The sequence below is a fragment of the Flavobacterium sp. YJ01 genome, assembly GCF_029320955.1.
In the GTDB taxonomy this organism is placed as follows: domain Bacteria; phylum Bacteroidota; class Bacteroidia; order Flavobacteriales; family Flavobacteriaceae; genus Flavobacterium.
The window spans coordinates 5132761-5248103 of the sequence record NZ_CP119757.1 but is presented as its reverse complement, the minus strand read 5'-3'; the positions used below and the strand labels follow the sequence as shown (position 1 = coordinate 5248103).

Annotated in this window: 95 protein-coding genes and 1 pseudogene (2 of these 96 only partly in view); 58 read left to right on the top strand and 38 right to left on the bottom strand. The window is 38.1% G+C overall.

Annotated elements, in window-relative coordinates; genetic code table 11:
* The 3 genes from P0R33_RS22500 to P0R33_RS22490 all read right to left on the bottom strand — a co-directional run.
* A protein-coding gene (locus P0R33_RS22500; protein ID WP_223705931.1) for an ATP-binding protein crosses the window boundary here: on the bottom strand, positions 1-1579 show its beginning. Its footprint begins 3545 nt before the window's first position; the window shows 1579 of its 5124 coding nt (coding positions 1-1579); it begins with the start codon at positions 1577-1579; its stop codon lies beyond the left edge, outside the window.
* Positions 1576-2622, bottom strand: coding sequence for an MBL fold metallo-hydrolase (locus P0R33_RS22495; RefSeq protein ID WP_223706184.1), 1047 nt, complete (start codon positions 2620-2622; stop codon positions 1576-1578). The genes P0R33_RS22500 and P0R33_RS22495 overlap by 4 nt, the downstream gene beginning before the upstream one ends.
* Before the next feature lie 126 nt (positions 2623-2748).
* Positions 2749-2994: a hypothetical protein gene (locus P0R33_RS22490; RefSeq protein ID WP_223705932.1), complete on the bottom strand. Its 246-nt coding sequence runs from the start codon at positions 2992-2994 to the stop codon at positions 2749-2751.
* 354 nt (positions 2995-3348) lie between these two features.
* Here P0R33_RS22490 and P0R33_RS22485 point away from each other — a divergent pair, with 354 nt between their 5' ends.
* The 7 genes from P0R33_RS22485 to P0R33_RS22455 all read left to right on the top strand — a co-directional run bounded on the left by P0R33_RS22485 (position 3349) and on the right by P0R33_RS22455 (position 11626).
* Positions 3349-4248, top strand: a complete 900-nt coding sequence (locus tag P0R33_RS22485; protein WP_219071589.1) for a phosphatase PAP2 family protein — start codon at positions 3349-3351, stop codon at positions 4246-4248.
* Positions 4235-5755: a phosphoethanolamine--lipid A transferase EptA gene (gene eptA, locus P0R33_RS22480; RefSeq protein ID WP_219071590.1), complete on the top strand. Its 1521-nt coding sequence runs from the start codon at positions 4235-4237 to the stop codon at positions 5753-5755. The genes P0R33_RS22485 and eptA overlap by 14 nt, the downstream gene beginning before the upstream one ends.
* 40 nt (positions 5756-5795) lie before the next feature.
* On the top strand, positions 5796-6446 hold the full coding sequence (locus P0R33_RS22475) for a DUF1345 domain-containing protein (RefSeq protein ID WP_219071591.1): 651 nt from the start codon (positions 5796-5798) through the stop codon (positions 6444-6446).
* Positions 6447-6684: 238 nt separating this feature from the next.
* Positions 6685-7359 carry a response regulator transcription factor gene (locus P0R33_RS22470; protein ID WP_219071592.1) on the top strand — a complete coding sequence of 225 codons (675 nt, stop codon included), beginning with the start codon at positions 6685-6687 and terminating at the stop codon, positions 7357-7359.
* Complete coding sequence (locus tag P0R33_RS22465; RefSeq protein ID WP_223705933.1) at positions 7356-8672, top strand: HAMP domain-containing sensor histidine kinase; 1317 nt, start codon at positions 7356-7358, stop codon at positions 8670-8672. Before P0R33_RS22470 ends, P0R33_RS22465 begins: the two co-directional genes overlap by 4 nt.
* Positions 8673-8785: 113 nt before the next feature.
* On the top strand, positions 8786-10744 hold the full coding sequence (locus P0R33_RS22460; protein WP_219071594.1) for an LTA synthase family protein: 1959 nt from the start codon (positions 8786-8788) through the stop codon (positions 10742-10744).
* Positions 10745-10747: 3 nt separating this feature from the next.
* On the top strand, positions 10748-11626 hold the full coding sequence (locus tag P0R33_RS22455) for a diacylglycerol kinase family protein (RefSeq protein ID WP_219071595.1): 879 nt from the start codon (positions 10748-10750) through the stop codon (positions 11624-11626).
* A 66-nt stretch (positions 11627-11692) separates the two neighbouring features.
* Here the strand turns inward: P0R33_RS22455 and P0R33_RS22450 are convergent, their stop codons facing one another.
* The 9 genes from P0R33_RS22450 to P0R33_RS22410 all read right to left on the bottom strand — a co-directional run bounded on the left by P0R33_RS22450 (position 11693) and on the right by P0R33_RS22410 (position 24830).
* Positions 11693-11917, bottom strand: a complete 225-nt coding sequence (locus P0R33_RS22450) for a hypothetical protein (protein ID WP_219071596.1) — start codon at positions 11915-11917, stop codon at positions 11693-11695.
* Positions 11918-12027: 110 nt separating this feature from the next.
* Positions 12028-12306: a hypothetical protein gene (locus P0R33_RS22445; RefSeq protein WP_219071597.1), complete on the bottom strand. Its 279-nt coding sequence runs from the start codon at positions 12304-12306 to the stop codon at positions 12028-12030.
* Between the two features lie 262 nt (positions 12307-12568).
* The gene (locus P0R33_RS22440; protein WP_219071598.1) at positions 12569-14632 is read right to left on the bottom strand and encodes a heavy metal translocating P-type ATPase; all 2064 of its coding nucleotides are present in this window, start codon (positions 14630-14632) and stop codon (positions 12569-12571) included.
* A gap of 81 nt (positions 14633-14713) precedes the next feature.
* On the bottom strand, positions 14714-15169 hold the full coding sequence (locus P0R33_RS22435) for an MgtC/SapB family protein (RefSeq protein WP_219071599.1): 456 nt from the start codon (positions 15167-15169) through the stop codon (positions 14714-14716).
* Between the two features lie 29 nt (positions 15170-15198).
* Complete coding sequence (locus tag P0R33_RS22430; RefSeq protein WP_219071600.1) at positions 15199-16080, bottom strand: bestrophin family ion channel; 882 nt, start codon at positions 16078-16080, stop codon at positions 15199-15201.
* Positions 16081-16134: 54 nt separating this feature from the next.
* Positions 16135-16551 carry a transcriptional repressor gene (locus P0R33_RS22425; RefSeq protein ID WP_219071601.1) on the bottom strand — a complete coding sequence of 139 codons (417 nt, stop codon included), beginning with the start codon at positions 16549-16551 and terminating at the stop codon, positions 16135-16137.
* Between the two features lie 280 nt (positions 16552-16831).
* Positions 16832-18121, bottom strand: coding sequence for an efflux RND transporter periplasmic adaptor subunit (locus tag P0R33_RS22420; RefSeq protein WP_219071602.1), 1290 nt, complete (start codon positions 18119-18121; stop codon positions 16832-16834).
* A 65-nt stretch (positions 18122-18186) separates the two neighbouring features.
* Positions 18187-22503: a CusA/CzcA family heavy metal efflux RND transporter gene (locus P0R33_RS22415; RefSeq protein WP_219071612.1), complete on the bottom strand. Its 4317-nt coding sequence runs from the start codon at positions 22501-22503 to the stop codon at positions 18187-18189.
* Between the two features lie 923 nt (positions 22504-23426).
* Positions 23427-24830, bottom strand: coding sequence for a DUF6602 domain-containing protein (locus P0R33_RS22410; protein ID WP_219071603.1), 1404 nt, complete (start codon positions 24828-24830; stop codon positions 23427-23429).
* A gap of 270 nt (positions 24831-25100) precedes the next feature.
* On the opposite strand from P0R33_RS22410, the gene P0R33_RS22405 reads away from it, so the two are divergent.
* From P0R33_RS22405 to P0R33_RS22390, 4 genes are all read left to right on the top strand, one after another.
* Positions 25101-25490: a hypothetical protein gene (locus tag P0R33_RS22405; RefSeq protein ID WP_219071604.1), complete on the top strand. Its 390-nt coding sequence runs from the start codon at positions 25101-25103 to the stop codon at positions 25488-25490.
* Positions 25491-25711: 221 nt separating this feature from the next.
* Positions 25712-26047 carry a hypothetical protein gene (locus tag P0R33_RS22400; protein ID WP_219071605.1) on the top strand — a complete coding sequence of 112 codons (336 nt, stop codon included), beginning with the start codon at positions 25712-25714 and terminating at the stop codon, positions 26045-26047.
* A gap of 385 nt (positions 26048-26432) precedes the next feature.
* Positions 26433-27479: a succinylglutamate desuccinylase/aspartoacylase family protein gene (locus P0R33_RS22395; RefSeq protein ID WP_223705934.1), complete on the top strand. Its 1047-nt coding sequence runs from the start codon at positions 26433-26435 to the stop codon at positions 27477-27479.
* Between the two features lie 112 nt (positions 27480-27591).
* The gene (locus P0R33_RS22390; protein WP_219071607.1) at positions 27592-28665 is read left to right on the top strand and encodes a mechanosensitive ion channel family protein; all 1074 of its coding nucleotides are present in this window, start codon (positions 27592-27594) and stop codon (positions 28663-28665) included.
* A gap of 197 nt (positions 28666-28862) precedes the next feature.
* On the opposite strand, the gene P0R33_RS22385 is transcribed toward P0R33_RS22390, so the two are convergent.
* Both P0R33_RS22385 and P0R33_RS22380 read right to left on the bottom strand, forming a co-directional pair.
* A complete protein-coding gene (locus P0R33_RS22385; RefSeq protein ID WP_223705935.1) occupies positions 28863-30248 on the bottom strand; it encodes a hypothetical protein in 1386 nt (461 codons plus the stop codon).
* Positions 30249-30439: 191 nt separating this feature from the next.
* Positions 30440-30742: a hypothetical protein gene (locus P0R33_RS22380; protein ID WP_276173339.1), complete on the bottom strand. Its 303-nt coding sequence runs from the start codon at positions 30740-30742 to the stop codon at positions 30440-30442.
* Between P0R33_RS22380 and P0R33_RS22375 the strand changes: the two genes are divergently transcribed.
* The 34 genes from P0R33_RS22375 to P0R33_RS22210 all read left to right on the top strand — a co-directional run bounded on the left by P0R33_RS22375 (position 30710) and on the right by P0R33_RS22210 (position 64600).
* A complete protein-coding gene (locus P0R33_RS22375; protein ID WP_346429611.1) occupies positions 30710-30976 on the top strand; it encodes a PcfJ domain-containing protein in 267 nt (88 codons plus the stop codon). The genes P0R33_RS22380 and P0R33_RS22375 overlap by 33 nt on opposite strands.
* Before the next feature lie 274 nt (positions 30977-31250).
* Entirely contained in the window at positions 31251-31622 is a 372-nt protein-coding gene (locus P0R33_RS22370; RefSeq protein WP_035690951.1) for a hypothetical protein, read from the top strand.
* Between the two features lie 149 nt (positions 31623-31771).
* Entirely contained in the window at positions 31772-32623 is an 852-nt protein-coding gene (locus P0R33_RS22365) for a DUF3347 domain-containing protein (protein ID WP_008463764.1), read from the top strand.
* A 14-nt stretch (positions 32624-32637) separates the two neighbouring features.
* Positions 32638-33708: a hypothetical protein gene (locus tag P0R33_RS22360; RefSeq protein WP_008463763.1), complete on the top strand. Its 1071-nt coding sequence runs from the start codon at positions 32638-32640 to the stop codon at positions 33706-33708.
* A gap of 131 nt (positions 33709-33839) precedes the next feature.
* Positions 33840-34532, top strand: coding sequence for a DUF3347 domain-containing protein (locus P0R33_RS22355; protein ID WP_008463762.1), 693 nt, complete (start codon positions 33840-33842; stop codon positions 34530-34532).
* 239 nt (positions 34533-34771) lie between these two features.
* Positions 34772-35284 (top strand): DUF3347 domain-containing protein, encoded by a 513-nt coding sequence (locus P0R33_RS22350; RefSeq protein WP_008463761.1) that lies wholly within the window; start codon positions 34772-34774, stop codon positions 35282-35284.
* A 1-nt stretch (position 35285) separates the two neighbouring features.
* Positions 35286-35756 (top strand): heme-binding domain-containing protein, encoded by a 471-nt coding sequence (locus P0R33_RS22345; RefSeq protein WP_008463760.1) that lies wholly within the window; start codon positions 35286-35288, stop codon positions 35754-35756.
* Between the two features lie 4 nt (positions 35757-35760).
* The gene (locus tag P0R33_RS22340) at positions 35761-37071 is read left to right on the top strand and encodes an efflux RND transporter permease subunit (RefSeq protein WP_008463756.1); all 1311 of its coding nucleotides are present in this window, start codon (positions 35761-35763) and stop codon (positions 37069-37071) included.
* The gene (locus P0R33_RS22335) at positions 37058-38992 is read left to right on the top strand and encodes an efflux RND transporter permease subunit (protein WP_008463755.1); all 1935 of its coding nucleotides are present in this window, start codon (positions 37058-37060) and stop codon (positions 38990-38992) included. The genes P0R33_RS22340 and P0R33_RS22335 overlap by 14 nt, the downstream gene beginning before the upstream one ends.
* The gene (locus P0R33_RS22330) at positions 38943-40226 is read left to right on the top strand and encodes a TolC family protein (RefSeq protein WP_008463753.1); all 1284 of its coding nucleotides are present in this window, start codon (positions 38943-38945) and stop codon (positions 40224-40226) included. Before P0R33_RS22335 ends, P0R33_RS22330 begins: the two co-directional genes overlap by 50 nt.
* Positions 40204-41544 (top strand): efflux RND transporter periplasmic adaptor subunit, encoded by a 1341-nt coding sequence (locus tag P0R33_RS22325; protein WP_223705938.1) that lies wholly within the window; start codon positions 40204-40206, stop codon positions 41542-41544. The genes P0R33_RS22330 and P0R33_RS22325 overlap by 23 nt, the downstream gene beginning before the upstream one ends.
* A gap of 3 nt (positions 41545-41547) precedes the next feature.
* Positions 41548-42762: an efflux RND transporter periplasmic adaptor subunit gene (locus P0R33_RS22320; protein WP_008463746.1), complete on the top strand. Its 1215-nt coding sequence runs from the start codon at positions 41548-41550 to the stop codon at positions 42760-42762.
* A gap of 18 nt (positions 42763-42780) precedes the next feature.
* Positions 42781-43320, top strand: coding sequence for a DUF3347 domain-containing protein (locus tag P0R33_RS22315; protein ID WP_008463745.1), 540 nt, complete (start codon positions 42781-42783; stop codon positions 43318-43320).
* An 86-nt stretch (positions 43321-43406) separates the two neighbouring features.
* Positions 43407-45944, top strand: coding sequence for a heavy metal translocating P-type ATPase (locus P0R33_RS22310; RefSeq protein ID WP_223705939.1), 2538 nt, complete (start codon positions 43407-43409; stop codon positions 45942-45944).
* Positions 45945-45972: 28 nt separating this feature from the next.
* Positions 45973-47217: a hypothetical protein gene (locus tag P0R33_RS22305; protein ID WP_223705940.1), complete on the top strand. Its 1245-nt coding sequence runs from the start codon at positions 45973-45975 to the stop codon at positions 47215-47217.
* 11 nt (positions 47218-47228) lie between these two features.
* Positions 47229-48101, top strand: coding sequence for a DUF2911 domain-containing protein (locus tag P0R33_RS22300; RefSeq protein ID WP_041515901.1), 873 nt, complete (start codon positions 47229-47231; stop codon positions 48099-48101).
* A gap of 155 nt (positions 48102-48256) precedes the next feature.
* Positions 48257-48745 (top strand): DUF305 domain-containing protein, encoded by a 489-nt coding sequence (locus P0R33_RS22295; RefSeq protein ID WP_241687386.1) that lies wholly within the window; start codon positions 48257-48259, stop codon positions 48743-48745.
* 28 nt (positions 48746-48773) lie between these two features.
* Positions 48774-51278 (top strand): multicopper oxidase domain-containing protein, encoded by a 2505-nt coding sequence (locus tag P0R33_RS22290; protein ID WP_041515707.1) that lies wholly within the window; start codon positions 48774-48776, stop codon positions 51276-51278.
* Positions 51279-51743: 465 nt separating this feature from the next.
* The gene (locus P0R33_RS22285; RefSeq protein ID WP_041515706.1) at positions 51744-52076 is read left to right on the top strand and encodes a metalloregulator ArsR/SmtB family transcription factor; all 333 of its coding nucleotides are present in this window, start codon (positions 51744-51746) and stop codon (positions 52074-52076) included.
* Positions 52067-52573 (top strand): GNAT family N-acetyltransferase, encoded by a 507-nt coding sequence (locus tag P0R33_RS22280; RefSeq protein ID WP_041515705.1) that lies wholly within the window; start codon positions 52067-52069, stop codon positions 52571-52573. The genes P0R33_RS22285 and P0R33_RS22280 overlap by 10 nt, the downstream gene beginning before the upstream one ends.
* 33 nt (positions 52574-52606) lie before the next feature.
* Positions 52607-53080: a DUF6428 family protein gene (locus P0R33_RS22275; RefSeq protein ID WP_041515704.1), complete on the top strand. Its 474-nt coding sequence runs from the start codon at positions 52607-52609 to the stop codon at positions 53078-53080.
* 42 nt (positions 53081-53122) lie between these two features.
* Complete coding sequence (locus tag P0R33_RS22270) at positions 53123-53737, top strand: protein-tyrosine-phosphatase (RefSeq protein ID WP_223705942.1); 615 nt, start codon at positions 53123-53125, stop codon at positions 53735-53737.
* 1 nt (position 53738) lies between these two features.
* Positions 53739-54824: an ACR3 family arsenite efflux transporter gene (arsB, locus tag P0R33_RS22265; RefSeq protein ID WP_129053268.1), complete on the top strand. Its 1086-nt coding sequence runs from the start codon at positions 53739-53741 to the stop codon at positions 54822-54824.
* Positions 54825-54831: 7 nt separating this feature from the next.
* Positions 54832-55566 (top strand): metallophosphoesterase family protein, encoded by a 735-nt coding sequence (locus P0R33_RS22260; RefSeq protein WP_129053267.1) that lies wholly within the window; start codon positions 54832-54834, stop codon positions 55564-55566.
* 21 nt (positions 55567-55587) lie between these two features.
* On the top strand, positions 55588-56160 hold the full coding sequence (locus P0R33_RS22255; protein ID WP_072953528.1) for a Crp/Fnr family transcriptional regulator: 573 nt from the start codon (positions 55588-55590) through the stop codon (positions 56158-56160).
* A 73-nt stretch (positions 56161-56233) separates the two neighbouring features.
* On the top strand, positions 56234-56797 hold the full coding sequence (locus P0R33_RS22250) for a hypothetical protein (RefSeq protein WP_072953530.1): 564 nt from the start codon (positions 56234-56236) through the stop codon (positions 56795-56797).
* 33 nt (positions 56798-56830) lie between these two features.
* Positions 56831-57394 carry an RNA polymerase sigma factor SigZ gene (sigZ, locus tag P0R33_RS22245; protein WP_072953532.1) on the top strand — a complete coding sequence of 188 codons (564 nt, stop codon included), beginning with the start codon at positions 56831-56833 and terminating at the stop codon, positions 57392-57394.
* A 129-nt stretch (positions 57395-57523) separates the two neighbouring features.
* Positions 57524-57697 carry a hypothetical protein gene (locus tag P0R33_RS22240; RefSeq protein ID WP_157498527.1) on the top strand — a complete coding sequence of 58 codons (174 nt, stop codon included), beginning with the start codon at positions 57524-57526 and terminating at the stop codon, positions 57695-57697.
* Positions 57698-57830: 133 nt separating this feature from the next.
* On the top strand, positions 57831-58205 hold the full coding sequence (locus P0R33_RS22235) for a metalloregulator ArsR/SmtB family transcription factor (RefSeq protein ID WP_008463711.1): 375 nt from the start codon (positions 57831-57833) through the stop codon (positions 58203-58205).
* Complete coding sequence (merTP, locus tag P0R33_RS22230) at positions 58202-58801, top strand: mercuric transport protein MerTP (RefSeq protein ID WP_072953533.1); 600 nt, start codon at positions 58202-58204, stop codon at positions 58799-58801. Before P0R33_RS22235 ends, merTP begins: the two co-directional genes overlap by 4 nt.
* Positions 58798-59004, top strand: coding sequence for a GDCCVxC domain-containing (seleno)protein (locus tag P0R33_RS22225; protein ID WP_012025078.1), 207 nt, complete (start codon positions 58798-58800; stop codon positions 59002-59004). The genes merTP and P0R33_RS22225 overlap by 4 nt, the downstream gene beginning before the upstream one ends.
* A gap of 961 nt (positions 59005-59965) precedes the next feature.
* Positions 59966-62146: a TonB-dependent receptor plug domain-containing protein gene (locus tag P0R33_RS22220; protein ID WP_072953535.1), complete on the top strand. Its 2181-nt coding sequence runs from the start codon at positions 59966-59968 to the stop codon at positions 62144-62146.
* Positions 62147-62150: 4 nt separating this feature from the next.
* Positions 62151-62939 carry a cation diffusion facilitator family transporter gene (locus P0R33_RS22215; RefSeq protein WP_035691042.1) on the top strand — a complete coding sequence of 263 codons (789 nt, stop codon included), beginning with the start codon at positions 62151-62153 and terminating at the stop codon, positions 62937-62939.
* 464 nt (positions 62940-63403) lie between these two features.
* Positions 63404-64600, top strand: coding sequence for an alginate export family protein (locus P0R33_RS22210; RefSeq protein WP_073414691.1), 1197 nt, complete (start codon positions 63404-63406; stop codon positions 64598-64600).
* A gap of 970 nt (positions 64601-65570) precedes the next feature.
* Here P0R33_RS22210 and P0R33_RS22205 read toward each other — a convergent pair.
* From P0R33_RS22205 to P0R33_RS22185, 5 genes are all read right to left on the bottom strand, one after another.
* The gene (locus P0R33_RS22205) at positions 65571-66158 is read right to left on the bottom strand and encodes a hypothetical protein (RefSeq protein ID WP_223705945.1); all 588 of its coding nucleotides are present in this window, start codon (positions 66156-66158) and stop codon (positions 65571-65573) included.
* Between the two features lie 140 nt (positions 66159-66298).
* Entirely contained in the window at positions 66299-69916 is a 3618-nt protein-coding gene (locus P0R33_RS22200) for an Eco57I restriction-modification methylase domain-containing protein (RefSeq protein ID WP_276173338.1), read from the bottom strand.
* A gap of 77 nt (positions 69917-69993) precedes the next feature.
* Complete coding sequence (locus P0R33_RS22195; protein ID WP_223705947.1) at positions 69994-72399, bottom strand: hypothetical protein; 2406 nt, start codon at positions 72397-72399, stop codon at positions 69994-69996.
* A 130-nt stretch (positions 72400-72529) separates the two neighbouring features.
* Positions 72530-72808 carry a helix-turn-helix domain-containing protein gene (locus tag P0R33_RS22190; protein ID WP_223705948.1) on the bottom strand — a complete coding sequence of 93 codons (279 nt, stop codon included), beginning with the start codon at positions 72806-72808 and terminating at the stop codon, positions 72530-72532.
* An 80-nt stretch (positions 72809-72888) separates the two neighbouring features.
* Complete coding sequence (locus P0R33_RS22185) at positions 72889-73593, bottom strand: hypothetical protein (RefSeq protein ID WP_223705949.1); 705 nt, start codon at positions 73591-73593, stop codon at positions 72889-72891.
* 89 nt (positions 73594-73682) lie between these two features.
* Between P0R33_RS22185 and P0R33_RS22180 the strand changes: the two are divergent.
* A pseudogene (locus tag P0R33_RS22180) lies at positions 73683-74282 on the top strand (cryptochrome/photolyase family protein); the annotation flags it as partial.
* Positions 74283-74358: 76 nt separating this feature from the next.
* Here P0R33_RS22180 and P0R33_RS22175 read toward each other — a convergent pair.
* Positions 74359-74811 (bottom strand): Hsp20/alpha crystallin family protein, encoded by a 453-nt coding sequence (locus tag P0R33_RS22175; protein WP_223705950.1) that lies wholly within the window; start codon positions 74809-74811, stop codon positions 74359-74361.
* A gap of 163 nt (positions 74812-74974) precedes the next feature.
* On the bottom strand, positions 74975-75619 hold the full coding sequence (locus P0R33_RS22170; protein ID WP_276173337.1) for a carbonic anhydrase family protein: 645 nt from the start codon (positions 75617-75619) through the stop codon (positions 74975-74977).
* 504 nt (positions 75620-76123) lie between these two features.
* On the opposite strand from P0R33_RS22170, the gene P0R33_RS22165 reads away from it, so the two are divergent.
* The gene (locus tag P0R33_RS22165) at positions 76124-77632 is read left to right on the top strand and encodes an ATP-binding protein (protein WP_223705951.1); all 1509 of its coding nucleotides are present in this window, start codon (positions 76124-76126) and stop codon (positions 77630-77632) included.
* 29 nt (positions 77633-77661) lie between these two features.
* Here the strand turns inward: P0R33_RS22165 and P0R33_RS22160 are convergent, their stop codons facing one another.
* Entirely contained in the window at positions 77662-78090 is a 429-nt protein-coding gene (locus tag P0R33_RS22160) for a hypothetical protein (protein ID WP_223705952.1), read from the bottom strand.
* 269 nt (positions 78091-78359) lie between these two features.
* On the opposite strand from P0R33_RS22160, the gene P0R33_RS22155 reads away from it, so the two are divergent.
* The 7 genes from P0R33_RS22155 (at position 78360) to P0R33_RS22125 (ending at position 82929) form a co-directional block, all read left to right on the top strand.
* Positions 78360-78743: a hypothetical protein gene (locus tag P0R33_RS22155; protein WP_276173336.1), complete on the top strand. Its 384-nt coding sequence runs from the start codon at positions 78360-78362 to the stop codon at positions 78741-78743.
* Positions 78744-78770: 27 nt separating this feature from the next.
* On the top strand, positions 78771-79460 hold the full coding sequence (locus P0R33_RS22150) for a VIT family protein (RefSeq protein ID WP_223705954.1): 690 nt from the start codon (positions 78771-78773) through the stop codon (positions 79458-79460).
* A gap of 84 nt (positions 79461-79544) precedes the next feature.
* Positions 79545-79979 carry a thioredoxin family protein gene (locus P0R33_RS22145; protein ID WP_223705955.1) on the top strand — a complete coding sequence of 145 codons (435 nt, stop codon included), beginning with the start codon at positions 79545-79547 and terminating at the stop codon, positions 79977-79979.
* Positions 79980-80019: 40 nt separating this feature from the next.
* Entirely contained in the window at positions 80020-80913 is an 894-nt protein-coding gene (locus tag P0R33_RS22140; RefSeq protein WP_223705956.1) for an FAD:protein FMN transferase, read from the top strand.
* Positions 80910-81143, top strand: coding sequence for a DUF4266 domain-containing protein (locus tag P0R33_RS22135; RefSeq protein ID WP_223705957.1), 234 nt, complete (start codon positions 80910-80912; stop codon positions 81141-81143). The genes P0R33_RS22140 and P0R33_RS22135 overlap by 4 nt, the downstream gene beginning before the upstream one ends.
* A gap of 17 nt (positions 81144-81160) precedes the next feature.
* Positions 81161-82345: a DUF3570 domain-containing protein gene (locus tag P0R33_RS22130; RefSeq protein ID WP_223705958.1), complete on the top strand. Its 1185-nt coding sequence runs from the start codon at positions 81161-81163 to the stop codon at positions 82343-82345.
* A gap of 113 nt (positions 82346-82458) precedes the next feature.
* Positions 82459-82929, top strand: coding sequence for a hypothetical protein (locus P0R33_RS22125; RefSeq protein WP_223705959.1), 471 nt, complete (start codon positions 82459-82461; stop codon positions 82927-82929).
* A gap of 455 nt (positions 82930-83384) precedes the next feature.
* Here the strand turns inward: P0R33_RS22125 and P0R33_RS22120 are convergent, their stop codons facing one another.
* The 3 genes from P0R33_RS22120 to P0R33_RS22110 all read right to left on the bottom strand — a co-directional run bounded on the left by P0R33_RS22120 (position 83385) and on the right by P0R33_RS22110 (position 85648).
* Entirely contained in the window at positions 83385-84296 is a 912-nt protein-coding gene (locus P0R33_RS22120; protein WP_276173335.1) for a response regulator transcription factor, read from the bottom strand.
* 87 nt (positions 84297-84383) lie between these two features.
* Positions 84384-84827 (bottom strand): ester cyclase, encoded by a 444-nt coding sequence (locus P0R33_RS22115; RefSeq protein ID WP_276173334.1) that lies wholly within the window; start codon positions 84825-84827, stop codon positions 84384-84386.
* A 56-nt stretch (positions 84828-84883) separates the two neighbouring features.
* The gene (locus P0R33_RS22110) at positions 84884-85648 is read right to left on the bottom strand and encodes an SDR family oxidoreductase (protein WP_276173333.1); all 765 of its coding nucleotides are present in this window, start codon (positions 85646-85648) and stop codon (positions 84884-84886) included.
* Between the two features lie 726 nt (positions 85649-86374).
* Between P0R33_RS22110 and P0R33_RS22105 the strand changes: the two genes are divergently transcribed.
* Both P0R33_RS22105 and P0R33_RS22100 read left to right on the top strand, forming a co-directional pair.
* Entirely contained in the window at positions 86375-86950 is a 576-nt protein-coding gene (locus P0R33_RS22105; protein WP_276173332.1) for a Crp/Fnr family transcriptional regulator, read from the top strand.
* A 68-nt stretch (positions 86951-87018) separates the two neighbouring features.
* Positions 87019-87471 carry a carboxymuconolactone decarboxylase family protein gene (locus tag P0R33_RS22100; protein WP_053471468.1) on the top strand — a complete coding sequence of 151 codons (453 nt, stop codon included), beginning with the start codon at positions 87019-87021 and terminating at the stop codon, positions 87469-87471.
* Between the two features lie 854 nt (positions 87472-88325).
* Here P0R33_RS22100 and P0R33_RS22095 read toward each other — a convergent pair.
* The 9 genes from P0R33_RS22095 to P0R33_RS22055 all read right to left on the bottom strand — a co-directional run bounded on the left by P0R33_RS22095 (position 88326) and on the right by P0R33_RS22055 (position 107396).
* Entirely contained in the window at positions 88326-91571 is a 3246-nt protein-coding gene (locus P0R33_RS22095; RefSeq protein ID WP_276173331.1) for a TIM-barrel domain-containing protein, read from the bottom strand.
* A 99-nt stretch (positions 91572-91670) separates the two neighbouring features.
* Entirely contained in the window at positions 91671-93797 is a 2127-nt protein-coding gene (locus P0R33_RS22090) for an RICIN domain-containing protein (RefSeq protein WP_276173330.1), read from the bottom strand.
* 125 nt (positions 93798-93922) lie between these two features.
* Complete coding sequence (locus P0R33_RS22085; protein WP_276173329.1) at positions 93923-95086, bottom strand: SusF/SusE family outer membrane protein; 1164 nt, start codon at positions 95084-95086, stop codon at positions 93923-93925.
* A 17-nt stretch (positions 95087-95103) separates the two neighbouring features.
* On the bottom strand, positions 95104-96996 hold the full coding sequence (locus tag P0R33_RS22080; protein WP_276173328.1) for a RagB/SusD family nutrient uptake outer membrane protein: 1893 nt from the start codon (positions 96994-96996) through the stop codon (positions 95104-95106).
* Between the two features lie 17 nt (positions 96997-97013).
* On the bottom strand, positions 97014-100154 hold the full coding sequence (locus tag P0R33_RS22075) for a TonB-dependent receptor (RefSeq protein ID WP_276173327.1): 3141 nt from the start codon (positions 100152-100154) through the stop codon (positions 97014-97016).
* 546 nt (positions 100155-100700) lie between these two features.
* Entirely contained in the window at positions 100701-101684 is a 984-nt protein-coding gene (locus P0R33_RS22070; RefSeq protein ID WP_276173326.1) for a glycoside hydrolase family 43 protein, read from the bottom strand.
* Between the two features lie 10 nt (positions 101685-101694).
* Complete coding sequence (locus P0R33_RS22065) at positions 101695-104046, bottom strand: GH92 family glycosyl hydrolase (RefSeq protein ID WP_276173325.1); 2352 nt, start codon at positions 104044-104046, stop codon at positions 101695-101697.
* Positions 104047-104052: 6 nt separating this feature from the next.
* Positions 104053-106191, bottom strand: coding sequence for a TIM-barrel domain-containing protein (locus tag P0R33_RS22060; protein ID WP_276173324.1), 2139 nt, complete (start codon positions 106189-106191; stop codon positions 104053-104055).
* Positions 106192-106346: 155 nt separating this feature from the next.
* Positions 106347-107396 carry a glycoside hydrolase family 43 protein gene (locus tag P0R33_RS22055; RefSeq protein WP_276173323.1) on the bottom strand — a complete coding sequence of 350 codons (1050 nt, stop codon included), beginning with the start codon at positions 107394-107396 and terminating at the stop codon, positions 106347-106349.
* A gap of 397 nt (positions 107397-107793) precedes the next feature.
* On the opposite strand from P0R33_RS22055, the gene P0R33_RS22050 reads away from it, so the two are divergent.
* Positions 107794-111759 (top strand): hybrid sensor histidine kinase/response regulator transcription factor, encoded by a 3966-nt coding sequence (locus tag P0R33_RS22050; protein WP_276173322.1) that lies wholly within the window; start codon positions 107794-107796, stop codon positions 111757-111759.
* A 68-nt stretch (positions 111760-111827) separates the two neighbouring features.
* Here P0R33_RS22050 and P0R33_RS22045 read toward each other — a convergent pair whose 3' ends face one another.
* The 3 genes from P0R33_RS22045 to P0R33_RS22035 all read right to left on the bottom strand — a co-directional run bounded on the left by P0R33_RS22045 (position 111828) and on the right by P0R33_RS22035 (position 113666).
* Complete coding sequence (locus P0R33_RS22045) at positions 111828-112001, bottom strand: hypothetical protein (protein WP_276173321.1); 174 nt, start codon at positions 111999-112001, stop codon at positions 111828-111830.
* 149 nt (positions 112002-112150) lie between these two features.
* On the bottom strand, positions 112151-112645 hold the full coding sequence (locus P0R33_RS22040) for a hypothetical protein (protein ID WP_276173320.1): 495 nt from the start codon (positions 112643-112645) through the stop codon (positions 112151-112153).
* 163 nt (positions 112646-112808) lie between these two features.
* Positions 112809-113666, bottom strand: coding sequence for an AraC family transcriptional regulator (locus P0R33_RS22035; RefSeq protein WP_276173319.1), 858 nt, complete (start codon positions 113664-113666; stop codon positions 112809-112811).
* Between the two features lie 453 nt (positions 113667-114119).
* Here P0R33_RS22035 and P0R33_RS22030 point away from each other — a divergent pair, with 453 nt between their 5' ends.
* Complete coding sequence (locus tag P0R33_RS22030; RefSeq protein WP_276173318.1) at positions 114120-114569, top strand: response regulator; 450 nt, start codon at positions 114120-114122, stop codon at positions 114567-114569.
* A gap of 22 nt (positions 114570-114591) precedes the next feature.
* On the opposite strand, the gene P0R33_RS22025 is transcribed toward P0R33_RS22030, so the two are convergent.
* Positions 114592-115343: the 3' end of an ATP-binding protein gene (locus P0R33_RS22025; protein ID WP_276173317.1), read on the bottom strand. It continues 1516 nt past the right edge of the window; only the last 752 of its 2268 coding nucleotides appear in the window; the start codon falls outside the window, past its right edge; its stop codon occupies positions 114592-114594.

Here is a 115343-nt window from a genome sequence, read left to right as displayed (position 1 = left end):
TAATATGGTCAGCGGTCAGCTCGTGAAGTATGTCAGCACGTGCGTGCTCAACAGTTGCATATGCGCTCATGGCCGATGCCCTCTTCAGGGCAATTTCCATAAATGTCTCGCCGCGCAAATGTCTTTTTCGCGGATCTGATTCCTTTTCGCGCCCTTCAATCACATATTCCCACATGATCTGTTTGAACGCTGTTTCAGTATCAATATCATCATTTACCGAATTCTGCGGTAAAGACACTGCCTTATCCAGATTAAAAGGAATCTGGAGAACTTGCAAAATGGATTTATTTTTTGTTAAGGTGCTCAGCACCGGATAGCTACCTGCAATACATTCCAGCTCCGCCGAATCAAGCGCTGGCACATCAAAATCGGGAAAAGCAGGAAACTGCCTTAAAAAACGGATTTTTAAATGCTCGGCCGCATAGCTCCTGCAGGTAAACACTAATGTAATATCCTCTCTTTTAAAAAGCAGTTCAAAAAAATCCAATATTGTCTCAGCATTATCCGTTTCGAGTATTTTTTCGATACTGTCTATAAGGAAAATTTTCTTTTTAACGAATAGCGGGGAATCAAGAACCTCTGAAAGGGAAATCCCAAAGCAGAAGGGCTTATCAGCAAATATCTCTTCGATACTTTTTTTGTCCAGCTGCTCGCCCTGAAAGGCAAATATTTCAAAATCATTTTTTAATCCGTCCAAAATCTTCTTAACCAGCGCTGATTTTCCGGTTCCCGGCTTTCCTGTAAATATTGCCAGCTTGCCGTTTCTTATGACTTCCAAAGCAGCGGCTGAAATTTCGGTCCTCGGCAGGTTGACTTTTCCAACGCTGTCTCTTATTCTTGAAAGCACCCTGAAAGAATTCTCATTAAGCTTTTCAGCTGCTTCCAGAATAGTATAGTCTGTCTCTATCTGCAGTAATGATAGCAGGGGCAGCGATCTTGATGCCAGAAGATTATTTACCAGAGAAAGATCGATCCCTAATATTCTTTTGTTTTTTGTCTCATAGCCAAGAAATAAACCGCAGCAGAAATACTTATCTTTGAGCTTAACAAATACCGGACTTCCGGAATAGCCTTCCACAAGGTTGTCGTCATTGTACTCCCCGGTCAGTGGATCTGATACTTCAATCTGTATCTGCCTTTCGTAATCTCGATCTTTAAGCGGCTTCAAATGGTGCAGTGTTCTTTTTAGTTCATTAAGAACCACTTTGGGAAAACCGGTTATCTCAAGTTCATGTCCTTTAGCCGGCACTTGGCAGATTTCAGGGCATCTATCATAGTTAAGCATTACGGGAAGAGATGGCTTTTTGATTACCAGTATGGCTATATCTTCAGTTGCATTATTTTCTCCAATTAATATTATATCTCCTTTCTGCAGTCTATAGGTAGACCATTCATTATCAATAAGAAATCCGACGGTTACCTCAGTAGATTCGCATGGAATCCCCTCGTCTCCAACCAGGGCATGTCTGGCAGTAAACACATAGACCAGTTCTGATTGGCTGTTTGGCGAATAAACCAATCCGCTGCTGAATCCATAGGGATTTTCTATGCGGACTATAAAATCTTTCTCTGCTGTCATCCTATTTCAAAGTGTAGGTGGTTGTTTCCCTGGGTGGGAAATATTAGATTTATATTAAATTCTGGATCTGCTTTAAAAATGTTCCGGGTCAGTTCATTTTCCTGGGTTATATAAAAATTGATATGTTTATCGGGATTGGCGCGAAGCACTTTCACTAAAGTTTCCTTGTTGGGTAGATTTGAGCGGTTGTATCCATCTGCTGAAATAATGTAATTTTCACAATCAACCAGCTCAAGAAGAGCGTTGCTTATATTATACCTGCTTCCGTGATGGGGAATCTGCATATACTTAAGCTTAATCTTTTGCTCCCCGAATTTTCTCTTAATAGCTGCGGCAAGAACATCAGGGTGGCTGTCGGCAGTAAACAGGAATGATTCCCCGCTAAACTGCAGTATAAAGCTGATGCTTGAACCGTTTTCCACCGAAACATCCTTTACTTCTCTAGAAGTATCGAAATCTTCAATCCTCCTGCCGTAGTCATTGCTTCTAATGCTTTTTAAAGATGAAGGCTCCTTTTCCCTCATTTTCACCTCCTCATTTTTCCACAGCTTGAGAAGCGAATTGTACTTTGCGTTATCGGGTGATAGAATACTCAATTTGGCTCCCCATAAATCAATCGGGGGGTGGCTGTCAGTAATGCTCTGTTTTACATGAGAATGGGCTGCAAGGTACTCCCTAAGGGTAATGCCCTGCTTAACATTTTTTAGGTTATTGGTCCGGATGCCGGTGTCATAGTCCCAGATTGAGTAATTGAACCAGAAAGTGGTTCTGCTGAGATCAACGGCTTTCAGAAGGTCAGTATCCTTAAGCAGACGGAGAATTCCGCCTATATGGTCATCATCAATATGGGTAATGATCCAAATATCAATTATTTCTTTTCTGATGTTGACTATTTCATCTATCCTCTTTCTGAGCCCGGCCTCATAAAGACGGCCCTTCTCGCTGCCTCCGTCAATTATGATGTTGTGCGTTTTATCATCATTGCCTTTAAAATTAATATGGATGGCATCCGCACAGCCCGCATCCAGAAAATCAATGTTCATCAAAGTCTGCACAAGTTTTTAGTAAGATTTTTTATAAAATTACAATTATTTGCAGCATTTGCAACCTTAAACCTAAAAAGTGCTTATGCTTACAGTACCGCAGCCACTTTTATTTGAAAATTGAACCTATTTAATGGTTACAGTATCCATGATGTTTTCCTGATTTATGAAAGCGGCGATATACTGCTTAACTTCGCTTTGTTTTTCTAATGGCGTTTCAAAGGTATTGATATGAAACTCCTCATCCTGATCCAGTATATGGATGATTTCCGTAAATCCTTTTGATATAAGGCTGCCTTTTAGCTTGAGTATGATGTGCTGCTGTTGTGCATCCAAATCTTTTCTCACTTTTAGTTGTATCGCTTTTTCCATTTTGAAAGATCTGTTTGTTTGGGTGGTTTCTTAATCCAAATATACCTATTTAGATTTCTTGCCTCCAAGAATTCACTGTTAAAAATTCAAAGCATCGCAAGGCAATTTGAAGAGGCGCATCCCAAGAGCGGATTGCAGGCAGGCCAACTCTGATTCCGTTTTTTTTATAAAAATAAAAAAACGCAAACACCTAATCTACAGCTATTTAAAACCAATTCAAGGCATAAAAGCGCAGTCCTGTTTTAAAAATTCAGGATGATTACAAGATTGGATTGTAAACTTTCGGAAAAAATCAGCGTAATGTTTTTCCTGTGTTAAGCCAGTGTAAAGCAATGTCTGCCAAAGTTTTATAAAATGCGCCAGTTATTCCTTGAAGATGCCGATGGGAGCATCAAAAAAATCAAGTCCGAAAAGGTCAATCCCTTTTTGGATCTTTATGTTTCATTCAACTTCTCAAGGCTGCGGCCTACGCTTTTTTTGCTTCCTGCAGTGCTGCTGCTGCTCATTGCCGCGTTCCTGTTCATGCTCGATGCGCTGCACGCGGAATCCTATATCCTGGTCCAGCGGGAGCATTTCTTTATGCTGAACTCTGTCCTGTCCCAGTATCCCGAATTGCAGTACAATCTCACCGAAACCGGAAATACGCTGGTAGTGGCGTCCCTTCTGAGCATTTTTGTGCTTCACGCCCCAAAAATATGGGAGTGCCTTGCTTCTGCCCTTCTGGTTTCCTGCCTGTTTTCCAGCGGGCTGAAAAAGCTCTTTCATGTGCCAAGGCCGGCAGCTTTCTTTGATAACGGCAGCTTTACCATAATCGGAAGGACTCTGTCAGGATACAATAGCCTGCCGTCAGGGCATTCGATCACCATTTTTACCGCCCTTTCCATCCTTATGTTTGCCTTTATGCCTGCCAGATTGAGAAACAGGATCGTATGGTGCGTGCTTATTGTGGCTGCCGGTCTGGGGCTGATCCTCACAAGGGTTGCCCTGGGAGCGCATTACCCTATTGATGTTATTGTCGGGGGCATCGTAGGCTACATCTGCGCCCTTGCCGGTATTTTTATCTCAACGAGGTACCGAATCTGGAAATGGATAGGAATCAGAAAATATTATCCCTTCTTCATCATCGCCTTCACAGGATGCTGGATAGCGCTATTGGTCAAAATCATGCGCGAGAACCTGTTCATATTTTACTTATCTTTATTCGTGCTGACCATATCACTTTATAAAATTACCGCCGCATATGTTAAAAGGTAGACTCCCTGCAGCCCGTCTGGCGGCCCTATTGAGCCTTGCCAACTGCGTATTTTTCCATTTTCCCTTCTTCTGTTTTGTGGTCGGGAATCTCAATTACGCGGCATTGAGCGGCATATTGACCATCGCCAGCCTCATAGTGCTGATGCTTGTGCTGGATTTTCTGGTCTTTTATCTGCTGCTCTACCTTACCGGAATTTTCGGCAGAATCCTCATTTCGCTTTTTTTTGCGGTCAGTGCCGCGGCGCTCTATTTCATCAATGCCTATAGCGTGATCATAGACGAAAGCATGATTGGGAATATCCTAAACACCAATTATGCGGAATCAAGCGCCTATTTCTCGCTCAGAATGGTTCTTTATGTGCTTGTGCTCGGCATAGTTCCCGCCGTGGCGCTCTTCAGGATTAAGGCCGTAAAAGAGCCCCTTAAAAGGTTTGCGCTGCTCTGCGGCGGCAGTCTGCTTATTGCCCTGGCGCTGGTTTTTGTCAATTCCTCCAGCTGGCTCTGGATCGACAAGAATTCCAAAAAATTGGGAGGGCTGGCAATGCCATGGTCCTATGCGGTCAACACCTCGCTGTTTTACGCGCACCAGTATAAGAAAAACCAGAAGGAAATCCTGCTTCCCGATGCCCACATCAGGGACAAAAAAAAATCAATTGTGGTGCTGGTCATTGGGGAATCCGCAAGAAAGGCCAATTTCTCGCTCTACGGCTATGGTAAAAATACAAATCCGCTGCTTGGAGCCACAGAAAATGTGCACCCCTTAAGCGCAGTGTCTGCCGCGACCTATACCACGGCAGGTGTCAAGGCAATCCTGGATTATAAAAAGACCGATGAGCTTTATGAAATACTGCCCAACTACCTTTTCCGCAATAATGTGGAGGTCATCTGGAGGACCTCCAATTGGGGGGAGCCCCCGCTTCATATCAAAAATTACCAGGACAGGAAATACCTCTCAAAGGCCTGCAAAGGCGGAAATTGCGGCTACGACGAGATTCTGCTGGCCCTTTTCAAAGAGCAAATACTGGCAAGCACAAAAGATAAAATACTTCTGGTGCTGCACACCAGCACCAGCCACGGGCCCAGCTACAGCACTAAGTATCCTGCAGGCTTCGAGAAGTTCAGCCCGGTCTGCAGAAGCGTTGAGCTTGCAGACTGCTCAACGCAGGAACTCATGAATTCTTACGACAATACCATTGTCTATACCGACTACCTTTTAAGCCGCGTAATCGCAGACTTGAAAGAGCTCAGGGAATTTGACAGCACGATGATTTTTGTTTCGGATCACGGCGAGTCCCTAGGTGAAAATAATCTCTACATGCACGGCCTGCCGATGGGCATTGCCCCGCGGGAGCAGTTTGAGATACCCTTTATTGTCTGGGTATCGCCCGGCTCGAAAAAACTCAAGGCCAATAAGACGGTGTCCCAGTACCATGTTTTTCACAGTGTGCTGAAATTTCTGGATATAGAAAGCCCCATATATGATGAAAAAATGAACATTTACCAATAGCAGTCAAACAATCGGCATCAGCCAAAAAAATTAATTTCATATGAATAAAACTGTATTTATAAACAGGCTCAGCAACAGGTCGAGGCTGGCAATTTCTGCATCGGCGGGTCTGCTCACGGCCATTGTCCTTGAGATCGGAACCAGCAGGCCCTCTGTGCACATCATGGCGGTCTGGCTGGCTTTTTCCCTTACCCAGCTGTTCTTCTCCTGGTTTACCATTCTCACCTGCCGTCTGGATGAGCTCAAAAAAAATGCCAAAGACCAGGATTCGGGACGCGCAGTGCTCTCCCTTTTCATGCTCCTTACAACAGCGGTCAGCCTTTTGGGAATTGTGCTTCTGTATGTTTCAGCCGAGCAGAAGACAGGCCCCGAACTGGCGCTGCATGTGGTGATGACACTTTCATCGGTGGGAACCGCTTGGGCAATTGTCCACACTACCTTTGCCTTTAAATACGCCAATCTGCACTATTCGCTGAACGGCCTTGATTTTCCGGGTAAGGGAGAACCTGACTATCTGGACTTTGTCTATTTCTCCTTTGTGATCGGCACCACTTTCCAGGTATCGGATGTAGCCATACTGGACCGCAGGATAAGGCGCACCGCACTGGTGCACGGAGTGCTCTCCTTTATGTTCAATACCACCATCCTGGCATTGAGCATCAATATAATCTCAAGCATGGTCCAGAAATAAGGCAATGCGGATAATGCCGCATCTGGCGGCTAATGCGCACAAATCAGAGATTAAAATGTTAAAAAACGGAATATGCCTAAAAATTCAGAATAAATTCAAAATTGGATTGTAAACTTAGCGGTTTTTGGAATAACTGAATAAGCGGGGATAAAATTAGGCAGGGACAGCATGGGATTCGGTTCTAATTTAGTAAATTTATTATCCCGCAGATCAGTTACCAGCATATAATCCGATTACAATGAAGGTTTTAATTATCGAAGACGAGCAGGATATCGCTCAGAGCATACAGGGCTATTTTAAGGGAGAAGGCGTCAAATGCGAGACAGCGCACAGCTATGTGCAGGCAATCCACAAGATTGACAATTACGATTATGACTGCATACTGCTTGACCTTGGCCTTCCCGACGGGGACGGATTTGACATATTGCGCGAGCTCAGGAGCAAGGACAAGACCGACGGGGTGATTATCATATCGGCCAAAGAGACCCTTGAGGCAAGGATTGAGGGCTTCAGCCTTGGCGCCGACGATTACCTCACCAAACCCTTCCACCTCGCCGAACTGCTGGTTAGGATGCAGGCCCTTGTGAGGCGCAGGAATTTCAGGGGAAGCAACAGGGTGGTCTTCAAGGAAATCCAGATTGAGGTTTTCACCAAAACGGTCCTGGTCAGCGGCCAAAAGCTGGAGCTAACCAGAAAGGAGCTCAACCTGCTGCTGTTCCTGATCGGAAATAATGATAAAGTGCTTTCAAAATCCGCCATTGCCGAGCATCTTTCAGGCGATATGGCCGACATGCTCGACAGCCACGACTTCATATACGCCCATATTAAAAACCTCAAAAAGAAACTCGCCAAAGCAGGCTCCGGCGACTACATCAAAACTGTCTACGGCGAAGGATACAAATGGGAAAAATGAACACAAAAAAACTGCTCAGCAAAACAACCCGCGATTTTCTGATCCTGGCGGCAGCCATTCTGCTGATCTGCGCGCCGATATTCTACTATGTGAGCCAGTGGCTCTACATCTATGAAACCGAAGAGGTCCTCGTGCAGCACAAGAACGCCTTCGTGAATCAGAGCAGCAGGAATTTTACACCCGAGGACATCAAGACCTGGAACAGGTTCAACCTGCATTTCACCATCCTGCCCGATATGGGGGTCACCAAAGATTCCATAGTGGGCACCATGGTCGAGGATTCCACTGCCGAAGAGAAGGAGCCTTTCCGCATCATCTACGCGCCGGTGCAGATTGCAGGCAAAACATACACCTACACCGAGAAGATCCATCTTCTGGAAATGGAGCGCATGGTATTCAGCATAGCCGGAATGTTCACCTTCATACTGCTGGTGCTTTTCATCGGCATTGTGTGGCTTTCCAAAAAGACGGCCTCCAAACGCTGGATGCCCTTCTACAACACCCTGGACCAGATACATGAATTTGAGATAGACAAAAGCAAGCCGCCCCATTTCATCAAATCAGACATCGATGAATTTGAACGCCTCAACAGAAGCCTAGAGGCGCTCATTGAAAAAAATACCGCCATCTACAAAAGCCAGAGGGAATTTGTGGAAAATGCGGCGCACGAGCTTCAGACCCCCCTAGCGCTGTTCCAGAATAAGATCGACACCCTGTTCCAGATGGATCTCAACAAAGATCAGACCCACGTGCTTGGCACGCTGAGCAGGGATGTGGCAAAACTCAACAGGCTCAACAAAAACCTGCTGCTGCTCTCCAAAATGGAGCATGAGGCCTATCTGGATAAAAGCACCATCTCGGTCAACGCCCATATTGAAAAGCACCTGGACTTCTTCACCGAACAGGCCGACCAGAAGCAGGTGTCCATCAGTATGCAGATCTCCGAAAGCCTGCAGATATATGGCAATCCTGTCCTTGGGGAAATCCTGATCAACAACCTTGTGCTCAATGCCATACGGCACAACCGCAGCGGAGGGAATATCATCATCAGGACCATGCCCGACGAGCTGCTGATCCTAAACACGGGAGTGCCTTCGCCGCTGCCCATAGAAAAGCTCTTCAACCGGTTTTTTAACGGCGGCACCTCGGCAAACGGCACCGGACTGGGTCTGGCAATCATCAGGAAGATAGCCGAAATAAGCGGCTGGAGGGTCAGCTATTCATTCTATAAGGGACTGCACAGCTTCAGCGTTCGTTTCCAGCGCCGCGCGCTGGGCTCTTCAAACGGCCAGGCACCCTGGAGGAATGGCTGAAAGGGCTTCGCAGATAATTTTTCATAAACTCGGCCTTTATTTCTTAATAAAAACCAAAAATTCAGAATGATTACAACATTGCAATGTAAACTTTGCTGAGTTATTATTGAGTTATGAGCAAATTGTCTTTGAGAACCGGCAGATACGCGCTGCTGGTTCACTTTATTGCGTGGTTTTTATTATTTTCACAGCTATTAAGAGTTATATTTCTAATCTGGCAGCACGATCAGGTTTCCCTAAATGTCCTGGATGCCGCCCGCACGCTGCTAACCGGATTTTTCTTTGATCTGGGCACCATTGTCCTGATTTCTTTTCCCGCCGTCCTATACTATACCGTATTTGCCGGCAGATGGACCGGCTCCATCGCCGATAGGGCCATCACCTGGTTCTTTATCTCGGTGAACGTATTTATTCTGGTCTTCACCTTTCTGGCTGAAATCACCTTCTGGGATGAGTTCAGGACACGCTTCAATTTTATTGCCGTGGACTACCTGATCTACACCTATGAGGTTATTGCCAATATACAGGAGTCCTATCCCCTGCCGCTTCTGATTGCATCAGTGCTGGCAGTGACGGCACTTGTCCTTTTTGCCTTCCACAGATCAAAAGCCTTTGCTGCCGCATTCGCCCATAATGCGGACATAGTGAAGAGGGTTTCCATACTGCTTGTCTTTACGGCGGCAGCTTCTTTTTATATCACCTTTATCTCCAGCAGCCAGGCCGAATGGTCCCCAAACCGCTATAATTCCGAAATCTCCAAATCAGGGATCTATTCCTTTTTTGCCGCCTTCCGCAACAATCAGATGAAATACGAGCGCTTCTACACCACCATCAGCAATGACAGGGCATTCGGCATCGTAAAATCAAAACTACGCGACAGCACCGTGTCCTATGCCTCAACAGGCTATTCGATCCACCGCAGCATAAAGGATGCCCAGACCCCTCTTGAGAGGAAAAACGTCGTATTTGTGCTCATGGAGTCCTTCAGCGCCGGTTTTATGAATGAATTCGGAAACAGGCAGAACCTGACCCCTTTCCTGGACAGCCTTGCCCAGAAGAGCGTCTTTTTCAATAATATGTACGCCACCGGAACCCGGACCGTAAGGGGAATGGAGGCCGTTACGCTTTGCATCCCCCCGACCCCAGGGCAGTCCATCGTAAAAAGGCCCGATAACCAGAACCTTTTTACCATCAGCAACGTCTTTAGGTCCAAAAACTACCAGTGCAGCTTCTTTTACGGCGGGGACGGCTATTTCGACAACATGAACTCCTATTTCGGAGGCAACGGATTCACCATATACGACCGCGGACGCGGAAGCGTGCTCAGCGACCGGATCAAGACCGTGCGCCATAATATTGCAGACAGCGAAGTCACCTTTGAGAATGCCTGGGGTATCTGCGATGAGGATATCTTCAATAAAATGCTCAGCACCGCCGACCGGCAGTACAAGGAAGGAAAACCGTTCCTGAATTTTGTAATGACGACCTCCAACCACAGGCCGTACACCTATCCGTCAGGCAGAATTGACATCCCGTCGGGAACAGGACGCGAGGGCGCTGTGAAATATGCGGACTATGCACTTAAAAGGCTCTTTGCCGAGGCATCCAAAAAGCCGTGGTACAAAAATACGGTCTTCATCATAATAGCGGACCACTGCGCCAGCAGCGCCGGGAAGGATGAGATTGACATTGCCAACTACCATATACCCGCTTTCATAGCAAACCTGCCCGAAGCAGAAAATCGGAAGATAGGCGCGCAGTGCTCGCAGATCGATCTCTGGCCGACGGTCTTTTCGCTCTTCAGATGGCATTATGAATCGGATTTCTTCGGAAGGGATGTCCTTGCGCAGAATTTTGAGCAGCGCGCGTTTCTGGGAACCTACCGCAAGCTGGCACTGATGAAGGGCAGCAGGGTGATGATTCTCTCCGACCAGCAGAAGCAGGCCTTCTACAGCTGGAAAAAATCCGACAACAGCCTCACTCCCCTTGCGATGGACAGAAGCTTTCTGGAGGAGACCATAGCATGGTACCAGACGGCCGATTACCTTTTTACAAACAAACTTCTAAAATAAGCGATGACCTATATACATTTCATTATAAATCCCGTCTCCGGAGACGGACGCCACAGCCTGTCCGATCTTTACATCAGGCAGTTCTTTCCCGCCGACCGCTTCAAGATCAGGGCCGATTACACCCTGCGAAAAAAGCACGCGCTTTCCCTTACCGCAAGCGCACTGGAGCAGAATCCCGATATCATAGTGGCCTGCGGCGGGGACGGCACCATCAATGAGGTCGCCTCATGCCTGATAGGCACGGGGGTCGAATTGGGCATCATCCCGCTGGGTTCGGGAAACGGCCTAGCCTCGCATCTGAACATTCCCCACGATATAGAAAAATCCCTTGAAGTGATCAGGGATAGGAGAAAAATACGCATTGATGCGGGAAGGATAAACCAGCATTATTTTTTCAGCAATGCGGGTGTGGGCATTGACGCCATGGTCATCAAAAAATACGAGCATTCCGCAGGAAGGATGCTCTTTTCCTATATCAGGGCCGCTGTCGCCTCCAGCTTCGAATATAAGGCGCAGCCCACCGTTGTCTATTTTGACGACAGGGTGATCCCCATCAGGCCATTTATGGTTTTTGTCTCCAATTCAAATGAAATGGGATACAGCATGAGCCTTACCCCGGATGCCATGCTCACAGACGGAAGGCTGAATCTGGTGCTGATACCTGAGCTTTCCTTCATCGAAAAGATAGCCTTGGGCTACCATATACTGAACCGCTCGGTCTCCAGATTCAAAAAGGCCCAGCACCATCTGGTGCAGAACCTGTGCGTGGAAATGCCCAACAGGATTTTTACCGACGCCCAGATCGACGGCGAACACTACAAGCTCAGAACCAACAGCTGCAGGATCTCGGTAGCTCCCGCAGTACTGACCGTGCTGGTCTAGAATGGGCATCGCCTTTTTGGGTTTTCCGTCCTGCAGAGCTGTTCTGCAGGCACAGCGGCATAGCCGCTATTTTGCTATCGAACTGCGGTCAGTGTCAAAATCGAGAAGCACCAGCTTCTGGTCATCCAGAAATATCAGCATATCGAGAACCTCGGACTGGTTCCGCTTTTCATCCTGGGGAGGACTATCGGGAAAAATCAGCGCCGTAAGCTCATCCAGGGCGAAATCCCTCTCCGGGTTATCCCTGAGGATGGTAAGGATTACAGCGGAAATATTCAAATGCTTTCTCATAGTTTATATCTTTTGGGGTTGCTCTCCGGCATTAGGGCCGGAAATATGGAATAAACCGCAGGCTTTTGGAAGGCCTGCGGTTCTGAATTAACAATTTTCCTCCGCCTTTTTCAGGATTCTCCGTTTGGAGTGAGGCTATTGCGGCCAATGCCCTTATCCAAAGCTTTTTCAGTTGCCTTTTCATGGGGCTTGTCCAGTATGTGGTACAGGACGAAATGCCTGACCCGAACAATGATTCCCAGCACTATCACAAGGCCGAGAATCGTAAGTATGATCGTCTTTCCTATATTTACCGCCGAATATTTGTTTTTCCTTCTGACAGGCCTTCCCTTCTGGCCCCTCGGGGTTTTATGGATATTGGGATAGTATTTTTTATGTCGTTTTTTCATTTCGGGTAGAATTCGAACGGAAGCCCGACCCGCAGATACAGCTCAATTTGCCATAAGCTGCCGGCAGAACTGCCTGTTCAGTTATAGGCATGCACGGTCCAGCCCGGTTCTCCAGGGCTTCAGTGCAGCTGAATTCAGGCAAAAGGGAGCCTTGCCGCTATGGCCTGACGGTTCTCCATGCAATGGATCCCATCTGCGGCCTGCGGCAAAAAATAAGCGCCAAATATGTAGATTTAAGTGCGGGTGCTCCCTTTTCCCTGCTTTAGAATTTCATTTTCTGAATGCGCACGGCATTAAGGATCGCAATCAGAGACACCCCGACATCAGCAAACACCGCTTCCCACATAGTGGCAAGCCCGCCCGCTCCGAGGATGAGCACTATCCCTTTCACTACAAATGCAAGGGTGATATTCTGCCAGACGATCTTCTTGGTCTGCCTGCCGATATTGATGGCCATCGGTATCTTTGAAGGCTTGTCGTCCTGTATGACAACGTCCGCCGTCTCAATGGTGGCGTCGCTTCCCAGTCCTCCCATCGCAATCCCCGCATCGCTTAAGGCTACAACAGGTGCGTCATTCACGCCGTCTCCCACAAAAGCAACCGTCCCAAACTGCGACTTGATCTCCTTAACCTTGTTTACCTTGTCCTCAGGAAGGAGGTCGCCGTACGCATTGTCTATGCCAAGCTTGTCGGCCACATATTTCACAACGCTCCCCTTGTCCCCGCTTAGCATCGTTGCCTTGATATTAAGCTTATGCAGCAGCTCTATGGTCAGCTGGGAGTCTTCCTTGATGCTGTCGGCAATTGTGATGTAGCCCGCATATTTCCTGTCGTAGCTTACCGCAATGGTGGTGTACACTATCGAAGTCGGATCGACGTCATAGGCAATGCCGAACTTGTCAAGAAGCTTGAAGTTGCCCGCAAGCAGCTCTTTTCCGTTGATGGCCGCCTTGAGTCCATGCCCTGCAATTTCTTCAGTGCTTTCCAGTTTTATCGAACTGTCGACCTCCCCGACATATTCATGGATCGCCGTGGCAACGGGATGCGAGCTCATGCTCTCAATCGCATTGACCATTTTTAGGATCTCGTCCTTGTCAAATTCTGGCTTGAAGACCGTTTCCTGCACCTTGAACACCCCTTCTGTCATCGTCCCGGTCTTATCCATAACCACGTTCTGTATCGAGGCCATTACGTCAAGGAAATTGCTTCCCTTGAAAAGTATACCGTTTCGGCTCGCTGCACCGATTCCGCCAAAATAGCCAAGGGGAATCGAAATCACTAGCGCGCACGGGCAGGAGATCACAAGAAAGACAAGGGCTCTGTAAAGCCAGCTGCTGAAATCATAATTGTCCACAAAGAAATAAGGCAGCAGGCAGATTCCGATAGCCAGGAAAACCACGATTGGCGTGTAGATTTTGGCAAACCTGCGTATGAAAAGCTCCGTAGGGGCCTTCTGCGAGGTGGCATTCTGCACAAGCTCCAGTATCCTGCTGAGCTTGCTGTCGGTAAATGCCGCGGTGACCTTCACTTGGGCAGCCACATTCAGATTGATCATTCCCGCAAGAACAGCCTCTCCTTTAGACTTGGTGTCCGGTTTGCTTTCCCCGGTAAGGGCTGCCGTATTGAAAGATGCGCTTTCGGTCAGCAGCTCTCCGTCAAGGCCCAGCTTTTCCCCAGGCTTCAGCTGGATGATGTCGCCGATCTGCGCCTCTTCAGCCTTAATGTTTTTGGTTTTGCCATCAGCAACGATGGTCACTTCATCAGGCCTCTGGTCCAGAAGGCTTTTGATGTTGCGCTGCGCTCTTGACACCGCCAGGGTCTGGAATACCTCCCCCACAGCGTAAAAAAGCATCACGGCAACTCCTTCAGGGTATTCCTTGATAATGAACGCCCCGATCGTGGCAATGCTCATAAGAAGGAATTCGGAGAAAATCTCACCCTTGCCCATGCTTTTGAAGGCATCCCTGATAACCGGAAAGCCGACAATGAGATAGGCTGCGAGATACCATGCGAAACGCAGGGCGCCTAAAAACCAATCCGGCTTTATCCAGTTGTCAAACGAGATGGCCGCAAGAAGCAGAACCAGCGATATTATCGAAGGGAGGAACATCTTTAAAGGCCCTCCTTCCGCACCGCTGTGGTCATGTCCGTCGTCATCGCTGTGGCTGTGGTTATGCCCGTCGCCCTTACTGTGCGCATGCTTGTGCCCATCATCGGCGCTGTGCCCTTTCAGAAGCTTCTCAGCTCCTGCCTGGGTGTAAACCTTCTCGGTCTGGGTGCAGCAGATCTGTTTTCCGTCTTTATCGTATTTATGCTTGTGTTCCATAATCTTTTAATGTTATAAGGTTAAAAAATACGGCGCCGATCCCCTTGAAGAAAAGGCTCCGATAAAAGGGCCGGCAATTTTTCAGCCGTTCCTTTTTTTACTCTTAATCAATCTGTCCACAAATCTTCTGTACCAGCCAAACTGGTTTATGGTGAAAATAAGCAGTATTATAAGTGTCGCCGCCACTGCCAGGACAAACATATTGAGGGCTATGGCCATGCCGACTGCCGAAGTCGTCCACAGTCCTGAAGCAGTGGTCAGTCCCTTGGGGAGATTTTTCTCGTCTCTGAAAATCAGTCCTGCGCCTATGAATCCGAGTCCTGTCGCAATGGCCGCCAGCATTCTGGCTATGGCGGATTTGTCGGCGGTCAGATGGGCCGAAATCGAAACAAACAGGCACGAGGCCACACAGATGCAGGCAAAGGTCCTCACACCGGAATTCTGCTGTTCGCGTTCCCTTTCCAGGCCTAATAGCCCTCCAAGAAAAACGGCAAGAAGCAGTTTAGCGGAAAGCAGCAGCTCAAATTCGATATCCATAGCAGGCTGATTTTTAGATTGGCACTATCTTACATTTCGAAATATTCGTTATTCTTGGGCTTGACCGGAATATCCGCCGCGCCTGTCATTTCAAGAAGATTGATCTCAATGGTCTGCGCCAGGGAGGTCATCGGAGTATCCACGGGCGTGTTCTCAAAAGGATCCTGCATGATGATGGCAGTGGTTTCTATCGCAATGAAAAGCAGCGGAATCAGGATGGTCATCAGCACTTCCACAATCAGCTGCGAATCCTCCAGCCCGAAAGGCAGTATGGCCGCAAAAACATAGATCAGAGTGTGCACCAGCAGGCTGTAGGACTTGGGGAAGACCGTATTTTTAATGCGCTCGCATTTCCCCATATGGTCGCACAGGCGCGAAATGGTCTCATTGAGCTGCACCGTCTTGAAATCCGATATAATCCCTCTGCTCTCCATCTCGGCAATATTCTGCGAATGCAGGTCAAGCAGCGCATTTGGTATATTGGCCGCAGTAATATTATGGAATTTCAGGTAGGCCTGCACTTTCGGGCTGAACGGCTGGCGGCGCAGTGATTCGCCAAGGGCATAAACCCAAATGATCTGCCTTTCTGCGAACTGCGACGATATGTCGCTGTTTTCCTTGGACGCGAACTGCATTACCTGCCTGATAAGGGTGCGCGAATCATTGACAATCGCACCCCATACGGTTCTGGCTTCCCACCATCTCTCATAGGACTGTGCCGTCCTGAATGCGAGAAGCAGTGAAACCGCGGTCCCCACAAGGGCTGGAATGCTTAGCGGAAGCGCCACTTTTTTAAATATGGGAAGCATATCCAGCAGCCCGATTGCAGCCGCGAATAGGACAATCAGAATAATCTGAGCCCTGATTTCACGCACAAAGTAAAGCACTGATATTTTACGGTTTAGAAGCATATTTAAACTTTAAAATTTTACAATATTCTTTGGTTCTCCATTATATTTCTGCAGTTATTGGCTCTTTAGGCATTTTTCGCAGATTCCCTTAGCTAAAATCTGGATCTCATCAATCTGCAGGCTCTCGGTAAGGCTTTTGGGAAGCGCGATCTCCTCACGGCAGGTGGTCTGCCTGCACTTTTTGCAGTAAAAATGAAGGTGGGTGTCATTATGGTCCTCCTCAGCGCAGGATTCGGCGCTCAGCCTGTATTTGGCCTCATTCTCGTCGGGAATCTTATGCGCAAGCCCCTTTTCCAGAAAGGTCTGCAGAGTGCGGTAGATCGTCACCTTATCCGCCTTATGGAAATGCTTTTCGATTTCAGCAAGCGATAATGCCGCTGTGAGCGTCTCCATATATTCGTAAATCAGGATACGCATCGTGGTCAGGCGTATATTCTTGCTGTTAAAGGCTTCTTCAGTCGTTTTCTTCATATGACTTTTCCATTAAAAATAAAACCGGCAATAAGGCCTATCCGTTAGGCAGTTATAGTAAATTTACGAAGCTTATTTTAAATTTCAGCATTCGGAAACTACTTTTTAGCAGGCAGATACTTCATAATCAGCCTTAATTGCCGGCAGTCTTTTAAATTAATGCAGGTTTACCGATTCGAGACCATCGATTAGAGACCCAGGGGGCGGATCTAAATTCTCCGGGGTATCACAGGCAAACACACACTGTCGAACAGTCACCTGCATTAAATCCTTCAAAATATTAATGTTCGTGGCCTCCCGAATTGCTCAGTTTGGCATTTACGAAAAAGGTTCCTTTCGTGACAATCTGCGCTCCGGCAGGCACATCCTTAACGGGTGTAACCGCTGTATAGCCCACTTCTGAAACTCCTTTGGTCACCTCCACTTTTTCAAAATTCATGCTTGTCGCTGCAATCCTCTTTTCCTCCTCAGGGCTGTGCTTTTCACCGGCTTCAGCGCCTTCCTCGCCTTCCGCCTCTTCATGCTCCTCAGGCTTCTTATCGGTTTTTACAAAAATGTAGAATTTTCCGTCCGCTTCAGCAATCGCATCATTAGGCACCGCAGCCGTAAGGGCCGTTCCCACGCCTACCATCGCCGTGATGTTCATTCCGTCGATTAGTCCGGTTTTATTGCCCGTTACTGTACAGTGGACCGCAACGCTCTTGCTCTGGTTCTCAAATGAGGAGCCTATATTGAACACCTTTGCTGTATAAGTCGCCGCAGGATTGTTGGTAAGGGTGAAAGTGACGCTCTGCCCCACTTTTATGCTGGGAAGATCTTTTTCAAAAACCTGAAGGTCCAAATGGATCAGCTGATTGTCCACTATCTCCACCACAGGCGAGGATACGTCAACATAGCTTCCGATCTTGGCAAACTCGGCGCTCACCGTTCCGGTTACAGGGCTTGTAACCGTTAGCGCAGCTCGCAGATTTGAGGCAGTAATTCCTGCCGGATTAATCCCCATTAGCTGTATCTGTTTGGCAAGCGATGCCTTGCGGGCGCGAAGCGCATTCACTTCCGCTGTGGCACTCTGAAGGTTCTTCAATGCTCCGGCATTTCCGGCCTGAAGATCTTTCTGGCGCTGCAGCTCCTGCTCGGCATTGGTGATGCGGCTGTTGATGGTGATGTACTCCTCCTGCTGCTGCACAAACTGCGGATTCTCGATCGTCGCAATCACCTGTCCCTTGCGGACCTGGTCGCCAAGCTGCACTTTAAGGGTTTTGATAACCCCTCCATAAAGTGATGTGGCATTGGCTTTATTGTTGTTGGGAACCCTTAAGGCGCCGTTGACTTTTATCGCTGCAGTCAGGTTCTTGTTCTCGATAGTGCCCAGCTGGACCCCTACCGATTTCATCTGGTCCTGGGTCAGCACTGCAATTGTAGCAGCTTCCTCCTCGCCATGCGCCTCTTCTTTCGCTCCCGCAGCATTTTCAGTTTTGGCAGCGTTTTCGCTTTCATTGCTTTTTTGTCCGCAGCTTACAAATGAGAAGATTGCAGCCGACGCGATTAATAATTGAATTTTGAGTTTCATCTATGCTCTATATTTAAAATTATCCTGTGGGAAGGCTCTGCCTGTCCCACAGGCTGTTATATTATTTATTTATTGTTGAAATAGTCAAACTGCACCGCAGAAAGGTTATACTGGTTCAATACGTCAAGATAATTCTGGCGGATGCCTACGGCCTGGGTCAGAAACTGTCCAAGCTCAGCAAAGCTAATCTCCCCCGAGCGGTAGCTCAATGTTGAGGCTTTGATAATGTCTTCTGCCTGCTTAAGCCCTGAAGTCTCATAGAAATTCAGCAGCGCAAGGTTTTTTTCAATCTCCGCCACAGAAGAATTCTTCTGGGTCGCCAGAAGCTGGGTCTGATAGGCAAGGTTCTTTTCCTGCACTTCTTTCTCAGCCTTTGCCGCTTTTACCTTATTATGGGCCGATACGGCTCCGAAAAGCGGGAACGATGCAGTGGCAGAAAACCCCGTGTACGGATCATCCAGCCCGTAAAGCCTCTGGCTGAATACCCTTCCCGACAGTTCAGGCATATTGCTGTTTCTGATTACTGAAATGTTTGATGATGCAATCTTCACATTCTGCTCCTGAAGGGTCAGAAGCGGATGCAGTCCGCCGCTTTCCGATAATGTAACCTCGGCTTTGCCAAGCGGCGCTTCTACGGGAAGCAGCCATTCATTCAGGTTCATAAGCATCATCAGCTGCTGCTGCTGCACGGTCATGTCCTTCTTGTTCTGGTCCGAAAAAGCTTTCAGCTCCTGAAGCTTGGCCTCTGCCGCAATCTTATCCAGCTGTGCCACATCACCTGCCTTTAAGCGAACTTCCGCAGTTTTTGAAAGCTGCGTATAGATGCTGTCCAGACGCTTGTACAGCTGCTGCTTGTCCTGCAGGTACCAAAGCTTGTAATAGGCCGTGCGCACATCCCTTTTGATTGTAGCGTTCAAAAGCAGCGTATTTAGCTGGCTGTACTGCAGCTGGTTTTTGAAATAGCTTTTTCTGGCGGCATAAAGTCCCGGCCACGCAAAACTCTGCGAGATACCGATTTTCAAGATCCCTGTTTTGTCGGACGGCCTCAAATCCTCATTCTCCGCAAAAACACCGGTTTTAGGAATGTCAATGGCCGTTTTTGCGTTGAGCCCGGCAGCCTGGATTTCAGACTTATTGATGTCCAGCTGCTGATTGCTCTGCAGGGCGGTTTCGACAGCCTTCTCAATTGGGATCCTCTGCTGCGCGTTTGCAGACCCTAGACCCGCAATAAGCAATATAGCTATGGCAGTTGTATTTCTCAATTTAAATTTTCCTTTAAAGTCAAACTTCGTGTTAAAAATAATATAGAGTAAAGGCAGCACGAAAAGAGTCAGGAACGTAGCTGTCACAAGACCTCCGATTACAACCGTAGCAAGGGGCTTCTGCACCTCCGCTCCGGCGCTGCTGCTGATAGCCATCGGCAGGAATCCCAGCGATGCCACCATAGCAGTCATAAGCACGGGACGCAGCCTTGTAATGGTTCCTTCTTTAACCCTTTCAAAAATGTTGCTCATCCCCTCTTTTTCAAGCTGGTTAAATGTTCCAATCAGTACGATACCGTTTAGCACTGCAACTCCAAATAGAGCTATAAATCCGATTCCGGCACTGATGCTGAAAGGCATCCCCCTTAGCATTAGGGCAAATATGCCCCCTATGGCACTCATAGGTATTGCAGTAAAGATCAGCGTAGCCTGCTTGAAGGAACGGAATGTGAAATACAGCAGTCCGAAAATCAGCAGCAGCGAAACCGGCACTGCAATCATAAGCCTTGCGCTTGCAGCCTGCAGGTTCTCAAATTGTCCTCCATAAGTGAAATAGTATCCTGGCGGCAGTTTTACCTTCTCAGACAGCTTTTTCTGGATGTCCTGCACCACACTCTGCACATCTCGGCCCTTAACATTGAATCCGATTACAATCCTTCTTTTTCCCGCTTCCCTGCTGATCTGTGCAGGGCCCAGCTTATAGTCGATTTTAGCTACCTGGGATAAAGGCACCTGAACACCGGTATTGGTTGGGATCATCAGATTGCTCACATCGTCTATGCTGCTTCGGTGAATGCTGTCAAGACGCACCACAAGGTCGAATCGTCGTTCGTTTTCATATACCTGTCCCGTGCTTTTTCCTGCAAAGGCAGTGCTGACAACATCATTCACATCCTCGATGGTAAGCCCGTAATTGGCAATTCTGGTCCTGTCATATTCAATATTGATCTGCGGAAGGCCGCTAACCCTTTCAATCTGCGGCGAGGTTGCTCCCGGAACGCTTTGTATAACCTGCCCAACTTCGTTGGCATACTGGGAAAGCGTATCTAAATTCTCACCGAATATCTTCACGGCAACGTCCTGTCTGATACCGGTCATAAGCTCATTGAAACGCATCTGGATCGGCTGGTTCTTTTCAAAGAAAACCCCCGGAATGACTTCAAGCTTTTCCATTATGGCATCTGCAAGCTCTGCATAGCTCCTGCCTGATTTCCATTCCTTCTGCGGTTTAAGGACAACCATTAAATCGGTGGCCTCCGGAGGCATTGGATCGGTAGGCACCTCGGCAGCTCCCGTCTTGCCGACAACCATCTTCACCTCGTCAAACTGCTTGATAATTCTTGAGGCCTGCATCGAGGTCTCGATGCTTTGGTTCAGCGAGCTTCCCTGCGGCAGTATGCAGTGGAATGCGTAATCGCCTTCCTGAAGCTGCGGGATAAACTCTCCTCCCATTCTTGTAAAGCAGAAGACGGCAACCAGGAATATGGCTCCCGTAACGCCAACCACAGTATATTTGATATCAATCACCTTCTGAAGCAGAGGCTGATAAATGCTCTGGATTCTGTTCATCATCCTATCGCTGAACGTCTCTTTATGCTGCGGTTTCTTAGATAGGAAAAGCGCGCACATCATCGGAATATAAGTCAATGATAAAATTAAGGCTCCAAATATTGCAAATCCTACCGTCTGCGCCATAGGGCGGAACATTTTCCCTTCAACGCCCACAAGGGTCAGAATCGGGATATATACAATTAAAATGATGATCTCACCGAAGGCCGCACTGGTACGGATTTTAGAGGCAGAATCGAAAACCTCTTCATCCATCTCATCCTGGGTAAGATTATTGAGAGACTTGCGCATGGCCAGATGATGGAGCGTGGCCTCAACCACAATTACCGCACCATCCACTATAAGGCCAAAGTCAATTGCCCCAAGAGACATCAGATTGGCGCTTACGCCAAATACATTCATCAGTCCAAGCGCAAACAGCATTGCAAGAGGAATGGCTGAGGCAACAATAAGCCCCGCGCGGAAATTTCCTAAAAATAATACCAGCACAAATATTACGATAAGTGCGCCTTCCACCAGGTTCTTTTCAACTGTGCTGATTGCACGGCCGACAAGGTCTGTACGGTCAAGGTACGGTTCAATCACAATATCGTCAGGAAGGGATTTCTGGATGGTCGGCAGTTTTTCTTTGATGCGCTTTACAACCTCATTACTGTTCTCGCCTTTCAGCATCATTACGACACCGCCCACCGCATCAACTTCGCCATTATAGGTCAAGGCCCCATATCTGACCGCTTTTCCAAATCTAACCTCGGCAACATCGCTTACATAAATCGGCGCCGCTCCGGTATTTTTCACTACAATCTTTTTAACATCATCCAATGATGTCACCAGCCCTATTCCTCTGATGAAGTAAGCATTAGGCTTTTTATCTATATAGGCGCCTCCCGTATTTTGGTTGTTTTTTTGAAGCGCAGTAAAGATATCGGGGATGCTAACCCCCATTGCACGAAGCCTTTCAGGGTTCACGGCAACTTCATACTGCTTTAATTCACCTCCAAAACTGTTAACTTCCGCGATTCCAGGGGTCCCGTACAGCTGTCTGGCCACAATCCAGTCCTGCATGGTGCGCAGGTCTTTGGCATTGTATTTATTCTTGCTGCCCTTCTTTGGGTGGATAATGTACTGGTACACCTCGCCAAGACCCGTACTTACAGGAGCCATTTCCGGAGTTCCCACCCCTTGCGGGATTCTGTCGGTAGCCTCCTTCAGCCTTTCATTGATAAGCTGTCTGGCAAAATAGATATTCGTTTCTTCATCGAACACAACTGTGATAACAGAAAGCCCGAATCTTGATATGCTTCTGATTTCCTGAATTTTTGGAACAGTTGCAATGCTCTGCTCTATCGGAAATGTCACCAGCTGTTCCACTTCCTGCCCGGCAAGCGTAGGGCAGCTGGTAAAAATCTGAACCTGATTGTTAGTGATGTCAGGTACGGCATCTATGGGCAGTTTTGTAGCGCTCCATGCGCCCCATATGATAAGGACCAAAGTCATTAAGCCAATAATGATTTTGTTCTTAATACTGAATTTAATTATACTGTCTAACACTATGCAAGTAATTTTAACGTTTAGAAAATAGTCTTTCAGCCCGTCTTTAAGATGGGGAAAGTTAGAAGTGCGTACAGGCATCCCGATTGGTTACGGTAAAGCATACGCCTGCCCTGCAGGACATTCAATGCCTGCCATAGCCCACTACTGGTGGGATGCGCAATCCGAAAAATCTAAACGAAAATCTTAGGCGGCTGCCAGATGGTTCCAGTGTAGCTGGAAATGAACTGGCAGTCTCTCAAAACAGTATTCCTGGCACTGATGTGCTGCTGGGGAAGATTAAAATCCGGCATCTTGAAGCTGAATTTTAAAACCGAAACACTGCAGCAGGAGCACTGGCAGAAAGGAGTGCAGTGGTCGTCATTATCACGGCTGTGATTATGGGTAAGCTCCTTCTGGTCCGAATTGGATGAAATACAGCTATTGTATACATCACTGCATGGAACTGCTAGCAGCCCTAGAATGTAAAGTAGTAATATTGTTGTTTTCCATCTCATGGGACAAATGTATAAAATAGTTTATGCAATCCGATTGCAAAGTGACTACATGCGCAATAAAGCGCTGATTACAGGAAAAATACGTATCGATATTGCCGCATACCTTAAACAGACAATTCCGGCTTCCTAAATGAAGACGCGGCGTGATTATTTCCTGTAATGCAAAGTAAACATTCAATTTTGTAAACATTCTGAATTTTTGCCCAATTAAGCAAAAAACATGTTTTTTTTCATAGTTTCTTGGAAAATACGGATGCACCCACATCCAGTACGGCACGGCTGCCTAACAAAAAAGCCTACGCTTTGATTCAGGTGCCGGCTTAGTTAAATTCCAAGTTTATACCATAGCTATTCCAATGCAGTTTGTTCTTTTAGCCTAAAAAAACTCGTTAATAATTGAATAAGGGAAATAGAAAACATTTCACTTTAGTCATTGTTGTACTTTTCAATGAGCAGCTCTCTTTTCATTTCACCCATCATCCAATTCCTTACATCCTTTATGCGCTTTTTAACGTCATTTTTTATGATTTCCATATCGGGCTCAAAATCTGCCGTACCCCTGATTTCTGAAATAAATGAATGGAAAGGTGTCCAATCATTGTGAGTCAATATCTGGTGCAGAGACAGACTGGCTGTTTCCCTCAACACACTAAAGTAAAACCCATTTATTTTCTTTGCTGAATTTTCAACTTCCAAAAACGCAAATAACCGTTGAAAGAAAAACGATTCTCCTATAGAGATGCCTTTTGCATCTTCAATAATATATAATGACGGACATGAATATTCATCGTTTTCGAGATTGTTATAATCTATGAAACCGCATATTTTATTGGGTACACAAACTACATCTAAATGATCATAAATGGCGTGTATACCATTCTTTTTATAGAAAGATGCAATTGTATTCGCGGCTGATTTATTGTTCATTTTGGTATTAAACGCAAATATTCCCTTAAAAAAAGGAATGGAATTCATTGGTCCTTCACATATTTTTTCAATACCCTTCAGCGAATCTGCAATTGTTGCGGAAGTTAAAGTCGTTTTAACCTCAATTACGGCCGCTACGGATTCCTTTTTTACCACTACTAGGTCATCTTCTCTAAAAACGGGAATATAATTGTGCTGGTCGTAAATTATGATATCAATCTGTTTATTGCTGCCCTCTATAAATCCTGTTGCGACATGAAATTTTTTAGGCACATATTTTCGGAGCACAGAAATAAAAAGCTGCTCTCTATAATTTCCAACTGTCTGGCCATGGCTGATGATATAATTAATGCGCTCGCTCTGGCTTCTGATTTCACTTGAAATTGAAGACAGGTATCTTTTTTTATTTTCAAGCTCGATTGTATTCCTGCCTAAAATAATAAACTCACTTGATTTAAATTCATCATACTTAAATGTGCCCACGGCTAAGTGAGATTTAAGGATTCCAGAGGCCTCTAATTTGGTCACACCTATTGATGTTACTAATAGATCAACGCAATCATCAACCTTTAGTCTTTTATGTGGGGAAGAATGGAGCGTATTGATTACCTCATGCCAGTTTTTTTTTATCTTGCTCTGCAGGGTGCTATAATATTTATCGCTAAAAGAACAGCTTCTGTCTACAATCAAAAACGGATTTACCAACTGTGCAAACTGCTGCATATCATAAGTGACTAACCCCCTTGCTTCTGTTTTATCATCGTCAGAAGTCCAATAAAATTTCACGGCATTACCATCAATTGCAAATACTTTTCCTGTCTGAGCTTCGCTGTAGTGGTCCTTATGGTTGATTATCAAATGATTTTTTTCCTTTAGAAATTCTAAGAATTCTTTTGTTGTCAATTTAGTCAATTTTTTGGTTAATGGTTAAAAAAAGTATGTTTATATCTTCGCACATTACGCATTCTGTCATCTTCTCCAATCAAGCGAATTTAGCATATTTTTCTTAGATTTTTTTCATCCCAGGCCATAAACTGCCTCAAATCATCGAGTCAAACAATAAAGTGTGCATGAATCTTTTACGTTTGGAAATCATCTGAATTTCGGCACATTATTTGGTGTTTTTTTTAAAATAAAATATTAATTTACTGCTAATTAACTAATCTGAAAATTATGAAAAAAACTTTATTTTTTCTGCTAGTCTTCGCAATGTTCACTACCGTATCGGCCCAAAGCCAATCCGCTTCCAATTCCTTCACATTTCCATGCGTCGACGCTTCATACAGGCTATACAGCACAAACAACATGTGGACCTATATCAAACTCAACACCCGAAACGGACAGATGTGGCAGGTCCAGTGGGACACTGGAAAAAACAGGTTCGAGTCTCCCCTTTCTCTAAAAGCACTTGTTGCCCCTGATCAGGAAAAAAACAACAGATTTGCACTTAGCCCTACCACCAATATATACAATTTCATTCTGCTCGACCAGGTTGACGGACGGGTTTGGCAGGTGCAGTGGTCAAACAAACCCGAAGAGCGCGCCATTTTAGCCATAGAATAAAGAAAGGCTGCAAAAAGCATTTTTCTCCATTGGCCAATAGCCTAATCCCGGCATTTAAAAATATAGGATAAGCATTAATGCATAAATGCATGAAGTTAAATCTTTGCTATATTTGGGATGCGCCGGCTGATTTTGTTTAAAATGCCTTATATTTGGCAGGACTATAAAAAATAAGCCAGAATTCTATCTTTAGCATGAAGCATTTTAAAAGCATATTGATAATGGCGCTTCTTGCCATACGCATGCTTTTCGGGGTTGAAGTCCACAGCGTGTCCTCCGCTCTTGCCGATTGTGCTGAGATGCTCAATTTTTCCAGCAGGAATGCCAAGCAGTCTGCTGTTGATGCACCCCACAGCAAAAAGAAAATCCGCATAAGCGCTTCTTCTCAGGACAAAAAAGAGAAGCATAAAGCCCCTGCTGCATTAAAATCTCTATTTGAAAAATTTGCTTATGAGGCGCTATCGCTTACGCACAGCAAGAGTTTCGCCTATTTTAAGCTCAAAGCCGCATTTACTGCCTCTTCAACCGGGTCGCTTTACCGGCTGAATCTCTTCTAGCCCTTATTAAATTTCCCTGCTGCCTTTTATCGCATAGCGGCAAAACTATCGCAATTCAGCTTCACGGCTTTGCACCGATGGCTGTCTTTCTATTCTTTTGAGCCTGCTGTGCTTCAGGTATGCCCAACAGAAGCTGTTCCCTCTGCAATTCTCAATGCCCGAAAATAAGCTGGCGGTTTTTCGCAAACCTCCTTTATATTTCCACATTCAGCGGCAGGATGATTATGGTATTCCCTATAATTTTTTGGGCATACATACTCTTTCAATTGATTTTCAAGACAGCTGAAAATTCCTTTAATCCTATTAAAACCAGGCTTTAGCACAGTCTGCAAATCAGGATGATTGTTCTGTAATCATACAGAACCATTATCCATCACATAATGCAATGAAAAATTTAATTCTTTTTTTTATATACCTTTTTGCCATCCACAGCGTCCAGTCCCAAAAAATATCCCTTAAGGAGTATTTTGAAAAGCAGGAAGCGTCCATAAATGATACGGTTATGTGTCTGAAATCTTCGGACTCCATCTGGGCGGATCTTCCCATGACCCTTATCAAAGGACGTGAAAAAGGCCCTACCCTTACCATAGCCGCCGGAATCCGCCAAGGCGGCTTTCCCGCAGCCGCCTCTCTTCTTGAGCTTCGCCGCGAGATAAACCCCCAGAAGCTCAAAGGAAACCTGATTATCATCCCCGATGCTGATGTGCAGCGCTACGATGGCCGCAGCTCCGGTTCAAATCCTATTGGGATATCCCATCTTAACGATGCTTTTCCGGGCAGTCACAGAGGAACCGCGGCAGAATTGATCGCCGATTTTGTTGCGACGGCTGTCTTCGACGCCACTGACGTATTTCTGGAGCTGAACAGCTGCGATGCGGCAAGCGATCCAATAGATTTTATCTGCTACTATGACAATTCGGAATTCATGCAGCAGACAATGCTGGAATTTCGTCTCAGCGAGGCAAGCGGACTCGATACAATCTTAAGCCATCCGTACGTCCTTTCATCTGGAGAGCCCTCGAAATGTGCCGTAAAACAGGCGGCAAGGCTGGGAATACCATCATTGAGCATGACAGTGGGAGGACAGCAAAAAGAGGGGCGCTCAGGCCTCTCACCAGCAAGGGATGCACTGTACAGGATTATGGCGGAATTGCAGCTTTACACCAATCGCAAAATAAAGCCTGCAAGGGCACCAAAACACAGGTTTAACAGAAAGGCCTTCGTAAAGGTTCCATTTCAGGGCATATTCTACAGTTCCGTTAAGGCAGGCGATAAAATAAAAGAAAACCAGCAGATCGGCTATCTGGCCGATATTTTCGGAAACAGGATAAAAACCCTCACTGCGCCCCAGTCGGGCACAGTCCTTTACAAAACCGAAGCAAATCCCGTAAATTCTGATGAAACCGTATTCTGCATCGGATACCGAATCTAAGGGCAGGCATATTTGCCGGATTTCGTTTTGGAGCGTTTTCGAACTGCTCAGATAATTAACAGATGCAATGCATGCCTGCATTCATTTTTCTAACTTATAAAAATAAAAGTTCATGGAAGAGATTCTAAGCACCCTGATTTGGGGAAACACTATTTATAAATGGCTCACAGCGCTAATAATTATAATTCTCCTATTTGCACTCATAAAAATATTTAAAATATACATTTTCAAACGGCTCAAAATATGGGCAGCGTCCACTGCCACATCGTGGGACGAATTCGCAATGGAGGTTATTGAGATCAATGTTCTGCCCCTGCTCTATATCAGCACCGTTTATTTTTCGCTGCAGGCCCTGTCTTTAGGCCTGAAGGCTAAAAATATTCTCCATACGGCTTATATGATGGCGATCACTTTTTTTATCATTAAAATAATAATTGCTGCCTTCAAAAAATTCGTATTGTCCTTTATCAAGCGCGATCAGGACAGCGAAAGCAAGGAAAAGCAGGCAGGCGGGCTTATAGCCATAGTGAATATCATCATCTGGATTTTAGGCGCAGTGTTCCTTATTGACAATATGGGCTACAATGTCACTACCATCGTAGCGGGTCTGGGTGTGGGAGGTATCGCCATTGCCCTTGCGGCGCAGACCGTACTTGGAGATCTGTTCAGCTATTTTGTCATCTTCTTTGACCGTCCATTTGAAATCGGAGATTTTGTAACAGTGGGCACCGACAGCGGCGTTATCGAATATATCGGGATAAAGACCACCCGCATCAGGACCCTCAACGGCGAACAGCTGGTATGCTCCAATACAGACCTGACCAACTCAAGGCTTCGCAACTTCAAACGCATGGAAAGGAGAAGGATTGTTTTCACTATCCGGGTTACTTACCAGACTTCTGATAAGCAGCTTAGGGACATTCCCGCAATTGTCGAATCCATAATAGCTTCAAAAGATAAGCTGATTTATGACAGGGGGCATTTTTCCGCTTTTGGGGATTTCAGCCTAAACTTTGAATTCGTCTATTACGTGGATGACCCGGATTACAATTTCTATATGGATTGCCAGCAGGCCGTCTATCTTGAGATTTTCAGGGCCTTTACAGATAAAGGAATTGAACTTGCCTACCCAACGCAGACCATACAGATCGATAGCCTGCCTGTTTTTTCAGTTGCAAGGAATTAAAAATCAGTTTTTAATTGATGTCCCTGCCCAGAAAAATCTGCACCCTTAAGAAAGAGACAATCAAAAATTTGATTGTCTCTTTCTGTCTGATAAAATGTGAACAGGCACGGTTTTATTTTTCAGTAATATTTTTTGCCAGTTTTAAATATTGGCAATATCATTTATTATCTGGACGCCAGACGTGAAAAGCTAAATGCTTAGCGCGCAATTATGGCAAGTAAAATATCATATACCAATGCTTTAAGCTCCTTATTGTAAGGCGACAGATCCCTGCCCGGCGGATTTCCATGATAAATCAGGTTGCGTACTTTAATAAGCTGGTCAAATTCAATATTATATTTGCCCGGGTCCAATTTGAGATACTTTATGAAACCCTCAAACTGATCAATAAGGCCTGTCTTTTTAATAAACGATACTTTCTCGAAAGCTTTGGAATCAAATTCCAGTTTATCATCCTCCTCCACTATTTCGCCAATTTCCTTTATTTTCGTTTTTATGAATTTATTAATAGAGCCCTCTGATCCTATAAAAGCATATTCTTCCTTGACAGTAAAAGTCTGGCCGTCCAAGGGATTCTTTAAAAAAAAGTTCCTGAACTTTTCAACGATGTTGTATAGGACCATGAAAGCTGAAATATCATCAAGATGCTTTATGCTTATCAGTCTTGGAACAGCCTCCCGGATTAGTTCTCTTAAATATTGGAATTTGTCAAAATCAATCGACTCCGCAAAATCGTAAATATTCGAATATTTATCTTTCAAATGAAATTCCTGAGATAAATCATTGCGCTCTCCGCTAAGCTTAAAAACTTCCCTGGTGCCATAATTTTCCCTATCATTCACTCTTAGCAATGCATTGAAAAAATCAATGCTTTTTTCCCAATACAGGGACATCATAAGGCATAAATCTTCTCCGAGCGAAAGAAGATCCAGATCTTTTATCTTTTGGCTGTCATCCCTAATAATCAGCTCGGCATCTCTGGTTATTACAAAATCTTTTTTTGGTTCGCCCTGTTTGTACGAATGGTTTAAAGAAAGCATAAATTCGACAGGGCCGAAACTTGTCCACCTGTTTTCATTACGCTCAATGAATTTATCATCTGAATCATAAGTCCCAAGCTGGCCGTACTGGATATATCCCGCGAGGTGGGAAATGGCATTGTCCCCGAGCCTGAATCTTGCGTCCCCGGCATACCTTCCATTCTCGAAAAGACAAAAATTTTGAAGAACCAGTATCAGGAATTTCTTGTCATGATCGTAATAATGGGTTTCCTGAATCCCAATTAGAGAGTTTTCAGAAAACTCAAAAAATTCCGGATTTACCCATTTATGCGGAGATACAGCAGGTTGTATCATATCGAGGATACTTACACCTGCTTTCGCAAGACTCCTGAACTTCTCGTAAAGATGATCAGATGGCTTATAGTAAATTTTAAGCTGCACCTCTTCAGGCTTTCTTTGATTGTAAATCAGTCTGGCATCATATTGTGAATTAGCGCTTTCAGTGGGAAAGCCGTCCAGCACCTCCTTATGCTCTGCAAGCTTCAGCAATATGGGCACATCTTTTTGGTAGTAGTCCTTCATAAACAAGAATTAAATTTCATCAGAATATTAACTGGCTGCGCCTTAAATTAAAAGCACCCAATCAGCCAAATTTAACAAAATAAAACAGCATTCAAGGCAGGTACAATTACCTGAAATCTCTATACTTTCATTTATTGGGTACTCAACCCTTCTTAAGTTTTTTTTATGGATCAATATTTCAGCAAAGCAATCTAATGAACCCTTACAATCTGAGACTCGGGAAAATCAACCTCAAGATATTTCTTTATGATTCCGGTTATCACATCAATGCGCGTCCCAATAATCACAGATCTGTCTTTTACTGGCCAATCGGTCATTATTGCGGTTAATTTTGGCTTTACAGTTCCCGAAATCAAATGCATAGGATCCGTATACCACAAGCCGCATCCGCTGATTCCGTGAAGGTCAGGTCCGGTTCCAAAAGTACCATTCCTGCTGTTAAATGCTGATTTTTTATTGTAATGGGTATGACCGAAGGCGACAGCCTGAGACACTGTGTTTTTACCAATGAGTATTTCAAAAAGATAGATTCCCTGCTCTTCTCTGCACGCATTGACAACAAACCAATCGAAACTATAGAGGTTTCTCTTTCTAAAATGGAAATAGCACAGTGCCGTGGTTTGAGGAATCACAATTCAAAACATCATAAAGCTATTTTCAGTTTGATGAAAAAAAACCTTTATCAGATTCGCTCCCGAATGAAAAAGAAGAAAGCAGAACAATGCTAAAAGCGGAAAAACCGAAGAACTTTCGGTTTTTCCGCTTTATAACATTTCAGACACTGAAATTTTCCTTGCTGATTTATAGCAATCTTCCTCTTAGATTGTTCAAATCAAAAAAAAATAATTACTGTTCAATAGCGTACTGCCTTCAATGCAGACTATTAAACAGGGGAAGAAAAATCCATTTCTAAATAAACTATGAAAAAATAACAATTTTAACATTTCATTTATAAACAGAGATATTTTTATAATTATCTTTGTTTACGATTTTACATGTCTTATGAAAAGATTCCACATCATAGTAATTATTACCTTAGGTTTCTTCTTGATGCCAATGGCTACTTTTGCTTGTGGAAAACTTTCTGGAAAGATTTCTTATACTAAAGAAGCTTCCAAAAATCATGACAATGATTGCTGCTCGAAAGATGGCAGTCATTCCAAAAAAAATAATGATGGCTGCTGCGGTCATAAATGTGGGCACAAGTCATGCGGTTGTGTCTCAATCTGTAACGGAGGAATTACTTTCTTTAACCAACTTGACTTTAAAAACATCACTATAAGTGTTTTTTCTAAAAAACAAAAATTCCACAGTTCAGAAACCTCCATTCTCTCTGGTTTCTATACTATCTGGCTTATCCCTAAAATAAGCTAAATACCTTTTTTGACAGCCATACGTGTGTCAAAAAAGGAAGCCTAACTGCTTCATTTTTTTATTTTTCGCTTTTTGTAGAATAATTCTCTATACAGTTCTTGTATGCAATTATTTCTCAAAAGCAATATTCACTTCAAATACATTTTAAAATGAAATCAATTCAAAAAGGATTGATGGCAATCACTCTATTGCTGTCAGTCATAGTGTTTGGCGCACCTATAAAAAATGCAAAAAACATAAATGCAAAAATTTATGGTAATTGTTTAATGTGCAAAACTGCTATTGAAAAAGCAGGAAACATCAAAAATATCGCTTCGGTAAACTGGAATGAAAACACCAAAATAGCGGCTATTACCTATGATGAGAAGAAAACAAATCAGGATGAAGTCCTGAAAAGAATTGCCTTAGCAGGATATGACAGCGACCAGTTCTTAGCTCCTGGTGACGCCTATGCAAAACTTCCACAATGCTGCCAATATGAAAGAACAAATATGGCGGCTCCAATAAAAAAATCCGAAATGGATATGGGTAAAATGGATCATTCACAGCATACAGCCGCAGTTCCTGCAGATGCACAAGAAAACAGTCCTTTTAAAGCAATTTTCGACAGCTACTTTGATGTAAAAGATGCTTTGGTGAAAACAGATGCTAAAACTGCCGCATTGAAATCTAAAGAGCTCCTTACTGCAATCAATGCTATTAAAATGGAGAACCTAAAGCCAAAAGAACATACTGCATGGATGAATGCAATGAAAAGTTTAGCTTCAGATGCCACAAATATTTCTGAAAACCAAGATGTAAAAAAGCAAAGGGAATCCTTTAAAAGCCTTTCCAAAAACACGTACGATCTTATAAAAACTGCTGATCAGCCGCAGCCGGTTTATTATAATCATTGTCCAATGGTTGATGCGAATTGGCTCAGCAAAGAAAGCGGCATCAAGAATCCGTATTACGGTTCACAGATGTTAAGCTGTGGATCAACTATAGAAACAATCAAATAATCCCAAATCAAAAAATGAAAAATATAATAACCGTTAGTTCAATGCTTGGAGTTTTAATTTTAGGGACCGTTTCGCTGTTTTCTTGCAGTAAAATGGATGATATGAATATGTCCGATCCAAAACTGAATATAAACTATCCTGCCGCTTATGTGGTCAATGGTCAGGACGGCACAATTTCAGTAATCAAATTGGAAACTAATGAAGTTACAGAAACCTTAAGCCTAATGGGCAGCGGCAACGATATGATCATGTGGCCGCACCACATTTCTTTACATTCCAATCATCTGGCTATCGGTGTACCCGGAATGGACTTCTCTGCAGGCCATACCGCAGGTATGGGAGGAATGACAGGTAAACTCCTTGTAATTGACCCAGCCAGTGGGGCAACAGTAAAAAATATCAGCCTGCCAATGATGAACCACAACACAATATACAGCCCAAATGGTTCAGAAATCTGGGTGCCGCAAATGGACATCAATGGAAAAGTTCTGGTTTATGACGCCTTAACATACGCATTGAAAAGCACCATTGCAGTTGGCATGATGCCCGCTGAGCTTACCTTTTCTTCTGATGGGACTAAGGCTTATATTGCTAATGGAGATGACAATACTGTGTCAGTTATAAATACCGCAACCAAGCAGGTTACAGCCACAGTTGCTGTGGGAAAAAACCCTGTGGGTGCCTGGACAGGAACTGACGCCAGAATGTATGTTGATAATGAAGACGGGCAATCTATCTCGGTAATCAATGTGGCAACCGATGCCGTAGGCCAAACCATTGATCTAGGATTTATGCCTGGAATAGCGTCTCACAATGGAAATAAGAAAGAACTTTGGGTAAGTGATCCTGTCAATGCAAAAGTCCATTATTGGACCTGGGACCAGACTAAGATGATGTGGGTTCATGGAGGTGTATTCACTACTGGTGCCGGTGCACATGCTATAACATTTACAGCAGATGGAAATACTGCCTATGTGACCAATCAGACCGCCAATACGGTCTCTGTTGTTAATGTATCAAACCATACGGTCTCTAAAACGATTAATGTCGGTAGAAAACCCAACGGATTGGTGCTGAAAATATAAATCTGATATAAAGGCATTTAAAAGGCAAAATAGAGATTGGATTTGCAATCAAAAAAAGAATAATTCTTATAACACTCAAACAAAGGAATGTTAGACAAAAAAACATTCATTAGAGATAAAAACTAAAAAAAATGAAAAAACTAATTTTCTCAACCCTTGTAATGGCAATTGTACTTACAGCTTGTAATTCAAAAAACAAAGAAACTGCAGCTCCTGAAGCGGCTTCCGGGACAGCTCAGAATGACTCGCAATTGTATGCCTGTTCCATGCATCCTGAAATTACAGGAAAAAAAGGAGACAAATGTTCCAAATGCGGAATGGAATTAACCGAGCCAGTAAAGGAAACGGCCGGAAAAAGTGCAGAAGTAGAAACAGCCCAGACTGCTCAAGGAACATTTTCTATAAACGAAATCGTGAGTAATTATCTGTCCCTAAAAAATGCATTAACCAAAGATGATACAAAAGGAGCTGCAGATGCAGGCAAGGCATTATATGCAGTTTTTAACAGTGTAAATCCCAATTCGATAGATGCGAAATTAAAAGCAGAATATCTTGATATTGCTGATGATGCCAAAGAACACGCAGAACATATTGGAGCTAACGGCGGAAATATTGAACACCAGAGAGAGCATTTTGCCGTGTTAAGTAAAGACATGAATGATTTGATAAAATCTTTCAAATCAGAACAAAAATTGTATCAGGACTTTTGTCCTATGTATGATGGCGGAAAAGGAGCTATTTGGATAAGCGAAACCAAGGAGATCAAAAACCCATATCAAGGAAAAAAAATGTTAACCTGTGGTTCTATGAAAAAAGAACTATAGTACAGCTAAGTACTAATAAATTTATCGGGCTGTTTACATAATGACCACTCAATTTTCTCGTGACTAATGATGTTCATAATTTATTGAAATGTATCTAATTTTTTTAGACTACGCCGTGCGATACTCTTTGCTGAATATTCACTTATTTCCCATGTGTTTATTGTGTAGACAGTCCAATAGATATTTAGAAAAAAAATCAATAGCAACCTATTTTTTAAACAATTTAAAATATAATTAAAATGAAAAATACAATTCTTTCAGCCATATTAATGGTATGCGTAATGGTTTCTGGCAATGCGCAAAGCAAAAAAACAGAAGCAAAATTTTCAACTCAGCAAATTGTTGCAGATTATTTAGCGTTAAAAAATGCACTCGCAAAAGATGACAGCAACGGGGCCGCTAAAGCTGGCAAGGCACTGTATTCGGCTTTCAAAACCACAAATGTAAAATCGATAAATCCAAAATCCAAAGCTGAATATCTTGATATAGCTGACGATGCCAAAGAGCATGCAGAACATATTGGGGCCAATGGCGGTAATATTGAGCATCAAAGAGAGCATTTCGCTCTATTGAGTAAAGACATAAATGATTTGATCAAAACTTTTGGAGCTGCAAAAACACTATATCAGGATTCTTGCCCTATGTATGATGGTGGAAAAGGAGCTATCTGGATCAGTGAAACAAAAGAGATAAAAAACCCTTACTATGGTTCTAAAATGCTTACCTGCGGTTCAATGAAAAAACAATTGTAAAATGAAACGGTTCATCAGAAAGATTCTTTTTATTGGGTTAATTATTTTTCTACTGATGCAATTGTATCAGCCTGCCCGCAATTCCGATTACGGGCAGGTTTTACCAATTCACATTTCAAAAGTCTATCCCATTCCCAAAAATATACAAACGATTCTTAAGACTTCTTGTTACGATTGTCACAGCAGCAACACGCAATATCCATGGTACTCCTACATCCAGCCGGCACGTACCTTTATGGAAGGACATATCAAGGAAGGAAAAGAAAATTTGAATTTCAGCCAATGGGGAAGTTATTCGAAACGAAAACAGGAAAATAAATTAGACCGAATTGCCAAGCAGATAAAAGCCAATCAAATGCCTTTGGCTTCCTATACGCTGATCCATAAAGATGCAGTACTGAATACTGTTCAGAAAGAACAGCTACTCAATTGGATTGAAAAAGTAAGTGATAGTCTTTCAAAAATAAATTAAATCTATGGTACACAAATTAATAGAATGGTCCCTGCGCAACCGTTTCATCATATTACTATTATCAGCAGGAATATTTGTTTGGGGTATTATCTCTATTCAAAAAAATCCTATTGATGCTATTCCAGATCTATCTGAAAATCAGGTAATCGTTTTTACAGAATGGATGGGACGTGCTCCACAGCTCGTTGAAGACCAGATCACCTATCCCTTGGTTACCAACCTTCAGGGATTGCCTAAAATTAAATATGTAAGGGCTGCTTCCATGTTTGGAATGAGTTTTATCTATGTCATTTTTGAGGATGATGTTGATGTATACTGGGCAAGATCAAGAGTACTGGAAAGGCTCAGTACAATTAGCAGCACCCTGCCCAAAGGAGTTGCACCGCAATTGGGACCCGATGGAACCGGAGTTGGCCATATACTCTGGTATACTTTGGACGCTCCCGGCATTGACCTTGGCGAACAAAGGGCACTGCAGGACTGGTATGTCAAATTTGCTTTGCAAAATGTCCCCGGAGTAAGTGAAATTGCTTCTTTTGGAGGATTTCAAAAAGAATACCAGGTTACCATTGATCCAAACAAACTGCTATATTATAAGCTGTCTGTCCCTGAGGTTATAAGCGCCGTACGAGCCAATAATAACGAAAGCGGCGGAAGAAAATTCGACATGAGTGATATTGGCTATATCATTAAGACATCCGGTTATCTGAAATCCATAAAAGAAATTGAGGATATTCCACTGAAAAACCAGAATGGTATCCCTATAAAAGTCAGCGATATAGGAACAGTCCAGATGAGCGGAGAAACCCGATTGGGAATCTTTGATCATAATGGTACAGGCGAAGCTGTTGGAGGCATCGTCGTGATGCGTTACGGTGAAAACGCCGATGCCGTTATTGATAATGTGAAAGAAAAGATGAAAGAAGTCGCAAAAGGGCTTCCTAAAGGGGTAAAATTCAATATTGTATATGACCGAGGGCATCTGATCAAAGAGTCTATTGATTCGGTTAAGCGCACCTTAATTGAAGAGATGATTGTGGTTTCGCTTATCGTTATTATTTTTCTTTTCCATTGGCGCAGCGCATTAAGTATCATAATCCAGATCCCAATTACAATTGCCGCGAGTTTCATACTTCTAAATGCCTTTGGAATATCCTCCAATATCATGTCCCTTACCGGTATCGCACTTGCCATTGGGGTAATAGTTGACAACGGTATTATTATGAGTGAAAATGCCTACCAGCATCTCTCACAACGGTATGCACAATGGGAATCCGAACAAAAAACTGAAACAAACTCTGATGAAAAGAATTAAAAATATATTTCGCAAAAAAACACAGTGGATATCCGAAGAGGAAAGGCTTAAAGTAATTGAGAAAAGCAGCAAGCAGGTTTCTCGCGGGGTATTCTTTGCCACCATAATTATAATTACTTCTTTCCTGCCTGTATTTATGCTTACCGGACAGGAAGGAAAGCTATTCCATCCCTTGGCTTATACAAAAACTTTCATACTGATTGTGGATGCCTTGTTGGTACTTACATTAGCTCCGGTACTGATCTCTTTTTTTATGAAAGGGAAATTCCGTCCAACTGATGCACATCCCGTAAATCGTTTTTTGGAAAAAGGTTATGAGCCTATCATACGCTGGGTCCTAAAATGGAGAAAAACAACCCTTACGGTTAATATTTTGGCGTTATTGATTTCCATTCCATTATTGATGCGGCTGGGAACAGAGTTCATGCCCCCACTGGATGAGCAGAGCATTTTATTTATGCCTGTTACCCTGCCTGATGTATCCAATGGAGAAATCAAACGCATCTTGCAGGTACAGGATAAAATAATAAAATCAGTTCCCGAAGTAGAAAGTGTTTTAGGCAAAGCCGGACGGGCTAATACAGCTACCGATAATTCCCCAATGAGCATGATTGAGACCATTATCATGCTAAAACCAAAATCAGAATGGCGTAAAGGAATAGACAAAAAAGACATTATTAAGGAACTCGATACCAAACTGCAGATCCCGGGTGTGGTAAACGGTTGGACACAGCCTATCATCAACCGTATCAATATGCTCGCTACAGGAATTCGTACCGACGTGGGTATTAAAGTCTACGGTCAAAATCTCGATACCATTGCGCGAGTATCAGAAAGAGTAAAAATGGCTTTAGAGGGAACCCCTGGAGTGTCTGACTTATTTGTGGATCCTATTACTGGTGGCAAATACCTGGATGTTGATGTCAATCGTTCCGAACTGGCCCGTTATGGACTCACTGTAGATGACGTAAACCAAACCGTGGAATTTGCCTTAGGAGGAGCGTCCATCGGCAATACCGTTGAAGGACGAAGACGATTTTCAATAAGCGTTCGTATGGCACAGGACTATAGAAATAGCGTAGAACGCATTAAACGCATTCCCCTGCAGTCTCCAACCTTTGGAGAGGTGCCCCTATCTTCTGTTGCCGATATTAAATTCGTAGATGGCCCTCCAATGATTAGTTCAGAAAATGCACTCCTTCGCGGGGCAGTCATGTTCAACATACGTGATCGTGATATGGGGGGAACCGTACAGGAAGCTATGAAAAAATTAGAAAGTGCCAAAAATATACTTCCCGAAGGGTACTTTATAGAATGGAGCGGACAATATGAGAACCTGATCAGCGGAGAAAAGACCCTTAAAATCATTGCACCGATAGTATTGCTTATTATTTTCTTCTCCCTCTATTTTGCCTTTAATTCCCTTAGAGAAGCCTTCTTAAGTCTTATAACAGTGCCTTTTGCTTTGATTGGAGGTGCCTATATAATTTTTTTCTGGGATGTCAATCTATCAGTGGCAGTAGCTGTAGGTTTTATAGCCTTGTTTGGTATTGCCGTGGAAACCGGAATTGTGATGGTTATCTATCTCAATGATGCAATGGAGCAGCTTATCAAGGCCAAAGGTAATTCAAGAGAAACCATTACTAAAGACGATCTCAGAGAATATGTGGTACACGGCGCCGCAAAGAGATTACGCCCAAAACTAATGACCGTCTGTGTCTCATTATTTGGATTAGTGCCTGTCCTTTGGTCCAATGGTGTCGGAATGGATGTAATGAAACCAATCGTATTGCCTATGATTGGCGGCGTATTTACCTCTGCCGTACATATCTTATTAGTAACCCCGCTTATTTTCCTAATGTCTAAAGAATATGAATTACGAAAATATGGCAAACTTGAAGTACATGATGTCAAACATTAAAATACTGGCAGTACTATTGCTTTTACTGCCATTACAGCTATTGAGCCAGACCCAACAGGTCTTGTCTCTTGATACAATCCTTCACAGGATTGATAAAAAAAACGTGCTCCTGCAAAGCTATAGCCTAAAGGCTGAAGGGTACAAATATAGTGCTGATGCCGCAACGGCATGGATGGCACCAATGGTGGGTGTTGGGACATTTATGACACCCTATCCTTTTCAGGAAGTTATGGATGACCGCGACAAAGGATCTTTAATGTTCAGAGTTGAACAAGATATCCCCAATATAGGAAAGCTAAACAAGAAGAAAAAATTTATCCAGTCCCAAGGAAATATTGAGAACGCTACGCGGACCGTTACCCTTAACGACTATAAAGCGCAGGCCAAACAGCTCTACTACAGCTGGATGGTAGCCGAAGAGCGAATGAAAGTTTTGGATCAGAACGAAAAGATAATGTTGACCATGAAAAAGATTGAGGAAGTACGCTATCCTTACAATCAGTCGCAATTGGGTAATGTATACAAGATTGACGCAAGGATTGAAGAGAACAAAAATATGATCCGCATGCAGGAAGGTGAAATCGCAAAAGCAAGAGCATGGCTCAACAGCTTGATGAACCAGCCTGGCAATGCTGATTTTTCAATCGACACAAGTATTACTCCTGTCTTCAACCCTGCTTTGCACGACACCACAAGTCTTGCTGCTGTGCGGGGAGATATTAAAAAGATGGATGCGGGAATTGAATCGATGCAGCTCAGTATTCAGGCGATGAAAGCGGAGAAAAATCCCTCTTTTAAAATCCAGTTTGACCACATGAATTCTTTCGATAAAATGATGCCCAAAGCCTATTCGGTAATGGCAATGATGTCTATTCCTATTGCTCCATGGTCATCAAAAATGTATAAATCAGATGTTAAAGCAATGCAATATAATGTACAGGCAATGGAGAAAGAGAAATCCGCCATGCTGCAGGAAACCCAGGGTATGTTATATGGTATGCAATATGAAATACTGACCATGCAAAAAAGAATCCAGGGACTCGAAACAAAAATAATCCCTTCAATGCAAAAATCGCTGGATGTAAACTTTCTGAACTATCAGGAAAACAAACTGCAGATTCCTGTAGTAATTGACTCCTGGGAAGCTTTAAATATGCTGCAGAATAACTTATTAGATGAAAAATTAAAACTATATCAAATGATTGTCGATTATGAAAAAGAACTCTATCGCTAAGTTAGTCGGATTGTTATTCGTTTCGATATTATTATTGACAGCCTGTAACAAGAAAACCGAGCCTAACAATAAGCCAGCACACCAGCATAGTACAAATCAGGAATATACTTGTCCAATGCATCCCGAAGTTATTCAGGATAAGCCCGGCAGCTGCCCAATATGCGGGATGGAATTGGTCCCAAGGCATACCGCTGGAACGGAAACAGCCATAGACAGCAGCTTAAAACACCTGCTAAAACCAGTTAACGAACAAGTCGTTTCAAATATATCTGTCATAAAAGCTGACCAGAGTACTAAAATATTCTCCATGCATGTACAGGGAATTATTACCTACGATACCCGCGAGCAGACCAGCATTTCCAGCAGGGTAAGCGGAAGGATTGAGCGTCTGCTGATTAATTATAATTACCAGCCCGTAAAAAAAGGACAGTTGATCATGGAAATCTATTCCCCTGATCTGGCTGCCGCGCAAAGAGAGTTGTTGTTTATTTATCAATCTGACCCAAACAATCCGATGCTTCAAAAAGCAAAAGACAGACTGTCTCTCCTGGGTATGCAGCAGGGGCAAATTCAACAGGTATTAAAAACAGGTAAAATCTCCTATCGCATTCCTGTTTACAGTAATGCCACCGGGTACATCTTAGACAACACGGCAGCGGCAAATGCTTCTACAGCAGCTCCTGCGGCTTCGCCTCAAAGCGCACCGTCAGATGATGGCATGGGCGCAATGGGTTCAAGTAGCAGTGCAGCATCAAATAGCAGCGCATCTACCCCTACTTCCTCTGCTATTATGCTAAGAGAAGGACAATATGTTGGTGCAGGACAATCTCTTTTTACAATTTATACCAACAAAAACCTTATCGCTGAGTTTGCTTTTGATCCATCGGTATCATCCCAGATTAAAAAAGGACAAAAGTTGGTGTTTTATGAACCCTCAGATAAGCAAACCGTGTATACTGGTACTATCGGACTCATTCAACCCGTCTTTAAAGAGGGAAGCAACTTTACCATAGCACGGATTTATTTGCAGGATAATAAATTTCAGACCGGAAAATTAGTAACTGCAGCCATTCCTATTGTCAGTAAAGGCTGGTGGCTTCCGCAAAGCGCCGTTCTTAATTTAGGAAATAAATCCATCGTTTTCAAAAAAGAGCAGGACGTGTTTGTTCCCAGAGAAGTTAAAACGAAAAATAATGGTGATGGAATGGTGCTAATAGACCAAGACATCAGTAATTGGAATATCGCCAGTAATGCGGCTTATATGATAGACAGTGAGAGTTTTATCAAGACAGCTTCAGAAAATAAATTAAAAAATTAAGCCATGAACAATAAATTAATAATTCGTACTATTTTGCTCATTGCAATGGTTTTTCCACTTCTATTTACAGCATGTGCCCAAAAAGAAGAAAAAAAAACCAGTCAGGAAAAAGCTCAAACCTATACCTGCCCCATGCATCCGCAAATTGTAAAAGATGGCCCCGGCTCATGCCCGATCTGTGGAATGGATTTAGTGCCTTTCGAAAAAAACAACGCACAGGACTTTCTAACCTTGGGACCGAGCCAGCAGGCACTAGCTAATCTGACTACAATAACTGCTGGGGAAAATGAATTTTCAAATTCTTCTCATCTTAACGGACGTTTGGTTACTGACCCTGAGCAAACTATTTACATTTCAAGTCGCGTGGCAGGAAGGATTGAAGAGTTGTATGTAAAAGAAACTGGTGTTCCCGTTCGAAAAGGCCAGCCTTTGTACAAAATATATTCAGAGCAGCTTTCAGCCCTGCAGCAGGAGTACCTTCTAGCTACGGCACAGGCTGCAAGCTTTACTGAGGATAAACGATTTGCCCAAATAAAAAATGCTGCAAAACAAAAACTATTATTATATGGACAATCTGAAGCACAGCTTAATGAATTATTAAAAAAACAAAAAGCTTCTCCTTATGTTGTTTATTATGCCCCGTATTCAGGAATAGTTGCAGAACTTTCCATAACAGAAGGCCAATATGTAGCAGAAGGAGGCTCTATTATGAAACTGGAAGATTATACCCGTTTATGGGTCGAAGCTGATGTCTATCCTGCAGATGCCGGTAAAGTTAAAATAGGCCAAAAAGTAAAAGTTATTGTCTCGGGTTATGAAGATCAGCCCCAAACAATGACGGTAGATTTTATAAATCCTGCCCTGCAGACAAGCAAACAGCTCATACAGCTGCGAGGTGCTATTGCCAATCCAAACAAGCAATGGCAGGCAGGTCAACAGGCAATTGTTTTACTGCCTTCATCAGAACAAAAAATGAAATTAACCATACCTGTAGATGCCGTAATAAGAGACGGCAGCGGTACACATGTGTGGATTGAAATTGAAAAAGGCAAGTATCAGCCTAAAATGGTGGCTATTGGTTCTGAAACCTTCGATGAAGTGGAAATTACTAGCGGTTTAAAAAAAGGAGATATCGTCGTTGCATCCGGTGCCTATCTTTTGTACAGTGAATTTATATTAAAGAAAGGCAAAAACCCTATGTCAGGAATGAAAATGTAATAATCAATCACACAGACAATGAAAAAATTAATCAAAATCGGAATTCCAATAGCCTCACTCTTCCTGCTTATTGCGTGCGGTAACGGTGAAAACAATAAGAAAGAGGTTCAGCAGAATAATAAAGCCTCTGTCCCAATTTTAAAGGATCCCGCAATCAGGATAAATGATGATATTTTAAACGCGATATACAGCCACTATGCCCATTTAACAGTAGCCCTTGCCCAAGATAATGTCGCTGAAGCAAAACTGGCGGCGAATGCAATTGAAGCGGGAGCACGGGAAATCAGCAGCAACAGCAATCTTGCAGCAAGTGCTACGGCAATCGTTTCAGCTCCCGATATCGATAAGCAGCGAGCTGCTTATTCTAATCTAAGTAATGAAATGGTCAGCCTGGTAAAAAAAGCAGGAATGGCTGAGGCTGAGCTCTACTTAGAATATTGTCCAATGGCTTTCGACAATAAAGGGGCCGTATGGATTAGTTCTACCAAAGAAGTGCGCAATCCGTACTTTGGAGAAAAAATGCTCAAGTGCGGCGAGGTGAAAGAAATAATTAAATAATTAGAATATGCAGATTGGCTTAAAAAAAATCACTAACTTTCTATATATTAAAGAAATAACGCATCGGAACTGTAAAAAATAACCTTATGACACACACCTATACAATATCGGGAATGACTTGCGATGGATGTCGTACAAAAGTAGAAAAAACGTTAAATGCTGTAGAGGGAATAAAAGCAAAGGTCTCCTTAGATCCTCCATTGGCAACTATTACAATGGAAAATCATATTGCGACCGAAGAGCTCCAAGAAGCATTGACTGCGGTTGGAAAGTACACCATTGAAATGACTCAAACCACGCATTCGCACGAAAAAAAAACGGAGAAATCATGCTGTAGCACTGCTGAGAATCATGGACACAAACATGATCATAAAACGACAGCCGTACCTCACAATGATGCGGGTGGGAAATATTATTGCCCGATGCATTGTGAAGGTGATAAAATGTATGATAAAGCAGGAGATTGTCCTGTATGCGGAATGCATTTGGTACAAGAACCTGCTGCTGCCCGGGTTCAGCAGTATACCTGTTCAATGCATCCGGAAGTTATAACCGATTCACCAGGTTCATGTCCTATTTGCGGAATGGATCTGGTGCCACTGGAGCCAAGTGAAAACGAAGACCAAAGAATTTACAAGGATTTGGTTAAGAAAATGAAAATAGCGGTAGTATTTACTGTTCCCATTTTCGCTATAGCTATGATAGAAATGGCTCACAAGAATCCTCTACTACAATTAATGGATGCCTCTAAATGGAACTGGGTACAACTTATCTTATCACTTCCTGTTGTCTTTTATGCGTGTTGGATATTTTTTGTACGGGCTTGGAAGTCAATAATTACATGGAACTTAAATATGTTTACCCTTATCGGAATTGGTACAGGAGTGGCATTTTTATTTAGTTTGGCAGGAATGTTTTTCCCAGACGTTTTTCCTAGTGAATTTAAGACCGAACACGGAACAGTGCTGCTATACTTTGAGGCCACAACGGTTATTCTAACTTTGGTTTTGTTAGGACAATTACTCGAGGCAAGAGCACATAGTCAAACCAGTGGTGCTATAAAAGAATTATTAAAACTGGCTCCTACCCAAGCTACTTTGGTAATTGATGGCGGTGATAAAATAATCTCAATCCATGATATCAAAAAAGGTAATTTATTACGGGTAAAACCCGGAGACAAAATTCCTGTAGACGGGAAGATTACTGATGGTGAAAGCACAGTAGACGAATCGATGATTACCGGCGAACCAATTCCTGTAGATAAAAAAATAGGTGATATGGTGTCTTCAGGGACTATAAACGGAAACAAATCCTTTATTATGGTTGCCGAAAAAGTTGGTTCGGAAACCTTGCTTTCGCAAATTATACAAATGGTCAATAATGCAAGCCGTTCCAGAGCACCAATACAGAAACTAGCAGATAGTATCGCCAAATATTTTGTGCCGATTGTTGTTGTTATCTCTGTTCTTACTTTTTTCATTTGGGCAAAATTTGGCCCGGAACCGGCAATGGTTTACGGATTTATCAACGCCATTGCCGTATTGATAATTGCTTGTCCATGTGCACTGGGTTTAGCAACACCGATGTCTGTAATGGTAGGAGTTGGAAAAGGCGCTCAATCGGGAATTCTGATAAAAAATGCCGAAGCTTTGGAAAAAATGGACAAAGTAAATGTTCTCATTACGGATAAAACAGGAACAATTACGGAGGGCAAACCTTCGGTAGAAAAAATCGTAGCGCTGCAATATTCAGAAGATGAACTGCTGCAATACATAGCGTCTTTAAATCAGTACAGTGAGCATCCTCTTGCGGAGGCTGTAGTGAAATTTGCAAAAGCTAAAAATGTTTCTTTGACCAAAGTAGATGATTTTGAAAACATCGCCGGAAAAGGAGTTATCGGAACTGCTATTGATAAAAAGATGGCATTAGGGAATAAAAAATTAATGGAGCAAGCAGGGGCAGCTATTTCTGCCACAATTGAAGAAAAAATTATTGCAGAACAAAAATTAGGAAAAACAGTTTCTTATATCGCTGTAGATAAAAATGTAGTGGGATTTGTAACGATAACCGATGCTATAAAAGAAACAAGTGCTGCAGCTATAAAAGAATTAATGCGCCAAGGGGTTGAAGTAATCATGCTTACGGGAGATAATGTAAATACAGCCAAAGCGGTTGCAGACGAATTGCATTTAACCTCTTTTCAGGCAGGTTGTTTACCCGAGGATAAATTAAAAGTAATCGAGAAACTTCAAGCCGAAGGAAAAATTGTAGCTATGGCGGGAGATGGAATAAATGATGCGCCAGCTTTGGCTCAATCGGACATTGGAATTGCGATGGGAACAGGAACAGATGTTGCGATCGAAAGCGCCAAGATTACTTTGGTAAAAGGAGATCTGCAAGGAATTGTAAAAGCAAAAAATCTGAGCCACGCTGTAATGAGCAACATCAAGCAAAACCTATTCTTTGCTTTTGTATATAATGTCTTAGGCGTACCAGTTGCTGCGGGTGTTTTATATCCATTTTTCGGAATATTACTTTCTCCTATGATTGCTGCCTTGGCAATGAGTTTTAGTTCTGTATCTGTTATTGTGAATGCATTGCGATTGAGAAGTTTAAAACTCTAAAGAATAAATAATTTTACTATACAAACAAATGACCAATCTAGGACAAATTATTCTGCAGTATAAAAACGATAACGAAAGTGTCTATAATACCTGGTTTATAGATAACAACCAACGGTTAAAAGCATTTCGGACTATTAGACGCGGTGTTCTGCAAGTCATTGAGGATATTAAAAACAAGAACTTTCCTAATGATTTTAAAGAAAGCAGCTTAGAATTTGTTTTGAGCTGCATAGCCGAACAAAAACAAGTCTTTGCAGGGGTTTCCCATCCGTTTTATTGGAAACCCAAATTACGCATTCCAGATATCTATGAAAATCAAAACAATAAATTGGCTTTTGGTCAGTTTCTTGAAAATTGTATCAATGCCAAGTCTGAAGAACAGGTTGTAAAAGAAATCATAAGACTCGATGAATTAAAAATTAAAGGCTTAGGGCCAGCGGTTGCCAGTATTCTATATTTCATACACCCAACCTGGTTCCCACCATTCAACACTGCTATTCTAAATGGTTTTAATTTTCTTTTTAAAGACAAAAAAAAATTGGGAAGCTGGACAGAATATCTTAAAATACGAGAAGTTTTAATGGAAACTAACAGTTTGCATAAATCTCAGCTCTCAAATGATTTGGGTGCCATCGCTGGATTGTGTTTTGAAATTGGAACTCAGAAAATGCTAATAGGCAATGATGAATATTTAAGCGAAGTAGAACGTGCAAGATTCGAAAAAAACGTACACAAGCGCCAAAAAGAAATACTTGACGAAAAACTAGAAGAAAATCTGCATAGTGAAATGCAGTACCATTTATTAAAAATTGGAGTTTCATTGGGTTTCGATGTTACTCCGGCAAGCAATGATAAAAGCAAATCGTTTGATGGGCAGAATTTCTCCTTTATTTCACTTGGAAAATTCCCTGAGCTGCCTACTGACAAGGACACTCAAAATACCATCAAGTTAATTGATGTGTTGTGGTTCGAAAAAGGCACAAACAAAATTATAGGAGCCTTTGAAGTAGAAAAGAGCACTAGTATCTATTCGGGCATACTACGGTTGTCTGACCTATACTTTACTATTTCAAACGGACAGGAAGTTTTTTATATTATAATTCCAAATAATCGGGAAAAGGATTTAGTCCTTCAACTCAATAGACCTGTTATAAAAAACTCTAAAATGAATATTAAGTATATCCTGTTTTCTGAACTAAGAGCCAATTGTGATGCTATATGCAAATTTGGCAGCGACCATTCGATAATGGAAAAAATATCAAAATCAATTTAAAATTAAAAACTATGAAAAAAATAATTCTGCTAAGCTTCATTATTATGCAATCGTTATCAATTTCTGCACAAGAAAAAATTCAAATTAAACTTACCCCTGCAAGTCCCTCTGCATCATTTCAACAAGAAATCGGAAGTTCTACAGTCAAAATATCCTATAGCAGACCCTTAGTAAGAGGGCGAAAAATATTTGGCGAATTAGTGCCTTTTGGTAAACTCTGGCGAACAGGCGCCAGCGATTGTACGACCATAAGTACTAATGAAGATATTGCTTTTGGAAACAATATTTTAAGAGAAGGAACTTATTCTGTATTCTCAATTCCTTCAGAAAATGAGTGGACTATAATTATCAATAGTGATATTACTTTACATGGCGAAACTGGTTATGATGAGAAAAAAGATGTTATGCGTTTTACCGTTCCCACAGAAAAAACGATTGGTTTTTATGAAACTTTTACCATTGAATTAAATGACATCAACAGTAAAGGAGAAGGCTTCCTTAAAATAGAATGGGAAAACACAATGGTTAAAATACCTATGAAAAGCAAAGCTGACAAAGAAATTTTAGCCCTAATTGACAAATATATTATTAAAGAAAAAAGTCAAAATGCTACTTTATTGTTTCAGGCAGCAAATTATTATTCAGCCACGTGCAGAGCAAACAACCAAGCAGTATCGTGGTTAGCTGAAGCTGAAAAATTAGATCCTGAAAATTTTTATTATCCGACTTTAAGACAGAAAATCTCAGTAGAACTCAAGGATTATCCCAATGCCATCGAGGCTGCAAAAAAAGCCCTTGCAATTGCAGAACAGAAAAAAATGAAAGGCACGGAAAAATTAAAAAACCAGCTTGAAGAGTTACAATTATTACTTAAAAGCAAATAAATATTAAGCTATTACAATATCACATTGAAAAATACAAGCGCAGAAAAAATCCCCGCCACTTAAGCTAATGCTGTATTATATTATAGTGCCATTAGATTTGTTTTGGAGGAAAATTTATTAATCTAAATAACTTTTAAAGGAAAAAAATCATGAAAATGGAACACACAACACAGCAGCATTCAAAAGAGAAAAACCCAAAAATGTACAAAAAATTAGCATTTATGATCGTATTGTCATTTATTGCTATGTACATCCTAATGTACTCGATGGTAGATGTTTTTGCTAATGTCATTCCCAATGTAAATCAATTTTACATGGCAGGACTAATGACTATGCCGATGCTCATAATTGAGATTATTGTAATGGGCAGTATGTATATGAATAAAAAGTGGAACATGGCATTACTTGCCATAGGCGGCCTTGCTGCAATTATTTTTTTTTCCTGCATCAGACTGCAAGCGGCTGTTGACGATAAAGAGTTCTTAAAATCAATGATTCCACACCATGCAGCGGCAATCCTCATGGCCAAAGAGGCTTCCCTTCAAGATCCAGAAATAAGTCAGCTTGCACAAGACATTATAAAAGCACAAGAAGCTGAAATTGCGCAGATGAAAGCCAAGTTGGGTGAAATGAAAAAAAAATAACAGAACAATATTCTATAAAAATAGCAATATGAAAAATATACTTACAATACTAGTTTTTATCATGCTTCCTGTCCTAATTTATGCTCAGGATATGAAAACAATGGAAATGGATAAAAAGCCTTCGAAAGAAGAGTCAAATCCCACTACGTATACTTGTCCAATGCATCCCGAAATTCATGAAGCCAAACCAGGAAACTGCCCCAAGTGCGGTATGAAACTAGTTCCGGAAAAGTCAGACAAGCAAACAAAAACAGCAGAAAATAAAGCCACCAAGCAAACTGACCAAGGTAATAAGACACTTCAGGACGGCAATAGTAGTTCTATTTCTCAGAAAAGAGCTGAAGAAAATACTTCGCCACCGCGTGTAGTCCGATATGACCTGTATATAAGAGACACAATTGTAAATTTTACAGGAAAAGCAAAAAGGGCCATTGCCGTTAACGGACAAATACCTATGCCTACTTTGACCTTTACAGAAGGAGATACTGCGGAAATCTATGTTCACAATGAGCTGGATGAAGATACTTCCTTGCATTGGCATGGCTTATTCTTACCCAATCAATATGATGGTGTGCCAAATCTAACTCAAATGCCAATTAAACCCCATACGACGCATCTGTATACTTTTCCCATTATTCAGCATGGCACACACTGGTATCATAGCCATACGGAACTTCAGGAACAGATAGGCATGTACGGTTCGTTCATTATGAATAAAAGGACAGATGATCCGACCTTTCGCAAGGGAATCGATGATTTGCCTTCCGTTCCCATAATACTAAGTGAATGGACAGATATGAAACCTGAAAATGTACATCGATTACTGCACAATGCATCAGACTGGTTTGCTATTAAAAAGGGCACTACACAAAGTTATGCAGAAGCTATAAAACAGGGGTATTTCAGCGACAAAATAAAAAATGAATGGAAGCGAATGAATGCCATGGATGTCAGTGATGTTTATTACGACAAATTTTTAATCAATGGGAAAAATGAAAATCAGCTTTCCCAATTTAAAGCAGGTGATAAGGTCCGATTACGGGTTTCCAATGGAGGTGCATCAACCTACTTTTGGTTAACCTATGCCGGTGGGAAAATTACGGTTGTGGCAAATGATGGGAATGACGTAGAACCCGTTGAGGTTGATCGACTAATTATTGCAGTTTCTGAAACCTATGACATAGTTGTTACTATTCCAGCTGATAAAACAGCTTATGAATTTTTAGCAACACCCGAAGACCGAACAAAATCTACGTCCCTTTACATCGGAAGCGGAATTAAGCAATTAGTAGCTCCTTTGCCAAAACTTAAATATTTCGAAGGAATGAAAATGATGAACGGCATGATGAAAATGAATGGCGATCTGGATGACATGGGAATGAGCATGAGCCTTAATAAGATGGATATGAATGTAGTAATGTATCCTGAGATTACAGGTGAAACAAAGCCTAAAACCAGTACAAAGATGGAAGGAATGAAAATGGATGCTGAGCAATATAATGCCAATGCACTTTCGGATATTACAACACTAAATTATGCAATGCTTAAATCACCTACAAAAACTACGCTTCCCGAAAATGCCCCTGTTAAAGAACTAAAATTTGAACTTACGGGGAATATGAATCGATATGTATGGAGTCTGGACAATAAGGTGGTTTCAGAAGCTGATAAAATATTAATTAAAAAAGGTGAAAATGTACGTATAATTTTGCATAATAATTCTATGATGCGCCATCCAATGCACTTGCATGGACATGATTTCAGGGTTCTTAATGGACAAGGAGAATATGCACCATTAAAAAATGTGATTGATATAATGCCTATGGAAACCGATACTTTGGAATTTAATGCCAATGTTGATGGAGACTGGTTTTTTCACTGCCATATTTTATATCATATGATGAGCGGAATGGGCAGGGTTTTTACTTATGAAAATCAGCCGGCCAATCCTGAAATACCAAACCCAAAACTAGCACAGCGAAAACTTTTTGCCGACGACAGAAAATTCCACTTTATGGCAGAAAATGATTTTGCCACCAATGGAAATGACGGTGAAGCAATGTATCAAAGTACACGCTGGAGCATTGGAACCGAATGGAGGTTAGGATACAATGACATGCATGGTTATGAAACAGAAACACATATTGGTCGATATATTGGAAAAATGCAATGGTTAATGCCTTTTATAGGATTTGACTGGAGATATAGAAGAATGGGAGAAGATATACAAGAAAATAATCTTTTTGGACAAACCAATACTAAGGATAAACGTGCAGTGGTAAGTCTAGGGGTTAACTACATCCTACCTATGTTAATAGTAGCACAAGCTGAAGTTTTTACCGATGGTAAAGTCAGATTACAATTTGAACGTAAAGACATTCCCGTTTCTAAACGGCTTAGAATGAATTTGATGTGGAATACAGACAAGGAATATATGGCAGGACTACGCTATATAATTACCAGATGGGGTTCTTTGTCTTCACACTATGACAGTGATATGGGCTTTGGTGCAGGATTTATTTTAAATTACTAGCTTATAAGTACAATAGTAAATTATTGTAAGACCAAATTCTAGAATTAAGATTAATCGGTTAATATTGAAGGATATCAATTTTTTTAAATTGTCTTTCATTTGAACGGTGTGGAAGTCCATTCAAATTAATGATCGAAATTGAACCAGTATGAAAATCTAATAATACCAATTTTAAATTTAAAATTGGTATTATTAATAACAAATAACTGCAAATGCTGAACATCTTTCTAATTATGGGTTGTTCAGTTTGTATTGTATTTATATAATATCAGCTAACGATAAACCATGTAATTATTGCTTTATACATTGGTTTGATAAAACTAGCATTCGGGTAACAAACAATATTATAAAACCATATGCATCGAATCTTTTTCTTAGCCGATGCCTTCATCTTCATAAAAATAAATCTTTATATTTTTTTTTATTTAAATTATTATCGTAATATTGCAATATAAATATAAAACGATGGGAGCAACAAAAACAGATCACTTTACAGAAAGCCAGAACGAGCTGGCTGTTTTAGCAAAAGCATTAGGCCATCCTGCGCGTATTGCTATTATGGAATATTTATTAAAAGTGGATGCTTGCATCTGCGGAGATATTGTAAACGAACTTCCCCTTTCACAGCCGACCGTTTCACAGCATTTGAAAGAATTGAAAAATGCGGGACTGATTAAAGGAAGCATCGAAGGAAATTCTATCTGCTACTGCATCAACGAACCTGGACTTGAAAAGATAAAAGGTTTCTTTGAGCATATATCAGATCATTTGGCAAAAAAGCGAAGTGAATGCTGCTAATCTATAAAAATATGGAAATCAGAAAACTTTCGGATAAACACTGGGATCAGGTAAAAATAATTTACCAAAAAGGGATAGATACCGGCAATGCCACTTTCCAGACCAGCGCCCCTTCATGGGAAGACTGGGACCAGTCACATCTTAAGTCATGCCGGGTTGTGATGCAGGAAGATGGCAAGGTAATTGGCTGGGCTGCCCTTACACCTGTTTCTTCACGCTGCGTTTATGCGGGGGTTGCAGAGGTGAGCGTATATGTGGATCCAGCACATTCAGGAAAAGGAGTCGGGCTTACCCTTTTAAATGAACTTGTCCGACAGAGCGAAACAGAAGGAATCTGGACGCTTCAGGCAGGAATCTTTCCTGAGAACACGGCAAGTCTCCGCATCCATGAAAAAGCAGGCTTCCGAATACTTGGAACAAGAGAAAAAATCGGAAAACAGAATGGTATCTGGAGAAATACTGCGCTTCTTGAAAGAAGAAGCTCCGTTATTAATTAATAAAAAATATAGTTTAACTAAATATAAAAAATTATGAAACTTTCAGAAATTAAAGAAGTGCTTAAAACAGTGGAAGCTGTAAATTTTGAATTGCCGGACGGCACATTTGTACCAGAATATTTTCACGTAACTGAAGTAGGCTTGGTTACCAAAAACTTCATCGACTGCGGAGGAACAGTAAGAAAAGAAACAGTTGTAAACTTCCAGCTTTGGGATGCCAACGACTACGAGCACAGGCTTAAACCTCAGAAACTGATCCACATCATTGAGCTTTCAGAAAAAGTCTTGGGAATTGAAGACAATGAAATTGAAGTGGAGTACCAGAACACTACAATCGGGAAATACGATTTGGATTTTAACGGCAAAAACTTCACTCTGCTTAATAAACAGACAGCCTGCTTAGCTCAGGAGCAGTGCGGTATTCCATCTGATAAGCCTAAAGTAAAATTATCTCAGCTAAATACTGATAATGTTTCTTCATGCACTCCGGGCGGAGGATGCTGCTAATCATTAAACAGATAATCAATAAACCTTTACAGCCAAAAAACTATGTTATATCCACAAATTGAGAATACCGTTAAATCATTTGATTTTAAGCAGATCTCTGAAGATCGCAAAGCAGTCCTGCAGCCATTAATCGACTTCATTCAGACCAAAGTGGACAGTAAGCTGGAAACCAGACTAAACCTGATCTGCACGCATAATTCCAGAAGAAGCCACTTATCGCAGGTTTGGGCGCAGACTGCCGCCGCCTATTACGGCATCAAAAACGTTTCATGCTATTCAGGAGGAACCGAGGCTACTGCCCTTTTCCCGATGGCAGCGGAGACTTTGAAGGATTCAGGATTCAACATCAAAACCCTTTCAGAGGGTTCAAACCCCGTTTATTCAATAAAATATTCAGCTGACGAACTTCCTGTTATCGGTTTTTCCAAAACCTATGATGATGATTTCAATCCTGAAAGCGGATTTGCCGCAATAATGACCTGTTCGCAGGCTGACGGTGGATGCCCGTTTATAGCAGGCGCTGAGAAAAGAATCCCGATCACTTTTGAAGATCCAAAAATTTCCGACGGAACGCCTCAGCAGAAAGAAACTTATCTGGAGCGCAGTCTGCAGATTGGAACTGAAATGTTTTACATATTCTCACAAATAAAAAAATAAAATGTCAGCAAATAACTGTGCACCAGCTGTCGGACGCAAAAAGTTAAGCTTCCTTGACCGCTTCTTGACCCTTTGGATTTTCCTTGCTATGGCTATAGGCGTGGCTATAGGATACTTTATTCCTTCCAGCGGAGATTTCATCAATTCTTTCTCCAGCGGAACAACAAACATTCCATTGGCAATAGGACTTATCCTGATGATGTACCCGCCACTGGCAAAAGTAAAATACGAACAGATGGGACAGGTTTTCAAGAACACTAAAGTCTTGGGCGCCTCTTTATTCCTGAACTGGATTGTAGGCCCTGTCTTGATGTTTTTGTTGGCGCTCCTGTTTTTAAGCGGATATCCTGAATACATGATCGGGGTGATCCTGATTGGCCTGGCACGTTGTATCGCAATGGTTGTGGTATGGAACGATCTGGCAGACGGAAACCGCGAATATGCTGCAGGACTAATTGCCCTAAACAGTATTTTTCAGGTACTGCTTTATAGTGTATACGCTTACATTTTTATAACCATTCTACCTCCCTATTTTGGATATGATGGTTTTGAAGTCAATATCATCATTGCACAGATTGCCGAGAGTGTGGGTATCTATCTAGGTATTCCATTTGCTCTGGGAATCATAAGCCGCTATGCTTTGATAGCTTTAAAAGGCTCTGAATGGTTTGAGGATAAGTACGTGCCGTTTATCTCACCGATTACTCTTATTTCACTGCTCTTTACGATCATTGTAATGTTCAGCCTGAAAGGGGAACTTATTGTTCAAATCCCGATGGATGTCGTGCGTATTGCAATACCGCTTGTCATATACTTTACTTTAATGTTTGTCATCAGCTTTTTTACAGGAAAATATTTTGGGGCTGACTATTCAAAGGCTACATCTATTGCGTTTACAGCCACCGGCAATAATTTTGAATTGGCTATTGCCGTGGCAATTGGAGTATTCGGAATAAACAGCGGACAGGCATTTGCAGGTGTTATTGGTCCTTTGGTAGAAGTACCTGCTCTTATAGCACTGGTAAACCTTGCATTTTGGTTTAGAAAAAAGTATTTTACAAAACAACTGCCTGCAGAAACTGCTTAAAAGAAATATGAGAATTGCAATAATATCGGATATACATGCGAACTTCCCCGCATTGGAGCAGACCCTAAAAAGTATTGAAGAGCAGAATATTGATGCCGTTTACTGCTTAGGAGATTTAGTAGGCTACAATTTATGCCCCAATGCCGTGATCAATGAGATTCGTAAAAAGCATATCCCTACCCTTGCAGGAAATCACGATGTCAAAGCTGTCGAGATACATAATGACGGTTCAAATGACATTCAAAGCTACGCATATCAGATTGTGGGCAAAGAGCAGATCAAATATCTTTCTGCTCTTCCTGCCCATATTAAACTTGAATACCAGACGGCCAGCAGACTTATAAAAATTTTGATGGTCCATGGGAGTCCTTACAGCAACAGGGAATATTTGCTTGAGGATAAAAATGAGAAAGATTTTACCGACATCTTTCTTGATTCCAATACGGACATTCTTATCTGCGGACATTCTCATCTGCCGTATCATCGCATATTGGAAAATCCAAATAAAAAAGGCACTTATTTTCACGCCATTAATGCAGGGTCGGTTGGAAAACCTAAAGATAGAAATCCACACTGCTGTTATGCTGTGATAACAATTGAAAAAAGCAGCAATATTTCCAAAAAAGACGGCATTAAAGTAGAATTCATAAGAGTTCCGTATGATATTGAAAAAGCAGCCCGCGCAATTGAAGAGAGTCCTCTTCCGGACATTTACGCCTTTATGCTTAGAAAAGCATATTAATGTATTGAAATAAAACCTGCTATGGAAAGTTTTAAATTATTTTTAAAGAGCATTGTCCCTCTAAGCGATCAGGAATTTGAAAAGTACAGTCAGTATTTCAAAACAAGGACATTAGCCCGAAACAGTTATTTTGCAGAGATCGGCAAAACCTCTCATGAAGCGGCTTTTATTAAAAAAGGTTTGCTAAGGACATATTACATAAATGAAAAATCCGAAGAAGTGACTTCCTGCTTCTGTGCAGAAAATAATCTGACAGCTTCATATAAAAGCTTTATTTCGCAGCAGCATTCGGAACTTTCCATTCAGGCAGTGGAAGATACGGAACTTATAACAATCAGTTACAATGACCTGCAGAATCTCTATCAAAAGAGCCCTCTCTGGCAGAATATCGGAAGGACAATTGCCGAACGGCAGTATATGGTAATGGAACAGTATGCCAGTGTTTTGTGCAATGAAACTGCAAAGGAAAAATACATGCGCATGCTTAAGGAACAGCCTGCTGTTGTAAACAAGGCTTCAGTAAATGATATTGCAAGCTATCTTGGAATAACACGCAGGACGCTGAGCAGGATCAGAAAAGAAATTAGTCTGTAAATTCGAGGACATTTGTCCTTTTTGCTAATTATACTTTCCAATAGTTTTGCTTTTATAATCAATCAAAAATAAAATGGAAACAGCAATTATCATTTCATCCTTCTTTCTTGTCCTATTTGCGGTCTTGGCCTTATATGACGGCTTTTATCTGCATATTTTCAAATACCAGCTTCACGATCGAGAAGAAAGTAAAACCGAGCACATTACCCATACTTTGAGAGCTGTCTTCTTTCCGGCAATCCTTTATTTTCTGTTCTTGAAACAGGATAATCATACTAGTTTTGTAATAGGCTTGACCATTGTCATTCTGGATATACTGGTTCTCGGTTACGATGCTTTTATAGAAAAAGACAGCAGGCAGTTTATGGGAGGGCTTCCCCGCTGGGAATACATTGTCCATTTATTTGTAAATGGTTTTCATTTTGCGTCAATTGCAGTTTATCTCTCCATCAGGTTTACTTTTCAAAATGGGGAAATTATGATTTACAATATAAATCAATCTCCAGGATTCTTTAATCTGTTAATTGTAAATCTTTTGCCGGGAGCTATCCTAATGGCAATTCTTCATCTTTTCTTATGCATTCCAAAAACGGCCAACTTATGGAATAATTTCAGAAGTAAAATCAATTGTTGTTAATCCATCTTATTGCATAAGCAGAAGATAAATTTTATGAATTTGGAAATAAATACTATTCACAATCAGTTTTATATCATCTTGGGCAGATATATAAAGGCTCGTATAAATGATACCGACGATGCATCCGATGTTTTGCAGGAAGTTTTTATAAAGATAAACGAGAATTTAGGATCACTTACCGACGAAGGCAAACTAAAAAGCTGGATTTTCACAATCACAAGAAATTCCATTATTGATTATTACCGAAAAGATTCCAATCATAAGAAATCAGAGCTGACCGAATGTATGATGCAAAAGATTATGCATGAAACAGATTTTGATACTTCGGAAAGTCTGGACTGCTGTTTAATAAAATTCATTGAGCGGCTGCCGGAAGACTATCGGGACATTATCATGGATAGCGAAATACATGGAATTAAACAGAAAGACTTAACAGAAAAATACAGCCTTGCCTACCCTTCCATCCGTTCTAGAGTGCAAAGAGGCAGATCCAAATTAAAGGAAATGCTTCTGGATTGCTGCAGTATTGAATTAGACCGCCGTGGAAATATTATGAACGTTACCTCTAAAAAATCATGCAGCGGAGGAAAATGCTGATAACACCGAATCATTTTTGAAAACTTCATATATAGAAAATTCAGGCTGTTAAAAAAAAAAAATCAGCAAAGCCTGCATCATTTTTAGATTAGTGCGTCTTAAGTAGTATTAATCATTAAAATTAAAATTATGAAAAACAAAATGTACATTACTCTTGCAGCATTGGTATTGTCTGCTGGAAGTATCTTCGCTTATGCGAACTTATCAAAAACTGATGCAAAGAAAAACTGCACTGAAAAATGTTCTACGCATTGCTGTAGTGACGATTCGGGAACTTGTGCTCCGAAAGATTGCAAAAAGTAATATTTCGCTTTACTGTTTAAAAGACAACTCAAAAAGTTGTCTTTTTTTATGGGCAGGAATCATTCAAAATTTTAATTCAATTATTTTGTATTTTAGCATTTGCTTAAATAAGCAAAAAGTATAAATTTGCATTATGGAAGATATAATTTGTATACGACAGCAAGCAGATATTAAACAAATAATCCGCTGTAAAGACAGAGTATCAGAACTCAATACCTCATTTGACTATTTATCAAGTGGGCTTGAATTGGCTGGCAATAATGTGAGATTAAGAATTCTCTTTTTACTTTATGAAGAAAAACAGCTCTGTGTCTGTGACATAAGTGATATTCTTGAAATGAGTATTTCTGCAATTTCACAGCACTTACGGAAACTAAAAGACAGAAAACTTATTGAAACTAAACGGGAAGCGCAGACCATTTTCTATTCATTGACAAAGGAATATGAAAAAATGCTGAAACCTTTCTTCGAAATTTTAGCACAAAATGAAATTTTAGAAAAAATATGAAAACAGAGAATAAAATGATCGGAGCCGGATTTTTCACAGCATTAGCTGCTTCATTGTGCTGCATTACTCCCATATTAGCATTAGTTGCCGGAACAAGCGGGATTGCTTCTGCTTTTTCATGGCTTGAACCAATGAGGCCTTATTTCATCGGCCTGACTGTTATAATTATTGGTTTATCTTGGTATCAAAAGCTGAAAACTAAAAAGCTGATAGACTGTAACTGCGATAGAGAAGAAAATCCGAAATTCGTTAATTCAAAAATGTTTTTAGGAATAATTACAGTAATTGCAGCCCTCATGCTTTCGTTTCCTTACTACTCAAGCATTTTTTATCCAAATACAGAAAAGAAAGTCTTGGTCGTGAAAAAGACCAGCACTCAAAAAGCTGAGTTTAGAATAAGCGGAATGACTTGTGCCAGCTGTGAAAAACACGTGAATCACGAAGTGAATAAATTGATTGGAATAATAAATTCAAATGTAAATTATACTAATGGTAACGCAATTGTAGAATTTGATAATTCCAAAACTACTATTAATGAAATTGAAAAAGCAATAAATTCAACAGGCTATACAGTAACTAACAAAAAATTAAAATGAAAATCGTTCTACAATCAATAATAACCTGCCCCCTTTGCTCCCACAGTAAAGAAGAAACTATGCCAACTGATGCATGCCAATTTTTTTACGAATGTGAGAACTGCAAACAAACTCTTAAACCAAATCAAGGTGATTGCTGTGTATATTGCAGTTATGGAACTGTGCCATGTCCACCAATTCAGCAAGATAAAAAATGTTGCTAAATTGAATAATTTCTAATGGACAATAGATTATCATATACAAATTTTGATTATAAAATTTTAAGAATAATAATTTAAATTTACTGATGACATTTTTTTTCGCTCTCTTCAACTTAAATCTATAAGTTATTATGACAGAAATCACATCTATTACTGAATTAACGATTTTTAACATTTAACCCTTACGATACATACAAACCGCTTATCAACAAACTTTTAAAATAATTATCTTACAAATTCACTTGAAAAATAAGCTAATTTCTTTAAATCGTTCATAAAATGATTTGTAAATTGTGAACTAAACGTCACTTCTTAAAAAAACGTTAATTCCGAGGAATTAGCGTTTTTTTTATGCTTTTAAATTGTATTTAACCAGACTTTTACCTATAAATATATATGGTTTGAATATTTTAAAAGGTGACTTGACAGAATACAAACCACTTTAATCCTTGTTATATAAGACTAGCACAATAATTTTATATTTATATTAACAAAAAAACAGAAAACTTAGCCGAAAGAAAAACAATTACATGAAATTACTAAGTAAAATATTTATAATTTTGACGCGTGAAAATATGGGTAACAATATTATCGTTCATTGTACTGTTTCTTTCGACAGTACCTTGCTCTGCGTTTGCTAAACACTCTGAGTGTAGAGTGGAAAAAAACTGCAAGGGTGAGTCTCATGACTGCGGTGATGAATGCAATGGAAAATGTTCGCCATTTTATTCCTGTGGAACCTGTATTGGTTTTACAATAAACTTTAATTCTTCAATTATTACCGAAAAATTAGAATTCACAATTGAAGAAGCTTCACAGACACTATCATACTATAAATTTGTCGATTCTTCTTTCATCTGCAAAATCTGGCAGCCTCCTAAAATTTCTTAATAAAATACCGCTTTTACCTGCTTAACTTCAATTAAGCGGGCTTATCACCTTTATTAACATTAAGAAATCACAAATGTTTAAATATATTTTATTGATTGTGGCAATAGCATCTATTGGCACTGTACAGGCACAGAATAAAATCACATTCCATATAAAAAATACATCAACCAATGAACCTGTAAAAGGTGCTTCAGCTAAAATTGAAGAAACCAATGAAGTTTTGTCATCAGATAATAATGGTAACATCATTATCGAAAACCTTAAAAATGGAGACTACACATTATCGATCTCAATAGAGGGTTATGCTCCCAATAAAACACTTTTTAAAGTGCCTGCAGCTGTCAATTTTATAGAAATTGCATTGCAAAGTGAAATGGAAGAAGAAGCCGAAGAAATGAAAGAAATAGTGGTAACTTCTACAAGAGGTACAAGAACAATCAGCAATATTCCAACCAGAGTTGAGTTTATAGCAGGAGAAGAACTTGAAGAAAAAGCAAATATGAAACCGGGGGATATCCGTATGATGCTTAATGAAAGTACCGGAATCCAGACCCAGCAGACTTCAGCTACTTCTGGAAATTCTTCAATCAGAATTCAGGGACTAGACGGACGATATACACAAATCTTAAAAGATGGTTTTCCTGTATACTCAGGTGCATCAAGCGGACTGGGATTGCTGCAGACTCCTCCGTTAGATTTAAAACAGGTTGAGATAATTAAAGGTTCTGCCTCTACCCTTTACGGAGGTGGTGCAATTGCAGGTTTGGTTAATCTTGTATCTAAAACCCCTACCGAAGAAAGAGAATTGCGATTTCTAATTAATGGGACTTCCGCTCTTGGTTTGAATATTAATGGTTTTTATTCCCAGCAGTTTGATAAAATTGGATTGACTGTTTTTGCATCTCATGACCGAAACGCTCCTTATGACCCTGCTGATATACAGCTTACTGCGATTCCAAAATTCGAACGCTTTAATTTTAATCCAAAACTTTTTGTCAATTTTAATGAAAACACTAAACTAAATTTTGGCATTAATACAGTTTTTGAAAATCGTATCGGCGGGAATATTGACTATATAAAAGACGAAAATAAATACCCTGACAGTTATTTCGAAAAAAATAAAACGCAGAGAATAAGCACTCAGTTCACCCTTACTCATAAATTTAATGATCAGGAATCTATTACCATTAAAAACAGTTTTAATAATTTCAGCCGCATTATAACTATTCCTGACTATATTTTTGATGGCCTGCAGAACAGTACTTTCTCAGAAATCAGCTATTCTAAAAATGGAGAAATTGCAGAATGGGTTGCTGGTGGAAATTTATATACTGACAAGTTTACTGAAAACAGCCAGACAGCTTTTCCATTAAGAAACTATAATCAGATCACTTATGGTGCTTTTGTTCAGAATACCGTCAAAGCTAAAGAATGGCTGGATATCGAGACTGGTCTTCGAGGTGATTATGTTGTTGATTACGGATTCTCATTATTACCTAGAATCTCAGCTTTATTTAAAATTAATTCCAAACTTACTTCACGACTTGGTGGCGGTTTAGGCTACAAAACACCAACTATTTTTACCGAAGAAAGCGAGCGTATTCAATATCAAAATGTACTCCCTATTAATAGTGATTTCAATAAACTTGAAAAAAGTTACGGACTTAACTTTGATGTGAATTATAAAACTAAAATTACCGAAGATATTTCATTATCATTGAATCAATTATTCTTTTATACAAATGTTGATAATCCACTGATTTTAACTTCGCTTCCTAATGACCTTTACCAATTTGTAAATATTAATGGATATTTAGATACAAAAGGAACAGAAACAAATGTGAAATTAGGCTATAAAGATTTTAAACTATTTGTTGGGTACACTTTTGCTGATGCTTCGATAGACAACAATGGCATAAAATCTCAAAATCCTTTAACTGCTAAACACAGATTAAATAATGTTTTGATGTATGAAGTCGAAGATAAATGGAAAGCTGGTTTAGAAGCTTATTATTACAGTCCTCAAAAGTTAAGTGATGGTACAACTGGAAGGGAATATTGGATTTTCGGCTTCATGGTAGAAAAGCTTTGGGAAAATTTTTCAATTTTTGCCAATTTTGAAAATTTTACTGATACCAGACAGACAAAATTTGGAAGTATCTACACAGGACCAATTTCAAATCCTGTTTTCAAAGATATTTATGCACCGTTAGACGGATTTGTTGTAAATGCAGGTATTAAGATTAAAATATAGTCTTATGAAAAAAAGTATATATAATATAAGAAAAATGGATTGTCCCAGTGAGGAACAATTAATACGAATGAAGCTCGCTGGTTTAGAACAAATCAAACAGCTTGATTTTGACATTGCAAACAGAAGATTAAAGATCTATCATACGGACGACGACACTCTTATAACAAATGCAATTGATACTCTTAATCTGGACAGCACTCTGCTGGCATCAGAACATACATCAGAACATGTAGAGACAAACAGTGACTCACAGCAAAGTAAGTTATTATGGCAGGTTCTCATTGTAAACTTTTCATTCTTTCTAATAGAGATAATTACAGGTTTTATATCCAATTCGATGGGATTGGTTGCCGACAGTTTGGATATGTTCGCCGATAGCATTGTATATGGTTTAGCTCTGTTTGCTGTCGGGAGCACAGCTTCAAGAAAAGGAAGTGTAGCAAAAATAAGTGGTTATTTTCAGATTGGTCTTGCAGTTTTGGGACTTATTGAAGTTTTAAGAAGATTTGTAGACTCAGACCATATTCCTGCATACGGAACTATGATAATAGTTTCATTATTTGCACTTGTAGGTAATTCGTTATGCCTTTACCTGCTTCAAAAATCTAAAAGTAAAGAGGCACATATGGAAGCTAGTATGATTTTTACTTCGAATGATATTGTAATTAATATGGGAGTCATAATTGCTGGTATATTAGTATACTTTACTAATTCAATGGTACCCGATCTTATTATTGGTGTTTGTGTGTTTTTCATAGTCGCTAGAGGAGCATTAAAAATATTACAGTTATGATATTTGGTAATTTAAAAGTATAGAATGTTCTTCAAAATTATTTTTTTTATCGCTGCACCAATAGAGAAACCAAAAAAAATCTGTTTCACACAAATTGTGAGACAGATTTTGATCTTCTTTAACAGCGACGGGCAGTATTTTCCAGCTTAACATTGCTGCATGCATGGAGTATTGGTAATAATCATCGTTCAGGCTTTTGCATTTGTCATAGATTCTTTGGTAGAAGTGCCGGCTCTAATCGCATTACTGATTTAACAGAACAAATTATAAATGCGGATTATCAAACGTAATTATAATATTGTAAATATGAATACTATTATTACTTTTATACACTAATTCTATAGGATATTAGAAGTATGATAGTCAAAATACTTGCGAGTAAAAAAATCTTATTACTTTTTATTAATTTATGTGTATTTCAATTATACGCACAGCAAAAAAATAGCTTATCCCAACAGTTTCTAATGAATATTGAAATCAGACCAAGAGTCGAATATACTTCAAATTATTTTCTTCCTCCCAACGATTCAATTGATCCTTATTTTATTATTACCCAGAGAAACAGAATTTCTATGCAGTATGCTAGAGAAAAATGGCTTATTAAATCCGATTTACAGGAAATTCATCTTTGGGATGAAAACAGCAAAGCTTCCAAAGTTGGAAGCATTAATTTTTATCAATTGTATTTTGAGACTAAGATTAAATCTCTAAATGTACGATTGGGAAGGCAAAGTGTTTTATTAGATAATGGCAGATTATTTTCTGATGCTCCTTGGGCACAGCAAGGGAGAGCCCATGAAGGAATACGGATAATGAAATACTCAAAATATTTCTCTAATGATTTTTTCTTTTTGTTTACCAGAAACTACAGCACTGAATTTGAGTCAGCCTACTCTCCTGTTGCATCAAATAGGTATAAATACCTGTTGGTAAATAGTCTCAATTACAATAACAATCATGGATTTTCATTTAATTCATTGAATGCTGTTGATTTTTTAGAAAACTCAAGTTCAGGGAAATTGTATACTCGTGCAACAGCAGGCGGAAGAATAGAATTTAAAACGAAACAATGGTATTATACTTTAAATTCATATTGGCAGTTTGGACGTAATTCAAAAGGTCAAAAATTATTTGCTTACTATTTTCAACCTGAAGTTAAATTATCTCTATTGAAATCTACTTGGCGTTTAGGTGCAGAAATAATTAGTGGCAGCAGTCCTAATCTATCAGATAATAGTTCGGGAGATTTTGATGTCTTATATGGCGTGACATGGAAGTTCAATGGAAATATGAATGTCTTTACCCGTTTTCCCTCCGACGTTAACGGAAAAGGTTTAGTAAATCCTTATCTATTTACCGTAATTCCCTTAAATAGTAAACTATCTCTTCGTTCTGATTTTCACCTTTTTTATACTCGATACCCGCTTTTAAATAATTTGGGTCAAAAAATGACAAAGTTTCTTGGATATGAAAATGATTTTTCTTTGAAGTACTTACCTGTCAAAGAACTGGAAATTAATTATGCCTTTTCTTTTTATAAATCAACAAACGCAATGCAATATCTGCCAAAAATACAAGATGAAAATAAACTTGCTATTTGGAGCTACTTAATGATTTCATATTCTTTTAACGCGATCAATTTAAAGCATTATAAAAATTAAATAAAATAATATCCTGTATTAAATCTTACACAATTAAAAAATCTAAAGTTTGTTTTATCTGAAAGGTTGAATTATATCATCAACAAATTTTGATATTCATTTTCTTAAATAAATATTTTATTTTTAATCACTATATTTTATCTGGATATGCAAGTATCTACCCAACAAATAATTATTACAGCTAAAAGATAAAACCATAAAGTTATTTAACGTTTTTCAATACATACCCTAACGATACATGCAAACCGCTTCAAAACAAAAAATCAAAAAATTATCTTACAAATTCACTTGAAAATAAGCCAATTTCTTTAAATCGTTCATAAAATGGTTTGTAAATTGTTCAGTAAGGGTCACAATTAAAATCCTTAAACATACTGATTAACAGGAGTTTAAGGATTTTTTATTTCTGTATTTGTACGATTTTTGTATTATGGCTTTAAAGTCCCCATAAAAAGTAAGATTTACGGCAAAATAAATCTGTCGTTTTTTAGCTTCACTTTACACTTTTTGCGCCAAATCAAAATACCAATACAGATTTAATTGCATTGTGTTTGATATTAGAACTTAATTATTAGTTACGCACTCTGTACACGTGATGAGATAGAGATATATTCATTTAAAATCATTAATGATATTTTTTAACGGTGAGGTTACGGTGAGTATTTACCCTAATGTTACCCTAATGGATTAAATTTGAAAAAAGTTGATTAATCAAATCGTTACGCACGCGAATAGATAGGAATGACTTTTATTTCCGAACCATTACGCGCACGTATCGTTTTACTTCTGATATTAATTTGACCTATACGCGCGTAACAGATAGTTGCATATTGGTTTTCCCTATCTCATTACGCGTAACAGATAATGCAAAACAAATTATTAAAAACCATTAATGATTATTCACAACGGTAAGATTACGGTTAGCATTAAACCATAAAAAAAAACCGCTCATCTCTGAACGGTTATATTTTTACATCATCAATAATTTTTCAATTGTTCCTACTGGAAAACTATCAGCTTTAAGTATTTTATTATTTAGCCTTTTGAAACGTTTCGTTTCTTTGCCGTTGTAATGCGTTTTAAAATACTTTTTGAAGCGTTCTTCATATACGTCGTCTGAAAGGTAACACGCATCAAATATTTTACCCAAATCCCTATTCTTTTTACTTTCTAATTGTTTTGAATACATTAATCCGTTAAACGCCTCTCGATGTAAAAAATAACCACTATGCAAATATAATTTTCTGCAATGCTTTCCAGTATTCGGACAAACAAAATATAAAACCTCTCCTTTGCCTAAATTAGACGGTTTACTGATTATCTTGACCTTGTAATTTTTAGGCTCTCCATTACATTTGTAATCTAAAACAATAAATGTTTCAAAATCATTCTTTGTAACTTTAATCCCAATATTTGAATGTGGTGTTCCGTTCCTACTCCAACTAACTGTACCGGATTTTGTACCGTTATAAGTTAAGTAGTCCCATTCTTTGAGTTTCTTTATTGATAAATACAAACAGTCTTCAACTGTTGCTGGATAATTAGCGTAACGTCCCATAGAGAATAACCTAAATTATTAAGGAATAAATGATTTGTTTTCTATAACTAATTTACGAAAAATTAATCTAATTAACTAAAAACAAGTTATTTATAATACGATTAATCTAATTCAAAACACTACATAAATAAGTACTTCAATTAACTATTTTCGACGATTTGTATTTCGTCAGGTTTTAATCCATATAACGCATACACCATAGCATCTATTTCTTTTTCTAGAGTTGTTATATCTGCTTCTGGGTTTTCTTGTTTTAAGGCTAATATTTGGTTGACTTTATTAATTAACTTTACATCATTTGAATTGCAAAGAGGAGAATTTCTTAAATAAATAGGCTTAATTTCATAATCAAGAAACCTTACAGAATATATCCAGTTAAATAATTTTGAATTTAAAACTCCTAATAAGCCTTCTAAACTATTTTCATCTTTAGAAATAATATTAGAGAGCCTATTTAAATTATAACAGTTATCATTATCAATAGTAGAAACTATACGCACTTTCATTGAAATATTCCTTGTTCTTACAACCAATATTTTTGGTCTATTAAAAAATTTCTCGTCAGGTAGTGAACGACCTAATTTACCTTTACTTCTAACAAATTCTTTATCATACATTATAAAACCTTTAGTTTTAACTTTACCATATTTAACAGGGATTCCTGTGCCAGGCACCATTGGGTGATATTTTTCATTAATTTTAGATTCAGAAGTCAGTTCATCTTTAATATAGCCTGTATTGATTCCTACACCAATGTCATACTTTGTGTCGATAAATGGAAAGGTTTTAAAAAGTTTGTCAATCAATGCATATTCTTTTCCGTCTAATAAATAATCAAAAATAAACCCATCATTATTAGTGAACCTTGATTGTTCGATTGTTTTTGACTTCGTATTATAGATTTCTTTAGGTTCGGAAGGTGTTTTTACATCTATCAAATTATTACTCTCTTTAGCTTTCTTTAAAATATAAACTACTGAATCGACTGTAGCTTCTTCAAAAACGTTTGGACCTAAAGGTATTAACTGCACTATTTGTGAGCTTTTTAAAATAAATTCTCTTGTTTTAGAAAATGAATTTTGTAAAATGAAGGAAGAATTAGTTATAAAAGAATGAAATGAATTTACCTTTTGTATTTTCAAAGAAAGTTCAATGAAAAATTTATATAAATCAAAGTTACCACTTGTTGCAAAAAAAATAGCTTTAAAATAATTTTTGTAGCTATCAAAATCAGCATTTCTGTATACATAAGGAGGATTTCCAATTACAACATCAAAACCTAAATAGTTTCCATTATCATCCAACACTTCAGGAAATTCAAAACGCCATTCAAATGCATTATTATAAATAGCATTATTTATAGTATCTTCTTTTTCTTGTACAAACTTATCGGCATCGGCTTTTAGCTTTTTTAGTTTGTCTTTTTCGGCTTTTTTAATTTTTTCGCCAAAAAGTGCTAAATTATCTAGTCGTTGTTTTTCGTTTTCATAGGTACCTACTGCTTTAGATACTTTGTCGATAAATTTATTGTCTAGTGTACTTTTAAAGTTGTTTTTTACTTCGTTTATTATTTCTAATACTTGGTATTTTTCCTCTTTACTGTTGGAGTTTTTATAATCGTTTACCGCTTTTTTATAATTGGTAAAATTGTATTTTACTTCTTTTCCTTTAAAGGCATCTTTTAAATCGTCTTGCAAATTAAAACGGCTTATCAAGGAGTTACCACATTTAATGTTAATATCTATATTTGGTAAGGTATGTAGCTGTTTCTTCTCTGTATAATAAGCGTTTTTTAATAACTCTATCCACAAACGTAAACGACATATTTTTACTGAATTTGGGTTAATATCTACACCAAATAAACAATTTTCTATAAGGATTTGTTTTTCTTCAAAGAGTGTTTTTTGTATACGAGCGCTTTCTGTATCATTAGGGTTGTATTCAAATAAATACCCGTTCGCATCTGATATGTATAGTTCGTCGCTTTCTATTTGTATATCAATTCGTAATGGTATCCCTTTTTCGTCTACTAATATGCCTAATTCATTTTTAATGACAATTAATTCATTAAGTGCAGATACTAAAAAGTGACCTGAACCTACTGCGGGGTCGCAAATGCGTAAACTATTTATGAGTGTATTGAATCGTTTAGAATCGTCGGGTTTAAAAAAACGTGATGTATATGCTTTTACATCTTCAAATGTCTCTATTGTATCATTTTCATTTTCTTTGAATTTTTGCACTACTGTTCTGCGTATGGTTTCTTTACACATATACATAGTTATGTATGCAGGTGTATAAAATGAACCATCTTTGTACCCGTTTATTTTTTCGAATATTAAACCTAATACAGATGCATTGATTAATGTTTTTGTTTCCTTTCCTTCAACTATTCCTTCTGTTCCATCAGTAGCAAAGTCATAAGCATCAAGAAATTTAAAAAGATAGTCTAATGTTTTTAGGTTGCCTTTAAATTTTTTACCATTAACATCTTTCAAAACAGTACTTGGATGAACTGTCATTTCATCATCTTTTAATGCTGAAATTGTGAAAGTCAAATCTTCCATACTACCATCCTCTACAGAAAACAAAGAACTATTTAAATATGGAATGTATTTATACGTTTCCGCGAATTTTTCATGTCTTTCATTGTAAGGTTTTGCTAAAGCTGAAAAAAACAAATCATTCAATGCATCAAAACCATTGATAAAACTACTATTTAAAAACTTGTATTCTTTTGCTCCTTTGTGATAGATTGCTAATTGTGATTCTAAAAGCTTAAGAAAAAGAATTCTATTTATCCAAGTCAAACATAATTCTAAACCAACATTAAAAGCTTTATTTCCTTGACCTTCTGTTAGATTTACTTTTCTTAAATAATCCTTATCTTCTAGTGTAAAAATGGTATTTTCTAATAATGATGCGTAATCTTTTGATTTACTATCTTTTCTTTGTATTACTTTTTTACTACCATCTGGTACCTCTTCTAAACCAATAATGTGTAGTAATTCGTTATAGAAGTTTTTGTTTAATTGGTTACTATCGTTTCCAAAACTATGTCCTAATAAATGAACATTAGAAAATATTTTAAAGTAAGTGTTTAGTTTATTATCATCTAAAGAGTTTAGGTTTACTTTGCTAAAATCTAAATACACAAATGGTAATTCCTCTTTAACTTCTTCAATATATTTTTTAGCAATTTCATTATAAAACAACTCATTTTTAGTAGTATCTTTTAAACCATCTCTAAAAGCTTCGTATTCTTTTATTAGTGCTTTATTTTTATAAAAATAATTGTAAAAATCTTCTGCTTTAAACAAAAACCATTCGTAGCCATTCGTAGCTATCAAATGTTTTATATTGTTATTTTTACCATCTAAACGTTCCCTTAAGTAATACAAAAGTAATTCTTGTAATGCTTTTTTATTTAGATTTCTTTCTGAAATAAACTCAACTTTATTACTTGGTTTTTTTGCTTCTATAATAACACCAATATCCGATTTTGCAGTACTGTCTAAATAGATTGCTAAATCTATTCTTTCTTTAGTGTTTATATAATTGTCTTTAAAAAATGTATTGGAAAAGAAATCTTTAAAGTGAGATTTTATATGCTCTTCACTTTCACCTTTTTCATCACTTAATTTTACTGCTTCTATACAGACTTTTAATTTTTCTATAAAAGTAGTAACATCATTCCTTAAAGGTTTGTGTTTTCTATATGCAGGATTTAGTGCCTTTCTAGTATTAATTTTATTCATAAAAAGATAATTATTTACTTTTCGTAAATGTATAAATATAATATTGTTATTATATTTATTTTCGACAAGGAATAATTTTAGTCAAAATCGAATTTCGAAAATATTAAGTTTTGACTTGGTTTATTAATTGGTTTTATAACTTTGGCACTATCGCTAACTTTATGATACTGCAAATATTCTTTAAAAAATGTGTCGCCTTTATAAAATGCTTCTTCAGGAGAAATGCAATTAAAAACACTTTTACTTAGATCAGTATCAAAACTGTTTTCTATATCTGTATTAAACTTAACTTCTTTTGTTGGCATTGCTTTATATAAATGCTCAAAACAATTTACTCCAGCATCAATATTGTTTATTTTAATTTTTAAAATTTCTTCTATCAATTCAAGTTTTAACTGGTTTTGAATATCTGTATCGGTTTGAATTTCCAATTCTGTAATTGCTCCAGCAATCGTGCATAAAATCAAAAATAATTGATGTACTGATTGTTTGTTTTCTTGGCTTGTTTCAAATGTTTGTAAGCTCTTTATAGTATCATTATTAAAGAGGTTACAATCTTTCTGTTTTCTTGGTTTATAAAAGCTTCCTGTACATAACAAATTGAATTTCTTAATTATAGCATACGTCAATAAATTGTTTCGTTTATGTCCTATAATTGTATTCTCACTCAAAAAACCGTAATCATTATTTTGAATTCGTTCACGCACTAAATCAATTAAATTTTTATAATTCAGCAAAATATTAATCTCTTTTATTGCTTTATTTTTTTCGTTTAAAAAATCAATATTTTTTTTGAATTGAGGTTTTCCAACAATATCAAAATCACGTTTTCTAAAGTTCTTTAAATCAAAACCATTGCTATTGTATTTAATCAGTCGTAAATAAGTCGCTCTAACATTAAAAACATAATTACTTTGTCTTCTTATGTGCTTCAATATTAATTCAAGTTCCAAAGGCTTTATTTTACGTTTATTCAAATGAAACAAAACATCTAACATATTTTCACAAAGTGAAATAAAAATTTGATTTGGATTCTCAACAAATTGTTTACGTGAGTAGATTAATGTTTCGCTTAAATTGATTACTTCTTCTTTTATTTCTTCAACAAAATCATTGTAGTTATTTAGATTAAAGCCAGCACTTATGTACTCAAAATTATCTATGTATATTATAAAAGTATCCGTTTTGCCTTTGATTTGAGGTTTTTTGAAATCGTGTTTAGTTACCATATTTAAACCATTTGGCAAACTATTAATGTAAGCATACGGCAATCGCTTGTCTGATAAATAGAAGTTTTCTCTTATTACTGGTCTGTTAAGTTCTTTCAAACCAAAATCACAATTTGGGTGTACTCTTAAAATTTGCGGTTTTGTTTTATCATCTATAAAAAGTACTGCATCGTGAAGCCGTGCGCCACGCTGTAAATTATTAATGCTTACAAAATTATTTATTGCGGTTTCTTCTTGGTCAGTCATAAACGAAATAAATTTATATTTTTCGTTATGCGTATAGTATAACAAATCTGTACTTTGTTCATCTGTATAACCACAATCTAAGAAAAAAGCCTCTGTAAACTCTTTACTTTTATATTTGCCACTATTGCAAATAGTATTAAACAAAATCTTTGCTTCACTCCTTGTTATGCCTTTTGTAAGCATCAAATTATTATAAATGTCATCTTTTAAATTCGCTCCTGTTTCAATGTCTAAAAATGTAGGGAATGCACTTTTTATGTCACATTCGATTAACTTAAACGGTGCTAATGGTCTTAATTGCCTTGATGTTTTAGGCAATGGATTATATTCTCTATGGTCTTTAATTGAAATATTAAAATGCGAAGTTGATAATTTCAATTCTTTGCATATTAAAAACAAAATACCGTAATACCATTGACTAACCAATGTAAACCCATTAATCGGCATTGATTTTGACTTTCTACTATCAACATCAATATACTTTTTATCTAAATAATTTCGATCAAAATTATACTTTTCAATTGGTAGCTTTTCTCCAGTATTTATGTAGTGATTAACGTAATCTATATGCTGGTGATATCCAAAATATTGAGAATTAAAAAACCAAGCACTTTGTATTATTAGCCAACAATGTTTAAATAATGGCGCATCAACTAATGAATAGAACTTTATATCTAATTCATAAATTGCCGTATAGGTTGTTAAATTATTAGCATCAATAAACCCTTTAACCTTTTCAATTGTATAGTACTTGTCTTTTATTTTATGCGTGAAAATTTCACTATAAAAATAAGCCATAGCCAAAAGTGTAATTTCTGAAAACGATACGCCAAATCCGTTTTTATTGTCGCCTTTCATATTGTTTAAAGCGTTTATAAAATCAGTTTCGATATTCTTTGAAATACGGTTTTGAATATCAGTTTTTAAATTAGAATTATTATAAAAATCTAACTTAATCCATTCAGCAATATAAGTTTTTGGTACGGCTTTATTGTTTGCCGTTTCCATAGCTTATATTTTTATAAATACACTTGAAACTATACTATAAATGATTTGCTTAAAAGCACTAAAAACCTTAAATTTGTTTTGCTTTAATACCTCAAAATAAGGACTTTGTAAATATCTACTTTGCATAGTCCTATTTTTTTAAAGGAATTAAACATTCCAATAATTCCGCTTTTTTGTAGTATCTGCGGTTTCCAATTCCATAAGCAACAACTTTACCTTTGTTTGTCCAATACCATAACGTGCTACTATCAATGTGCAAATAATCGCACGTTTGTTCTCGGGTTAATAACTCATCAGGATTGTGAGTATTTGTGGTTGCTTTTTTTTGCTCTAAAAATTCAAGTGTTTTTAAAGCAATTTTTTCAGTTAAATCATCTACTGAAATTGGTGTTAAAATTAAATTGTGCATCTTTTTATCTTTAAAAGTTTACACAAACCACGTGAGGTATTTTAAGGGGTATTTTTAGGTACGTACCCCGAAGTACCCAGTTATTTTGAATTATATTTATCTTCTATGTAATTACTAATTAATAGACTGTTATTTGATAATCTAATAATTTCATTTTTCCATTCTTTACTAAAGGCTTTTGAAATTAATCTTTCGTTGTTTAAGTCAATTTTTATAAATTCTCTGTAAAAACTTTGTCCAGTAGTTCCCGTTTTTTCTCTTCCTATTTTTTCTATTTCTCTTTTTACAAAAGTTCCTTCAATACTTTTTGGAGGTTGTTGTCCATTTGCACTTAACTCAATCCAATACAGCAAAGCATACCATTTTTCTGCAATTTTTTTTTGTTTACCTTTATTAGGTTTATCGGCTGTATTTTGTTGAGGTTCTTTAATTATAAAATCATAAATTTCAAAGTAAGGTTCTACAATTAGTTTAAATTCCGCTATCAGTTCTTTAATAAAATCATTTGATTTATTTCTCTCTAATACGAAATACATTCTTTTTAATAGATATTTTTTATCTGAAATATTATATCTATCTTCTTTTAAAATAACATTTGGTAGCATTCGAAATCTCATTGGCAAACAACCTAAATCCTTTTCGTTTTCAATATTTTCAACTAATTTGACAATTGCTTTTTCAAACTCTGTTATTAGCAATTCATTATTAATATCCTGTTCCCAATAATCCGTTTTTGGTTTTTCTTTTGATTCTATTTTGCTTATAGTATCATTATACCAATTCATAAACGAAGCCTTTAAAGTATCGCTATTAATACTTAAAATTCCGAAACCATACATTATTGCTTTCTTGGTAAAATTTAGCCAATTTAAACCGCGAATATATGAGAGGTATTTACTGGCATAAAATGCCGGAATTTGCTACATTGAATTTTTTCAATAATACAGAGAAACTTCCCAATTGGTACTGGACAGGAAAAACAAAAATGAACTGCCTTAAAGATGCCATAAAACAGTCTCTGACATTTGCCTACGCACATCATATCCAGCGTTTAATGATTACAGGAAATTTTGCTCTTCTGGCCGGAACAGATCCCAGCGAGGTTGATGCCTGGTATCTCGGTATTTATATAGATGCGCTCCACTGGGTCGAAATTACCAATACTCGAGGTATGAGCCAGTTTGCAGACGGGGGAATTATAGGTACGAAGCCTTATGTAAGTTCAGCTTCTTATATTGATAAAATGAGCCATTACTGCGGGACCTGTTTTTATAATAAAGCAAAAAAAACAGGCGATAAAGCCTGTCCTTTTAACAGCCTGTATTGGAATTTTTATGACAGGCATGAAAGTAAGCTTGCCCAGAATCCGAGAATTGGAATGATGTATAAACTATGGCATAACATGAAGCCTGAAGATAAAACGGCATTATTACAGCAGGCGGATTATTATTTAAAACATATCAATGAGCTGTAAAGACGCCATTGATAGTATTACAAAAGAAAAAGCTGCCTTTTAAGGGCAGCTTTCCATTATGAGCAGGGATGAATTTTTAAGAAATCTCAATCATCCTTGGTGTCTTTTCTCTGGCCTGTTCCAGTTTTGGAATAGAGAGCAGTAAAATTCCGTTTTCATAACGGGCACGGATTTTATCCTCGTCTACCACATTTTTAGGAAGTACAAAACTTCTCTGGAACGATTGATAACTGAACTCTCTGCGGGTGTAATTTTCCTGCTCTGTATTTACCTGATGCTGCTTGGATGAAGAAATCAGCAGCTGTCCATTATCAAGGGTAACTTGAAAGTCTTCCTTGTTCATACCAGGCGCGGCAACTTCTACTTCATAATTCTCATCAGTTTCCTTAATGTTTACTGAGGGCAGTGTGGTGCTTGTGGTTGAAAAATTGTTGTTTTCCCAATTGAAAAGATCGCGGCCAAAAACATCATCAAAAAACAAGCGTTGGAACCCAGGCACGCTGGCTCCGTTTCTTCTAATAAGATTCATAACTGTAATTTTTAAAATTGTTATACAATAAATTTTTGAACTTGCACAAAGATGTGCGCCAGCAAAAAAACAAAAAATATGCCAGTGGTTAATTCTGACATTTTTTCATAATTAATTATGAAAAAATGTCATTTTGATCTATAAATCGTTGCAGCTGTTTTATTTATGATCCAAAATTAATAGTTTCAGGAAAAAATACCACTTCCCCTGTAGTAATGTCGTGTGATCCTCCAACAATTCCAATTTCTCCCTTTTCAATCATTTCTTTGAGTATCGGACTGCGCTGCATAATTGATGCAACAGTACGTTTAACATTAATAACCGAAACATTTTCCACAAAAGCAGCATTGCCTGAATTGCGGTTTTCTTTTGTCTGGGTTTCATCATCAACTGCAGGTCTTATTTTGGTCAGTAACGCTGTGAGATTACCCATTTCGACGTGGTCGCAGGCACCTTTTACAGCACCGCATTTGGTATGGCCGAGTACTACAATAATTTTTGACCCTGCCACCTTGCAGCCAAATTCCATGCTGCCTAAGATATCCTCGTTGATAATGTTTCCGGCAATACGTACGCTGAAGACATCCCCAAGTCCCTGATCGAAAATTAATTCTGCTGAAGTTCTACTATCGATACAGCTCAGAATTACAGCAAAAGGATGCTGGCCGTCTGAAGTTTCATTGGCCTGCTGCAGAAGATTACGGTTTACTTTCAGGTTGCTTACAAATCTCTGGTTTCCTTCCTTTAGAAGCTCTAAAGCCTTGGAAGGAGTTATTGCTGCCTGCATTTCTTTAGTTAATGTTTTCATTTGTGAGTGGTGTTTAATGTTTATGATAAAAAAAAATTCCGGCTGCCGCGATTTAGGTATTTCAGGTTCTTTTAAAAATTCTTTTATATTGATTTGAATTGTTCTTGCTATATTGTACTGACCATAATACGAATACCATATTAAATACTGAAAAAAAGCTATATATCTACTAATGCATATAACTCAAAAGAAGTTTATTTTAGTTTTATTAATTAAAAGATAGTCAGCAAATTTACCTGTTGAAAAGCTATAAAAAAAATCGCTTTAAGAAAAAAAATAATATTTTAAATACCGTTTTACCAACCCTAACATGGCGATAATATAATTATTTTTAGAAAAACTGACTTACTAAAGTTTCTTCAGTTACGGCCTATGGAACAATAATGTCTCAAAATTGAAAATGATTCCCTATTTTAGTTGAAATTGTGAAATACCTAAGCAAAATAATATAAAGAAAATCAGCAGAAGAAATTTACCTTCGATGATTAAAACAACTAAAACGCTATGTACCAAAATCCAGGACTTTTGAATGATATAGTGGGGGCACTTCCTTTGCCTGTCGCAGTATACACAGGAGACAGCTTAAAGGTTGAAATTGCCAATCCTGCCATGATCAGGACCTGGGGAAAAGGAGATCAGGTAATTGGAAAAAATTATCCCGATATTGTTCCCGAAATTCAAGACCAGCAGATTATTGATCAGGCTCTTACTGTCCTTAAAACCGGAATCCCATTTCATGCGAAAAATAAAAAAGTAGACCTTGTTATTCAAGGGGTAATGACCGAACACTATTTTAACTACAGTTTTATTCCTCTTTTTAATGAGAAAGGCGAAGTATACGGAGTGCTTAATACGGGAGCCGATGTCACTGATCTTCACCAGGCTAAAGAAGAGGCAAAAAGTGCAAACGAAAAACTTACCATGGCAATTGATGCCGCGGGTCTTGGAACCTACGAAATAGATCTGGCTACAAAAACAGTTAAAACTTCAGGAAATTTTAACGCCATCTGGTCTATTGAAAAAGAGGTAAGTAATGAAGAGCTGATCGCCAGGCTGCATCCGGATGATTTACCCGTACGCGAAAAAGCGCACGAGCAGGCCCTGATCACTGGAAAAATCAGCTATGAGACAAGGATACTTCAAGAGGACCATTCTGTAAAGTGGACAAAAATTAATGGTAAGATAATCAATGACCAGCAAGGGAACCCAAAAACAATTATCGGCATTATACAGGATATTCAGGAGCAGCGTGCCTTTGAAGAAGAGCTGAAAAAACAGGTTGTCGACCAGACAGAAGAACTGCAGCGTTCCAACAATGACCTGCTGCATTTTGCAGGAATAGTGAGCCATGACCTCAGGGAACCTGTTCGAAAAATTAAAATATTCAACACCCTTTTAAGCAATGAGAAAAAACCAGGTTTCTATAGAACTTCAAAAAAATACCTTTCTAAAATTAACCACTCTGCTCAAAGGATGGAAAACATAATTGAGGGCATCCTCACCTATTCTACCCTGGACAAAACTGCGCAGTCCTTCGAGAAAATAGACCTTAATGAAATCCTTGAAAACATAAAGACAGATCTCGAACTTGTTATACAGGAAAAAGATGCTGTTTTAATTACATCCGAGCTTCCTGAAATAGAAGGCGCGTCAATTTTAATCAACCAGCTTTTCTACAACCTGATTCAAAACGCGCTTAAATTCTCAAAAGCAGACGTGCCGCCAAGGGTAATTATAACCTCTGGTCTTATAAATGATAACGGTGTTGACTGCGTGAAAATAATAATTAAAGATAACGGCATTGGACTGGATCCGGCATTTAACGAAAGGATATTCAACGCTTTTGAAAGACTGCATTCCAAAGACCAGTACGAAGGGAATGGTCTTGGCCTTGCACTGTGCAGAAAAATTGTTAAAAGACACAATGGAAGCATCACGGCAGCAGGCGAAAAAGACAATGGAGCTGAATTCACTGTCATACTTCCTCTTAGACATGAGGATAAAATTTCCTAAAGATTTATTAGATCGTATTACAGCAACTATTATTTCGCTTCTCTATAGATTTCAATTTTGCCTGCAACAGCAAAACTTAAAAGATAATCTATTGCTTCTGTATAGGTATCATTCGTTAAATTAATCTTCATTTTCTTGTAAAACGGACCCGCTGACTGTATATTCTGATTTGTGGATAGTATAAAATAATGCGGCAGGATGTGTTTTGCTGTTTCTTTACGCAGCACTGCCTCTGTGATTTCTTCTTTTTTTTCTTCAATAAAATAATTTCCTGGAAAATTTAATCTGTTTTGATCTATAAATACCAAAAGCTGGTCGAGTTCCATTTTGCTGAATGCCTGCAGCTTTATAGTCCTGCTGTTAAGGCTCATAAGTTTAAGCCATGTGATATTTACAACCAGCTTTTTTAAAACTGCATCATTATTAAAATAAGCTAACTGCGTATTAAGTGAATACATACAATGCAGACCAGTTTTGAATTAAAAATTTATGAATTTGATGATGCGAAAAATGCTTTTAAATACTGATAATGGAGCAATGATAACCAAGAATGCTCTTTATTGGCTTCTGAACAGTTTTAAAAGTCCCTCTTTTACCCTGCTAACTTAGTGAGAATTAGACTGAGAAAATACCAACGATAAAATTTAGAATCATTCTATTTTTTTTACTTCATAAACTGTTAGATTTTAAAGTAATTTTATTGTGTAAACAAATCGAATTCAATACAATGAGGTTAGAAAAGGACGAAAAATCGCTGCAGGAATATCTTCAGGAAATTGATAAAAAAATAGATCTTTTAAATGATCAAAAGATACTGTTTTTTATTGATTATTTGGCACTTGGCCTCAGCAAGGATGACGCAGAGGACTGTCTTAAATGGGAAAATATCTTATTTGTGGTGCCGGACCGCCATATATCCAATCAAATAAAAAAATACAAATACTCCATATCCAGAATTCATTTTCTGACCAACCCTAACGCTGAGAAGATCCATATTTTCGATTTCAACGACTGGAGGAACAGCACCCGAAATAAAACACAATTTCAGATCAGGGAATTTCTCAAAACCAATTTTGGAGGTGTAAAAAAACAAGATCATGATTCCAAGTAAAATTTAAACAACCAAAAAAACAGCACTATGCACAACGAAAACCATTATATCAACAGAAGCGGATGGCTCAGGGCTGCGGTGCTCGGAGCAAACGACGGAATACTTTCCACTACAAGTTTAGTTATCGGGGTTGCAGCGGCAAGTGCAACCAGAGAACCTATTCTGCTTGCTGCTGTTGCAGGACTGGTGGCCGGGGCTCTTTCTATGGCAGCTGGGGAATACGTATCGGTAAGTTCCCAATCAGATGTCGAATCTGCTGATTTAACAAGAGAGAAAGCTGCACTTGAAACCATGCCTGATGAAGAACTTGAGGAATTAACAGAGATTTACATTCAAAGAGGACTTGATAAAGAGTTAGCCGGACTGGTCGCACGCAAATTGATGGCTCACGACGCTCTGGCTGCCCATGCAAGAGATGAACTGGGAATCAATGAAATCACCCAGGCCAATCCCCTGACTGCTGCCTTTGCATCAGCAGTATCGTTCATTGTGGGCGGTACACTTCCGCTTTTGACAGCTATTTTTGCTCCCATAAAAGACATGGTATTTTTCCAATATGGATTTTCGATACTTTTTTTAGCTTTTTCAGGAATTCTAGCAGCTAAAGCAGGTGGGTCAAATACATTCAAAGCTGTTTTGCGCATCTGCATTTGGGGTACATTCGCAATGGCAGCCTCTGCTCTGGTTGGATATCTTTTTGGAGTTCAGACCGCTTAAAAATTAATCTAATCTTAAGCGCGTCCGAAAAATAAGAACCACAACAATTCGTTATTTCGTATATATCTAAAAACAAACTGTAAAATGAAACTAATCACAATGTTCTTTTTACTGACAGTGCTTCCGATTAATTGGGAACCTGACTTTAATAATGCAAAAAAAACGGCAAAGGAAAAGCACGAATTAATTCTGCTGAACTTCTCGGGTTCAGACTGGTGCGGGCCTTGTATCGTCCTTCGCAGAGATTATCTTGAAAGTCCGAGCTTCACTGATATGGCAAATGAAAACCTGGTGCTGGTTAATGCTGATTTTCCAAGAAAGAAAAAAAATATTGGCCCCCCTGAGCAGGTCAAACGCAACGAAGATTTAGCTGAAATATACAATAAAGAAGGAAGTTTCCCCTTAACCCTACTTCTCGATGCCGATGGCAAAGTACTTAAAACCTGGCATGGAAAACCAGAAATATCACCCGAGCAGTGGACAGCCGAAATAAAAGCAATCTGTGAGAGCCGAAAATAACATCCGCAAAAACTATAAATTCTCGCAATCCCTGAAACTCATGGGGAACAACTTTACTATTACTGTTGTGGCCCAAAATGAAAAAACAGGAAATGAGCATATTGCCCTAGCAGTTGAAGAAATCAGAAGGATTGAAAAACTTTTAACTACTTATAAAGAGGACAGCCAGACGAATTTGATCAACGATAATGCAGGAATAGCAGCCGTCAAAGTTGATCTGGAAGTCTTTAATCTCATTGAAAGGTCTATGGGAATTTCCAGAATTACACAAGGTGCATTTGATATCTCTTATGGAAGTATCGATAAAAGCCTATGGAATTTTGACAAAACCATGACCCGTTTACCTGATGCGGAAACGGCACTAAAAATGGTGCATCTTATCGATTATAGAAATATAATCCTGGACAAAGAAAACACCACTGTATTTTTAAAAGAAAAAGGAATGCGGATTGGTTTTGGAGGCATTGGAAAAGGATATGCCGCCGAAATGGCAAAGCAGGTTCTGATGAGAAACAATGTCCACAGCGGTATTATCAATGCCAGCGGGGATTTATCTGCGTGGGGACTTCAGCCTGACGGCAGAAAATGGACTATTGGAGTTGCTGATCCAGACTCTCCCAATGCTGCTTTTTCGTATATGGAAATCTCTAATAAAGCAGTGGCAACTTCTGGAAATTATGAAAAGTTCGTCACCATTAACGGTAAAAAATATTCGCATACCATTGACCCAAAAACAGGTCTGCCTATAACAGGAATAAAAAGTGTTACCATTATAGCTTCAAATGCAGAATTTGCAGATGCGATGGCCACCCCAATTGCTGTGATGGGAATTAAAGCAGGCCTCTTTTTAATAGATCAGATACCTGATTTATACTGCATAATAATTGATGACAACAACAAAATTTACACCTCCAAAAACATCCGTCTAAAATGAAAAAGCCAAAGCAAAAAATTCTCGTACTCTTATGCAGTACTGCTCTTGCCGGCCTGCTGCTCACCTCCTGCACTTCTGTGAAGGAATATCAAAAAGGAAAACTCAATGACTCTGAAATGGTGCTTTCCAACAGGAAAATCGAAAAAACGGAACTTAGTTTCCAATCCTACCGCGAGGGAGCTTCCGGGGCAAATTCAGGAAAAAGCGGCGGCGGGTGCGGCTGTAATTAATTTTCATACGCTAAAAAATGAAAAGAATTTTCATAACAGGATTTGCTTTACTGGCATTGTTTCAGACAAGAGCACAAAATGTACCTGCTGATTCTACCAGTTACAAGAGCAAAAAATTAAAGCTGGAAGAAGTAAATTTAGTCTCAAGCTATTATAAGCAGAATGGAGACAATTCAGCTGTTACAGGAGGGATTGGTTCGCAGCATCTTACCGATATTGCCAATACCATTGATGTAAAACTGGTAAAATACGGAGAAACAGGAATCAAACATACTTTTGATATTGAAGCAGGAATTGACCACTATACCTCTGCCTCTTCCGATATGATTGATTTAAGCGCCAATTCATCTGCTTCTTCTTCAGATAACCGCTTCTACCCTTCATTGACTTATTTAAGGGAAAATGAGGAAAAAGGAAGGACCTATGCCTTCGGGGTCTCGTCATCAACCGAGTTTGATTATCAGTCTTTTGGAGCAAATATTGCCTTCTCGCAAAAAACAAAAAACAAAAACGGGGAATTTACAGCCAAATTTCAGACTTTTATTGATCAGTTAAAACTCATTGAGCCCGTGGAACTTCGCGCGCCCGGAAGCGAAGGCTACGGAAGTGCCAATAGGAATACATTTGCCGGAACGCTGAGTTATTCCCAGGTCATCAATAAAAACCTGCAGGTGCTTCTTGTTGGAGATTTTATCAGTCAGAATGGATACTTAAGCCTTCCTTTCCACAGGGTATATTTTACTGATGGGTCTGTTCATCAGGAGAAAATGCCTGATACCAGACTTAAAATTCCCCTTGGAATAAGGGCCAGTTATTTCCTAGGTGACAATGTGATTATCAGGGCTTATTACAGGTACTATACAGATGACTGGAGCCTGAAAGCACATACGGCCGATCTTGAAATTCCAGTCAAATTAGCTCAGGCATTTTCGATAAGTCCGTTTTATAGATATTATACTCAAACTGGAACGAAATATTTTAAACCTTATGGAGAACATAGCGGAGCAGACGAATATTACACCAGTAACTATGATCTATCTAAGTTTGACAGTAGTTTCTTTGGAATGGGAATGAAATTCACGCCACTTAACGGAATCTTTGGACTTAAACACTGGAATACTTTGGAGATTCGTTATGGGCATTATACCAGAACCACTAATATGACTTCTGATATTATCAGCATTAACATAAAATATAAATAACACATAATCAAACACTTAATCAAACACTTAATCAAACACTTAACAACATATACGTTTTTCGGCACGTTTATTGTTTTTACCGAAATATATTTAATGACTTAAAAAATAAAATCATGAAAACTTTAAAATATTTTTTGATCGGAATTTTATTCCTCTCATTTAGTTACACTCAGGCTCAGGTATCAGTAAATGTGAATATAGGAACACCTCCTGCATGGGGACCTGCCGGTTATTCAGATGTTCGTTATTATTATCTGCCGGATCTTGAAACTTATTATGACGTAAGCACATCAAATTATGTTTATTTAAATAACGGACAATGGGTTAGAACCAGATCGCTGCCTTCAGCCTATAGAAACTATGATCTTTATAATGAGTACAAAGTAGTACTGACTGATTACAGAGGAGACAGACCTTATGACAACTTTAAATCTCACAAAGTAAAATACGGAAAAGGGTATAAAGGAAAACCTCAAAAAACAATAGGACAAAAACCCGGAAAAGGAAATAATAAAGATAAAAGCCACCATGATAATGGAAACCATAATGAAAATGGGAAAGGCAAAGGAAATGGGAAACATTAATCTAAAAGAGGCTTTGGGGAGCCTCTTTTTTTATATCAATTTTCTAAATTATATTGCTGGGCAAAATTATATAAAATTTTAAAAAAGTCTATAAGCCACGAATTGTAAAATCGCGACGAAAATATTTTTTATCTTTTTTTACATCTTTTACATCAATCCCCAACAGGACATCTAAACCAAATTCATAAAGCCACTGGAAGACAGACAACTACATATAATAAGCCAATTTCTTCAAATCATCCAAAAAAAATGTTGAAATTTGTCCCGTAGGGGTCACAAAGCCAGATGGCGCCAATTGAAGCCAATTGGCGCCATTTTTTTATCTAAATTCATTACATCAAACTAAATTTGAATCTGTTTTTCTTTCATTATCATTTTAACTTCTGATTTTCTTTAAGCCTACTTTGTTTTTTTAATTTAATAATAGAATTTAAAAACACTTTAAAATAAAAGGCTTAATTAAACTTGGCTCTGAACTTTAAGGGTGTTTCGTTTGTTTTGTTTTTGAACAATTTGCTAAAACTTTGAAGATGTTCAAATCCCAGCTCATAGGCAATTTCACTAATTGATAAACTAGTAGTGGAAAGTTTTTCTTTCGCTTTTTCTATGAGTTTATTGTGAATATGCTGCTGCGTATTCTGACCTGTATGAAATTTCAGTAAATTGCTTAAATAATCTGAAGAAACATTCATATTATCAGCAACAGTCTGGACAGATAGAAGATTTCTTTCGTCACGGTTTTTGTCATCAAAATAAGTATTCAAAAAATCTTCCACTTTTGATAGTAGTTGGTGGCTGCTGATTTTTCTTGTCAGAAATTGACGGTTGTAAAATCTGTCGCAATATTTGAGCAGTAATTCTATCTGCGCTAGTATTAAATCCTGCGTAAATCTATCAATGTTGATGTGGTATTCTTCTCTTATGTTTTCAAAAATATTTACAATGATATTTTCCTCTTTATCAGAAAGAAATAAAGCTTCATTAATTGAATAATCAAAAAACGTGTAACCCTTAATATTTTTTGCTAATGGTGAATTCCATAAAAAGTCTGGGTGAATCTGCAATAAATACCCATCGCCCTTATGTAAAGAATCAGGATCCCGCTCAAGCCGTAAAACCTGCCCTGGTGCTATAAATGACATTACACCTTCGTCAAAATCGTAAACCTGCTGACCGTAATAGAGCTTGGCTCCAATATCCCGTTTTAAAGCAATAGAATAAAAATCCATCACAATGTTTGTCGTATTTTCATCATCTGGAAATTTTACCTGTGAGTAATCTACCAGACTTACTAAGGGATGTTCCGGCTTTGGAAGACCTCTGAACCGATGATACTCTGTGATGCTTTTTATTCTCATTACTTCCATAGATACAAATTTATATTTTTTTTGAAAGTCTTAATTCAGATGAATTCTTGAAAAAAGACAAAAGTAAAAAATTATTATACGAATATTTTATTTACTCATTTCTTTGCTCTGCATCAATAAACCAAACCAGTCCTCTAAATGCCAGGTGTGTGTAAGCTTGCCATTTTTCAAATAATGAAATTCATGCAGTGCTATTGATACCTTTTTGTTTGTTGGAGCAATCCCCATAATTTCATTTACATGTGTAAATTCCATTGAAGCTCTAACAGCTGCACGCTCATGACTACCAAATATCTCATGAACTACGATTTCTATATCCGGACATAATTCAAACAAAAATTTCATAATTGACTGCAGTCCTTTTGGATTATCTTCTTGTTGTGGCGCAAGTGGAATATCTTTCCAGTCGGGCATGCAAATTTCATCTAATACTTCTGGCTTTTTGAGTTTCCATGTTTCATAAAACCTTTCAATGGTATTTATTTCCTGTTTCGTCAGAGCTTTTACAACTCCATTATTTTCTTTTTCCATTTTATATTATTCTAACTGTCTTTAAAATTCAGCTTATCAACTATGCTTAAGTCTGATTATAGATTTGAGCCTCCCGAAATTTCTATACGCTGTGCATTGATCCACCCGCCGGCATCGCTACATAAAAAAGCTACCACTCCCCCAATATCCTCAGGTAGCCCAACCCTTCCAAGAGCAGTTTGCGAGGCCAGATACTGGTTCATTTCTACGTTGTCACGAACCGCACCGCCCATAATATCAGTTTCGACAGCACCCGGAGCAATAACATTTACTCTTATGTTTCTGGCACCAAGCTCTTTCGCCTGATATTTTGTCAATGTCTCCATTGCTCCTTTTAATGCTGCATAAGCTGCAAATCCCGGAGTAGCAAAACGGGTTAGACCCGAAGAAACATTTACAATTCCTCCATATGCTCTAAGTAAAGGCAATAATTTTTGAGTAAGGAAAAATGGACCTTTTAAATGTACATTTTCCATTTCTGTAAATTGAGTTTCGGTGATCGCATCAAAATTTGCATAATGAATAAAACCTGCATTGTTTACCAAATAATCAATACCTTCTGATTTGAAGTAATTGGTTAATTTATCTCTAAGATTTTTATCAAACAAATCAAAACTGGAAGAATCTGAAACGTCTAGTTTTATAGCGACAGCCTTTTGTCCGATATCATGAATTTGTTTTACGACATTTTCTGCTACTTCTTTTTGAGTGTTGTAGGTTAAAACTACATTCAATCCTTTTTTGGCAAGATTAATAGCCATATCTTTTCCAAGACCGCGACTACCTCCTGTTACTACTGCAATTTTATTTTGCGCTTTCATAATGATTATTTTAATATTATTATGATGCAAATTTCAACAGATACAGGAAAGATAATTTAGCCAAAACCATAATTTAAGTAGCCAAAACTGGTAAAACGGAATGGTTGACAACTTTAGTGGCAAGAACGACATTCAAATATGATGGTGAGCTTATTCCTTGAGGCATTACCAATAACCCTGATAAATTACAAAATTCAGTTTTTAAAAAAATCTCATCTATCCTCAATAGGACATCTAAACCAAATTTACAAAGCCAATGGAAGACAGCCTCTACATGTAGTACGCCAATTTCTTCAAATCATCCAAAAAAAATGTTGAAATTTGTCCTGTTGAGGTCACTCAGCCAGATGGCGCCAATTGTCTTCAATTGGCGCCATTTTTTTATCTACACTAATAAATACGCTAACTTTCAATCATTTTTGCTTTTATTTTCTTTATTTCAAACAATAGCCAAATTGCATTAAAGTTTATACTATATAAAAAACAGCACAAATAGTCGATTTGCCACTCGATAGCCTTACAGGATCGCCCCCCCAGAGTATAATAGAAATTGACTCTATATAATCTCCAATTGCTTTCAATTACTATTCAATGACAAATAATGAAATCTGATTTCAAAACGTATCTAAGCATATTATTGCTATATTTGCTTAAGAGCCTGCCAGCGATGCCATTCCGATTAAAAAGAAGGTCAAACAGTCAAAACCAATATGTCATTTACTCCAGATGTCCAACATACTCAAAAACCATATAGCCAAATTTGCAGAGGTCTCAGACAATGACTTTGAGCAGATCAAAAAATTCTTCGACATAAAAGAAACGTGTAAAAAAGAGAACCTGCTAAAGGAGGGACAGATCTGCCAGCATCATTATTTTGTTTTGGACGGCCTGCTTAGAAAGTTTTATATTAACGAGAAAGGTACCGAACAAACCACGGAATTTGCCATAGAAACATGGTGGCTTACCGATAACTTTGCCTACGAGAACCAGCTCGCGACAGAATTTTATATTCAGGCAGTAGAGAAATCAACATTGCTTTACATCACTTTGGAGAAGCAGCAGAGGCTGCTGGAAGAGTTTCCGGTAATGGAGCGCTATTTCCGTTTTGTCTACCAGCGGGCTTATGCAGCCGCACAGAAACGCATTAAATTCCTTTTCTCGTTCTCTAAGGAAGAGTTTTATTTCCAGGCAGTCAGAAACCACCCCGAATTCATCCAGCGTGTTCCCCAATACCTGATTGCTTCCTATCTGGGATTCACGCCCGAATACTTGAGCGAAATACGCAAAAGGCTTCTTTCTTAAACCAGTTTAAGTTTTTTCCTTTTCTTATTATTCAATTTTGCATGGAACAATTTAAAAATAATAATACAATGCAAAAACGACTTAACATTAAGCAGGCCGCTCCGGATGCACTAAAAGCGATGATCGGCCTTGAAAGCTACCTTTCAAAGATTTCCATATCCAAGACAGCCAAAGAACTCATAAAGATACGTGCCTCGCAGATTAACGGCTGTGCATACTGCATCAACATACACACCCAGGACGCGGTTAAAAACGGCGAGTCAAACCAGCGCATTTTTCTCTTGAGTGCCTGGAAGGAAGCTGGGGACATTTTTACAGAAGAGGAAAAAGCAGTTCTTGCTGTAACTGAAGAAATAACGTTAATCCATGAGAATGGATTAACGGATGAAACCTATACAAAGGCCTTGCAGTATTTCAGTGAAAGCCAGATAGCAGATATAATAACGGCCGTAATTACAATCAATCTTTGGAACAGGGTTGTTCTCAGCACCCATCTCCGTATAGGAGAAAGTCTTGCATAACATTGCAAAAAAAACTGGTTTAATTACGATGCATCCAAAAGTTTAGAATTACAATTAAATTTGAAGACGATAGGCCCGATTTGTTTCGGGCTTATTGCTTTTACGAAAAACTCATTTAGTATAACCAATTAGCAAACTATTTAATATTCCGAAGGATGGCACATTGGTGGTATTCCTCTATTTATCACAATATCCCATCAACTGTTTAGCCATAATAGAAATAAATCAATTTCGAACTTCAGTCGAACGACATTTAATGAGTTTAATTAAAATTTTCTAATTTGTGCAAAAACTTATCAGATTAATATATAAAACAATTAATTTCTCATTGCATTAAAGTCAGATGAAAGTCCTAAAAATTCCTCACCACATTTTGATTGAAATAATCTGCACATTATTTTATAATTTTACTAAAAACTACCTCGTTTTCTTAAGCTAACTGCAGATTTTATTTTCAAGAATTTTATAAAAACTATTTCAACTTAATAAATTTAAATCCCCTTGCTGTTTTTAACATTTTTTAAACTTTTTAACCTCTACAGGACATACAAACCGTCTTTAATTAAAAAAACAAAATAATTATCTTACAAATTCACTTGAAAATAAGCCAATTTCTTTAAATCATTCATAAAATGGTTTGTAAATTGTTCAGTAAGGGGCACAAAGCCAAATGGCGCCAATTGAAGACAATTAACGCCATTTTTTTCATACTAGTTATACGCTAAGCTTTCAATCATTTTTGCTTTTATTTTCTTTCTTTAAACTAAGAGATAGCTGCATCAGGGCAGACATATCTGGCACACTACAAAAAGGATGAGCAAAACACTCATCCTTTTTAACCTCATGCAACAAAACTATATCGACGGAAACAAACTGGTCTTAGTTATTTTATCCGACGAAAATTCGACAGAAAGCCCCTCACCATAACTTTCCTGAAAATATTCTAAACGAATTGGAAGCAATCCTTTTTTTAAGGTTATTTCCGATTTCTTTTCATCAAAACCGTGTAATCCGTCATTATCAATTAATAATTTGTTATCTATATAAAGCTTGCTTCCATCATCTGAAGCGATATAAAAAGTATATTTTCCATCTTCTGGAATGTTTATAAATCCGTTGTAAACTAAACCATAATTATTAGAATCGTGTTTAATTTTATTCAAATCAAAATCGGGAGCAAATCCTTTTTCAATTGGGGTTAGTTTACTGAAATCTGGAATTTTACTCCATTTTCCTTTGTATAAACTATAGTTTAAACCTGTCTTTTTATTGTAAAATATTTTAGAAATGACAGAACTTTGAGAACCTTCGCCCGCTGGAACTCCAATCGCATTTACACGTGCTGGAACTGTAACTTCAAACGCTTTGGTGTAAACTTGCGATTTTGAAGTTGGAACCGAACCGTCTGTTGTGTAATATATTTTATCTGTTCCTTTTGAAACAAATTCTACTTTTGCTTTTGTATCTGAATGCATGGCTTCATCATTCACAAATTCAGGTCTTTCAGCAATTTTTCCGTAGATTTTTAGAAATTCGTAATAAGGTTTGTATGCTTTATTGGTTTCGCTAATAGATTGAATCGTTAACAAAGCACTGTTCCAACGATTAGAAAATCCGTCAATTTGTTTTTTAATATCTCCAATATTATATTCAATATTTTGACCCAATTGAGAAAGCGACATGATTTCGAAAGGACTGTATAATCCATCATTCCAATCGTTTAACAAACGAAATGCTTCGAAATTTTTCATGTATTTAATTTGCCCTTTTTTACCAGAAAGCAATTGCGGATCGTAATCTGGAAATTGAACCTCAACAGTAACTTTCGTATTCGTTGGAGATTCTGGTAAATAAATACTGGTTTCGAAAGCATTTCCAGCATAAGACCAGCTTCCAACTTTGGCTTCTTCACTATATGGAATATTTTTTCCATTTACCAATACAGAAGTTGGAGGAAATGAAGATGGAAAACGCAGTTCGTAACCTCTAGAAGTCAGCATTCCTGGAAATGAACCTTCTGCAGCTCCAATTACAATATTGGTTTTGTTTCCTTTTTGTTCTGAAATTACTGTTGTAAAACTGAAAGCATCTTTCTTGAAATTGTTGTTATTTCCTTCGTCTTCATACAATTTCAGATTTCCTTTTTTACCTGGATAAAAAGCCAAAATTAATGGATTCAAAGGTTTTTCATCTGTTCTTTCCACTTTTGGTTGCATCGGAATAATTGCGCCTTCTTTTACAAAAACTGGAATATCTCCTAAAGTAAAAGGCATTGTAATTTTCTTTCCACCGTTTATAATGCTTCCTGTGCTGCACTCGTACCATTTCCCTTCTGGAAGCCAAGTTTCATGCGATAAAAAGACACTTCCTTTATCAATTGGTTTGGTGATGGGATGCACAATCATATCGCGCCCAAACATATATTGATTTGGAATTGAATATGAATTTTCATCTTTTGGATAATCGTAATACATCGGATGAACTGTTGAAACTCCCGTTTCATACGTATTTCGAGCTTCGTTGTATAAATACGGAACCAAAGCATATCGCATTTGATACGCTTCTCTCATAATTAAGAAATTATCTAACGGATAAGCCCAAATACGTCTTTCGTGCTGTGGCGCTGCTGTGGCGTGCGTTCTAAATATCGGACTGAAAACGCCCCATTGAATCCATCTTGTGTAAAGTTCTGGAGTTCCTGCATCGCCTTGGTGTCCGCCAATATCGTGGCTCCAATAACCAAAACCTACGTTTGCCGCAGTTGACGTAAAATAAGGCTGATAATTTAAGGATTCCCAAGAAACGTGTGTATCGCCCGAAAATCCGATTTGATATCTGTGATTTCCAAGTCCGCCCCAACGGTGAAAAATTAATGGACGCACTTTATTTTGGCGTTCCATATCACTATAATGTACATAATTCAAATAAATCGTCGGATTAACACCTGGAATCTTGGTATTTCCCCATTGCTGCCAATCTAGCCACCAAAAGTCTACGCCCATTTTTTCTATTGGACGCAATACCAGATTCATATAATTTTCTGCGAACTTTTTATCTGTAATATCAAAAGGAACATATTTTTTTGTTGAAGGATCAATTCCCATTGCTTTTGCCATTTCAGGATAAACTTCTTCAAAAGGCTGAATTCCAGATGCGGGATGAAGATTCAAACAAGTTTTAAGATGCTGTTCGTCAGTCCATTTTAAAAAATTTTCTGGCGAAGGAAATAAATTTTTATTCCATGTGAAACCCGTCCAACCTGAATCTTCTCCAGCTTGATCTCTTTGTCTTTGTCCATTTTTGAAAAATTCAGGAAGCGATTTTACGTGCCAGTCCATATCGATTACAAAAACATCTAAAGGAACATCGTGCATTTTAAATTCGCCCACAAGATCACGAAATTCTGTATCTGAATATTCCCTGTATCGCGACCACCAGGCACCAAAAGCAAAACGCGGCGGCATGGCAATTTTACCCGCAATATCGGTGTAATCTTTTAAAGCTGTTTTATAATCTGAATCATACGCAAAAAGGTATAAATCTTGTGGTTTTTCTCCCGGACGCGCCATTACCCACGGCCATTCTGAATTATCAAAAAGTGGGCGTTCGCTGTCGTCAATTAAATACCATCCATCACGAGAAATAATTCCTTTTTCCAATTCTTTTGCTGGCCCATCTACTCCATCTAAAGTACGAGTAGTTCCTAAAAGATTTTTAGTATTTGCTAAACCTGGTTTCCACGTTGTAGCTTTTCCGTTTACGATAAAATCAACACTTAAATTTTTGTCGTTAAAACTGCCAGAACCTGTTTTGTATTTCAATTTTACAACATCAGTTACAATTTGAAGCTCACCTTTACTTTCTTTTTTGGTAAAGGACGGAACGGGAAGATTTCTGTTCACAAAAGTAAGTGAAGCATTGTCTGTAAATTTTCCATCTGAACTCCATTCCATACGGATTACGCGCGGCGAAAGCACTGTAAATCTTGCATTTCCTGACACTACAACTGCTTTAGGATTCGCTTCAGGTTTATATTCCTGAGCTGCCACAACCGCCGACGCAAGACTAAAAATTGCAACTAAAAATTGTTTTGTTTTCATATTTTATTTTAAAATTAATCTAAAATAAATATTTCAATTCATTTCATAAAGCTATGACTTTTACAAGATGATTTGAAGTATTTACTATTTATTCTGCTTTTATTTTTTAATAAATTGTTTGGTAATTTTTGTTCCGTCTTTTTCAAAAACAATCAAATAAACGCCTGTGGTTAAATTTGAAACATCTAAACTATTTTCTTTAAGTGCCTTTTGAATGACTAAACTTCCAGTCTGATTAAAAATACTAACTTGAATATCTTTGATATCTGAACTAAAGAAAAGCGTATTTTTTACAGGATTTGGATAAATACTAATGGCATTTAATGTCTCATTTTGAGGTTCAATTTGAGAATTTGAGACTTTGTTCGTTCCTAAAGTTCCTGAAAGTTTTATTAAATCTAATTTCCAGCGCTGCGCATCGTTTCCATTATCTGTATATTGATGCACGTTTGTTCCAGGTTCTGCAAGATTATTTACCACATCTAAACATTGATTAGTGTTTTTGTGCGTCAGTTTAAAATAACCGTCGCTCATCAATTCGATTTTCCAACGTTGTGCGTCGGTTCCTAAATCGCTCCATTGCTGCACATTTGCTCCTGGCTGACTGCTATTATTATCAACATCTAAAACTTGAGTTGTTCCTCGATGCGTTAATTTATAGAAACCATCAGATTCTTTGGTAATAATCCAACGCTGTGCATCAGTTTCATTTTTGGTATATTGCTGTACGTTTGCGCCCTGCTGTGTGCTTGCGTCTTTTACATCTAAACTTTGATTGGTTCCTTTATGTGTTAATCTATAAACGCCGCCTGAAACAATTGGAACTTCAATCAAATCCATTTTCCATCTTTGAGCATCGGTACCCAAATCAGACCATTGCTGTACATTAGCTCCCGATTGACTGCTGTTGTTATCGACATCCAAAACCTGAGTTGTTCCTTTGTGTGTCAATTTGCAATAACCGTCAGACATTAATTCGATTTTCCAGCGTTGTGCGTCGCTATTGTTATCTGTCGCTTGCTGAACATTAGCGCCTTGCGCGTTGCTATTATTGACAACATCTAAACATTGGTTTGTTCCTTTATGTGTCAGTTTGTAAAATCCATCCGCTTCAAGCGTAACGACCCAACGTTGAGCATCGTTTCCGTTGTCTGTACTTTGCTGTACGTTTGTTCCCGACTGGCTTCCATTATTATAAACATCTAGACATTGTGTTGTTCCTTTGTGAGTTAACTTGTAAATTCCGCCCGAAACAATACTTTGCGTAGGACAAGATTGGTCTGGAACTCTTGCTGGAACACCGTAATTGGTCATATTAACAGGTTCAATCAAATCATTAGAATTGAAATACATTCTGTCGATTGCAATTTTTCGATCTCCTGATGTTCCATTTTCGTAGCGATGGTAAACAATGTAGTATTCATCGCAATTGCCCATTTTTAAAACCCCATGATGCCCTGGACCTTTATCTTCTGTATTAGAACTCAAGACTTTTCCCCTGTAAGTCCAAGGCCCCATAGGAGAATTTGAAGTTGAGTATTGCACATTATAGCTATCATTGTACCAAGCGCCATTTGAATACATCATATAATAAATACCTTTTCGTTTTACCATATAAGGGCCTTCGGTATAATTTTGGGGTGTAATATCTGTCGGGCCAGTTGCAAGAGAAATCATGTCTGCGTTTAGTTTACGAACCACCATTCTGCTTTTTCCAGAACCTCCGTAATAAATATAAGCCTGTCCATCCTCATCAACAAAAACATTCGCATCGATAATATCATCGGTGTAAGGATCTGTTCCAATAAGCGGTGCTCCGATATCTGTAAAAGGACCGATTGGCGTGTTTCCTACTGCAACTCCAATTTTGGTTTCTGCGGTATAATAGAAATAATATTTGTTGTTTCTAAAAACTACTGCCGGCGCCCAACCATTGTATTGTGACCAAGGACTGTCTGGAAAAAGGTCAAAAATAAGTCCTTCATCAATCCAATTAACCAAATTAGTAGATGAATAAGCATGAAACTGAGTTCCGTAAATTGCAGTAGTATAAATATAATATTTGTTATTAAAGTAATGAATTTCGGGATCAGCTCCTGTAAACAAAGGATTTCCGCTCGTTTGCGCTTTTACGGCATTGGCTAAACCTAAAAGCATCAGAAATAATGCAAAATGCAGTCTTACTTTATTAGTAAGACAGAAACTGTTTATTTTAAATTGTATCATAACTTTTCTTTTTTATAATGCATTCTAAAAACTTTATTTTCTTTCCATAAAAAAATTTAAAAAAAGAATCCAAGACTTTCCAATACGATTCGATTGAAAAGCCTTGTTTTCTTCTGCTTAAATAGTTACAGCTTTTTGATCAAGATTGTCATTTTCGCTGGATTGACAGTCAATTCATATTGTCCAGCAGTTTCAATAATCCATTTATTATCTGGATTTCCATTTGGCATTAACTGCATTACAGTATTGTCAGCACCATTTCCTTTCAGCACGGTTCCGTTTGATGGTGGCATTAAGTTTTTACCGTTCCAGTTTCCTAATTCTAAAGGAAGCTTAAATTCTCCAGCATCAAATTGTCCTTTATAGGTGAATACTTCAGGATTTTTAGGATCCCAAACCATTGGTCTTGCTCTTCCGATATCCCAACCGATCCCATTTATCGCATTTCCAACCATATAGACATTTTCATAAGGCACATAGCCAAAAGCATATATTCCTTGATCGATATCTAAATAGAATGAATGGCGCCCAGCTTCTGCAACTTTAAAGACATTATCATCATTTCTTGGAGTTGTTTGATTGTATACAATTTTATTTCCTGCAATCGGATCGTAAGAAGGCAATTCACTGCCCGCTTTTTCAATTACTTTGAATGAACCAACTGAAAAATCTCCGACGAAATTATAAATCGTTCTCTCGGTTTTTTCAGGCAAACTTTTTCCAGCACTGTAATCCCAACCGCCGCTTATGGCATCTCCAACCATAAATAACGGCAACGGTCCTGGACTGTAGCTTGTAACGGCAAAACTAGACGTTGAAACTTCAGGCAGCTGATATTGTTTGCTATTATTAACTTGTGCGATTATCTGTACTTCAAGATTGGTAACGACACCTCCAGGACGCTTGAAATTTTTAAGCAATAAAGAATTTAACTGTGCTACAGTGTACGATTTAGTAAAAACTCCCTCAGGAAGTTCTTCTGTAATTGTAGTGCTTGTTCCCGGTGCGGATCCTTCTCCAAAATTATTGCCAACAATATCCATTCGGAAAAAATACGTTAAAGTTGTTCCTTCTCCTCTATCATTTCCTTTTGTCCATGTAAAAGTGATTGCGTTCCCAGCTTCATTTTCTTTTGTCAAAATCACTTCTTTATTGGAAAGCGTTAAAGTCATCGGATTAGGAAAATTAGGTTCCTTCAACCAACCCTCATTTTCAAGTCCATTGTCTGTACAAGAGACAAAAACCAAACTCATTATTAGAAATATGATACTATTTTTTATATTTTTCATTTTACTCTGATTTTTAGTTATTTGTCCCAGAAAGGTGCCTGCACTAAATTTGGATTTTTCTCAATCTCGGCTAGATATATCGGAAACCAATAGAAAGATTTTCTGTATACTCTATTTTGATACGCTGTTCTTTTATAAAATTCAGCCGCAGTCTTTCCATTGAAATTCATTCCATAAAAAGGACCGTTTAGCACAGTTTCAGCCAGTTTCCATCTTCTTAAATCGTGATAGCGAATTCCTTCCGTGCAAAGTTCCACTCGTCTTTCCATTCGGATTACTTTTCTAAGGCTTTCCTGATCATTATCCACATGAATATTCTGAGCATCTGTAGCACCAATTGTATAGCCTCTTACTCCTGCTCTTTCTCTAATCCTATTTAAATAAAGTAAGATTTCTGGATTTCCTGGATCTGTTTCGTTAAGTGCTTCTGCATAATTTAAATATGCTTCTCCTAAACGGTATAAAATTCCGTGACGAGGCGCAAAATAGCCAATAGTCGGGTTTCTAGTCGGATCTGTTCTTTTTCTAGCTAAATAGCCATTTTGAGGCGCATCGTGCGTATTATTATTGTCTCTTGCGCCATTAAAAAATTCTAACTTTCTTCCCTTATCTTTTCCTGCATTATCTCCGTCTGTATACCATGCATTATTAAAATTTACTGCTAAATAAAATCTTGGCTCGCGGTTGCAATACATATTGTAAGTTCCTGCCATTGTTACAAGACCAGGGCTTTTTACTTCGTTAAATTTGGTTACTCCGTTTGTCCAGTAGCCGTCATTAACTGAAAATCCTCCTTCGATATATCCTGAATTTGGATCGCTTATCGGAAGTCCGTTTGCTGTAAAAAAAGCATCTACCAAAGATTGCGTAATTCCGTATCCGCCTGCCCCACCTGCTCCACCTGGCGCAGTATGCCTATCATATTCTCCTGATTCCACATTTACACGAGCAAACAGAACTTCTGTATTTCCCTTGCTTGCTTCAATAAGATGCAGATTTTGGCAAGACAAAAACGGATCGATTTTTCCTGCCGAATTCATTTCGGTATATAATTTATGTCCCGCAGCTTCAGCACTTAAAATCAAATCTTTACTGGCATCTGCAGCAATTCTCCATTTGTTGGCATCGTACGAAGAATTAAACAAAGCTTTACCATCTTTAGTGGTGTGACCAGCATATTCGGAATTTCCATTAACTAATGGACTCGCAGCAAACAGCAGCATTCTTGCTCTAACCGCTTTACACATAATCGATGTCGCGCGTCCGAACTTTCTTCCGTCTGAATAAGATGTCGGCAGAATTTGTTCTACTTCTCTAAGTTCTTTATCTATCCAAGTTACAATTTCGTCGTACGGAGTCTGGCCAACTTGCAAATCGGAAAGATTGTAATTTACAGGTGTAATTTCATCTGGACTAAAAGGAATTGGTCCATAGGTATTTAGCAATAAAGAATAATAATACGCTTTTAGGAAACGGCATTCAGCAACCATTAAACGCACCTCGTCTTCATTTAGATTTTGGCTTGGCAAAGGTTTAATGTTTTTTATCAGAATATTGCACTCTCTGATTCTTTGCGGAAGATTATTCCAATAGCCAGGACTCCATTGCGAACCAACTGACCAATCTCCCAAAATAAAAGGAATTACCTGCCAATCGTACTGGCGCCATCTTTCTGACGGAGTCATATCATCCCCAAAAATTTCCCATCCTAAACTGCGCGCATATCCCCAAGTTGGATCTGGAATTCTAGAATAACAGGAGGCAAGCCAGTTTTCCGTTTTAGTTTTGCTATCAAAAACACCGTCTAAAGTAAGTTCGGTATCACTCTCTTTATCTAGATAATCAGAACAGGATGACGATAATAATAGTCCTAAAAAAAGGAATATAGTTCTAATGTATATATTTTTCATTTTAATTGATTTTTAAATTATAGTCCAATTGATAATCCAAAAAGAACTGATTTTGTTGATGGATACTTCAAACCATTTCCTGTATCCAACTCTGGATCCCATAGTTTAAAATTAGAAACATACCAAAGGTTGTTTCCGCTGATATAAATTCTTAATCCCTGCAAATACATTCTTTCCGCCATTGCTTTACTTAAAGAATATCCAATTTCCATCGTTTTTAAACGGCCAAAACTCATGTCTTTTTTCCACCAAGTGGAAGCAACAGCATTATTGGCATTTGGTCCATAACTTAACCTTGGCCAAAACACATCCTGACTCGGATTTTCTTCTGTCCAACGGTCTTCGTAATTAGAATATATATTTCCTAAAGTTCCTGTTCCGCTTCCAGGAATAAAATTAGAACCTCCAATTATCCTTTCAGATTTACCAACTCCTTGAAAGAAAAAGCTAAAGTCGAATTGTTTGTATTTCAAATTGCTTCCAAAACCGTACACAATTTGAGGATCTGTTGTTCCGCCAATAAACCCTTCATCTAAACCGCTAATAATCCCGTCGCCATTTCTATCTTCGTATTTAATATCTCCAGGTCTAAGAGAAGTTCCAAATGTTGGCACTGGCAATCCCGGAACTAACACGCCTGGCGAAGAAAAATCTTCATCAGTATATAATCCTTTTGCGATATACCCCCATAAAGTATTATTTTGAATGCCTGTTCCTGAACGATAGGTTCCTTTTACAGCTTCTGCCTCGTCTCTTTCTGTCACTTTGTTTTCTACGTAAGTAAAATTGAAGCGCCAGCTCATAAAGAAATCAGCAGTTACCTGTTTGTTTAAGTTAAAACCAATCTCAAGTCCTTTATTCTCCATTTTTCCAAAATTGGCCCATGGTGCATTGATAAATCCAGCTTGTGTGGGAACTGTATTTCTTTCTACAAAAATGTCCTTTCTTTTTTCCTGAAAAATATCAACAGTCAAATCCATCATATTGAATAATCCCAATTCGATACCAATATCTGCTTTAGCCACTTTTTCCCATGTAAGGTTGTTTACTCCAATCTGGCCTTCTTCAATCCCTTCAAATTTCACGCCTTGCCCCGTACCAAACCAATAATCGGAATTATTATTATCGCTGATTGTAGTTAGGTATGCGAATCTTCTGTTTCCTCCAATATTGTCATTTCCGACTAATCCGTAAGAACCGCGAATTTTCAGCTTATTGAAAACATCTTTATAAGGCTCCATAAATTTTTCTTCAGATGCAATCCATCCCATCGCTACAGAAGGGAAAAATCCGTAGCGGTTTCCTTTTGCAAAGTTTTCAGATCCGTTGTATCCGAAGTTAAATTCTCCAACATACTTTCTATCAAATGTGTAAGACGTTCTTCCAGCTAAACCTTGATGTTTAAACGCTTGAGGAGCTGTTCCGTCATTATAGCTGTCTTGATTGTATAATAAAAGTCCGCTTAAATCATGTTTTCCAAAAGCACGGTTGTATGTAGTATTTGCTTCCAGATAGACACGCCTGTTTCCAAATGCAGATTCTGTTCTATATCCTAAATATTCCTGGCCGTAAGCTTGAACAGTTCCATGAATCAAGCTTCCGTCTAAATCTCTTTGAGTTGCAACATTATAATAATCAGGCGATTTACCGCGAACAATTCTATTTTCTGAATAAGAATCAAATGAGTAGGTAAATTTTGCTTTTAATCCCGGCGTAATTCCTTTAAGATCTTGTTCTAATGATACTAGACTTTCAATCTTACTTCCGCCTTGTTTGTAATAGCCTTGCTGAGTTCCAACAGCCCAAGGATTTTCTCTGGCAAATACTCTAGGAATTTTTCCGTCAGAATAAATTGCCGGATGCACGAAAGGAGTGGTTTCAAATGCAGTTCCAAACAAATAATCTGTGCTATTATTTGCTTTATTTATATTTTGCAGAAAACCTCCAATATTCACTCTTAATAAAGTTGTTTTAGATACGTTTACATCTACATTAGTACGAACATTTGCACGGTTTAGTTTAGTTTCAGAATCGTAAGTCTGATTCGGATCTGCCGCCATAATACCATTCTCGCTGTAGTAAGAAGCCGTTAAAGCATATCTTAAAATTTCAGATCCTCCCGCAACATTTAAATTTGATCTTGAAGTGAAAGCAAACTTTTTCGTTATGGCATCTATCCAATTTACGTCTGGATATAAATCTGGATCATAATTACTGGCAGTTCTCGAGATACGGTCATCTGAATATAATTGTGGTCTTCCTTGCTCCGCAGCTAATTGATTCAATAAAGTCATGTATGGAGCCGCTTTTATAAACTCTGGAAGTTTAGTAGGTTCCTGAATGGAATATTCTGTTCTCACCTGAATAGTCGGAGTTCCAACAAAACCTCTTTTGGTATTAATTAAAATAACACCATTTGCACCTCTAACCCCGTAAACGGCACTTGCAGCCGCATCTTTTAAAACAGAGAAAGATTCAATTTCTGAAGGATCAAGATCGTTGAGATTTCTTTCGATTCCGTCTACCAATACCAGCGGATTTGTTCCTCCTTTGAAAGTCGAAATTCCACGAATCTTAATATCCGATTGATCGTAACCTGGTTCTCCAGATCTTTGCACCGCCATAATACCCGTAACTTGTCCAGCAAGATTGTTTCCTAAAGTACGAGCCGTTCCTACTTGTAAAAGCGAAGGTTTAATTGTAGCAATTGCTCCAACAACAGATGCTTTCTTTTGCGTACCATAACCTACGACTACAACAGCTTGAAGATCGCTTGTTTCATCTTGCATGGTTATGTTTACTTTCTTAGAATTGTTTACAGGCGCTTCCACTTCTTTCATTCCAATGTACTTGAAAACTAGAATTGCCTGTTGAGAAGAAACTGTAATCGTGTAACTTCCGTCAAAGTCTGTTGATACAGCATTTTTTGTTCCTTTTTCAATTACAGTTGCACTTGGTAAAGATAATCCTTTAGAATCGGTTACAACTCCACTTACCTTTATAGGGTCTTTAGAATTTCCTGTTTGGGCGTGAACATTTCCCGAACAGAGCATTAAAAAAAATAAGCAAATCAATCCGATTTCGTTAAGCTTAAATTTACTCCACGTAAATAAGCTCAAATGAACGGATGACATTTTACACGTCGTTTCAATTTTCATTTTGGTTTACTTTTTGGTTTGGTTATTAGTTAGTTTTAAATAAAAAAGATCTTTTAACAATTCACTTTAGTATTCATTCGCAATACAAATATCTTTTGGGGTCTGAATTGCATTACTTTTATGACATCATAAAATATGATATCTTTTTTTGCGGATACTTCAATTTAAATCTTAAAAAAATCATATTTATTTTTTGACCAAATTAGTGGAATCACAACATTATATTTACCCCATTTTGTTTCAAAGTTGTGTTCAAATCATTCAAACAGCACCCGAAAACACTGGAAATGCAGAAGATGAACCAAATTGAAAGGTAAATAGGAGTCAAATAAAAAAGTTATGTTTAAAAAAGGGAAATCTGACCAGCTCAAAAGTTTTATTCCTAAGTCTTTCTACAATTAAAATGCTGCTTCTGAAATGAATTTAAGATTTCAAAATTCATATTTTTTTTTAGAAAATGAATTAGTTACAAAAAAAATGGACAGCTTTCAAAATACATGAAAGCAATCCATCATAATAATAACGTTTTACAACTATATCTTTTTATTATTTAATTAATTGTGATTTTACACCTTCATTGGTAATTGTAATGGGTTTTATAAAACCGTTTTCATCAAAATGCATTTCTTCTATACAGGTTTCTCTAGAATTTGCATGTGTTTCGGTGATGGGTCTCCTGTGATAGACAATATAATACTTTTCGGAATTTGGCAGTTTTATAATAGAGTGATGCCCTGCTCCAACAGCAATTTTATTGTCTTGCTCCAAGATTTTCCCGATTCTTTTAAATGGTCCCATTGGAGAATCTGCAATAGCATAAGCGACGCAATAGTCAGGTCCTGTCCAGCCTCCTTCAGACCACATAAAATAATATTTGTTATTTTTTATAAACATGAAAGGTCCTTCTACATAATTTTCTGGAGTGATTTCTTTAAAAACCGTTTTATCTTCAAAAGGAGTAAAACCAGTAAAATCAGGCTTTAACTTGGCAATATTGCAATGTCTCCATCCGCCATAAATTAAATAGCATTGACCGTCTTTATCCTTAAAAACAAATTGATCAATTGGCTGCGCACCGTTGTAAAATTTATCTACTAACGGTTTCCCTAAATAATCTTTGTACGGACCTTCGGGTCTTGAGGCAACCGCGACACCAATTCCGCCGACTTCATTATCGTTTTGAATGTCATTTGCACCAAAAAACAAAAAGTACTTCTTTTTATGTTTTATGATCGACGGTGCCCAAATTGCTTTTTTCGCCCATTTTACTGCTGAAGTATCTACAATCTTTTCATGTTTTGTCCAATGCACTAAATCTTTTGAAGAAAAAGCATCGAAAAAAACCTGCTTTTCATAAGGGGCAGAAAAAGTGGGATAAACCCAATACGTTTTATCAAAAATAATGGCTTCGGGATCTGCGTACCAGCCTTTGAATATCGGATTATTATTTTTTGTCTCATTCGCAATTCCTGTTTGTGCAATTGCTTTTGAAAACGAAAAAATTAAAATGAAATATAAAATCTTTTTCATAAGAATCTCATTAATTAGACCAAGCTTCAGAAGGTTGTGCATCTACTTTCATTTTTAAACTTCCTCCCTTTTTAATTGCTGCTAAATCTATCGAAAGCTTATTTAAATCGGCATCGTTTAATTTTACTTCTTGAAGATAAATATTCCTTTTAGAATTGTTTTTAACATCAATTATAAAAGTTTTTGTTTTATCGGATTGCCTGATAGTAATTTTATCAAACAACGGACTTCCAATTTGAAAAGATGGATTAATATCAGTCAGTCCTTTCACATCAAATAATCCTATGGCAGACATTACGTACCAAGCGCCCAATTGTCCTTGATCTTCATCTTGACCATATCCGTAACCGTGAATTCCTTCTGTTCCGTAAAATTCATCGCAGATTGCATGAACCCATTTCTGTGTTAAATAAGGTTTTCCAGAAAAATTAAAAAGCCAAGAAATATGCAAGTTTGGCTGATTTCCGTGATTATAAAATCCTGATAATCCAGCAAAAGCATCGATTTTAGTTCCGCCTCCAAATACATTTTTTTGAGATTTTGTAAAAATTTCATTCAAACGTTCGTTGAAAGTATCTTTTCCTAAAGTCGCCACCAATTCTGGAACATTGTGAGGAACATAAAATGTATATTGCCAAGCATTTCCTTCCTGAAATCCGCGCCAAGGTTCTGACGGATTAAAATTTTGAACAAATTTTCCGTTAGCATATTTTGGTCTTATAAAAGCGGTTTCTTTATCATAAAGCAATTTCCAGCCGTCTGCCAATTTTATTAGTTTTTCATAATCTTCCGTTTTATTCAGAGCTTTTGCAAATTGGGCAACAGCATAAGCGCTATAAGAATATTCTAAAGTATGAGAAGCAGAAAATCCAGAACCTTCTGTATTCGTTTTAAATTCCATATTATCTAAAAACGGAGAATAACCCAACTCTACAAATTGCTTCACATCCATTTTTCCTGCGCCTTCAATTCTATCTTTCCATTCCAATTCATTTTTTAAAGCTGCTTCATATCCTTTTTCCACATCAAAATTTCGGATTCCAGAATTGTAAGCAGAGGCAATTGCAAGTCCTGTAAAGTTGGTTCCAACTCCTGAGACATATTTGCTATTTGCAATTCCGTCTCCAAGCCAGCCGGCATCTTTATAAACAAGCAATTGACCTTGCACCCAATCAGCATAATATTCAGGATAAGCCAAAGCCCAAAGCTGCGTTAGATTCCAAAAACCGCCCCAAATAGCATCTGTATTATAATAATTATGCTGAGGTTTTCCTTTTCCGTCAAGCGGAATTTGTCCAACCTGACCATTATTCATCGGATAGGCTCCGTTTACATCACTTCCTAGGCCACGGCCTAAAAGAGCGTGATATAAACCCGTGTAAAATTTAATTTTATCATTTTCATTTTTTCCTTCTACCGTTATTCTTCCAAAATAATCATTCCAAACGGTTTGGTTTTTTTTCTTCGCCGCATCAAAATTTAGATTTTTTGCTTCTGTTTCAAGATTTAATCTTGCATTTGCTATAGAGGTGTAAGACAACCCTATTTTAACCGTAACGGTTTCATTTTCTTTGGTATTAAAAGTCAAATAAACTCCCGAGCCTTCTCCTGAAATTTCTTTACTTCCTGCCTGATTTTCTTTTTTATTGAATACTCCAAAATTTGCGGGTTTCTTATCCAAAACTGCTGAAAAATACATAGCTACATCAGCGCCTGCTTGATATTTTTTTACATATTCTGGAATGGTTATAACATAGCCTTCAATTCTTCCATCTTCTGTAATAGCAACTTTAGCATCTCTAACGGCTCCGCTTTCTCCTTGTCTGTTTCCAATGTCAAAAATGATATTGGACTGTGATGATTTTGGAAAAGTATATCTTTGAAAACCAACTCTTTTTGTAGCGGTAAGTTCTGCTTTTACTTTATAATCTTTAAGTAAAACCGAATAATATCCAGACGTAGCATATTCATCTTTTCGATCAAATCTTGATCGGTATCCTTCATCAGGATTTTCAAGGCTTCCCGGAATTGTCTGTAATTTTCCAACAGAAGGCGCCAAAACAATTCCGCCAACCTGAAATTCGTGCAAACAAGCAAAACCTTCTATCGAAGTATCTCGGTCATCGTAACCCGTCGCTTCCCAACCGTCTTTATTTCCTAAATGACCGTTTGTTGAAGGCCCAAGTTTTGCCAATCCAAAAGGCATTGCTGCTGGCGTGTAAAAAAACCATCTGCTATGGGCTGTTCCAATATTCGGATTTACGTAATCTGACAACTTTTTCGCAGATTGCTGGCTCAAAGCTGCATTACTGATCAAAGAAATAACTGCAATAAAACCGTATTTTACAAATATATTTTTCATAACCATTTATTTTAATGAGATTGTAATTCCATCTTTTAGCGTTCCTGAAGCCATATATATTTTGCCTTCAAGCATTAAGCTCACATTGATTTTTTGAATTTCACTGCTTTTTCTCTTCCCTTCTATTTTTGCAGCTTTCACCAAAACTTTATCATTCTTTTTTTCGGCAGCAAAAGTGATTAAAGCATAATCTCCTTTTTCAAATCCAAAACCATCGCCGGCATCTAAATACAATTCTCCTTTTGCCGTATTTTTTTCATTAAGACAAACAAAAAGACTCAACGGATCAAAAGAATTTTCTCCCGCATTTTGAATTATTTTTCCAGCAGGAATAATAGAACCGCCTCTTATTTTCAGTTTTGCTTGGTATTTATCTTCTTTTTCGCCTTCGATCAAATTTAATTCTCCCCAAATTCCATTAGGCAGTTTTGGATCTTTTGCAAAAGCAGGAACAACCAGCAGATTTTCTCCTAATAAAAAAGCCTGTTCCTCGGCTCTTAAACGCGCATCTTTTCCATCTGCAAAAAATACAGGAGCCATAACTGGAAGTCCCGTTTTAGAAGATTCATAAAAAAGTGTGTACAAATAAGGCAACAAACGATAACGGCGTTCTAAAGCAATTCGAGAAGTTTTCTCGATTTCTGATCCATAAGCCCAAGGTTCTTTATCATTTGTTCCTGCACAGGCATGCCCGCGGGCAAAAGGCATAAAAGCGCCAAAACTCAACCAGTTTGCCCATAAATCGCCATCTGTATTTCCTAAGAAACCTCCAATATCTGGTCCGTTAAAAGGCTGTCCGGATAATCCTAATGTAAGTGACATTGGCACAGAAAGTTTCAAATGATCCCAGCCAGCAAAATTATCGCCCGTCCAAGTTGCCGCGTAACGCTGTCCTCCCAATAAATTTGATCTGGTAAGCAGAAAAGGGCGTTTTCCTGGATTTGTTTTTAAAATTCCTTCATAAGATGCTTCAACCATCAACCGTCCGTAAGCGTTGTGATAAAGTAAATGCGAACCTTGCGGTAAATTTCCTCCGCCTTTATGCGGCGTATCGTAAGGCATTGTTCCAAGACGTTTGTCTTCTGGAAAATCATTATCATTGACGGCAGGTTCATTCATATCATTCCAGACACCGTCAATTCCAGTATTTAAGAAATCTTTATAAAGTCCGCTCCACCAAGTTCTGGTTTTTGGAGAAGTAAAATCAGGAAAAGCACAATCTCCCGGCCAAACTTTTCCGTGATATTCTTCTCCATTATTTTTCATCACCCAAACATTATCTTTAGAACCCGATTGGTAAACGCTGTAATCTTTATCTACTTTTACTCCTGGATCGATCATATAGACAGCGCGAAAACCGTTCTGATGCAGATTGTCATTTAATCTTTTAGGGTTTGAAAATCGAATGCTATCGAATGTAAAAACGCGATATCCTTGCATATAATCGATATCCATCCAGATTACATCGCACGGAATTTTCTTTTCTCTAAAAGTGTCTGCAATTTCCATAACACGTTTTTCGCTGTCATAAGAAAATCTGCATTGATGGTATCCTAATGCCCAACGCGGAGGCAATTTGATCGTTCCTGTAAGTTCAGAAAGTCCTTTTATCACTTCTTGCGGAGAATTTCTGTCTATAATATAAACTCTAAACAAAGCGCCTTCAGAATTGTAAACAATCTGATCTGAATTGGTAATTAATTCTGCTTTCCAACTACTATCGAAAATAATTCCGAAAGCAGAGCCGTCTTCGCGAACGCCCATAACCCACGGATGGGTTTGGTACAATCTCTTACCGCCTTCAACGCTGTACGCACCTGTGTCTGTATTCCATAATTTTATAGATTGTCCGTTGCGTAAAAGTGGTCCAGTTACTTCACCTCCTCCATACAGACTTACGTTTCCCTGAAGTTTGATAACTGCGCTTGCTTTATTATTTTTAAATGAAAATTCAGGAATTAAACTCCAATTTGCTGGTACTTTTCCTTTAGATTTTGGTTCTGAAGAAAGCATCAGCGAAGGCGTTTTGCTTTGATCAAATCCTTTCGGAATAAATTCTGCGATTCTGTTTCCTACCAAAGAAGATTTTTCTAGGGAGATTTCTTGAGCTTTGGTGATAGTTATAGACAATGACAAAAAGGCCATTGAAAAAAAGGCGGTTTTAAAATTCATGGTGGTTAGTTAGTAAATTGAAATGTTTGTAAACTATTATAAATCAACATCTACAAACATACTAAAACGATTTAGTATATTTGCAAAAATGTTGATTTATTTTATTTTTTTTTAGTTTGAAAGTCTTGTTAAATGGCTGGAATTTTTAACGGAACTCCCGCCGCTTCTGGACTTCCAATTATTGGATTTCCATTTTTATCCCATTTTATTTTTTGCATTCTAGGTGATCTTTTTTCGCCGCAGCCCTCACCCGGATTTGAATTTCCATGGTATAAAATCCAATCTTCTTTTCCGTTTGGCGATTTAAAAAACGAATTATGTCCTGGCGCGTATACTTTATTTTTATCCGATTGCTGTAAAATGGGTTTATCTGATTTTATCCATGCCGATGCATCCAATAAATTATCTTTTCCTGTAAAAGCCAGCAATCCTAAACTATAATTATCTGTCCAGCATCCGCTTGCAGAAAAAACAATAAATACTTTTCCATTATGCAAAAGGAATTGAGGACCTTCATTCACATTTACCTGAGGCGGATTTACATCATCATGCAAAGCACCAAATAATTCCCAAGGATATGTCGGACTTGAAATTCGAACTCTGTCTCCATCGATTTCTGTGGGCGATTTCATTTTGGCGATATAAATATTCTGCTGTCCGTTGGTGTCTCCTTCCCAACCCGACCAAATCATGTACAATTGTTTTTTATAAGTAAAAATGTTTCCATCAATTGCCCATTTATCGGTTTTAGCGGCGATTTTTCCTTTAAAAATCCATTCGCCTTTCATAGGATCTTTTGAATCATTTTCCAAAACATACATTCTGTGCGTATTATTGTTTCCGTTATCTGCCGCAAAATAGGCGTACCATTTTCCATCAATAAAATGAAACTCTGGCGCCCAGATTTCAGCGGCATAATCGGTGTTTTTTGGCGCAATCCAAATGGTTTTCTGTTCGGCATTTTTAAGATCTGCCAGATTTTTGGTTTTAAAAAGCACCAAACGGTCTTGCATGGTATGGGTATAATAGTAGTAACCGTCGTAGAAAGTGCTAAACGGATCGGGACCATAATCTAAAATGGGATTGGTAAATGTTTTTTGTGCGAATAAAATAGTGCTTCCGACAAAAAAAAGAATCGCAATTAGTATTTGCTTTAATGCGTAATTTTTTCTTTTCATGAGTTTTAGTTTGCGACACTTTGCGTCAAATTTATTTTGGTTTTAGGTTAAATTATTCGTTGAGACTAAAAAAATAACTTTTTAAAATTTCATTTGTATTTTTAAAAATATAAGTAATATTGCAATCATTGTAATGGCTGTTATTTTGAATTCTACCAAAACAATTTTCTATTTTTTTATCAATAAGATAAATTATCTATTAAAAAAATATCATTTTAATTTTTGACCAAAATAGAATATAGGTGAGATAATTTTAATCCCATTTTGTATCACAATTGTGTTCAAATGGTTCAAATTATCTCTTGAAAGCACAGAAAATACAGCATCAAATCAAATTGTATGCGTGTGACACTAGTTGCTATGCTATTTTTATAAAAATTTTATAAAACGCTTTATCATGCAAAGATTTTTCAAAAAAGGGACAATCATTTGTCTTTTGTTTTTGTCGACCACAATTTTTAGCCAGGAATATTATTTCAAACATTATAAAGTTGAAAATGGTATGTCCAACAATACCGTTTTAGCATCGCTACAGGATAAAGATGGTTTCTTATGGTTTGGAACCAAAGACGGCTTAAATCGTTTTGATGGTTATCATTTCAAAACTTTTCGAAGCGGAAAAGATCCGAAAACTTCTTTGGGCATAAATTACATTCAATCGCTTCATGAGTTTAAAAACCTTATTTGGGTAGGTACTGATAAAGGACTCTACTCATATGATAAAAAGTTGGAAAAATTTACTTTCATCAACGAGGCAATCAACAATCGCATCAATGATATTGATAATGATTTGAAGAATAATTTATGGTTTATTTCTATCGGAACACTAATTAAATATAATGTTGATACGAAAGAAACCAGAATGTTTGACGGGCGAAATTCATTTTACGCGACTTCTATTGCTTGCGATAGTAAAGGCGGAATCTGGGTTTCTTCTTACGATGATTTATATCATTATTCTGAAGCGACTCAAAGTTTTGACAAAATTACGGTTCAAATGCCTAATAATACTTTTTCAATTTCTGCTATTTATGCCTTAGACGCTAATTCTATCTTAATTGGAACGCGCGATCATGGCATTTATAAATATGATGTTTCGAGCGGAAAAACAGCTCCATTTATGACAGGAATTGAAAAACCGGTTTTTGTACGTCAGTTTAAAAGGAACAAAAATGATTTATGGATTGCCAGCGAATCCGGCGTTTACATTTATAATTTACAATCTAAGGCAGTTAGAAATCTAAGAAAAAGTCCGAGCGATCCTTATGCGATTTCGGATAATGCGGCTTATTCGATTACAATTGACAAAGAAAACGGTATTTGGATCGGAACGTATTTTGGCGGCGTAAATTACCATCAGAAGCAATACGATCAGTTTAAGAAATATTTTCCTCGAAAAAGCGAAAATGCGATTGTTGGAAGCGCCGTTCGCGAAATTCATAAAGATGATAAAGGAAATCTTTGGATTGGCACTGAAGACGCTGGAATTAATAAATTTAATTTGCAAACCAAGAAATTTACTAATTACCAACCCAATGGAACCAAGTCTGGACTCTCTTTCTATAACATTCATGGCGTTTTACCCAGGGGAAATAAGATTTGGCTTGGAACTTTCGAACATGGACTTGATATTATGGATGCCAATTCTGGACAAATTATCAGACATTACGATCATAATACGGCTAGTTTTAAAAGCGATTTTATAGTTTCCTTTTATGAAACTCCAGATAAAAAGGCATACGTAATCACTTCTGTTGGGATTTATTTATATGATGATAAAACTGACAGCTTTACAATCACTAGCGATTTTTCAGAGAGCACACATTTCACTTGTATGTTTAGAGACAAAGATGGAAACTTTTGGGCAGGCTCTTATCGCGACGGACTTTTTTATTACAATCCGAAAACAAAAGAAAAAGCGGTTTATAGACATGATTTTAAAGATGATAAAAGCATTAGCAATGACTTCATCACTTCTATTTTTCAAGACAAACAAAATAATCTTTGGATTGCTACCGAAAATGGCTTGAATTTATTGGACGCCAAAAAAAGAGAATTCAAAAAATTTACCACCAAAGACGGATTTTCGAGCAATGTGATTTATTCCATTCTGCAAGATGAAAACGATAATTTATGCATTACGACTTCAAAAGGTTTGGTGAAGTTTAATTATAAAACCAAAGCCGTTAAAATTTTCACGACTGCAAATGGCTTATTGAGCGATCAGTTTAATTACAGTTCGGCGTTTAAGGATTCGAATGGTGATATGTATTTTGGAAATCTCAATGGCATGATTAGTTTTAATGCTAAGAATTTCAATACTTACAAATACAACCCGCCTATATATATTACGGGACTTCAAATTAATAATCAAGAAGTTATCGTAAACGATGAAAATTCTCCACTCGACGAATCTGTTTCTTACATAAAGAAAATCACTTTAAAAAATAATCAATCTAATTTCAATATCGATTTTGCGGCTTTGAGCTACACAGCACCAGAATTGACGCAATACTGGTATAAACTGGATGGCATTAGTGACGATTGGGTATACCTGAATAAAAACAATAAAGTTTTTTTTACGGAACTTCCTTCTGGCGATTATAAATTTAGAGTAAAATCTTTAAGTGCGGGCGGAATTTGGAGCAAGGAAGCGATGGTTGCTATTACTATTTTACCGCCGTTTTGGGCAAGCAATTATGCCTTTTTCCTTTATTTCTTATTAATAGCAGGATCTCTTTACTGGCTTTTACGCAGGTATCATCATATGAATATCAAAGAAAATGACAGAAAAATTGCTACGCTTAATAATGAGAAAGAAAAAGAAATCTATCATGCTAAAATTGAATTTTTCACTAATGTTGCACATGAAATAAGAACTCCTCTAACCCTGATTAAAAGCCCTTTAGAAAGTTTACTAAAAAGGAGTTACGAGTCTCCCGATATTATTCCAAATTTATCTTTAATGGAGAAAAACACTTCTCGTCTTTTAAATTTAGTGAATGAACTTTTAGATTTTAGAAAAACAGAAATGGAAGGTTTAGGATTGACTTTTGTTGAAACCAATATTTCTGTTTTAGTAAAGCAATTGCAATTACAATTTACGCCCTTAAGCGAAGAAAAAAATATTTACGTAAAATTGGAACTGGGAGAAAAAGATGTTTATGCTTTTGTTGACGAAGAAGCCATTCGAAAAATCCTCAGCAACCTTATCAGCAATGCGATAAAATATGCTAAAAGTGAAGTGGTTATAACGTTGTTTAGAGATGAAAACTCTTTAGAATTCATCGTTAAAAATGATGGAAATCTGATTCCAAAAAGTCTTAAAAACAAGATTTTCGAGCCCTTCTTTAGGATATTGGGGTCAGAAACTCAAACTGGCACTGGAATCGGATTATCATTAGCACACTCGTTGACAGAATTGCATAACGGAACTTTAAAATTGCAATTTTTGGATGATTCTATGAATACGTTTGTTTTAAAACTCCCACTTCGCCAGCAAAGTGAATTTCATTTGTATAAAGACAATTCTGAAAATGCTTTAAAAGAAACCAATGAAGAATTGGAAAATGAAGCGACGGCCAAAAATATACGAACGCAAATACTTGTTGTGGAAGATAACATGGAACTCCTTAATTTTATGAGTAAAGAGTTAGGCAAAGAGTATAAAATTTTTAAGGCTGCAAATGGCGAAGAAGCACTGAAAGTCATTCACAATGAAACCATTCATATCGTCATAAGCGATATTACAATGCCAATTATGGACGGTATTGAATTGTGCAGCCGTATAAAATCGAATCTCGAAACAAGCCATATTCCGGTTATTTTATTAACTGCTTTAAGCGCCGTCCAATCCAGAATTCAAGGATTGGAATCAGGTGCTGACGCTTATATTGCAAAACCATTTTCAATGGATTTCATATTGGCCCAAATCACTAATTTATTGTCTAACCGACGTCATTTAATGGAGCATTATGCGAGTTCTCCTTTATCGCATTTAAAAACAATTGCGCATAATAAAATCGATGAAGAGTTTATTAAAAAACTAGATGACATTATAAATCAGAATATGGCAGATACCAATTTAAGTGTCGAATCTTTAGCAGATATTTTGCATATGAGCCGTTCTACTTTATATAGAAAAATAAAAGACATTACGAATTTAAGTCCAAACGAATTGATTAACAATGCCCGTTTGAAGAAAGCTGCGGAACTGCTGCTTTCCGGAAAATATAAGGTTTACGAAATTGCTGAAATTGTAGGTTATAATTCCCAATCAAGTTTCAGCAGGAATTTTCAAAAAAGCTTTGCGATGTCGCCGTCAGAATTTGTTAGCAATGAGAAAACTGCATCTAAAGAATAAGAAATTGATTGGCTCTGAAAATTGGCAGTAATTTTCAGAGCCAATTTGCAATCTATTCAGCCATTAATCTATTTGAATAATTTAGAAGCAAACTGATACAAACATCTTCGCCATATATGCCATTCATGCGCCGTTTCAGGCGATTCATAATTATCGTATTTTATTCCCTGTTGCTCAAGCATATTTCGAAATGCACCAATTGATTTTGGAAAAGGAGCAGGTTCTTTTGTTCCTAATCCCAACCAGAAAAGTTTAATTTGCTTGTTTAATGCATTTCCGTCTTATATTTTCCGCCTAAAAACGAAGAAACGTAAATAGTATCAGAACTTGGATAATTTGCTGTACCGCTAAATTTAATTATTCACTTTAGCTGACACATCTTTCCTTTAGCTTAAAATCCTGTTGCCCTATTAATCTGCTTCTGCTTTTTAAACTGGTATGTCGAGCCTGCAATGAACAACAGAAACAAGATAAACAAAGTGTTTCCGATTATCGGATCCTGAATATCTTTTGCAAGAGGTTGTCCAACCGGAACTCTGGTAAAGGTTTCATTAACGGTTGGAACCATAGAAAGAAATAAACTTAAAGACAGGCAAAAGTTTTCAAAATAACGCGCTCTTGCACTATTTTTCCTTTTCGAATTCAGAAAATAAGCTTCTAATACCAAAAAAATTATAAAAATTGAAAAAGCATGTCCTGGATTAAATCCGCCATGTTTGGAAATTCCTAATGAAGTTACTGAAGTGACGATTGTTCCGTAAAAATAGATTTTGCCAGATAAGGCATTCAAATTGATTTTACCGTATTTGATTAAAGCTACTATTGCCGCTGCTATCGCAGCAACACCAATTGTTGTGTGAAAAATTCCTAAACTTGATAATCCCATTTTTTATGTTTTAAATTTTTGTTTGAAAATGCATAGCAAACTTCCGATAGATCAAGAGAAATCTTTTTGCCAAATAGTCCAATTATTTGGCAATATGGTTCACAAAAAAAGCATCCTTCAAATCATAAGGATGCTTAAAAAATTAAAAAGCTGTATTTAATAATTACCGATTATTATTCGGTTTCTGCCGATAATTTGTTGGACTTACATTGTATTTGCTGGTAAAACTTCTAGTAAAATTGGCTAAATCATTGAAACCACAATCAAAAGCTATTTCGGTAATGCGCTGATCTGAAACAAGAAGTAATTCGGCAGCTTTCTCCAACTTTTTAGTCTTAATATAATTGGCTGGCGTATCGCGGTATATTTTTGCAAATTCGCGTTTGAATGATGAAACGCTTAAATTATTTTGCTGTGCCAACTCCTCAATGGTAAGCTGTGAAAACAAATTTGCTTCAATTATTTGTTTGAAAATGTAAGTCGCAGGAGAAAAAAGCTGTGATAAAATTAATTGTATCGACTCTGAATTTTGCGTTTGGGATAACAGAAGTATAATCTCTTTCACTTTCAACACCAAAATATCTTCATTAATCAATGATGGGTTTTCAAAATAGAACAAAAGACCTTCAATATACTTCTGAATTAAAAAATCATTGTTTATTTTTTCACTATATTTATTCTTAACTGCAATATTTGGTTTTTGAAGCAATAATGGAAGTTCTTTATCGTATATTTTTTTTAATATCTCGGGATAAAATGTAACGATTACGATTTCACAATTGCTGTTTGATTTTGAATTGCGAATTTGTTTCCCAGAATTTATGCAATTCAACAATAACGAATAATTAGCGGCAACGTTTATCTGCTCATCATCGATCTGATAATCGGCTTCTCCAGCTTTAACATATAAAAAACAAGCCTGTTGGGTAACGGGAAAATCAAACTTAAATGGCGGAATCAATTCAATTTTCTGAATCAGTGTTTTGCCATAAAGATCATGTTTTTTATAATCGTTTATCATACGCAGCTTTTGTCATCTACTTCCCCAATACAGAAATTCACTTTCCTTATCTCATAATCCTTCCGCAATGCCAAGGCATAAATAAGGTGTGAAATCCACAAAACAAAACCTTACAAATACATCATCTGCATTTTGTCCTCTATTATGTCTATTATTCGATTTTACGGCAGGCAATTTCAAACAAGGAGTTATGGCAAATATACGGAGAAAGATCAAAATGATGCCAAGTAAAAGAATAAACAAAAAAAATTAAAGAACAGGTCAGTCAGAATATCCTATTAAAAGATAATATCTTAAAGCATAATACGTTTTGCTATATCTGTGGCATTTAACCACATTATACAGATTTTTTTTATTTTATTCAGGAGTTGGATAAAAGCCGGCAATTAACTTTTGGTAAACGGATATTAAAATCGTATATTTAAGCTTACTGCTATAATTTAGAACATTTGTATGACTCATAAAGAATTTAGACACGTCTTGCTTGCAGATGACGATTTGGATGACTGCGAATTTTTTTCTGATGTATTTAAAACAGAATTCACGGATGTAAAACTTACTGTTTCAAATGACGGCAATAAATTAATGGCAGTACTTAAAGGCCCGCCCACTCCAGAAGCAGATTTGATTTTTCTAGACCTAAATATGCCGATGCTATCAGGGCCGCAATGCCTTGAAAAAATAAGAGCATCATTGGAACTTAACAAGCACATTGTTGTTATTTTCAGCACAAGCAGCGATCCAGCAGATATACTGAAAATGTATTCCCTGGGCGCCAACTATTTTATTACAAAACCTGCTGAGTACAATCACCTGTCTAAACTTATAGGAAGAGCTATGGATTTGGTATCACAGACCGGCGCCGAGCAGCCTGCATTTGAAAAATTTTATATTGCAATTTGATTATTTACCAGTAAAACTATTTTTAAATGAGGTTTTCTTCCGGATCATACGGGAAATAAATAGTGATAGAGGCACCTTCTCCCAATTTCCCTTCAGCAGAAATTGCTCCGCCGATTGTCTGCATGATTTTTTTACACAGCGCAAGTCCAATTCCTGAACCGCTGTACTGGTCCTGATTATGGAGTCTGGTAAAAACTTTGAATATAGAATCTGCGTACTGCTGGTCAAAACCTATTCCGTTATCCGAAAATTTCACCCAGCTGCAGTATACGGTAAACCTGTCTTTTAGAAGCACCGGTTCCTGTGAAGCCGTAATTTTAATTGCAGGCAATCGGTCAGGAGAAGCATATTTCAATGAATTTTGTATAAGATTTAAGAACAGCTGTTTCATTAAAAAACTGATTGCATTTACTTCCGGAAGCTTTTCGCACTCAATAGAGGCATCGCTTTCGAGAAGCAGCTCGCTGATTTCCTCGATTACGGTTTCAAAAATTAGATTAAGATCAATTTTTTCTGCTGCTTCTCTGGTGTTTTTAATCCGGGTATATTTCAAAATATCCTGCAGCAGTTCGCGCATTTTTGATGCAGATTTTGAAACGCGCTGCAGGGAATCAAATTCAGGATCTTCAGGATTGCTGCTTTTTTCCGAAAGCAGCTTGGATGTAATCATCTGAATTTTTCTAAGCGGCTCCTGCAGATCATGCGTACTGATCCAGTTTATATTTTCCAGTTCGGAATTGGTCTCCTTCAAAATTTCACTTTGAAGCCTGTATT

What these genes read in the sequence shown, in the direction of transcription:
- P0R33_RS22495 (WP_223706184.1), bottom strand. Translation starts at nt 2,622, where the DNA reads ATGAACATTGATTTTCTGGATGCGGGCTGTGCGGATGCCATCCATATT.
- P0R33_RS22490 (WP_223705932.1), bottom strand. Translation starts at nt 2,994, where the DNA reads ATGGAAAAAGCGATACAACTAAAAGTGAGAAAAGATTTGGATGCACAA.
- P0R33_RS22485 (WP_219071589.1), top strand. Translation starts at nt 3,349, where the DNA reads ATGCGCCAGTTATTCCTTGAAGATGCCGATGGGAGCATCAAAAAAATC.
- eptA (WP_219071590.1), top strand. Translation starts at nt 4,235, where the DNA reads ATGTTAAAAGGTAGACTCCCTGCAGCCCGTCTGGCGGCCCTATTGAGC.
- P0R33_RS22475 (WP_219071591.1), top strand. Translation starts at nt 5,796, where the DNA reads ATGAATAAAACTGTATTTATAAACAGGCTCAGCAACAGGTCGAGGCTG.
- P0R33_RS22470 (WP_219071592.1), top strand. Translation starts at nt 6,685, where the DNA reads ATGAAGGTTTTAATTATCGAAGACGAGCAGGATATCGCTCAGAGCATA.
- P0R33_RS22465 (WP_223705933.1), top strand. Translation starts at nt 7,356, where the DNA reads ATGAACACAAAAAAACTGCTCAGCAAAACAACCCGCGATTTTCTGATC.
- P0R33_RS22460 (WP_219071594.1), top strand. Translation starts at nt 8,786, where the DNA reads ATGAGCAAATTGTCTTTGAGAACCGGCAGATACGCGCTGCTGGTTCAC.
- P0R33_RS22455 (WP_219071595.1), top strand. Translation starts at nt 10,748, where the DNA reads ATGACCTATATACATTTCATTATAAATCCCGTCTCCGGAGACGGACGC.
- P0R33_RS22450 (WP_219071596.1), bottom strand. Translation starts at nt 11,917, where the DNA reads ATGAGAAAGCATTTGAATATTTCCGCTGTAATCCTTACCATCCTCAGG.
- P0R33_RS22445 (WP_219071597.1), bottom strand. Translation starts at nt 12,306, where the DNA reads ATGAAAAAACGACATAAAAAATACTATCCCAATATCCATAAAACCCCG.
- P0R33_RS22440 (WP_219071598.1), bottom strand. Translation starts at nt 14,632, where the DNA reads ATGGAACACAAGCATAAATACGATAAAGACGGAAAACAGATCTGCTGC.
- P0R33_RS22435 (WP_219071599.1), bottom strand. Translation starts at nt 15,169, where the DNA reads ATGGATATCGAATTTGAGCTGCTGCTTTCCGCTAAACTGCTTCTTGCC.
- P0R33_RS22430 (WP_219071600.1), bottom strand. Translation starts at nt 16,080, where the DNA reads ATGCTTCTAAACCGTAAAATATCAGTGCTTTACTTTGTGCGTGAAATC.
- P0R33_RS22425 (WP_219071601.1), bottom strand. Translation starts at nt 16,551, where the DNA reads ATGAAGAAAACGACTGAAGAAGCCTTTAACAGCAAGAATATACGCCTG.
- P0R33_RS22420 (WP_219071602.1), bottom strand. Translation starts at nt 18,121, where the DNA reads ATGAAACTCAAAATTCAATTATTAATCGCGTCGGCTGCAATCTTCTCA.
- P0R33_RS22405 (WP_219071604.1), top strand. Translation starts at nt 25,101, where the DNA reads ATGAAAAAAACTTTATTTTTTCTGCTAGTCTTCGCAATGTTCACTACC.
- P0R33_RS22400 (WP_219071605.1), top strand. Translation starts at nt 25,712, where the DNA reads ATGGCGCTTCTTGCCATACGCATGCTTTTCGGGGTTGAAGTCCACAGC.
- P0R33_RS22395 (WP_223705934.1), top strand. Translation starts at nt 26,433, where the DNA reads ATGAAAAATTTAATTCTTTTTTTTATATACCTTTTTGCCATCCACAGC.
- P0R33_RS22390 (WP_219071607.1), top strand. Translation starts at nt 27,592, where the DNA reads ATGGAAGAGATTCTAAGCACCCTGATTTGGGGAAACACTATTTATAAA.
- P0R33_RS22385 (WP_223705935.1), bottom strand. Translation starts at nt 30,248, where the DNA reads ATGAAGGACTACTACCAAAAAGATGTGCCCATATTGCTGAAGCTTGCA.
- P0R33_RS22375 (WP_346429611.1), top strand. Translation starts at nt 30,710, where the DNA reads ATGGGTATGACCGAAGGCGACAGCCTGAGACACTGTGTTTTTACCAAT.
- P0R33_RS22370 (WP_035690951.1), top strand. Translation starts at nt 31,251, where the DNA reads ATGAAAAGATTCCACATCATAGTAATTATTACCTTAGGTTTCTTCTTG.
- P0R33_RS22365 (WP_008463764.1), top strand. Translation starts at nt 31,772, where the DNA reads ATGAAATCAATTCAAAAAGGATTGATGGCAATCACTCTATTGCTGTCA.
- P0R33_RS22360 (WP_008463763.1), top strand. Translation starts at nt 32,638, where the DNA reads ATGAAAAATATAATAACCGTTAGTTCAATGCTTGGAGTTTTAATTTTA.
- P0R33_RS22355 (WP_008463762.1), top strand. Translation starts at nt 33,840, where the DNA reads ATGAAAAAACTAATTTTCTCAACCCTTGTAATGGCAATTGTACTTACA.
- P0R33_RS22350 (WP_008463761.1), top strand. Translation starts at nt 34,772, where the DNA reads ATGAAAAATACAATTCTTTCAGCCATATTAATGGTATGCGTAATGGTT.
- P0R33_RS22345 (WP_008463760.1), top strand. Translation starts at nt 35,286, where the DNA reads ATGAAACGGTTCATCAGAAAGATTCTTTTTATTGGGTTAATTATTTTT.
- P0R33_RS22340 (WP_008463756.1), top strand. Translation starts at nt 35,761, where the DNA reads ATGGTACACAAATTAATAGAATGGTCCCTGCGCAACCGTTTCATCATA.
- P0R33_RS22335 (WP_008463755.1), top strand. Translation starts at nt 37,058, where the DNA reads ATGAAAAGAATTAAAAATATATTTCGCAAAAAAACACAGTGGATATCC.
- P0R33_RS22330 (WP_008463753.1), top strand. Translation starts at nt 38,943, where the DNA reads ATGAATTACGAAAATATGGCAAACTTGAAGTACATGATGTCAAACATT.
- P0R33_RS22325 (WP_223705938.1), top strand. Translation starts at nt 40,204, where the DNA reads ATGAAAAAGAACTCTATCGCTAAGTTAGTCGGATTGTTATTCGTTTCG.
- P0R33_RS22320 (WP_008463746.1), top strand. Translation starts at nt 41,548, where the DNA reads ATGAACAATAAATTAATAATTCGTACTATTTTGCTCATTGCAATGGTT.
- P0R33_RS22315 (WP_008463745.1), top strand. Translation starts at nt 42,781, where the DNA reads ATGAAAAAATTAATCAAAATCGGAATTCCAATAGCCTCACTCTTCCTG.
- P0R33_RS22310 (WP_223705939.1), top strand. Translation starts at nt 43,407, where the DNA reads ATGACACACACCTATACAATATCGGGAATGACTTGCGATGGATGTCGT.
- P0R33_RS22305 (WP_223705940.1), top strand. Translation starts at nt 45,973, where the DNA reads ATGACCAATCTAGGACAAATTATTCTGCAGTATAAAAACGATAACGAA.
- P0R33_RS22300 (WP_041515901.1), top strand. Translation starts at nt 47,229, where the DNA reads ATGAAAAAAATAATTCTGCTAAGCTTCATTATTATGCAATCGTTATCA.
- P0R33_RS22295 (WP_241687386.1), top strand. Translation starts at nt 48,257, where the DNA reads ATGGAACACACAACACAGCAGCATTCAAAAGAGAAAAACCCAAAAATG.
- P0R33_RS22290 (WP_041515707.1), top strand. Translation starts at nt 48,774, where the DNA reads ATGAAAAATATACTTACAATACTAGTTTTTATCATGCTTCCTGTCCTA.
- P0R33_RS22285 (WP_041515706.1), top strand. Translation starts at nt 51,744, where the DNA reads ATGGGAGCAACAAAAACAGATCACTTTACAGAAAGCCAGAACGAGCTG.
- P0R33_RS22280 (WP_041515705.1), top strand. Translation starts at nt 52,067, where the DNA reads ATGCTGCTAATCTATAAAAATATGGAAATCAGAAAACTTTCGGATAAA.
- P0R33_RS22275 (WP_041515704.1), top strand. Translation starts at nt 52,607, where the DNA reads ATGAAACTTTCAGAAATTAAAGAAGTGCTTAAAACAGTGGAAGCTGTA.
- P0R33_RS22270 (WP_223705942.1), top strand. Translation starts at nt 53,123, where the DNA reads ATGTTATATCCACAAATTGAGAATACCGTTAAATCATTTGATTTTAAG.
- arsB (WP_129053268.1), top strand. Translation starts at nt 53,739, where the DNA reads ATGTCAGCAAATAACTGTGCACCAGCTGTCGGACGCAAAAAGTTAAGC.
- P0R33_RS22260 (WP_129053267.1), top strand. Translation starts at nt 54,832, where the DNA reads ATGAGAATTGCAATAATATCGGATATACATGCGAACTTCCCCGCATTG.
- P0R33_RS22255 (WP_072953528.1), top strand. Translation starts at nt 55,588, where the DNA reads ATGGAAAGTTTTAAATTATTTTTAAAGAGCATTGTCCCTCTAAGCGAT.
- P0R33_RS22250 (WP_072953530.1), top strand. Translation starts at nt 56,234, where the DNA reads ATGGAAACAGCAATTATCATTTCATCCTTCTTTCTTGTCCTATTTGCG.
- sigZ (WP_072953532.1), top strand. Translation starts at nt 56,831, where the DNA reads ATGAATTTGGAAATAAATACTATTCACAATCAGTTTTATATCATCTTG.
- P0R33_RS22240 (WP_157498527.1), top strand. Translation starts at nt 57,524, where the DNA reads ATGAAAAACAAAATGTACATTACTCTTGCAGCATTGGTATTGTCTGCT.
- P0R33_RS22235 (WP_008463711.1), top strand. Translation starts at nt 57,831, where the DNA reads ATGGAAGATATAATTTGTATACGACAGCAAGCAGATATTAAACAAATA.
- merTP (WP_072953533.1), top strand. Translation starts at nt 58,202, where the DNA reads ATGAAAACAGAGAATAAAATGATCGGAGCCGGATTTTTCACAGCATTA.
- P0R33_RS22225 (WP_012025078.1), top strand. Translation starts at nt 58,798, where the DNA reads ATGAAAATCGTTCTACAATCAATAATAACCTGCCCCCTTTGCTCCCAC.
- P0R33_RS22220 (WP_072953535.1), top strand. Translation starts at nt 59,966, where the DNA reads ATGTTTAAATATATTTTATTGATTGTGGCAATAGCATCTATTGGCACT.
- P0R33_RS22215 (WP_035691042.1), top strand. Translation starts at nt 62,151, where the DNA reads ATGAAAAAAAGTATATATAATATAAGAAAAATGGATTGTCCCAGTGAG.
- P0R33_RS22210 (WP_073414691.1), top strand. Translation starts at nt 63,404, where the DNA reads ATGAATATTGAAATCAGACCAAGAGTCGAATATACTTCAAATTATTTT.
- P0R33_RS22205 (WP_223705945.1), bottom strand. Translation starts at nt 66,158, where the DNA reads ATGGGACGTTACGCTAATTATCCAGCAACAGTTGAAGACTGTTTGTAT.
- P0R33_RS22200 (WP_276173338.1), bottom strand. Translation starts at nt 69,916, where the DNA reads ATGAATAAAATTAATACTAGAAAGGCACTAAATCCTGCATATAGAAAA.
- P0R33_RS22195 (WP_223705947.1), bottom strand. Translation starts at nt 72,399, where the DNA reads ATGGAAACGGCAAACAATAAAGCCGTACCAAAAACTTATATTGCTGAA.
- P0R33_RS22190 (WP_223705948.1), bottom strand. Translation starts at nt 72,808, where the DNA reads ATGCACAATTTAATTTTAACACCAATTTCAGTAGATGATTTAACTGAA.
- P0R33_RS22185 (WP_223705949.1), bottom strand. Translation starts at nt 73,593, where the DNA reads ATGAATTGGTATAATGATACTATAAGCAAAATAGAATCAAAAGAAAAA.
- P0R33_RS22175 (WP_223705950.1), bottom strand. Translation starts at nt 74,811, where the DNA reads ATGAATCTTATTAGAAGAAACGGAGCCAGCGTGCCTGGGTTCCAACGC.
- P0R33_RS22170 (WP_276173337.1), bottom strand. Translation starts at nt 75,619, where the DNA reads ATGAAAACATTAACTAAAGAAATGCAGGCAGCAATAACTCCTTCCAAG.
- P0R33_RS22165 (WP_223705951.1), top strand. Translation starts at nt 76,124, where the DNA reads ATGTACCAAAATCCAGGACTTTTGAATGATATAGTGGGGGCACTTCCT.
- P0R33_RS22160 (WP_223705952.1), bottom strand. Translation starts at nt 78,090, where the DNA reads ATGTATTCACTTAATACGCAGTTAGCTTATTTTAATAATGATGCAGTT.
- P0R33_RS22155 (WP_276173336.1), top strand. Translation starts at nt 78,360, where the DNA reads ATGAGGTTAGAAAAGGACGAAAAATCGCTGCAGGAATATCTTCAGGAA.
- P0R33_RS22150 (WP_223705954.1), top strand. Translation starts at nt 78,771, where the DNA reads ATGCACAACGAAAACCATTATATCAACAGAAGCGGATGGCTCAGGGCT.
- P0R33_RS22145 (WP_223705955.1), top strand. Translation starts at nt 79,545, where the DNA reads ATGAAACTAATCACAATGTTCTTTTTACTGACAGTGCTTCCGATTAAT.
- P0R33_RS22140 (WP_223705956.1), top strand. Translation starts at nt 80,020, where the DNA reads ATGGGGAACAACTTTACTATTACTGTTGTGGCCCAAAATGAAAAAACA.
- P0R33_RS22135 (WP_223705957.1), top strand. Translation starts at nt 80,910, where the DNA reads ATGAAAAAGCCAAAGCAAAAAATTCTCGTACTCTTATGCAGTACTGCT.
- P0R33_RS22130 (WP_223705958.1), top strand. Translation starts at nt 81,161, where the DNA reads ATGAAAAGAATTTTCATAACAGGATTTGCTTTACTGGCATTGTTTCAG.
- P0R33_RS22125 (WP_223705959.1), top strand. Translation starts at nt 82,459, where the DNA reads ATGAAAACTTTAAAATATTTTTTGATCGGAATTTTATTCCTCTCATTT.
- P0R33_RS22120 (WP_276173335.1), bottom strand. Translation starts at nt 84,296, where the DNA reads ATGGAAGTAATGAGAATAAAAAGCATCACAGAGTATCATCGGTTCAGA.
- P0R33_RS22115 (WP_276173334.1), bottom strand. Translation starts at nt 84,827, where the DNA reads ATGGAAAAAGAAAATAATGGAGTTGTAAAAGCTCTGACGAAACAGGAA.
- P0R33_RS22110 (WP_276173333.1), bottom strand. Translation starts at nt 85,648, where the DNA reads ATGAAAGCGCAAAATAAAATTGCAGTAGTAACAGGAGGTAGTCGCGGT.
- P0R33_RS22105 (WP_276173332.1), top strand. Translation starts at nt 86,375, where the DNA reads ATGTCCAACATACTCAAAAACCATATAGCCAAATTTGCAGAGGTCTCA.
- P0R33_RS22100 (WP_053471468.1), top strand. Translation starts at nt 87,019, where the DNA reads ATGCAAAAACGACTTAACATTAAGCAGGCCGCTCCGGATGCACTAAAA.
- P0R33_RS22095 (WP_276173331.1), bottom strand. Translation starts at nt 91,571, where the DNA reads ATGAAAACAAAACAATTTTTAGTTGCAATTTTTAGTCTTGCGTCGGCG.
- P0R33_RS22090 (WP_276173330.1), bottom strand. Translation starts at nt 93,797, where the DNA reads ATGATACAATTTAAAATAAACAGTTTCTGTCTTACTAATAAAGTAAGA.
- P0R33_RS22085 (WP_276173329.1), bottom strand. Translation starts at nt 95,086, where the DNA reads ATGAAAAATATAAAAAATAGTATCATATTTCTAATAATGAGTTTGGTT.
- P0R33_RS22080 (WP_276173328.1), bottom strand. Translation starts at nt 96,996, where the DNA reads ATGAAAAATATATACATTAGAACTATATTCCTTTTTTTAGGACTATTA.
- P0R33_RS22075 (WP_276173327.1), bottom strand. Translation starts at nt 100,154, where the DNA reads ATGAAAATTGAAACGACGTGTAAAATGTCATCCGTTCATTTGAGCTTA.
- P0R33_RS22070 (WP_276173326.1), bottom strand. Translation starts at nt 101,684, where the DNA reads ATGAAAAAGATTTTATATTTCATTTTAATTTTTTCGTTTTCAAAAGCA.
- P0R33_RS22065 (WP_276173325.1), bottom strand. Translation starts at nt 104,046, where the DNA reads ATGAAAAATATATTTGTAAAATACGGTTTTATTGCAGTTATTTCTTTG.
- P0R33_RS22060 (WP_276173324.1), bottom strand. Translation starts at nt 106,191, where the DNA reads ATGGCCTTTTTGTCATTGTCTATAACTATCACCAAAGCTCAAGAAATC.
- P0R33_RS22055 (WP_276173323.1), bottom strand. Translation starts at nt 107,396, where the DNA reads ATGAAAAGAAAAAATTACGCATTAAAGCAAATACTAATTGCGATTCTT.
- P0R33_RS22050 (WP_276173322.1), top strand. Translation starts at nt 107,794, where the DNA reads ATGCAAAGATTTTTCAAAAAAGGGACAATCATTTGTCTTTTGTTTTTG.
- P0R33_RS22040 (WP_276173320.1), bottom strand. Translation starts at nt 112,645, where the DNA reads ATGGGATTATCAAGTTTAGGAATTTTTCACACAACAATTGGTGTTGCT.
- P0R33_RS22035 (WP_276173319.1), bottom strand. Translation starts at nt 113,666, where the DNA reads ATGATAAACGATTATAAAAAACATGATCTTTATGGCAAAACACTGATT.
- P0R33_RS22030 (WP_276173318.1), top strand. Translation starts at nt 114,120, where the DNA reads ATGACTCATAAAGAATTTAGACACGTCTTGCTTGCAGATGACGATTTG.